Annotated in this window: 106 protein-coding genes, 1 tRNA gene and 2 pseudogenes (2 of these 109 cut by a window edge); 25 read left to right on the top strand and 84 right to left on the bottom strand. The window is 60.7% G+C overall.

What is annotated here, in order from left to right:
• A protein-coding gene (locus KF794_06160) for a GDP-mannose 4,6-dehydratase (GenBank protein QYK46260.1) crosses the window boundary here: on the bottom strand, positions 1–215 show its 5' end (the start). Its footprint begins 808 nt before the window's first position; 215 of the gene's 1,023 nt are visible here — the first part of the coding sequence; its start codon is at positions 213–215; its stop codon lies off the left edge, out of view.
• 74 nt (positions 216–289) lie between these two features.
• Here KF794_06160 and KF794_06155 point away from each other — a divergent pair, with 74 nt between their 5' ends.
• A complete protein-coding gene (locus tag KF794_06155; GenBank protein ID QYK46259.1) occupies positions 290–1,042 on the top strand; it encodes a class I SAM-dependent methyltransferase in 753 nt (250 codons plus the stop codon).
• A 3-nt stretch (positions 1,043–1,045) separates the two neighbouring features.
• Here KF794_06155 and KF794_06150 read toward each other — a convergent pair whose 3' ends face one another.
• The 9 genes from KF794_06150 to KF794_06110 all read right to left on the bottom strand — a co-directional run bounded on the left by KF794_06150 (position 1,046) and on the right by KF794_06110 (position 13,515).
• Positions 1,046–2,278, bottom strand: coding sequence for a PLP-dependent aminotransferase family protein (locus tag KF794_06150; GenBank protein QYK46258.1), 1,233 nt, complete (start codon positions 2,276–2,278; stop codon positions 1,046–1,048).
• Between the two features lie 35 nt (positions 2,279–2,313).
• Positions 2,314–3,216: an ABC transporter permease gene (locus tag KF794_06145; GenBank protein ID QYK46257.1), complete on the bottom strand. Its 903-nt coding sequence runs from the start codon at positions 3,214–3,216 to the stop codon at positions 2,314–2,316.
• Positions 3,216–4,169, bottom strand: coding sequence for an ABC transporter permease (locus tag KF794_06140; protein QYK46256.1), 954 nt, complete (start codon positions 4,167–4,169; stop codon positions 3,216–3,218). The genes KF794_06145 and KF794_06140 overlap by 1 nt, the downstream gene beginning before the upstream one ends.
• A 49-nt stretch (positions 4,170–4,218) precedes the next feature.
• Positions 4,219–5,805: an ABC transporter substrate-binding protein gene (locus tag KF794_06135; GenBank protein ID QYK46255.1), complete on the bottom strand. Its 1,587-nt coding sequence runs from the start codon at positions 5,803–5,805 to the stop codon at positions 4,219–4,221.
• 57 nt (positions 5,806–5,862) lie between these two features.
• A complete protein-coding gene (locus KF794_06130) occupies positions 5,863–7,935 on the bottom strand; it encodes an ABC transporter ATP-binding protein (protein ID QYK46254.1) in 2,073 nt (690 codons plus the stop codon).
• A 183-nt stretch (positions 7,936–8,118) separates the two neighbouring features.
• Positions 8,119–9,330: a CoA transferase gene (locus KF794_06125; GenBank protein QYK46253.1), complete on the bottom strand. Its 1,212-nt coding sequence runs from the start codon at positions 9,328–9,330 to the stop codon at positions 8,119–8,121.
• 1 nt (position 9,331) lies between these two features.
• Positions 9,332–10,108, bottom strand: a complete 777-nt coding sequence (locus KF794_06120) for an enoyl-CoA hydratase/isomerase family protein (protein ID QYK46252.1) — start codon at positions 10,106–10,108, stop codon at positions 9,332–9,334.
• 12 nt (positions 10,109–10,120) lie between these two features.
• Positions 10,121–10,555, bottom strand: a complete 435-nt coding sequence (locus tag KF794_06115) for a heme-binding protein (GenBank protein QYK46251.1) — start codon at positions 10,553–10,555, stop codon at positions 10,121–10,123.
• A gap of 29 nt (positions 10,556–10,584) precedes the next feature.
• A complete protein-coding gene (locus KF794_06110; protein QYK46614.1) occupies positions 10,585–13,515 on the bottom strand; it encodes an FAD-binding protein in 2,931 nt (976 codons plus the stop codon).
• A 35-nt stretch (positions 13,516–13,550) separates the two neighbouring features.
• Here KF794_06110 and KF794_06105 point away from each other — a divergent pair, with 35 nt between their 5' ends.
• From KF794_06105 to KF794_06095, 3 genes are all read left to right on the top strand, one after another.
• Positions 13,551–14,864 carry an aminotransferase class V-fold PLP-dependent enzyme gene (locus KF794_06105; protein QYK46250.1) on the top strand — a complete coding sequence of 438 codons (1,314 nt, stop codon included), beginning with the start codon at positions 13,551–13,553 and terminating at the stop codon, positions 14,862–14,864.
• A 93-nt stretch (positions 14,865–14,957) separates the two neighbouring features.
• Complete coding sequence (gene mobA / locus KF794_06100; protein QYK46249.1) at positions 14,958–15,587, top strand: molybdenum cofactor guanylyltransferase MobA; 630 nt, start codon at positions 14,958–14,960, stop codon at positions 15,585–15,587.
• A gap of 36 nt (positions 15,588–15,623) precedes the next feature.
• Positions 15,624–15,845: a sulfurtransferase TusA family protein gene (locus KF794_06095; protein ID QYK46248.1), complete on the top strand. Its 222-nt coding sequence runs from the start codon at positions 15,624–15,626 to the stop codon at positions 15,843–15,845.
• Here KF794_06095 and KF794_06090 read toward each other — a convergent pair whose 3' ends face one another.
• From KF794_06090 to KF794_06050, 9 genes are all read right to left on the bottom strand, one after another.
• A complete protein-coding gene (locus tag KF794_06090) occupies positions 15,846–17,639 on the bottom strand; it encodes an AMP-binding protein (GenBank protein QYK46247.1) in 1,794 nt (597 codons plus the stop codon).
• A gap of 8 nt (positions 17,640–17,647) precedes the next feature.
• Complete coding sequence (locus KF794_06085; GenBank protein ID QYK46246.1) at positions 17,648–18,469, bottom strand: ABC transporter ATP-binding protein; 822 nt, start codon at positions 18,467–18,469, stop codon at positions 17,648–17,650.
• Between the two features lie 5 nt (positions 18,470–18,474).
• Positions 18,475–19,659: an ABC transporter substrate-binding protein gene (locus KF794_06080; protein ID QYK46245.1), complete on the bottom strand. Its 1,185-nt coding sequence runs from the start codon at positions 19,657–19,659 to the stop codon at positions 18,475–18,477.
• A gap of 22 nt (positions 19,660–19,681) precedes the next feature.
• Complete coding sequence (locus KF794_06075) at positions 19,682–20,722, bottom strand: branched-chain amino acid ABC transporter permease (GenBank protein QYK46244.1); 1,041 nt, start codon at positions 20,720–20,722, stop codon at positions 19,682–19,684.
• Position 20,723: 1 nt separating this feature from the next.
• Positions 20,724–21,602 (bottom strand): branched-chain amino acid ABC transporter permease, encoded by an 879-nt coding sequence (locus KF794_06070; GenBank protein ID QYK46613.1) that lies wholly within the window; start codon positions 21,600–21,602, stop codon positions 20,724–20,726.
• Between the two features lie 2 nt (positions 21,603–21,604).
• Positions 21,605–22,435 carry an ABC transporter ATP-binding protein gene (locus KF794_06065; GenBank protein ID QYK46243.1) on the bottom strand — a complete coding sequence of 277 codons (831 nt, stop codon included), beginning with the start codon at positions 22,433–22,435 and terminating at the stop codon, positions 21,605–21,607.
• A gap of 2 nt (positions 22,436–22,437) precedes the next feature.
• Entirely contained in the window at positions 22,438–23,232 is a 795-nt protein-coding gene (locus KF794_06060; protein ID QYK46242.1) for an enoyl-CoA hydratase/isomerase family protein, read from the bottom strand.
• Between the two features lie 49 nt (positions 23,233–23,281).
• Complete coding sequence (locus KF794_06055) at positions 23,282–23,989, bottom strand: FadR family transcriptional regulator (GenBank protein QYK46612.1); 708 nt, start codon at positions 23,987–23,989, stop codon at positions 23,282–23,284.
• Between the two features lie 191 nt (positions 23,990–24,180).
• Entirely contained in the window at positions 24,181–24,837 is a 657-nt protein-coding gene (locus tag KF794_06050; GenBank protein ID QYK46241.1) for a transglutaminase family protein, read from the bottom strand.
• A gap of 212 nt (positions 24,838–25,049) precedes the next feature.
• On the opposite strand from KF794_06050, the gene selD reads away from it, so the two are divergent.
• A complete protein-coding gene (gene selD / locus KF794_06045) occupies positions 25,050–26,099 on the top strand; it encodes a selenide, water dikinase SelD (GenBank protein ID QYK46240.1) in 1,050 nt (349 codons plus the stop codon).
• Between the two features lie 2 nt (positions 26,100–26,101).
• Here selD and KF794_06040 read toward each other — a convergent pair whose 3' ends face one another.
• The 13 genes and pseudogenes from KF794_06040 to fdnG form a co-directional block, all read right to left on the bottom strand.
• Entirely contained in the window at positions 26,102–26,542 is a 441-nt protein-coding gene (locus KF794_06040; GenBank protein ID QYK46239.1) for a glycine cleavage system protein H, read from the bottom strand.
• A 6-nt stretch (positions 26,543–26,548) separates the two neighbouring features.
• Positions 26,549–26,926 carry a DsrE/DsrF/DrsH-like family protein gene (locus tag KF794_06035; protein QYK46238.1) on the bottom strand — a complete coding sequence of 126 codons (378 nt, stop codon included), beginning with the start codon at positions 26,924–26,926 and terminating at the stop codon, positions 26,549–26,551.
• Entirely contained in the window at positions 26,923–27,639 is a 717-nt protein-coding gene (locus KF794_06030; protein QYK46237.1) for a hypothetical protein, read from the bottom strand. The genes KF794_06035 and KF794_06030 overlap by 4 nt, the downstream gene beginning before the upstream one ends.
• Before the next feature lie 65 nt (positions 27,640–27,704).
• Complete coding sequence (locus tag KF794_06025) at positions 27,705–28,103, bottom strand: hypothetical protein (GenBank protein QYK46236.1); 399 nt, start codon at positions 28,101–28,103, stop codon at positions 27,705–27,707.
• Complete coding sequence (locus KF794_06020; GenBank protein ID QYK46235.1) at positions 28,087–28,554, bottom strand: hypothetical protein; 468 nt, start codon at positions 28,552–28,554, stop codon at positions 28,087–28,089. Before KF794_06020 ends, KF794_06025 begins: the two co-directional genes overlap by 17 nt.
• A 20-nt stretch (positions 28,555–28,574) precedes the next feature.
• A tRNA-Sec gene (locus tag KF794_06015) sits at positions 28,575–28,670 on the bottom strand.
• Between the two features lie 42 nt (positions 28,671–28,712).
• Positions 28,713–30,631 (bottom strand): annotated as a pseudogene (selB, locus tag KF794_06010) (selenocysteine-specific translation elongation factor).
• Positions 30,628–31,419: a sel1 repeat family protein gene (locus KF794_06005; GenBank protein QYK46234.1), complete on the bottom strand. Its 792-nt coding sequence runs from the start codon at positions 31,417–31,419 to the stop codon at positions 30,628–30,630. Before KF794_06005 ends, selB begins: the two are co-directional and overlap by 4 nt.
• Complete coding sequence (gene selA, locus KF794_06000; protein ID QYK46233.1) at positions 31,419–32,828, bottom strand: L-seryl-tRNA(Sec) selenium transferase; 1,410 nt, start codon at positions 32,826–32,828, stop codon at positions 31,419–31,421. The genes KF794_06005 and selA overlap by 1 nt, the downstream gene beginning before the upstream one ends.
• 10 nt (positions 32,829–32,838) lie before the next feature.
• A complete protein-coding gene (fdhE, locus tag KF794_05995; protein ID QYK46232.1) occupies positions 32,839–33,750 on the bottom strand; it encodes a formate dehydrogenase accessory protein FdhE in 912 nt (303 codons plus the stop codon).
• Between the two features lie 97 nt (positions 33,751–33,847).
• A complete protein-coding gene (locus KF794_05990; GenBank protein ID QYK46231.1) occupies positions 33,848–34,516 on the bottom strand; it encodes a formate dehydrogenase subunit gamma in 669 nt (222 codons plus the stop codon).
• Between the two features lie 3 nt (positions 34,517–34,519).
• The gene (gene fdxH, locus KF794_05985; protein QYK46230.1) at positions 34,520–35,452 is read right to left on the bottom strand and encodes a formate dehydrogenase subunit beta; all 933 of its coding nucleotides are present in this window, start codon (positions 35,450–35,452) and stop codon (positions 34,520–34,522) included.
• Between the two features lie 14 nt (positions 35,453–35,466).
• On the bottom strand, positions 35,467–38,535 hold the full coding sequence (gene fdnG, locus KF794_05980; protein QYK46229.1) for a formate dehydrogenase-N subunit alpha: 3,069 nt from the start codon (positions 38,533–38,535) through the stop codon (positions 35,467–35,469).
• A 392-nt stretch (positions 38,536–38,927) separates the two neighbouring features.
• Between fdnG and KF794_05975 the strand changes: the two are divergent.
• From KF794_05975 to KF794_05960, 4 genes and pseudogenes are all read left to right on the top strand, one after another.
• A pseudogene (locus KF794_05975) lies at positions 38,928–39,410 on the top strand (TlpA family protein disulfide reductase).
• A gap of 60 nt (positions 39,411–39,470) precedes the next feature.
• Positions 39,471–40,562: a twin-arginine translocation signal domain-containing protein gene (locus tag KF794_05970; protein ID QYK46611.1), complete on the top strand. Its 1,092-nt coding sequence runs from the start codon at positions 39,471–39,473 to the stop codon at positions 40,560–40,562.
• Positions 40,563–40,684: 122 nt separating this feature from the next.
• Positions 40,685–42,226 (top strand): VOC family protein, encoded by a 1,542-nt coding sequence (locus tag KF794_05965; protein ID QYK46228.1) that lies wholly within the window; start codon positions 40,685–40,687, stop codon positions 42,224–42,226.
• Positions 42,223–42,450 (top strand): sulfurtransferase TusA family protein, encoded by a 228-nt coding sequence (locus KF794_05960; protein QYK46227.1) that lies wholly within the window; start codon positions 42,223–42,225, stop codon positions 42,448–42,450. The genes KF794_05965 and KF794_05960 overlap by 4 nt, the downstream gene beginning before the upstream one ends.
• Positions 42,451–42,462: 12 nt before the next feature.
• On the opposite strand, the gene KF794_05955 is transcribed toward KF794_05960, so the two are convergent.
• The 11 genes from KF794_05955 to KF794_05905 all read right to left on the bottom strand — a co-directional run bounded on the left by KF794_05955 (position 42,463) and on the right by KF794_05905 (position 54,121).
• Positions 42,463–42,696, bottom strand: a complete 234-nt coding sequence (locus tag KF794_05955) for a formate dehydrogenase subunit delta (protein QYK46226.1) — start codon at positions 42,694–42,696, stop codon at positions 42,463–42,465.
• Complete coding sequence (gene fdhD, locus KF794_05950) at positions 42,677–43,504, bottom strand: formate dehydrogenase accessory sulfurtransferase FdhD (GenBank protein QYK46610.1); 828 nt, start codon at positions 43,502–43,504, stop codon at positions 42,677–42,679. Before fdhD ends, KF794_05955 begins: the two co-directional genes overlap by 20 nt.
• Positions 43,505–43,524: 20 nt before the next feature.
• Complete coding sequence (fdhF, locus tag KF794_05945; GenBank protein QYK46225.1) at positions 43,525–46,398, bottom strand: formate dehydrogenase subunit alpha; 2,874 nt, start codon at positions 46,396–46,398, stop codon at positions 43,525–43,527.
• Between the two features lie 11 nt (positions 46,399–46,409).
• Positions 46,410–47,966, bottom strand: a complete 1,557-nt coding sequence (locus KF794_05940; GenBank protein QYK46224.1) for an NADH-quinone oxidoreductase subunit NuoF — start codon at positions 47,964–47,966, stop codon at positions 46,410–46,412.
• Positions 47,963–48,436 (bottom strand): formate dehydrogenase subunit gamma, encoded by a 474-nt coding sequence (locus tag KF794_05935; GenBank protein QYK46223.1) that lies wholly within the window; start codon positions 48,434–48,436, stop codon positions 47,963–47,965. The genes KF794_05940 and KF794_05935 overlap by 4 nt, the downstream gene beginning before the upstream one ends.
• A 287-nt stretch (positions 48,437–48,723) precedes the next feature.
• A complete protein-coding gene (locus KF794_05930; protein ID QYK46222.1) occupies positions 48,724–49,476 on the bottom strand; it encodes an SDR family oxidoreductase in 753 nt (250 codons plus the stop codon).
• Positions 49,477–49,496: 20 nt separating this feature from the next.
• Positions 49,497–50,249 (bottom strand): ABC transporter ATP-binding protein, encoded by a 753-nt coding sequence (locus tag KF794_05925; GenBank protein ID QYK46221.1) that lies wholly within the window; start codon positions 50,247–50,249, stop codon positions 49,497–49,499.
• The gene (locus tag KF794_05920) at positions 50,236–50,982 is read right to left on the bottom strand and encodes an ABC transporter ATP-binding protein (GenBank protein QYK46609.1); all 747 of its coding nucleotides are present in this window, start codon (positions 50,980–50,982) and stop codon (positions 50,236–50,238) included. The genes KF794_05925 and KF794_05920 overlap by 14 nt, the downstream gene beginning before the upstream one ends.
• Entirely contained in the window at positions 50,979–51,941 is a 963-nt protein-coding gene (locus KF794_05915) for a branched-chain amino acid ABC transporter permease (protein ID QYK46220.1), read from the bottom strand. The genes KF794_05920 and KF794_05915 overlap by 4 nt, the downstream gene beginning before the upstream one ends.
• Positions 51,942–51,943: 2 nt before the next feature.
• Positions 51,944–52,804 (bottom strand): branched-chain amino acid ABC transporter permease, encoded by an 861-nt coding sequence (locus KF794_05910; GenBank protein QYK46219.1) that lies wholly within the window; start codon positions 52,802–52,804, stop codon positions 51,944–51,946.
• Between the two features lie 81 nt (positions 52,805–52,885).
• On the bottom strand, positions 52,886–54,121 hold the full coding sequence (locus KF794_05905) for an ABC transporter substrate-binding protein (protein ID QYK46218.1): 1,236 nt from the start codon (positions 54,119–54,121) through the stop codon (positions 52,886–52,888).
• Positions 54,122–54,227: 106 nt separating this feature from the next.
• On the opposite strand from KF794_05905, the gene KF794_05900 reads away from it, so the two are divergent.
• Genes KF794_05900 through KF794_05890 form a run of 3 tightly spaced genes read left to right on the top strand, consistent with a single transcriptional unit; the run spans position 54,228 to position 58,235 of the window.
• Positions 54,228–54,926 carry a GntR family transcriptional regulator gene (locus KF794_05900; GenBank protein ID QYK46217.1) on the top strand — a complete coding sequence of 233 codons (699 nt, stop codon included), beginning with the start codon at positions 54,228–54,230 and terminating at the stop codon, positions 54,924–54,926.
• Positions 54,927–54,940: 14 nt separating this feature from the next.
• Positions 54,941–57,268, top strand: coding sequence for a xanthine dehydrogenase family protein molybdopterin-binding subunit (locus tag KF794_05895; protein ID QYK46216.1), 2,328 nt, complete (start codon positions 54,941–54,943; stop codon positions 57,266–57,268).
• 34 nt (positions 57,269–57,302) lie between these two features.
• A complete protein-coding gene (locus KF794_05890) occupies positions 57,303–58,235 on the top strand; it encodes a 3-keto-5-aminohexanoate cleavage protein (GenBank protein QYK46215.1) in 933 nt (310 codons plus the stop codon).
• 75 nt (positions 58,236–58,310) lie between these two features.
• Here KF794_05890 and KF794_05885 read toward each other — a convergent pair whose 3' ends face one another.
• Positions 58,311–59,639, bottom strand: coding sequence for a TolC family protein (locus tag KF794_05885; GenBank protein QYK46214.1), 1,329 nt, complete (start codon positions 59,637–59,639; stop codon positions 58,311–58,313).
• On the opposite strand from KF794_05885, the gene KF794_05880 reads away from it, so the two are divergent.
• Positions 59,620–61,152 carry a tetratricopeptide repeat protein gene (locus tag KF794_05880; GenBank protein ID QYK46213.1) on the top strand — a complete coding sequence of 511 codons (1,533 nt, stop codon included), beginning with the start codon at positions 59,620–59,622 and terminating at the stop codon, positions 61,150–61,152. The two genes, KF794_05885 and KF794_05880, sit on opposite strands and share 20 nt — an antisense overlap.
• On the opposite strand, the gene KF794_05875 is transcribed toward KF794_05880, so the two are convergent.
• The 14 genes from KF794_05875 to KF794_05810 are packed head-to-tail and all read right to left on the bottom strand — an operon-like array spanning position 61,149 to position 76,881.
• A complete protein-coding gene (locus KF794_05875) occupies positions 61,149–61,940 on the bottom strand; it encodes an enoyl-CoA hydratase/isomerase family protein (protein ID QYK46212.1) in 792 nt (263 codons plus the stop codon). The two genes, KF794_05880 and KF794_05875, sit on opposite strands and share 4 nt — an antisense overlap.
• A 5-nt stretch (positions 61,941–61,945) precedes the next feature.
• Positions 61,946–63,097 carry an acyl-CoA dehydrogenase family protein gene (locus KF794_05870; protein QYK46211.1) on the bottom strand — a complete coding sequence of 384 codons (1,152 nt, stop codon included), beginning with the start codon at positions 63,095–63,097 and terminating at the stop codon, positions 61,946–61,948.
• Complete coding sequence (locus tag KF794_05865; protein QYK46210.1) at positions 63,094–63,957, bottom strand: 3-keto-5-aminohexanoate cleavage protein; 864 nt, start codon at positions 63,955–63,957, stop codon at positions 63,094–63,096. The genes KF794_05870 and KF794_05865 overlap by 4 nt, the downstream gene beginning before the upstream one ends.
• A 2-nt stretch (positions 63,958–63,959) precedes the next feature.
• The gene (locus KF794_05860) at positions 63,960–65,909 is read right to left on the bottom strand and encodes an ATP-grasp domain-containing protein (GenBank protein ID QYK46209.1); all 1,950 of its coding nucleotides are present in this window, start codon (positions 65,907–65,909) and stop codon (positions 63,960–63,962) included.
• On the bottom strand, positions 65,909–67,063 hold the full coding sequence (locus KF794_05855; protein QYK46208.1) for an acyl-CoA dehydrogenase family protein: 1,155 nt from the start codon (positions 67,061–67,063) through the stop codon (positions 65,909–65,911). The genes KF794_05860 and KF794_05855 overlap by 1 nt, the downstream gene beginning before the upstream one ends.
• Positions 67,064–67,074: 11 nt before the next feature.
• Positions 67,075–68,688 (bottom strand): acyl-CoA carboxylase subunit beta, encoded by a 1,614-nt coding sequence (locus KF794_05850; GenBank protein ID QYK46207.1) that lies wholly within the window; start codon positions 68,686–68,688, stop codon positions 67,075–67,077.
• A gap of 4 nt (positions 68,689–68,692) precedes the next feature.
• Complete coding sequence (locus KF794_05845) at positions 68,693–69,553, bottom strand: SDR family oxidoreductase (GenBank protein QYK46206.1); 861 nt, start codon at positions 69,551–69,553, stop codon at positions 68,693–68,695.
• Positions 69,554–69,561: 8 nt separating this feature from the next.
• Positions 69,562–70,227 (bottom strand): TetR family transcriptional regulator, encoded by a 666-nt coding sequence (locus tag KF794_05840; GenBank protein ID QYK46205.1) that lies wholly within the window; start codon positions 70,225–70,227, stop codon positions 69,562–69,564.
• Between the two features lie 59 nt (positions 70,228–70,286).
• Complete coding sequence (locus KF794_05835; GenBank protein QYK46204.1) at positions 70,287–71,465, bottom strand: ABC transporter substrate-binding protein; 1,179 nt, start codon at positions 71,463–71,465, stop codon at positions 70,287–70,289.
• A 41-nt stretch (positions 71,466–71,506) separates the two neighbouring features.
• On the bottom strand, positions 71,507–73,372 hold the full coding sequence (locus KF794_05830; GenBank protein QYK46608.1) for an AMP-binding protein: 1,866 nt from the start codon (positions 73,370–73,372) through the stop codon (positions 71,507–71,509).
• Positions 73,373–73,397: 25 nt separating this feature from the next.
• Positions 73,398–74,168, bottom strand: a complete 771-nt coding sequence (locus KF794_05825; GenBank protein ID QYK46203.1) for an ABC transporter ATP-binding protein — start codon at positions 74,166–74,168, stop codon at positions 73,398–73,400.
• Positions 74,169–74,170: 2 nt separating this feature from the next.
• Positions 74,171–74,926, bottom strand: a complete 756-nt coding sequence (locus KF794_05820; protein ID QYK46607.1) for an ABC transporter ATP-binding protein — start codon at positions 74,924–74,926, stop codon at positions 74,171–74,173.
• A gap of 2 nt (positions 74,927–74,928) precedes the next feature.
• Positions 74,929–76,005, bottom strand: coding sequence for a branched-chain amino acid ABC transporter permease (locus tag KF794_05815; protein QYK46202.1), 1,077 nt, complete (start codon positions 76,003–76,005; stop codon positions 74,929–74,931).
• Between the two features lie 3 nt (positions 76,006–76,008).
• On the bottom strand, positions 76,009–76,881 hold the full coding sequence (locus KF794_05810) for a branched-chain amino acid ABC transporter permease (GenBank protein QYK46201.1): 873 nt from the start codon (positions 76,879–76,881) through the stop codon (positions 76,009–76,011).
• A gap of 283 nt (positions 76,882–77,164) precedes the next feature.
• Between KF794_05810 and KF794_05805 the strand changes: the two genes are divergently transcribed.
• Positions 77,165–77,911 carry a glucose 1-dehydrogenase gene (locus KF794_05805; GenBank protein ID QYK46200.1) on the top strand — a complete coding sequence of 249 codons (747 nt, stop codon included), beginning with the start codon at positions 77,165–77,167 and terminating at the stop codon, positions 77,909–77,911.
• A 32-nt stretch (positions 77,912–77,943) separates the two neighbouring features.
• Positions 77,944–78,246: a hypothetical protein gene (locus KF794_05800; GenBank protein ID QYK46199.1), complete on the top strand. Its 303-nt coding sequence runs from the start codon at positions 77,944–77,946 to the stop codon at positions 78,244–78,246.
• Between the two features lie 7 nt (positions 78,247–78,253).
• Here the strand turns inward: KF794_05800 and KF794_05795 are convergent, their stop codons facing one another.
• The 11 genes from KF794_05795 to KF794_05745 all read right to left on the bottom strand — a co-directional run bounded on the left by KF794_05795 (position 78,254) and on the right by KF794_05745 (position 90,433).
• Positions 78,254–78,964: an ABC transporter ATP-binding protein gene (locus KF794_05795; GenBank protein QYK46606.1), complete on the bottom strand. Its 711-nt coding sequence runs from the start codon at positions 78,962–78,964 to the stop codon at positions 78,254–78,256.
• The gene (locus KF794_05790; GenBank protein ID QYK46198.1) at positions 78,961–79,704 is read right to left on the bottom strand and encodes an ABC transporter ATP-binding protein; all 744 of its coding nucleotides are present in this window, start codon (positions 79,702–79,704) and stop codon (positions 78,961–78,963) included. Before KF794_05790 ends, KF794_05795 begins: the two co-directional genes overlap by 4 nt.
• Positions 79,701–80,690 (bottom strand): branched-chain amino acid ABC transporter permease, encoded by a 990-nt coding sequence (locus tag KF794_05785; GenBank protein ID QYK46197.1) that lies wholly within the window; start codon positions 80,688–80,690, stop codon positions 79,701–79,703. The genes KF794_05790 and KF794_05785 overlap by 4 nt, the downstream gene beginning before the upstream one ends.
• Positions 80,683–81,576, bottom strand: a complete 894-nt coding sequence (locus KF794_05780) for a branched-chain amino acid ABC transporter permease (protein QYK46196.1) — start codon at positions 81,574–81,576, stop codon at positions 80,683–80,685. Before KF794_05780 ends, KF794_05785 begins: the two co-directional genes overlap by 8 nt.
• Positions 81,577–81,608: 32 nt before the next feature.
• A complete protein-coding gene (locus KF794_05775; GenBank protein ID QYK46195.1) occupies positions 81,609–82,775 on the bottom strand; it encodes an ABC transporter substrate-binding protein in 1,167 nt (388 codons plus the stop codon).
• A gap of 57 nt (positions 82,776–82,832) precedes the next feature.
• Positions 82,833–83,636, bottom strand: a complete 804-nt coding sequence (locus KF794_05770; protein ID QYK46194.1) for an enoyl-CoA hydratase/isomerase family protein — start codon at positions 83,634–83,636, stop codon at positions 82,833–82,835.
• Complete coding sequence (locus tag KF794_05765) at positions 83,636–85,183, bottom strand: AMP-binding protein (protein QYK46193.1); 1,548 nt, start codon at positions 85,181–85,183, stop codon at positions 83,636–83,638. Before KF794_05765 ends, KF794_05770 begins: the two co-directional genes overlap by 1 nt.
• A gap of 5 nt (positions 85,184–85,188) precedes the next feature.
• Entirely contained in the window at positions 85,189–85,683 is a 495-nt protein-coding gene (locus KF794_05760) for a (2Fe-2S)-binding protein (protein ID QYK46192.1), read from the bottom strand.
• Complete coding sequence (locus KF794_05755) at positions 85,671–86,495, bottom strand: FAD binding domain-containing protein (protein QYK46191.1); 825 nt, start codon at positions 86,493–86,495, stop codon at positions 85,671–85,673. The genes KF794_05760 and KF794_05755 overlap by 13 nt, the downstream gene beginning before the upstream one ends.
• The gene (locus KF794_05750; protein QYK46190.1) at positions 86,492–89,434 is read right to left on the bottom strand and encodes a molybdopterin-dependent oxidoreductase; all 2,943 of its coding nucleotides are present in this window, start codon (positions 89,432–89,434) and stop codon (positions 86,492–86,494) included. The genes KF794_05755 and KF794_05750 overlap by 4 nt, the downstream gene beginning before the upstream one ends.
• 141 nt (positions 89,435–89,575) lie before the next feature.
• On the bottom strand, positions 89,576–90,433 hold the full coding sequence (locus KF794_05745) for a helix-turn-helix transcriptional regulator (GenBank protein ID QYK46189.1): 858 nt from the start codon (positions 90,431–90,433) through the stop codon (positions 89,576–89,578).
• Positions 90,434–90,644: 211 nt separating this feature from the next.
• Between KF794_05745 and KF794_05740 the strand changes: the two genes are divergently transcribed.
• Positions 90,645–91,544 (top strand): LysR family transcriptional regulator, encoded by a 900-nt coding sequence (locus tag KF794_05740; GenBank protein ID QYK46188.1) that lies wholly within the window; start codon positions 90,645–90,647, stop codon positions 91,542–91,544.
• Positions 91,545–91,556: 12 nt separating this feature from the next.
• On the opposite strand, the gene KF794_05735 is transcribed toward KF794_05740, so the two are convergent.
• From KF794_05735 to KF794_05685, 11 genes are all read right to left on the bottom strand, one after another.
• On the bottom strand, positions 91,557–92,930 hold the full coding sequence (locus tag KF794_05735) for a UbiD family decarboxylase (protein ID QYK46187.1): 1,374 nt from the start codon (positions 92,928–92,930) through the stop codon (positions 91,557–91,559).
• A 14-nt stretch (positions 92,931–92,944) separates the two neighbouring features.
• The gene (locus KF794_05730; protein ID QYK46186.1) at positions 92,945–94,405 is read right to left on the bottom strand and encodes an aldehyde dehydrogenase family protein; all 1,461 of its coding nucleotides are present in this window, start codon (positions 94,403–94,405) and stop codon (positions 92,945–92,947) included.
• Between the two features lie 7 nt (positions 94,406–94,412).
• Entirely contained in the window at positions 94,413–95,474 is a 1,062-nt protein-coding gene (locus KF794_05725) for an acyl-CoA/acyl-ACP dehydrogenase (GenBank protein ID QYK46185.1), read from the bottom strand.
• Positions 95,471–96,628 carry an acyl-CoA dehydrogenase family protein gene (locus KF794_05720; GenBank protein ID QYK46184.1) on the bottom strand — a complete coding sequence of 386 codons (1,158 nt, stop codon included), beginning with the start codon at positions 96,626–96,628 and terminating at the stop codon, positions 95,471–95,473. Before KF794_05720 ends, KF794_05725 begins: the two co-directional genes overlap by 4 nt.
• The gene (locus KF794_05715; protein ID QYK46183.1) at positions 96,625–98,169 is read right to left on the bottom strand and encodes an acyl--CoA ligase; all 1,545 of its coding nucleotides are present in this window, start codon (positions 98,167–98,169) and stop codon (positions 96,625–96,627) included. Before KF794_05715 ends, KF794_05720 begins: the two co-directional genes overlap by 4 nt.
• 1 nt (position 98,170) lies before the next feature.
• Positions 98,171–98,593: a Zn-ribbon domain-containing OB-fold protein gene (locus KF794_05710; protein QYK46182.1), complete on the bottom strand. Its 423-nt coding sequence runs from the start codon at positions 98,591–98,593 to the stop codon at positions 98,171–98,173.
• Between the two features lie 2 nt (positions 98,594–98,595).
• Positions 98,596–99,759, bottom strand: coding sequence for a thiolase family protein (locus tag KF794_05705; protein ID QYK46181.1), 1,164 nt, complete (start codon positions 99,757–99,759; stop codon positions 98,596–98,598).
• A 1-nt stretch (position 99,760) separates the two neighbouring features.
• Positions 99,761–100,555: an enoyl-CoA hydratase/isomerase family protein gene (locus KF794_05700; GenBank protein ID QYK46180.1), complete on the bottom strand. Its 795-nt coding sequence runs from the start codon at positions 100,553–100,555 to the stop codon at positions 99,761–99,763.
• A gap of 33 nt (positions 100,556–100,588) precedes the next feature.
• Positions 100,589–101,347 carry an ABC transporter ATP-binding protein gene (locus KF794_05695; protein QYK46179.1) on the bottom strand — a complete coding sequence of 253 codons (759 nt, stop codon included), beginning with the start codon at positions 101,345–101,347 and terminating at the stop codon, positions 100,589–100,591.
• Complete coding sequence (locus KF794_05690) at positions 101,344–102,039, bottom strand: ABC transporter permease subunit (GenBank protein QYK46605.1); 696 nt, start codon at positions 102,037–102,039, stop codon at positions 101,344–101,346. Before KF794_05690 ends, KF794_05695 begins: the two co-directional genes overlap by 4 nt.
• A gap of 202 nt (positions 102,040–102,241) precedes the next feature.
• Positions 102,242–103,228 carry an ABC transporter substrate-binding protein gene (locus KF794_05685; GenBank protein ID QYK46178.1) on the bottom strand — a complete coding sequence of 329 codons (987 nt, stop codon included), beginning with the start codon at positions 103,226–103,228 and terminating at the stop codon, positions 102,242–102,244.
• 248 nt (positions 103,229–103,476) lie between these two features.
• On the opposite strand from KF794_05685, the gene KF794_05680 reads away from it, so the two are divergent.
• Positions 103,477–103,974, top strand: a complete 498-nt coding sequence (locus tag KF794_05680; protein ID QYK46177.1) for a TIGR02444 family protein — start codon at positions 103,477–103,479, stop codon at positions 103,972–103,974.
• On the opposite strand, the gene KF794_05675 is transcribed toward KF794_05680, so the two are convergent.
• The 4 genes from KF794_05675 to KF794_05660 form a co-directional block, all read right to left on the bottom strand.
• Complete coding sequence (locus tag KF794_05675; GenBank protein QYK46604.1) at positions 103,971–104,561, bottom strand: UbiX family flavin prenyltransferase; 591 nt, start codon at positions 104,559–104,561, stop codon at positions 103,971–103,973. The genes KF794_05680 and KF794_05675 overlap by 4 nt on opposite strands.
• Before the next feature lie 102 nt (positions 104,562–104,663).
• The gene (locus KF794_05670) at positions 104,664–105,872 is read right to left on the bottom strand and encodes an FAD-dependent oxidoreductase (protein ID QYK46176.1); all 1,209 of its coding nucleotides are present in this window, start codon (positions 105,870–105,872) and stop codon (positions 104,664–104,666) included.
• 16 nt (positions 105,873–105,888) lie between these two features.
• Positions 105,889–106,326, bottom strand: a complete 438-nt coding sequence (locus KF794_05665) for a VOC family protein (GenBank protein ID QYK46175.1) — start codon at positions 106,324–106,326, stop codon at positions 105,889–105,891.
• Positions 106,327–106,359: 33 nt separating this feature from the next.
• On the bottom strand, positions 106,360–107,088 hold the full coding sequence (locus KF794_05660; GenBank protein QYK46174.1) for a TetR/AcrR family transcriptional regulator: 729 nt from the start codon (positions 107,086–107,088) through the stop codon (positions 106,360–106,362).
• 99 nt (positions 107,089–107,187) lie between these two features.
• Here KF794_05660 and KF794_05655 point away from each other — a divergent pair, with 99 nt between their 5' ends.
• The 8 genes from KF794_05655 to KF794_05620 all read left to right on the top strand — a co-directional run.
• The gene (locus KF794_05655) at positions 107,188–108,030 is read left to right on the top strand and encodes a xanthine dehydrogenase family protein subunit M (GenBank protein QYK46173.1); all 843 of its coding nucleotides are present in this window, start codon (positions 107,188–107,190) and stop codon (positions 108,028–108,030) included.
• Between the two features lie 5 nt (positions 108,031–108,035).
• The gene (locus KF794_05650; GenBank protein ID QYK46172.1) at positions 108,036–108,539 is read left to right on the top strand and encodes a (2Fe-2S)-binding protein; all 504 of its coding nucleotides are present in this window, start codon (positions 108,036–108,038) and stop codon (positions 108,537–108,539) included.
• On the top strand, positions 108,536–110,920 hold the full coding sequence (locus KF794_05645; protein QYK46171.1) for a xanthine dehydrogenase family protein: 2,385 nt from the start codon (positions 108,536–108,538) through the stop codon (positions 110,918–110,920). The genes KF794_05650 and KF794_05645 overlap by 4 nt, the downstream gene beginning before the upstream one ends.
• Before the next feature lie 47 nt (positions 110,921–110,967).
• Positions 110,968–112,206, top strand: a complete 1,239-nt coding sequence (locus KF794_05640; GenBank protein ID QYK46170.1) for an ABC transporter substrate-binding protein — start codon at positions 110,968–110,970, stop codon at positions 112,204–112,206.
• 80 nt (positions 112,207–112,286) lie between these two features.
• Entirely contained in the window at positions 112,287–113,174 is an 888-nt protein-coding gene (locus tag KF794_05635) for a branched-chain amino acid ABC transporter permease (protein ID QYK46169.1), read from the top strand.
• Between the two features lie 5 nt (positions 113,175–113,179).
• Complete coding sequence (locus tag KF794_05630; protein QYK46168.1) at positions 113,180–114,160, top strand: branched-chain amino acid ABC transporter permease; 981 nt, start codon at positions 113,180–113,182, stop codon at positions 114,158–114,160.
• Positions 114,157–114,924 (top strand): ABC transporter ATP-binding protein, encoded by a 768-nt coding sequence (locus tag KF794_05625; protein ID QYK46167.1) that lies wholly within the window; start codon positions 114,157–114,159, stop codon positions 114,922–114,924. The genes KF794_05630 and KF794_05625 overlap by 4 nt, the downstream gene beginning before the upstream one ends.
• Positions 114,924–115,343, top strand: the 5' portion of a protein-coding gene (locus tag KF794_05620) for an ABC transporter ATP-binding protein (GenBank protein QYK46166.1). 285 nt of this gene lie beyond the right edge of the window; the window shows 420 of its 705 coding nt (coding positions 1–420); its start codon is at positions 114,924–114,926; its stop codon lies beyond the right edge, outside the window. The genes KF794_05625 and KF794_05620 overlap by 1 nt, the downstream gene beginning before the upstream one ends.

Below are 115,343 nucleotides of genomic sequence, written 5' to 3'. Positions count from 1 at the left end.
GAAACCACTTTATCGACGGCAGCGGTGTCCCGCACATCGACATTGGCAAAGGCGAAGGCGGTCTCATCCTTGAGCCATTCCAGATTCTGGTCGGCGCCCTTGCGGGAAAGGTTGTCGAGGACCGTTACGTCCCAGTTCCGCTGTCCGAAGTAGCGGGCGGCATTGCAACCGACGAACCCGGCCCCGCCGGTGATGAGTACGCGCTTACTGGTCATGCAGGGCCGTGAACGAATCCTCTTTATCGGCCCATCATCGCGCAGCGCAGGGGGAATTGCTATCGTGCGGCGGCATGACCAAGGCCGCCAATCCGCTGCTCTCCACCTATCTTGACCTTATGCGGGACAGCCTTACCGGAAGGCTGAGTCAGGACCCGCCGCTGCCGGCGTCCAACAATGGCATCTATAAAGACGACTACCGGACCAACGGCTGGGACTGGCCTTCTTCCGCGCCGTCCATGATCGGCGTGAAGCGGATGCAGAACCTGCGCGAGCAATGCGAGCGCGTGCTGGCGGCAAGCATCCCAGGAGACTTTCTGGAAGCGGGGGTCTGGCGCGGCGGCGCATGTATCATGATGCGGGCCGTGCTGAAGGCATACGGCGTGTCGGACCGCCGGGTATTTGCCGCCGACTCCTTTCAAGGTCCGCCGCCTTCATCGCGCGATAGCGAGGCCGACCGGAAAGCCGACTTTCACGGGCACCCGGACTTTTCGGTTTCGCTGGATACCGTGAAGGAATACTTCGCACGCTACGGTCTGCTCGACCAACAGGTCGTCTTCCTCAAGGGCTGGTTCAGGGACACCCTGCCCGCCGCGCCGGTCGTGCGGCTCGCGCTGCTGCGCTTGGACTGCGATCTCTACGAAGGCTCGATGGATTGCATGAACGCGCTTTACGGCAAGCTCTCGCCCGGCGGAACGCTGATCGCGGATGACTACTATCTGTTCGAGTCGCAGCGCGAAGCCGTGGACGAGTACCGCGCGCGCCAAGGCATAGCGGACGAAATCGTGAAGATCGACGACTTCGGAGCGTACTGGATCAAGCGGTAATCCTTATCGCTTTGCCGTGACGTTGGCGCTACGCACCGGCACGCCGAATTCCTTGCGACACACTTCCGCAAGGATCGCGATGCCTTCGCGAATTTCTTCATGCGTGGGACTGGCAAAGCATATCCGGATACGGCTGCGGCTGTGATCCGCGTTCACCGACCATTCGGGTCCGGGGTTGATCGCGACACCCGAAGCCAACGCGGCTTGGTACAGTTTCATCGCATCGACATTGTCGGGCAGCTTGACCCAGAGAAAGATGCCGCCTTCGGGATCGTCGAATTCGGCACTGGTGCCGAACTGTGCGTTCAGCGACTCCATCAGGGTTTCGAGTTTTGCACGCAGTCCTTTCCGCAGCCTCGGTACATGATCGTGAAAATGCGCTTCGCTGAATTCCGCGAGCAGCATCTGCTCGAGCGACGCCGAACCGGCGTCGGTTTTCAGCGACAGCGCGCGAGAAAGTACTTCCCACGGCGCAACGATGTACCCGACCCGCAGCGCGGGCGCGACTGACTTCGAGAACGAACCGATGTGTACGACGTTATTGCTTTCGCTCATGGCATAGAGCGCGGGCGGTCGTTCGCCTTTCCAGATCAGATCGGCATAACAATCGTCCTCGAAAACCGGCACACCATATTCATCCGCCAGCCGCAACAACTCCTGCCGACGCTCCAGCGGCATGATGGTCGCGGTCGGGTTCTGCACCGTGGGAATGATGTAGATGAACTTCGGCCGCACCCCGCGAGACTTCTGCGCGGCGAGCACATTGGCCAGCACGTCCATTCGCATCCCGTGCCTGTCGAGCGGAATGCCTTCGACCTTCACGCCCATCCGCGTCATGCGGTTTATCGAGCCCTGATAGCTCTCTTGCTCATAGATGACCGTGTCACCAGGCGAGCAGAACACGCCATTGACAAGGTCGAGCGCCTGTAACGAGCCGGAGACGAGAAGAATATCGTCCGCGGTGCAGGCAATCTGCGCATCGCGTTTCAATTTCTTCGCGACGAATTCGCGGAGCGGCTTGTAGCCCTGCGGCCCGTGTCCGACATTGTAGTGGGAGAGCATATGCCCTTCCCGCTTCAACACGGCGTCCGCAGCCGCCGTCAGTTCGGCAACAGGTGTTTCACCGGGATCATTGTGACCGCCAACGAAGTTATAGCGAGCGGCGCCATTCCATTTGACGGCAGGAACGGGAAGCCCGGCGGCATAAAGCGAACCGAAATCGAACTTTGCTGGCACTTTCTTGCTTACCTTCGCCTGCGCGACGAGGCGCGTCAGACCTTGAAGCGCGGGTCGAGGAAATCGCGGAGCGAGTCGCCGAACAGGTTGAACGCGAACACCGCGAGGCTGATCGCGAGACCGGGGAAAATCACCATCCACGGCGCTTCGCGATAGAAGTCCTGCGCATTGCCGGAGAGCATCAATCCCCATGCCGCGGTCGGCTCGGTAACGCCGAGGCCGAGGAACGACAGCGAGGCTTCGAGCAGGATTGCCTGCGCGATGAACGCCGTAAACATGATCAGGAACGGTGCGACGACGTTCGGCGCCATGTGCCGGAAAATGATGCGCGTATCGGTGTATCCGGCGGCGCGCGCCGCGTCGATGTACGGCATCACGTTGACCGAAAGCGCAGCCGAGCGCACGACGCGCGCGACGCGCGGTATGATCGGAATTGCGATGGCGATGATGAGGTTGACGTCGACGCCGTAGATGATGGTCTTGCGCAATGCCGCCACGACGACCAGCGCCAGCACGATGATCGGAAATGCCAGCAGGATGTCCATGAAGCGCTGGATCCAGTTGTCGATCCGCCCGCCGAAATAAGCAGATGCAATGCCGAGGATCGCGCCGAGTACCGAACCGAGCAGCGAGGATGCGAAGCCGATCACCAGTGCGGTTCGCGAGCCGTAAATGATGCGAGAGAAAATATCGCGGCCGTAGGCGTCGGTGCCGAACCAGTGATCGGCCGAGGGGGCGCCCAGAATTTGGCTGAAGTCGATGCCGAGCGGATCGTGCGTTGCAACCAGCCACGGGAAGAAACCCGCAAACATCATTACGCAGATCACGACGAAGCTGATCGCGCCGAGCGGCTGCTGGCGGCAGAACAGCGCGATCGTGCTCTGGCGTTTCGGCAGAACCGGCGCGGCGGCAGGAATTGCGGGAGATACGTTTGCCATCAGCCGTACCGGATGCGCGGATCGAACACTGCGTAAAGCAAATCGACCACAAGGTTAATCAGCACATAGAACGCGGCGATCATCATCACCATGCCCTGAATGAGCATGAAGTCGTTGCGCGAGACACTCTGCACGAACAACTGGCCGATTCCGTTCAGGTTGAAGATCTGCTCGGTGACGACAAGACCGCCGATCAGGAATGCGAATTCGAGGCCCATCACGGTAATCGCGGGAAGAAGCGCGTTACGCAGCGCGTGGCGCGCAACGACCAGCTTTTCATATACGCCCTTGGCGCGGGCGGTGCGGATGTAATCCTCGCTCATCACTTCGAGCAATGAAGAGCGGATCATGCGCGCCGTCACCGCGCAGTAACGGTAACCGACCGCGAGCGCGGGCCATATCAACTGCGACAGGTTTGCGACCGGGTCGATATAGATCGGCGTGAATGTAATCGGTGGCAACCCGCCTGTCAGCGAGAGCAGCATCAGCACGATCAACATGCCAAACCAGAACGACGGGATGGACAGCCCGCCGATTGTGATGATGCGAACGACGTAATCGATCCACGTATTCCGGAACAGCGCGGCGGCCGTTCCGAGCGGTATTGATATGAGCGTCGCTATGATTGTCGCGAGTATCGCGACCTCCAGCGACAGCTCCAGCCGGATCATGATTTCTTCGAGCACTGGGCGCTCTGTCCACATGGACATGCCGAGGTCGAGCTTCGCCAGCCCTACCATCCAGTCCCCGAACTGCTGCAATAACGGCCGGTCGAGACCGAGGCGCTTTCGCTCCTGGTCGATCACTTCCTGCGTAACGTTGCCGCCGTCACCGCGCAGCTTCACCTCCACCACGTCGCCTGGGACGATGCGGAGCATGAAGAACACCAGCACCGCCACGCCGAGCAGCGTGGGGACCATGAAGAGGATGCGGCTTAGTGCGTAACGCAACATTGCAAAAATCCTTGCCGCGGCCCGGCGAACCGGGCCGCGGCATACGGAATTACTCAGCCAGCCAGACGGTCAGGAGATCGGCGCCGAGGTTGTGGCTCGGCGACATTTCCCAACCCATGACCTTCTTGTGGCTCAGCACGATGCGATGCCACCACAGCAACGGCTGCTGGTAGGCCTGCTCGGAGAGCCGCTTGTCGATCTGGGCGATATAGCCGCGACGCTTGGCCGGATCGGCCTCGCGAAGCTGCAATTCGTACAGCTTGTCGATTTCCGCGTCGTTCGCACGCGACATATTCAGCGGGTTCTTGTCGCGCGAGAGGAACTTGGTGAGTGCCAGTGTGGGATCGTCGTTGAACAAGTTAGAGAAGTCGATCGCCACTTCGAAGTTGCCGCTCGCCAGCGCCGAGACATACGGCGCGGTGTCGGACTGCTTGTGTTCGACCTCGACCCCGATCTGTCGCCACTGGTCGACCAGGAAAATACCGGCCGGCGTGTAGGGCATCGCGAGGTTGCGGTTCCAGAGCGTCAGCTTCAGGTTCGGCACGCCCGCTTCGGCGAGCAGCTTCTTAGCTTCGGCACGCGAGGCCTTGATGTCCTTGCGGTAGCCCGCAAGCTTGACGAGTTCGGCTTCCGGCGTCGCAAGCGGCGAACCGGGGCGAACGACGCCGCCAACCGAGCGCAGCGTCGAGATGCGCGCCAGACCGGCAGAGCCGCCCCAGCGATCAATCGCCATCAGCAACGCGCGGCGAACGCGCACGTCGTTGAACGGCGGCTTCTCGACGTTGAAGACGACGAGCAGGTTGAGCGTCCAGCTCGATTCCTGCACGCGCAGCTTGTCGCCGAGTGCTGCGACCATGCGGTCGCGTTCGGCCGGCGAGACGCCACGGAACTCCGCCAGCACCTGCCCGCCTTGCAGCGCGTTCAGCATCGCTGCCGCCTGCAAGGTGAAGATGCCGCGGTAGCTGTCGAGATACGGCAGGCCTTTACGGAAATAGTTTTCGTTGCGCTTGCCTGAGACGTGGCTGCCCTTCACGTGTTCGACGAACGTGAATGGGCCGGTGCCGTTGATCTTGGTGCGCGGAGCGGCCGGATCGGCCTGCAGGTCCTTCGCCGAATACACGCAGTTCCACGGGCTCGCGAAGTGATCGAGCATCGAGGAGTTAACGGCTTTCAGCTTGAACACCACCGTCAGCGGATCGGGCGTTTCGATCGTGTCGATGTCGGAGAAAGTCGCGCGGCGGGTCGAGACCACGCCCTGCGGCGGATTGCGCAGACGCTCGTAGGTCGCCTTGATGTCCGCGGAAGTGAACGGCGTGCCGTCATGGAACTTCACGCCGTCACGCAGCTTGAACGTATAGGTCAGCTTGTCGGGCGAAATCGTCCAAGAAGCCGCGAGATCGCCTTCGACCTCGGGGAATTTCTTCAGGTTATATCGCAGCAGCGTGGAATAGAACGGCGAAGAGAAATGCAGCGTCGCGTAGGTGTCGCTGGCATGACAGTCATAGTGCGGAGTTTCCGCACTGATTGCGAAGTTCAGATTCCCGCCGCGCTTCGGCGTCTGGGCATTTGCGTGGTAGCCGGCCCCGGCGAGAGCGAAAGCCGCTACGCCGAGCAGGCCCAAGACCAGCCTTTTCATTTGTATCCTCCCGTTAATTCGCGTCATCGTTTCGTTTCTTGTCGCTGCACCTTTTTTCTAGGTGCTTAGATTTTCTTCGGCCCGGTGACAGGCAACGATGTGGCCCTTCTTCAATTCGCGAGGCGGCGGAATATCGCGCTTGCAAACATCAATCGCGATCGGGCAGCGGGTATGGAACACGCAACCCGAAGGCGGGGTCAAGGGTGAAGGGATTTCTCCGCGCAGCGCACGCGGCGCGCGAGCGCGTTCGATCTTCGGATCGGGAACCGGTGCGGCGTCGAGCAGCGCTCTCGTATAAGGATGCAGCGGACGGAGATAGATTTCATCGCGGTCGGCAAGCTCCATGATCCTGCCGAGGTACATAACCGCGACGCGGTCGGAGATGTGGCGGACCACCGCGAGATCGTGCGCGATGAAAAGATAGGTAAGGCCGAGCCGCGCCTGCAAATCTTCGAGCAGGTTGATGATCTGCCCCTGAATCGAAACGTCGAGCGCGGAAACCGGCTCGTCGCAGACGATGAAGGTCGGCTCCAGCGCGAGCGCGCGCGCAATGCCGACGCGCTGGCGTTGTCCGCCAGAAAGTTCGTGCGGATAGCGTTCCGCCATGTAGGGAAACAGGCCGACCTGGGTCAGCAACTCGCCTACCCGTGCCTCGCGCGCTTTCGCTTCCGGTACCAGCTTATAGACCTTCAACGGCTCCGCGATGATCTCGCCGACCGTCATGCGCGGATTGAGCGACGAATACGGGTCTTGAAAGATCACCTGAATCTTGCGGCGCAGCTCGCGCATTTCGCGATTGCTGTGATGGGTGATGTCGATGCCGTTGAAGCGGATGGTGCCGCCGGTCGCTTCGTCCAGACGTAGCACCACGCGGCCCACTGTGGTCTTGCCGCAGCCGGACTCGCCGACAAGACCAAGCGTCTCGCCGGCCGCGATGCTGAAAGAAATATCGTTGACCGCCTTCACCGTCGCCGTGTTCGACGAGAAGAAACCCGATTTCGCGGCCTTCACCGGGAAGTGCTTTTGCAGCCCGGCCACTTCCAGAATCGGCTTTGAATCCATTTCCGACTGGTCGCTCGGCGCCGGACCTTCCGGAAATTTCACCACCAGCTTGCCGGAAACGATTTCATCGGCGCGATGACAGGCCGCCGAATGGCCATTGCCTAGCGGGATCAGCGCAATCGGTTCGGCGCATTTTTCCAGCCGATGCGGGCAGCGCGGCGCGAAACGGCAACCCTTCGGCGGCGCGCGCAAATCCGGCGGCAAGCCTTCGATGGTTTGCAGCCGCGTGCCGCGCGGCTCGTCGAGACGCGGCACCGAATGCATCAGGCCGGTCGCGTAGGGATGCGCGGGTTGCAGGAAAATATCGTCGGACGTGCCCTGCTCGATGATCTTCGCCGCGTACATCACGTTCACGCGGTCGGCGTAGCGCGCGACAATGCCGAGGTTGTGCGTGATGATAACCATCGCAATGCCAAGACGCTGCGACAGGTTCTTCATCAGTTCGAGAATCTGCGCCTGAATGGTCACGTCGAGCGCAGTGGTCGGCTCGTCGGCGATGATGAGTTTCGGATTACATGCGAGGCCGATTGCGATCATCACGCGCTGGCGCATACCGCCGGAAAGCTGGTGCGGATACTGCGCAAGACGGCGCTCGCCGTCCGTGATGCCGACCTGTTGCATCAATTCGAGCGCACGCGCCTTGGCCTGCTCTTCGGTCATCTTCAGATGGATGAGCAGCGGCTCCATGATCTGCAATCCGATGGTCAGCACCGGATTGAGCGAGGTCATCGGCTCCTGGAAGATCATCGAGATCTGGTGGCCGCGAACGGCGCGCATCTCGTCATCGCTCAATTCAAGGAGATTGCGGCCTTCGAGCTTGACCGCGCCATCGACCACGCGGCCGGACTTCGCGAGCAGGCGCATGATGGTCAGCGCCGTGACGGACTTGCCGCAACCGGACTCGCCGACGACGGCGACAAACTCGCCGCGATTGACCGTATAGGAAACGCCTTCGACCGCGCGCACGGTACCGCGCGACGTTTCGAAATGAACGTGCAGGTTCTCGATGCTAAGCAACGGCGTCGCCGTCGCATCTGCCCTTACTTTTTCAGCTACTAGCGCTTCCACCCCGAGACTCGATTTTTACTTTTCGTTTTATCGTCCCCATTTCTCTATAGCGGATGGATTTGGCAGTGACCAGATTTTGCAGCGCTCCAATCAACGATTTTACATTTCAAAATCAATGCGATGCTGCATTGCAAGATGCACAAGCGAGCGGCAAAATGTCTGAAAGTGAAATGCTGCAGTGCTTCAAGCGCAGTGAACCGCTCCGGCATTCGCCATCTCGGCGATCTCTGCTTCCGCAAACCCGTATTCGCGCATCACCTCGCGGGTATGTTCCCCGAAGACTGGCGCGCTGCGGCGCACACTCGATGGTGTTTCCGAAAATTTAACAGGCGCACCCAACGTCTTCACCGGCCCGAGACGCGAGTGTTCCGCTTCCACCACCATGTCACGAGCCAGTGTCTGCGGGTCCGCCTGCATTTCAAGCACATCGAAAACGGGGCCGGCCGGAACCCTGGCCGCCTCCAGTGCCGCGAGCCATTCTGCGCGCGTGCGCTTTCTGAATTCGGGCGCAAGGGTTGTTGCGAGCAATTCGCGATTGATGATCCGCGCCGAGTTGTCCTTGAAGCGAGGGTCCTGCGCGAGATCAGAGCGCTCAAGCAGCTTCACCAGATAGAGCCATGTCGTCTGGTTCGCCGCGCCGAGATTGATCCAGCCGTCTTTCGTCTCGAAAGCCTGATACGGCGTGTTCAACGGATGCGCTGAACCAAGCGGACCGGGCGCGACACCCGACGCCAGCGCGATCGCGGACTGCCAATATGTTTGCACGATCCCCGCCTCGAACAGCGACGTATCGACGAACTGCCCCTTCCCCGTCTGCGTGCGTGCGTGAAGCGCGGCAAGTACCCCCATCGCGGCGAGAATGCCTGCCGTGATGTCGGTCACCGGAGCGCCGACCTTCACCGGCGGGCGGCCCGGCCCTTCGCCGGTAATCGACATCAGTCCGCTCATGCCCTGCGCGATGAGATCGAAACCACCGCGGTCGGCATAGGGGCCAGTGCGGCCGAACCCGGAGATCGCGCAGTAGATTAACTTCGGATTCTTCGCGCGGAGTGCTTCGAAGCCGAAACCCATGCGCTCCATCGCGCCCGCGCGATAGTTTTCGGTGACAACATCGGCATTATCGAGCAAACGATGCAGGACTTTCTTGCCGCCTTCGGTCTTGAGATCGAGCGCGATGCCACGTTTGTTGCGGTTCATCATCAGGAACGAAGCCGCTTCGTCGCCGACCTTCGGCGGCACGGTGCGTCGCGTGTCGTCGCCGCCGGGGATCTTCTCCACCTTGATGACTTCTGCGCCCATGTCGGCGAGCATCAGCCCGCATACGGGGCCAGCCATGACGTGACAGAGTTCGATCACTTTCAGGCCATGCAGCGGACCTTTCGGGGCGGCGCTCATCCTATTCACCCTTGAACGCCGGCTTGGCCTTGGCAAGGAAAGCGCGATTACCGATCCGGAAATCTTCCGTTCCGAAACAGGCGAAGTTTTCCTCGCGCTCGGCCGCCGACAGCGGCTGCGGATCGAGCAGCCGGTTCACGAACTTCTTGTGCCAGCGTGCAACCAGCGGCGCACCTTCCGCGATGCGCGCGGCGGTCGCCCTGCACTCCTTCTCTATATCCGCATCCGCGACCACGCGGCTGACAAGTCCGAGTTGCAGGGCGCGCGCTGCATCGATGATCTTGCCCTCCAGCAGGATTTCGAGCGTAGCCGCCGCCCCGGCAATGCGGACAATCGGCGCGAGTTCTTCGTAGGCGGCAACAAGACCTAACCTGTTCACGGGCACGCCGAAACGCGAGCGCTCGCTACAAATGCGGATGTCGGTGCGCGCCGCGATTTCCAGCCCGCCGCCGATGCAGGGACCGTCGATCATGGCAACAACCGGATGCCGGCAGGAAGAAACCGCGTCCAGTGCGGGATGCATCTCCGCGCCATACGCACGCGCGGATTCCACATCATGCCGCTCGTTCTCGAATTCGGCGATATCCGCGCCCGCAGCAAACGCCTCGCCTGCTCCACGCAGGATGACGCAACGAACGGAATCGTCTTCGCTCAGCGCATCGAAACACGCACGCAACTGCCGCCACATCGGCAGCGACAGCGCGTTCAGGCGACCGGCGTTTTCCATCGTCACCGTGGCGACGAAGGCATCTTTGCTTGCGGTAACAGACCCGCTCATGGCGGCCGGCGATTACGCGCCGGTATCCGGCGTCAGGCCCGCCGCCTTGATCCCGGCGACGGCTGCAATTTCATCGTTGTCCGAAGTATCGCCGGAAACGCCGACCGCTCCGATCACCTTGCCGCCGGCGTTGCGGACCAGCACGCCGCCGGGCACCGGGATGAAGTCGCCGCCGAATACATGGGCGAGTGCCGCGCCGAAGTGCGGACGCTCGCGCACGCGCGCGTCCACCGCGCGGCCGCCGATGCCCATGCCGAGGCAGCCATGCGCCTTGCCATGTGCGATCTCGAAACGGCGCAGGCTGGAATTATCCTCGATTGCACAAGCAACCATCGCCCCCCTTGCGTCGAGTACGACAATACCCATCGGCTTGAAGTTCGCGCCGCGCGCATGTTTCAGGCCGGCGGTGACGATGGTTTGTGCGGCTTCCAGTGTTAGATCGGTCATCTTGTTCCTCCCTGCGGCTGTTTCGCCGCTTATTGCTTGGCTTCGTTCGCTCTATTGAGACTTCTTTCCAGAACCCGCGCAACATGCAGCGCTTCGCGGCCCGCACCATGCGCGATCTGCTCGCGGCAAGACGTTCCGTCGGCGACGATCAGCGCATCGGCCGGCGCTTTGCGCACCGCCGGAAGCAGTGTGAGTTCGCCCATCGCCAGCGACGTGTCGATGGTTTCCGCGCCGTAGCCGAAGCTGCCGGCCATGCCGCAACAACTGGATTCGATGGTTTCGACTTCAAGTTCAGGAATAAGTTTAAGCGTCTGCTGTACCGGTGTAAGCGCGCCGAAGGCCTTCTGGTGGCAATGGCCATGAAGATAAGCCTTCGTGCCGAGCGGTTTCAGGTCCAGTTTCATGCGGCCAGCGGCAGCTTCGCGCGCGACAAACTCCTCGAACAGCAGCACGTTTCCGGACAACGCGGTGGCGTCGGAATTGCCCTTCAGCAATCCGGGGATTTCGTCGCGAAAACCGAACACGCAGCTCGGCTCCAACCCGACCACCGGAACGCCCCTGCCTACATAAGATGTGAGAACTTTCAGCGTGCGTTCCGCTTCCGCCTTCGCTTCCTTTACTGCGCCGACGGAGAGGAAAGTTCTGCCGCAGCAAAGCGGGCGGCCCATGCCGTCATCCGCAAAATGAACCCGGTACCCTGCGGCTTTCAGCACATCGCGCGCGGCTTCGAGATTCTCGCGGTCGAAGTAACGATTAAAGGTGTCGGCGAACAGCACGACTTCCCGCTCGCCCTCTCCGGGGGTGGCCGCATGGTCGTCAAAGACATCGCTTCGCCATTTCGGCAATTTGCGGCGGGCGCTGAAGCCCGTAAGCCATTCGGAGAGTTTCGCGGCACCCGGAATGATGTCGCGCAAATTCAGGAGCCAGCCGATCTTCTTTGCATACGGCGCGTAGCGCGGCAGCCAACCGACCAGCCGATCGCGTAGCGAATATCCGTACTTCGCGGCGCGCGCGGCCAGCACCTCGATCTTCATGCGCGCCATATCCACGCCAGTCGGGCATTCGCGACGGCAGCCCTTGCAGGAAACGCACAGCTTCAACGTCTCCGCCATTTCGCCGGACGTCATGCCCTCACGGCCAAGCTGGCCGGAGAGCGCGAGGCGCAGGGTATTGGCGCGGCCGCGCGTGACGTCACGCTCGTTTCGCGTGACGCGATAGCTCGGACACATGACATTGCCGGCGCTGTTCCGGCAGGCGCCATTGTTGTTGCACATCTCCACCGCGCCCTGAAAACCGTTCGCACCGCCGGTGTAGTCCGACCAATCGAAGGCAGGCGTGAACGGCTCGGCGTGATAGCCGGGCGCGTAACGGAACAGATTACGGTCGTCGAACTTCGGCGCGCGGACGATCTTGCCGGGATTGAACAGCGGCTTCGGATCGAAGCGATCCTTCACCTCCTCGAAGGCGCGGATCAGTTTCGGGCCGAACATCTTTTCGTGAAACTCGGAGCGCACGATGCCGTCGCCATGCTCGCCGGAGTGGGAGCCTTTGTATTCGCGCACCATTGCGAAGGCCTCCTCCGCAATCGCGCGCATGGCCTTTACATCTTTATCCTGCCGAAGATTGAGCACCGGGCGCACATGCAGGCAGCCGACCGAAGCATGGGCGTACCAGGTGCCGCGCGTGCCGTTCCGCTCGAAGACTTCCGTCAGCCGTGCGGTGTAGTCCGCCAGATGTTCCAGCGGCACGGCGCAATCTTCGACGAAGGAGATCGGCTTACCCTGCTCCTTCATCGACATCATGACGTTAAGGCCGGAAGCGCGCAGTTCGGCAATCGCCGTTTGCAGCGCCGGTTCCGTCACATCGACCACGCCGCCCCACTTCGCGCCTTGCTTATCCCAACCGAAGCCGAGGTCGTTCATCACGTCGTGCAGGTGCGCGAGCTTGCGCCTGTTTTCCTCGTCGCCGGAGTCGAATTCGACCAGCAGCACCGCGTCGGGTTTGCCGCGCACGAAGCGTTCCAGCGTCGGCCGGAACATTGCGATCTGTCCCGCGAGTTCAATCATTGTGCGATCGACCAGTTCGACCGCGATGGGGCCGGTCTTCACCAGATGCTGGGCCGCGTTCATCGCTTCGTAGAAGCTGCCGAAGTGACATGCAGCGACGATGCGCTTGCCGAGTACCGGCCACAGTTTCAGCTCTACCTGCGTCGTGAACGCGAGCGTGCCTTCCGAGCCGATCAGAATGTGCGCGAGGTTGAGATCGTTACGGCCCGGCGTAAGCGCGTCGAGATTGTAGCCGCCGACGCGGCGCTGCACTTTCGGGAAACGCGCCTCCACTTCAGCCGCCTCGCGCGCGCCGAGCGCGAGCATGTCCTTCGCCAGCGGCTTCAGCGGCGAAGAATCGGGGATGTCGGAAAGGTCCGCGTTCGCGCGGCCGAAATGCGCCTGCGTTCCATCGGCCAGCACCGCGTCCATCGAGAGCACATTGTCGCGCATGGTGCCGTAACGGAGCGAACGGCCGCCGCAGGAATTATTGCCGGCCATGCCGCCGATGGTTGCGCGCGATGCGGTCGACACATCGACCGGATACCACAGACCGTGCTGACGAAGCTGACGGTTCAGGTCGTCCAGCACGATACCCGGCTCGACCACGCACCGCCGGTTTGCCACATCCAGTTCGAGCACCCGGTTAAGGTGCTTGGAACAGTCGATCACCAGTGAATGATTGATGGCCTGTCCGCATTGCGACGTTCCGCCGCCGCGGGCCAGAACGGTCGCCCCCTCCTGATTGGCCAAACCAATCGCGCGCTTCGCCTCCTCTATTGTGCGAGGCACAACGACGCCGACCGGCATCATCTGGTAATGAGAAGCATCCGTCGCGTAACGGCCGCGGCTAAAGGCATCGAACAGCACATCGCCCGTGATTTCGCGGCGCAGCTTTCGCTCCAGAACCGGCATCAGCGAGGTCACCGGGCGATCCCCCATGCCGTTGCATGGCCGATGAGCCGCACGCGCTGCTTGACCGGGATGCGTGTATAATTCACAGGACTGACGACTCGTTCTTTCATTCACGCGCAAATCAAGCGCGGCAAGACTACCGGGGGATCACAGTGGCGTCTAATCGTTCGCGCACCGCAGGCAGACATTTTCTTCAGATCCCCGGCCCTTCGCCCCTTCCCGACCGCATCCTGCGGGCGATGGACATGCCGATCATCGATCACCGCGGCCCGGAATTCGGCAGGCTCGCACGCCGCGTGCTGGACGGCGTCAAGACGATCTTCAAGACCACGAACCCGGTCATCATCTATCCGTCTTCGGGCACCGGCGCTTGGGAAGCTGCGCTTGTGAACACGCTTTCGCCCGGCGATCACGTCCTGATGTTCGAGACCGGCCAGTTCGGCACGCTATGGAAAAAGATGGCCGGGAAGCTGGGCCTCGTTCCAGTTTTCATCAACAGCGACTGGCGCACGGGCGCGCAGCCGCAAGCGATCGAAGCAAAGCTGCGCGAAGACAAGGAAAAGAAGATCAAGGCCGTCGCAGTGCTGCACAACGAGACTTCGACCGGATGCGTTTCGCCTGTCGCGGAAATACGAAAGGCAATCGACGCCGCGGGCCATCCCGCGCTGCTGCTGGTCGATACGATTTCCTCGCTCGCCTCGATTGATTATCGCCACGACGAATGGGGCGTCGATGTCACCGTAGGCGGCGCGCAGAAGGGACTGATGCTGCCGCCGGGCATCTCGTTCAACGCGGTGAGCGACAAGGCGCTCGCGGCTTCAAAGACGTCGAAGCTTCCGAAGTCCTTCTGGGGCTGGGAAGAAATGATCGCGATGAACAAGACCAATTACTTCCCTTACACGCCGGCAACCAACATTCTCTATGGCCTCGCCGAGTCGATCGACATGCTTCACGAGGAAGGCCTCGATAACGTGTTCGCGCGCCACGACCGCCTCGCCGAAGCGACCCGCCGCGCGGTGCGCACGTGGGGCCTCGAACTTCTGTGCAAGGAACCGAAGCATTACTCCTCGACCATCACCGCCATCCTTCTGCCGGAAGGTCACAATGCCGATCAGTTCCGCGCGACTGCGCTCGAACATTTCGACATTGCGTATGGCGCGAGCTTCGGTCCCTATGTTGCCAAGTATTTCCGCATCGGCCACCTCGGCGATACCAACGACGGCACTATTCTCGGCGCGCTGGCATTGACCGAAATGGCGCTCGGCCTCGCCGGCATCCCGCACAAGAAAGGCGGCGTGCAGGCGGCGATGGACTATATGGCCGAAGAAAGCAAAAAGCGCCCGAACTAGGCTAGAGTGCAACGGCATAAACGGCGCGCACTTGCCTGCGCGCCGTTTCCCGTTTGAAGATCGGGGATTCGTAAACGTTTCCGGCCCCGCCTCATGAACGACAACGAAAAACCGCTCGGCGTCATCCTCGCGGGAGGACTGGCGAGCCGCATGGGTGGCGGCGACAAGACGCTGAAAGAGATCGGCGGACGGACCATTCTCTCGCGCGTCATCGAGCGGGTGCAACCGCAATGCTCGCGCCTCATCCTCAACGCGAACGGAGACGCCATGCGGTTCTCGTCCGCATCGTTGCCGGTAATTTCGGATGATGTGCCAGGTTTCGTGGGGCCGCTGGCAGGGATTCTCGCGGGGATGGAATGGGCGGCCGCGAATGTGCCGGGCACATTATATATTGCGACAGTGGCGGGCGACTGCCCTTTCCTGCCGCGCGACCTGATCGCACGATTGAGCATGGCACGGCGCGAACAGGGTAAGCCGCTCGCGTGCGCGCAATCCGGCGATTGGCGTCATCCGGTGATCGGGTTATGGCCTGTCGGTTTGCGCGAAGAACTGCGCCGCGCGCTCACCATAGAAGGGTTGCACAAGGTCGAGGTTTGGGGCGCACGTTATGGTGTAGCCATCGCCGAATGGGACGACAGTCCTTTCGACCCGTTTATGAACGTGAACACGCCGGTAGACGCAGTGCGCGCAAACATGATCGCTGCCACGAACCCGTCAGCCTGACTCGGCTGCGGGTGGCGATGGCGTATACTTTACAAGATGCCAAAGAAACTCGACCTTCGCGGCCTGAAATGCCCGCTCCCTGCCATGCGCACACGCAAGGCGCTGTCGTCGATGACGGCTGGCGAGGAACTGCTCGTCGAGTGTACCGATCCAATGACGGCGATCGACATTCCAAACATGGTGCGGGAAACCGGAAACACGCTGCTGGAACAGCGTGACGCCGCCGAGATCAAGCGCTTTCACATCCGCAAGGAATGATCAGCGATACAGGCCCTCGATCTCCGCCGCGTATTTCTTGGTAATGTTCGAGCGGCGCACCTTCATCGTGGCCGTCACTTCGTCGTCGTCGTGATCCAGCTCTTTCGTGAGCAGATGGAATTTGCGGATGTTCGACACCTGCGCAAGCTGCGCGTTGGCCACGTCGATCTCCTTCTGGATCAGCTCATTTACCGCCGGATGCTCGGCAAGATTCCTGAAGTTGGTATAGGCGATGCCTTTTTCCTCCGCCCACTTCCCAGTCAGCTCGTAGTCGATCTGGATCAAGGCCGAGACATACTTCCGCGACTCGCCAATCACGATACATTCCTTGATGAACGGACTGGCCTTCACGGTGTTCTCGATCTCGGACGGGCTGAGGTTCTTGCCGCCCGCCGTGATCATGATGTCCTTGATGCGGTCCACGATCTTGAACTGGCCTTTGTGCATTTCCGCCACGTCGCCGGTATGCAGCCAGCCACCGCGAATCGAATTCTTCGTTGCATCCTCGTTACGGTAATAGCCCTCGAATACGGTATCGCCGCGCACCAGCAGCTCGCCGTCGGCACCGAGTTTCACTTCGATACCCGGTGCAGCCGTGCCGACACATAGAGGTATGCGCTCCTCCTGCGTTTGCGCGGTCGCGACGGCAGAGCTTTCGGTGAGGCCGTATACTTCGATCAGCGGCACGCCGATAGTGCGGAAGAACCGCACGATCTTCGCCGAGATCGGCGCGGCGCCGGTCATTGCTACCTTCGCCTTGCGCAAACCAATGAAATTCTGCAACGCGCGGAAAACGAGCCAATAATAGACGAAGAACTTGATCCGCTCGCCGAAACTGCGTTGCGAGGGCGCCTTCTCCGCGAACGGTTCGCAGGCCGTGTAAGCCTTTTCGAACAGTCTGCGGCGAACGGGGTCGGATTCCAGCAGCTTGATGTGGATCGAGGAATGGAGCTTTTCCCAGATGCGCGGCACGCCAAGGAACATGCTTGGCGCAACCTCGCGTAGGTCCTCCTGCACGGTGCGGATCGATTCGCCGAAGTTGACGAGCGAACCGAGATAACCGGGCACCATCACCGTCGTCATCTGTTCGGCGACGTGGCATAGCGGCAGATAGGACAGCAGCGTCGTACTTTCGTCGAGTTGCAGCCGCTCGACCACGGCAATCGCCTGCGCGCGGATGTTCCTGTAGCTGAGCATCGCGCCCTTGGGCTTTCCGGTCGAACCGGACGTATAGATCATGAGCGCAGTGTCTGAGAGCTTTTGCTTAGAGAGCACATCCTCGATCAGCTTTGGATGATCGAAGGCATAGGTTTTCCCCGCGCGCTCCAGATCGAGGAACGAGATCACGCTATTTTCGGGATACTGGCGCATCCCTTTCGTTTCGATGACAACGATGCGTTTCAGCCTGGGCAGTTCGCCGCGCCGTTCCAGTACCTTGTCGACCTGCTCCTGATCCTCGCAGACCACGACTTCCGTGTTCGAGTGCTCCAGCACATAGGCGACTTCGTTCGACGGGCTGGTGGGATAGACGCCGATGGTAATAGCGCCAACCAGACCCGCACCCAATTGCGAAAGCACCCATTCGATACGGTTTTCCGAAATGACGGCAACATGCCCGCCCTCACCCAGACCCATCGCACGTAAGCCAAGGCCTACTGCGCAGGCGCGCTCATAATATTCCGCCCACGAATAAGGCTTCCAGATTCCGAATTCCTTCTGGCGGATGGCTACGCGCGAAGCATTCTCCTGCGCGTGTTTGCGGATCATCTGCGGTAGCGTGAGTTCGGGAAACATCGGCGGCCTCACGACAGCCAGCGCTTGCGGCGCTTGTAGTGTTTCACATTGCGGAAGCTCTTGGCCTCCCCGTCAGCGCCCGCACCGCCCACGCCGAGATAGAACTCGCGTACGTCCTGATCGCGCAGCAGGCGCTCGGTCGGCCCGTCGATCACGATTTTACCTGTCTCCATGATGTAGCCATAGTGGGAGACGGCGAAGGCGACCGCTGCATTCTGTTCGACCAGAAGCATGGAAACGCCCTGCTCGCGGTTGATGCGCGCGATGATGGTGAAAATCTCCTCGACCAGTTTCGGCGACAAACCTAGCGATGGCTCGTCGAGCAGCATCAATTTCGGCTGCGCGATCAACGCACGGCCGATGGCGAGCATCTGCTGTTCGCCGCCGGAGAGATACCCGGCACGGCCACTGCGCCGCTCGAACAGCCGGGGGAAATAATTATAAACGAGATCGAACTTGGTGGACGCCTTCTCGCTGCGGCCGGACAAGGCGTAAGTCGCGGCAGTGAGGTTTTCCTCGACCGTCAGGTCTTCGAAAATCCTGCGCCCTTCCATGACGTGAAAAAGACCGCCCCGCACAAGCTCATGTGGGGCGCGGCGCGCGACAGGTTGCTGCTTGAAAACGATATTACCGGCCGTCACCTCGCCGTCCTCAAGCGAGAGCACGTTCGAGATCGCTTTCAGCGTGGTGGATTTGCCGGCACCGTTGGAGCCGAGCAACGCAACGACGTTGCCCTCCACCACGCGAAGCGAAAGGCCGCGGAGCACCTGGACCGTCTTGTTATAGACGACCTCGATGTTGTTCACTTCGAGAACAGTGTCCGCGGCCATTGTCGTCACTTCTGCAGGTTGATCCAGTCAGAGACGGCAACCATCTTCTTTTCCTTGCCGTCATACTTATAGACGCGGCCGACCGGGATCGTGTTACCAGGAATCGAGATCGGCACGCCGATCAGACCGCCGGTGTCGAAATCCTTGATGGAGTTAAGCGCGGCCTTCATGTTCTTCGCGCTCAGTTCCTTCTTGTCGGCGAGGGTGCGCTTCGCCGCCTCGATCAGCAGCATCGCGGTCAGGAAGCCCTGCGTGTAGCCGGTGGACTGATATTCCGGCCGTAGCTTGCGGATCTGCTCCAACATCGGCGATTTGCCGTCGGTGTCGTAATAGTAGCGATACGGCATGACGCCCATGAAGCCGTCGGCCACATCCGCCGATTTCGCCCAGAGACCACTGTCCATCGACCAGAACGTGCCCATGAACTTCGACTTCAGGCCGAGTTGCTTGGCCTGGGTCATGAACTCCGGCAGCGGCGCCAGCACATAGCCGTGGAAGATCGTGTAGTCGGGATCGGCCCGGCGGAGTTTCAGCACCTCGGTCGAAACGTCGACGCTGCCCGGCGCGGTGATGATCTTTTCGACAACAGTCAGGCCCAACGCTTTCGCCTTCGCTTCGGTTGCTGCGATCGGGTCGCGGCCGAATTCGGTATCGGAGTTGACGAGCGCGATCTTCGCCTTCGGCGTGGTTTTGGCGATGTATTCGAGCAGAATACCGGTCATTTCCGAATAGTCGGGACCCGCGATGAACTGATACGGAAACTTTGCCGGATCGTTCAGCTCGGTCGCAAACGATGCGCCGGCCATGATCATGTCGCCACGGCGAAGCAATTCAGCGTTGATCGTCTTCGAGAACGCGGTGGAGTCGCCGTAATAGAGGTTGATCTTGTCCTGGCTGGTGAGGCGATTGAACACCGCGACCGAGGTATCGACCTTGTAGCCGGTATCCTCGAACACGTACTTGATCTTGCGGCCGCCGATGCCGCCGGCATCGTTCACGATCTTCACGTAGTCGTTGATGCCGTTGTTGATCGCGATGCCTGCGAACGAAAACACGCCGGTCAGCGGAATCGATCCGCCGAGTACGATTTCTCCGGCCTGCGCGGCGGCTGTTCCGCGAAAACCGAACGTGGCAGTCGCCGCACCCGCGAGGGTAAGCGCTACCGCTTCTCTTCGATTAATCTTCTTCATTCTCATTTCCTCCGGGTGATGATTATTTTCTGAACGGCCACAGGTGAAAGAACCGGCGCACGCGGCGCCAGATTTCGGCAAGCCCCTTCGGCTCGAACAGCAGAAAGCCGATGATGAGACCGCCAAAAACGATGGTGCGCACCGGCGCGAGCAGCGCGGGCGCATTCGGGAAAACCGGCGTCAGCCAAGACACCGCGATTTTCAGCATGTCGGGCACAAGCGTCATGAAGATCGCGCCGAGAATCCCGCCGAGGATGCTGCCCATGCCGCCGATGATGACGGCAGCTAAAAGGAAGATCGAAGTCTCGAGCGGAAAACTCTCCGGCGTTACCGTGCGCTGCATGTATGCCCAGAGGCCGCCGGCAACGCCCGCATAGAACGAAGAGATCGCGAAACTCAGCAGCTTGTAACGCAATAGCGGAATGCCGAGCACTTCCGCCGAAATATCGCGGTCGCGGATTGCAATGAAGGCGCGGCCGATGCGCGTGCGAAACAGGTTCGCCGCAGCCAGGATCGCGAGCGCGGCGACCGGTATGATCAGCCAGTACACCTGCCAGTAGCGCGTCAATTCCAGCCCGAACAGTTTGGCGGGCGTGACATTCATGCCGCCGGTCCTGCCGACGAACGCCCACTGCGCGAACACGAAATGCAGGATGATCGCGGCGGCGATGGTCGCAACCGCGAGATACAAACCCTTCACGCGCAGGCTGGGAATGCCAACGAACATACCGATCAGCGCAGCGACCCCGCCCGCGACGATCAGGTTGAACACGAACGGCGAGCCGATGTGTTTTTCCATCAGCGCGACCGTATAGGCGCCGACCGCCATAAACGCCGCATGGCCCAGGCTCACCAGCCCGGTAAAGCCGGTCAGGATGTTCAGGCCCGTCACGCTGATGATGTTGATGCCAACGAGACAGGCGAGATAAATCCAGTAATCGCTCGCCAGATACGGGAACGCGGCGAGCAGAATGAAGAATGCTGCCAGCATGAAACGCTGCACGTTCGAGTCGAGCAGCGACTCTGCCTGCGCGTAGGTTTGGTGAGCGGTGCCTATACGCATGTCAGAGCCGCTCGATCTCGGTCGTGCCGAACAGGCCGTAAGGCCGGATCATCAGCATCACGACAAGAATGCTGAAGGTAACCATGAGTTTGTATTCGCCGCCGAACTGCGCGCCGACGACGGCCTCCACGACGCCAATAACGAGGCCCGCGATCAGCGCGCCAAGCACGGAGTCGAGTCCGCCGACAATCACCGCGACCAGCACCGAGAGGCCGAATACGCCCATCACCGGCGACAGGCCGCCGATGGAGCCGATCAGGATGCCGGCTGCGGCCGCGGCCATTCCCGCCGCAATCCATGCGAAGGAAAATACGCGCGGCACGTTGATGCCACAGGAATAAGCCGCGCCCTGATCGGTCGCGGTAGCGCGCAGCGCCACGCCGCCGCGCCAGTAGCGGAAGATGACGAGGAAGAACGCGATCAGGATCGACGCGATCACGAACGACACCGCAATCTTCGGGGCGACCACCGCCGGGCCGAGAAAGACGGGGCGGCTCGGCAGAAACGCGGGAAGCGTGTGCTGGTCAGAGCCCCAGAACAGTTGCACGACGCCGACGAGTACGGAGCCGAGGCCCACCGTCACCATGAAAACCGAGATGGGACTTTCGCCGAGCATCGGCCGGATCAGCAGGCGCTCGACCACACCGCCGAGCAATCCACCCGCGAGGATCGCCAGCACGATGGCTGCCCAGAGCGGCAGGAACGAAATCGAGACAAACCCCAGAAAGAAGTAAGCGCCCATCATCAGCATTTCGCCGACGGCGAGGTTCACGACCTTGGTCGCCTTGTAGATCAGCACGAAGGCGACCCCGGTCAACGACAGCAGCGAACCGGAGCCGAGGCCGGCCAGCACGATCTCGACGATATAGAGCCAGTCGATGTTCACGCCGCCTTCTCCCCCATGCGGCGTACGGCGTCGGCAACGTCGCCGGCGCCGAGATAAGCCGTGATCACCGCCGGGTCGTTCTGCACTTCGGCCGGCTTGCCCTTTGCAATCACCTGCCCGAAGTTCAGCACGACGACCTGGTCGGAAATATCCATGACCAGTCCCATATCGTGCTCGACCATCAGGATCGTGACGCCCCACTCCTCCTTCACGTCGAGGATGAAGCGCGCCATGTCCTCGGTTTCCTCGCGGTTCATGCCGGCAACCGGCTCATCAAGCATGAGGATGCGCGGCTTCATGGCGAGCGCGCGCGCCAGCTCTACGCGCTTGCGCAGGCCATAGGCCAGCGAGGCGACCGGCTGGTCGCGGATGTGCTCGATTTCGAGGAAGTCGATGATTTTCTCTTCAACTTCCTGACGAAGTTCAAGTTCTTCACGTTGCGCGCGGCCGAAATACCAGACCGCATCCAGAATGTTGGTCTTCATGTGCGCGTGACGGCCGAGCTTGATGTTGTCGAGCACGGTCATGCCCTGAAACAGCGCGATGTTCTGGAACGTGCGGGCGAGGCCAATCTTCGCGCGTTCCGGCGCGTGCATGTGATTGATGTTCTCGCCGCAGAACGCGATTTCGCCTGCCTGCGGCTTGTAGAAACCGGAAATGCAGTTGAACAACGAAGTCTTGCCTGCGCCGTTCGGACCGATCACGGCCGTGATCGCACCCGGCGCAACGTCGAACGTCACGTCGGTCAGCGCCTTCAGGCCGCCGAAGGAAAGCGACACGCCGCGAACGGCAAGATCGGCTGCGGGAATGTCGTCGCCGATGCCCACTCTTAGACTCCGTTGAACGAGGGAGCGCGCTTGCCGACGAAAGCGGCAACGCCTTCGGCAAAATCTTTGGTGCGCGAACAGGCAACGAAGGCTTCGCCCTCGCTGGCAAGCTGGTCATGAAGCGAATTGAGGTGCGACTGACGCAGCAACCTCTTGATCTGCCCGTAAGCGAACGTAGGACCGGACGCGAGGCGCTTTGCAAACTTATCCGTTTCTTCCGCGAGCATGGCCGCGGGCACGACCTTGTTCACGAGGCCGAGGCGTTGCGCTTCCTGTGCATCGAATACATCGGAGAGCAGCGCAATTTCCATCGCCTTGCGCAAACCTACGATGCGCGGCAACGACCAGGAGGATGAGCCGTCCGGGCTGGTGCCGAGCCGCGAATAAGCCAGCGTGAATTTCGCGTCATCCGCCGCGATTGCGAGATCGGCGATCATCGCGACGCTGAGGCCAGCGCCTGCTACTGCGCCGTTCAGCGAAGCCAGCACCGGCCGCGGCAGGCCCGCGAGAATTTCCATGGACTCGTGGAAGACGCCGATCAGCCTCTGGAAGAAATCGTTCGTTTCGCCCATGGCCTTGCCGAACGAACCAATGTCTCCGCCGGACATGAAGGCGCGGCCTTCGCCGGAAATCACTACAACACGATTATTCGTATCTGCTGCGACCGACTTGCAAGCCGCGAGCAGCGCATAGGCACAATCGGCATTCAGCGCGTTCAGCACATGCGGACGATTGAAGCGAATATGCGCGACCGCGCCATCGTTGCGCAGCAGCACCGGCTGTTCTTCATTCGCCATTCCCGTCCTCCCTGCCCCGGCGCTTTTCGCGCTCTTGTCAGATTTTCATCTAGCGCGTCGCCGCGCGGAGATAGCTCTTGTCCACCGCTTCATCGAGCGTCTTGCCGGTTCGCTCGAAACCCTTGCGCCAGTCGTCGACCTGACGGCGCATCCAGAGTATCGCCGATTTCTTGTCGCGCGCCTTGATTGCTTTCAGCATCATGCGGTTCGCCTCGATCATGCGCAAAGCACCTTCCGCAACCTTGCGGCAGATCACTTCGGTAGTCGGGAAGAACAGCAAACCGGTCGGCTCGCGCGCAAGCTGCAGCACGCGGTTCTGCGATGCTTTCGCGATCAGCGCATGAAATTCGGAATTCAGTTCCGCGATGCGTGCCGGATCGTCGATTGCCGCTTCGGTCTTCGCAACATTTTCCGAAAGCTCGGCAATATTCTTTTCGGTTGCGCGCTCTACAGCCTGCTCGATCGAAGCGAGTTCGAGCACCATCGATGTCTCGTAGAGTTCGCGGAACGTTACTTCCTGCAACACCAGTGCGCGGCTCAGGCGGCTCGCGAGGCGATTGTGATGCGGGCCACATGCGAACAGACGACGGCTGGAGTCGCGGCTGATGAGGCCGCCTTGTTCGAGCACGCGGATGCCTTCACGCACGGTGGAGCGGTTCACGCCGAACTGGCGCACCAGTTCGGACTCGGTGCCGATCGGCTCTCCCGGACGGATGCGGCCCTGGATGATCTCACGCTCGATCGCGTCGGCGACCATCTGATAGGCCGGCGCGACGTTCAGGCGTTCAAATCTGTCGTGAGTGTCCGACACGCGCCCTCTCGCTCTTTGTCCGACAAAGCGTAAAGGCTTCACAAATCGCGCGTCAATCCCAATAAAATGGTGCTTTGCACAAGCGCGGCTGGTACCCCGCTCTCCCTACGTCGCACCAATGGCGATTGTCCGGCAAACTAGCCGGAAGTCTCTACTTCCGCTTTGAAATCACCCTGTACGGAGCCGTTCGTCATCAGGCGGGGGTAATACCGCTGAAAGTCCGCCATGATGGTGTCGAACGGAACGTCGGCGTATGTCCCGCGCTCCAGCAGGTATTCCATGTGTTTGCGGCCCTGCGGATCGTAGGGATGAAACAGCGAGTCGCTCACGCCATCGAACTCGAGCGGCGCGAGGCCTGCCCGCTCGCATAGTGCGCTGTCGAAAGCGGGCGTGCACTTCACCCATTTTCCGCCGACAAGCAGCTCAGCGTAGGAGTGCCAGCGGAAAATATCGCTATCCACGAGATCGCGCAGCTTCTTAGAAGTCATGTGATTGCGCACGTCGGCATAACCCGGCCGTGCGGCGATGCCGACCGCACGCGCGCAAGCTGAAAGCAGCGAAGCTTTACCGATGCAATAACCCCGGCCCGCCGCAAGCACGCTGCTCGCGCGGACGGTTTCCCGATCGCTGAAATCGACATATGGATCGTAGCTGACGGAGTCGCGCACGGCGAGATAAAGCGCAATTGCCCTCGCCTTTTCTCCCTTCACGCCCTCCACCGCCTGCTCCGCGAAGCGCACGATGGAACTGTTCTCGCTGTCGATGTATTCGCCGGGATTCAGATATTCATTCATCCCCGCTTTGAGCCATTAAATCCGTCTGTTGGCAATCTGCGCCTGAGACAAAGCTCCCATAGCGAAAAAGACGGGCTACCGAGTACGCGGGCCATAGCCCTGCATTGGCCTAGAGTGGTGCGACATGCTAATCTCAATGATGGTTTTCGCGGATGCGGAAGCCCCTTATTGCCGCGGTGCGGCTCCCCTTCTTTGCTTTTCCGGAGAGCGCGATGAACGCACCTGTCGTACGTCTTACCAGCCTGGCGCATGGCGGCGGTTGCGGCTGCAAACTGGCCCCATCCGTGTTGCAGGAATTGCTGGCCGGTCATCCGCAGGCGAAACCATTCGCACAGTTGCTTGTCGGAGCGGAGACCAGCGACGACGCGGCAGTATGGAAGCTGGACGACAACACCTGCATCGTCGCAACCACCGATTTTTTCATGCCGGTCGTCGACGATCCCCGCGACTTCGGGCGCATTGCCGCGACCAATGCGATTTCCGACGTATACGCGATGGGTGCGAAGCCGATCTTCGCGCTCGCTATCCTCGGCATGCCGCTCGGAAAATTGCCGGTCGAAATCGTGCGCGGCATTCTCGAAGGTGGCGCGAGCGTTTGCGCTGACGCTGGCATTCCCGTCGCAGGCGGACACTCCATCGACGCACCGGAGCCGATCTACGGACTTGCCGTCATCGGCATTTGCAAGCCGGAACAGGTCCGGCGCAATACCGGCGCGAAACCCGGCGATGCGCTCATCCTCACCAAGGGCATCGGCGTCGGTGTCTACTCCGCCGCGCTGAAGAAGGGCATTCTCACCGGCGAGCAGTACGCCGAAATGATAGCGACCACGACACTGTTGAACCGTGTCGGCGGCGAGATTTCCAGCGATGCGGATGTCCATGCGGTGACCGACATCACCGGCTTCGGCCTGCTCGGTCACGCCTCCGAGATGGCGCATGGTTCGAATGCGAAAGTCGTGATCTTCAGCGGCGAAGTGCCTTACCTCGCCGCTGCGCGCGATCTTGCGCAGGCCGGTCATGTGACGGGCGCGTCTCACCGCAACTGGTCGAGTTATGGTGCTTCTGTGAAGCTTCCCGACGGCTATTCCGAGTGGAAACAGCACCTGCTGACCGATCCACAGACTTCCGGCGGCTTGCTCGTGTCCTGCTCCGCTTCCGCGGCCGACCGCCTGCTCAAGCAAATTCGCGCAGCGGGATATCCCTTGGCGGCCATTGTCGGAAAGGTCGAAGCGGGAGAGCCGGTCGTGCAGGTAGTGGCCTGAACTCAGCTACCGCAACCAGCAAACGCAGTATCTTCCATCCACGCTTCGTAGGCGCTCGCCACGTCTGTCCCCGCGATCAGTTTCTCGCGCCAGTTTCCTGCCGACGGACGTAGCTGAACCATCCAGCCTTTGCCGTAACAATCGTTGTTGACGATGTGCGGGCGTGCCTTGAGACTTTCGTTCACTGCGACAACCGTGCCGTCGAATGCGGAGCGAACCGAGCCGGTCCATTTCGCGCTCTCGACGATCGCCAATGCGCGGTCCTTTTCAAATTCCGTTCCGGGCCGTTTCGGCGTGAACACAAGCACCTCGCGCGCGAGCGCTACGCCGATAACGGTAATGCCCGCACGCAGCAGGCCATCGTCGCCTACCGCGTACCAGACGTGATGCTCCACGTCGTAAAGAAGGTGATCCGGAAAATTACAACCGCGAACGAGAGGCATGGTGATTCAATACGTCATTACGCGGTATTCGTCGCCCATGATGCGTTCGATCATGTCGGCGGCACCCATCATCCCGCTGCATTCGGGGATGAGATCGGACTCCTTCACGTCGAACAGATCGAGGTTAGCGGGACACGCCCAGAAGCGCGCGCCGTGATCGTGCGCCTCCCTGATCCACTCGTATACTGTTTTGGGATGGCCGGGCTTGACGTGGATTTTCTCGGCGACACCCTTGAACATCAGCTTGCCCGCGGTCGCGGTGCAAACGACATCCACCTCGTAGTCCATCGCAGCTGCGATTGCCGCGTGGTAGAACGGCGCGCCGAGTTCCTCGCCGTTACGAGGATCGGTGTTGGCCAGCACGACGAGGAGTTTGCGTTTCATTGCGCGGCTGCTTCTACGGATGACAGGCGAGGCAAAGGCGGCGCAAATCTTCCGTCAGCTTCACCCTGAAATACGAAATCGTCGCGGCCGATTTCATCGTGAAGCATTTGCGAAGCAAGCACCCGCTCCTGCTTTGTCCATGAACTCCGCTCCGGCGTGGCGTTCAATGCATTCGCGGCCGCGTCCGCAAGAAGCGAGAAAATCGCTTCGTTTTCAGGAGCATATCCAAGTTCCTGACCGAGTGAGGTTATATGCGCGTTGACCGGCGCAAGCCGCAATGCGGCTGCCATCGTCGAGAAATCAGGCGCGATCATCAATGATCCCTGATAGATAAGCGCAGCGCCGTCACGATACCCGCTCGCGCCGGCGACCTTGCGTGCACCGATAACAATATCGTTCTCCGCGCGAAAACGGGCAGCAGCACCAAGACCAGAAATCCCAATCGCTATAGCGTTGCATACGGTGGCCGCGAGTGCGGAAATATCGGAGTGCGCTCGGCTCGCCAGCGCAAGATCCCAGGTCACGACACCTTGATCCATATAGATTGCGCCGCCGCCGGTAATGCGCCGGGCGACTTCAATCCCTTCCCTTTCGCAGAACGAAAGGTCGGCGGTTCGCGTGGCATCCTGATTGCGGCCAAACAGCACGGAACGCGGATACGAATAGATACGCAACGTATCCGGGATTTCGTCCTTAGCTCGAAGCTCGACCATCGCTGCACCGAGCGCGATATTATTCCGCGCGCTGCGGCCGCGGTCCGCAATAAGGCGCAACGCTGTCATTGCGCCGTTGCTTCCTCGATCTTCATGCGGCGGCCCCATTTATCGAAGAAGTGGCCTTCGTTGAGGATCATGCGATCTTCGACAACCCGCTTTTCCAGCGCCCGGAGTTCGGTGCGTGCGCTTTCGTCTTCAAGCGGTCCGCCGTCGTTGTCTCGCACAGGCATCAGCATCGCGCCGTCCCATTCCACGTTCGCACCGCGCATCATCGTGCTGAACGCGATCCAGTCCACCTCGTCGCCGATGACATGCAGGAACGTGGAGCGCAGCGGAGTCACTTCCAGATTGCCGATGGATACCAGCAGCACAAGCGCGGTAAACGCACCGGACTCGCGAAACTCTTCCGCGATCCAGGTATTGAACTGAAACGGACGATCGCCGTCACGCGACTTCGACAAGCGGAAGCTCCAGCGGTTCCTGCTGCATCAATTTGAGGAACGGTTCCTCGCGGCCCTGCGCGTACCACGATTCAAATCCGGCCAGTTCTTTTGCGATCTTCGCGGCGTCGTCTGGAGTGGCTTCAGTCTTCGATGCATTCCAGATCGCAAGAGCCACTGGCGCGAAATACGCCACTACTTCAGCCTGCGACTGGCTGCCGCCGCTCCATCCGACTTCCTGCAAGAAGGCGGCGGATCCTCTCGTCTTCGCTTCCTCTTCATCTTTCGCGCCGACGACGGAAGCGCTTACCGATTTCATCAAGTTCAGGCGGCGGAATGCGAATGCGCGTGCTTCCTCAAGCTCGCGGATGCGCGACGTGATGTTCCTGCGGAACTCGTCCTCGGCGACATTTGCTTCGATTGCCACACGATTCAGTTCGTCGAGATAGCTCACGACTTGCGGTGCACTCATCGGACGTTGCTCCGTTTTTCTGGCGGAAGAGAATGGGAGTCGAACCCACCAAGGACCGGCTCGCGGCCCTTCCCGGATTTGAAGTCCGGACGCCCCACCGGGGACGATGCTCTTCCATTTGTTGTTGCCGGGCCGGCCGATTGTCCGGCGCTACGGCGAAACAGGTCCAGGCGATGCGGGTTGATCCGGCGGAGCGGAGATCGCCGCGCCGGATCGTGACGCCGTGCCTGTCAAAAAATTCGAGAATCTGGATAGCAACCTTACGGCCATTATCCAATCGGTCGCGTAACAAAGCCGCAGTGAACCAGCCGCCTTCCGCTTTCGCCGCGATGTCAGTGGAGATTTCCACCATCTCAGCGACCGTGCCGCGGAGGAAGAAGTGATCGTGCGCCACTTCATCGGCCTTACCCATTCTCGATAATACCTTGAAAAGCCTTCGTATTTCCTGCTCCTTGACCTGCAGGAAATTGGCAACATCGCGAACGCGCGGCGGGCGGAAACGTTCAGTTCCTCCGATCATCGGTTCGATCTTTTGCCAGAGGCTTTCGTCCTGCGGCGCAAGCCGGACCTCGTGCGAAGCGAGGCGCACCCACGCGCCGTCAAGCGCGATATGCTTTTCGCGCGCCATCCCCTCCAGCAGCGTAGCAAATGCCGGTGCCGGCAAACGCGGTTCCATTTGCAAGCGGAGCCGCTCGAGGCCGATACCTGCGAGATCAGGGTTTTCCTTGTGAAAGACTTCGAGCGTGCCCAGAATTGCACGCTGCAAGCGCTGCCAATTCTGCTGCGAAAGCGCGAGTTCGCCCTTCGGCGTCGCCAGCTTCACCAGTTGCGTGTTCTCGACAAGGCTGGCGGCTTCTTCCACGCCGAGCGCACGGTCACGTACGAAAGCGGAAAACTCGACATAGCCCGGCGCCTGGTTGAGCAGCGCCGTCAGCGCCTTGCCGGGATGAGCAATGGAAAGGGATTGCAGTTGCGCAATGCGCTCCGGCGTGCGCCGCTTGCGGGCGGGTGCACGCAAATCGACAAGACGGCCACCAGCAATCGTCCGTTGCGCGGTGGTATCGCGCAACACATAGCGGTCGCCTGCGGCGGCGGCGATCGGCTGATCGAGCACGAGTTGCACGAGGGATTCCGTACCGGGTGCAGTTGGTTCTTCGCCAAGCAAAACAATACGTGCGCCGACTTCCGACGATGCATGATGTAGCCGGACCGGCATCCATTGAGTCAGCGGCTTTGTCTCGGACTGCAGGACGCGCACAGTCACGTCGGCGCGCATGGTGGGCGCGTGCAGTTCCGGATCCATGACAACATCGCCACGGGAAATTGCTTCCTTGGTGATCTTGTCGCCGGTCAGGTTAAGCGCACAGCGGTCGCCGGCAACACCCGTTTCCGCCGGACGATTCTGCGCATGAATGGCGCGCACGCGAGCGCTCAATCCCGACGGGCTGATGACAACCGCATCCCCAACCGTCACGCGGCCGGACAGAACTGTTCCGGTAACGACCGTACCGGCACCCGGCATCGTGAAGGAGCGGTCCACTGCGAGCCGGAAGCGGCCGTCGGCAGGACGGCGCGCTGTCTGTGCCGCTGCGGCGAACAGGCGCGCGCGCAAATCGTCGATGCCCTGTCCCGTGATGCTCGACACCGCAAAGATTTCGGCGTCGCGCAGCGTCGTCGTGGCGAGCGTATTCGCGATCTGCGTTCTGACTTCGGCGAGACGTTCCTCGCTCACCATATCGGCCTTGGTGATAGCGACGACGCCATGATCGACGCCGAGCAGATCGACGATCGCGAGATGCTCCGCGGTCTGCGGCATCACGCCGTCATCCGCCGCGACCACGAGCAGCACGAAGTCGATGCCGGTCGCACCAGCCAGCATGTTGTGGACGAACTTTTCGTGACCCGGAACGTCGACGAAACCAAGCGTCGCATCGTCCTTGCGGAGATAGGCGAAGCCGAGATCGATGGAAATGCCGCGCTTCTTTTCTTCCTTCAGGCGGTCGGTATCGACGCCAGTGAGAACGCGCACCAGCGAGGTCTTGCCGTGGTCGATATGTCCTGCCGTTCCGATAATCATGCGACCGGCTCCGGCAGCGGCATTTCTGCGAGCTTCTTCGCACGCTCCCTGTCCGCATCGTCCATCGCAGCACGGACCGGATCGATGAACGGAGTCGCAAGCTGGCTCCCGCCATATTGACCCCGCAGCAGCCACATCAACGCGGAAACAGGATCGCGCGGGACGCCTGCGCCGAGATGATAAGCTGCGCCGAGCATCGCCTGCGCATCGGCGTCACCACGCGCGGCAGCCTTGTCCCACCAGCGCACAGCCTCCTGCGCACTGCGTTCCACGCCAAGCGCGTTGTGATAGATCATGCCGAGGCGGGTCATCGAAGGTACGTTGCCCTGAGAGGCCGCCGCCTCCGCGAGACGTTTTGACTCCGCGTAGTCGGGCGGGATGATCTCGCCTTCCAGCAACATCCACGACAGCATGTCCTGTGCGGCTGCGTCGCCCTGTGTCGCGGAGAGCTGATACAGTTCGGCGGCGCGAACGGCGTTTTCTTCGACGCCTTCGCCCTTGAAATAAGCCGCCGCCAGATTGCGTTGCCCCACCGCGTCGCCACCTTCGGCGGAAAGCGTCAGCCACTTGATCGCAAGGGCCAGATCGCGTTCCACGCCGAGGCCCTCGGAGAAACACGCGCCCACATTGTTCTGCGCGCGGCCAACGCCCTGATGCGCCAGCGGTCCCCAGATCGCTAGCGCGGTTTCGTAATCACCGCGTTGCGACGCCTCGAAGGCGGCAGCCATCTGCTCCGCGGCGTTCGAGACCGCGTCTTCCGCCCTTTGTTTCCGGGAGAACAACGCCATCAGTTGCTTCCCTTCACGCGAAGCGAAGCGAGGTTGGCTGCGAATGAATCCTCACGCATTAGGCAGCGCAGGTCGAAGATCAGCGCCCGGTCTTCGATATGCCCGACCACGGGAATAGGCAACGCGCGGAATGCATTCGACAGGTCCGCGATCGCGCCGCCACTTTTCACCTTCGCACGGATGGCAATTCCGGCGCTTTCGATCGTCTCCTGCGGCAACGCCCCGGAACCGATCTGGCTGGCGCAAGCGGTGACCGCGACTTCGAAGGCATCTCCAACCGCTTGGGCGAAGACAGGAAGCAAGCGCTTCGCGGCGGCTTCGATATCGCGCTTCTTGCGGGAAATCATGCGCACGGTTGGGAGCAAGGCCGCAAGTTTATCCGGGTCGCGATAAAGCCGAAGCGTTGCTTCGAGTGCAGCGAGACGGATTTTATCCATGCGCAGTGCGCGTTTCATCGGGTTCTTGTTGATCTTTGCGATCAGTTCTTTCGTTCCGACGATGAAACCGGCCTGCGGGCCGCCGAGCAATTTGTCGCCGGAGAAAGTGACAAGATCGGCGCCTTCCTTCACGGCCTCGGCAACAGTCGGTTCATGCGACATGCCGAATTGCGAAAGATCGATCAGCGTGCCGGAGCCGAGATCGTTGACCAGCGGAACCTTGTGCTTGCGGGTAATGATCGCGAGCTTGTCCGCCTCCACCTCTTTGGTGAAACCCTCGATCCGATAGTTCGAGGTATGCACCTTCAGAACGAGGCCTGTCTTTGCCCCGATGGCGCCGGCGTAGTCCTTTTCATGGGTGCGGTTTGTAGTACCCACCTCAACCAGCTTCGCGCCTGCGCGCGACATGATTTCCGGCATACGAAACGCGCCGCCAATTTCGATCAATTCACCGCGCGAAACGATGGCTTCCTTGCCTTTTGCGAGAGAATTCAAAACCAGCAGTACGGCAGCCGCGTTATTATTTACGACTGTCGCATCTTCTGCGCCGGTCAACTCGCAGAGGAGATCGCGAACCAGCGTATCCCGCTCGCCGCGTTTGCCTTCTCCGATATCGAATTCGAGCGCGATGGTTTCGCGCATGGCAACAGTTGCGGCTTCGATTGCCGCTTCCGCCAATTGCGCGCGTCCAAGATTGGTATGCAATACCGTCCCCGAGAGATTGAATACGGGGCGAACTTTCGGCTGCGCTTCCTGTTCCAGAAGGTTCGATGCGGCGGAAGCGATGTTGCTCGCTTCGACCGGGTGAACACCATTGCCGCGCATTTTCTTCCGCGCTTCGCCGATCGTGACGCGCACGGCCTTTACCACCGACTGTCGACCGAAGCGCTCCACGGCGGAAACGGCGATGGCAGTCTTCAGGACTTCATCGACCGAGGGGATATTTCGAAGCGGCCCTGCATCCCTGGACACGATGCGCGCCTCAATAGCCGATCAGGAAGGGATTTACGCCACCCCTCCGGAAGCCCAGCTCCCTGACCAGCAAATCGAGACCTAGGCTCGCCACATCATCCGCGATCGGTTCTAGGTCGCGGTTCTTCTGCTGGTAGAGCATCTTGACGTAGCCACGGCACTCTTCGCAGATTTCCGCCTTGATCTGCCCTTCGTAGCCTTCGATCTCCTGATACTGCATCCGCTTGTTGGAGCCGCACAACGTGCATTGCACGCGGATGTAGTTCCAGAGCGTTCCGCACAGAGAGCACGAACAGAAGCGCGTGCCATCGGCTCCCGCCCAGCCAACGATCATGGTGCTGGCCGGCGCGCCGCCGCAGGACGGACAAACGCCGTTTCCGATTTCAACGAGCGTTTTGTCGTCCAGCCGCGCCGCCAGACGAACGAAATGCACCTGAAGCGCCGCGGAGACGAAGACATGATCTGCCAACGCCTCGAAGGGAATCGAGTCGGCGAGCACGTTATGAATCATCATGTCACGCGCTGCGCGTTCGGCCGTTTTGACGCGATCCAGCGCAGCTTTCGCTTCGGCTGGCATCTCAAGCAGCTCGGCCTGCGCCAAAAGACGATCAAAGGTCTCGTCAAAGACGCCGTCCGGATTGAACGCATTGCGGTCGAGCGGCGGCATCTTGTGTTCTTGCGCGCGCGTCAGAACCGACGCTTCCGGCAAGATCGCCTCAGGCAAACCCTGCTGAATGTCGGATTGCGCCTGCGCGATACCGGCAAGCAACTTCAAATAGGATTCAAGCTGATGTCCCGATGCGAGCGCACGGAAGCGCGCAGCGCGATCCGCGAAAATTCTCGCAGGATCAGGCAGCTTCACAAAAGGAGGCTTTGCGATATTCCCGATGATTGAAGGATCGGGTTCGATATTCGCTGACATTACTCACCTCTCGAACCGCACGGGCCACGCGGCGGGTAGTCAAGAGAAAGGCGCCGGCAGCAATTATAGCCGCCGGCGCCCCCTGCCGTAAAATATTTTACTTGCCGGATACGAGTTCTCGTAACCACTTCCGATGATGCCGCCACGCCCAGCCACCCGTGACCCGCCCGCGGGTCATGGCGCTGATCGTGCCCCGTACCCAGATCGCCGCATAGACATGGACAATCCAGACGCAAATCGCAGCGACAGCCGCGACCGCATGCACGAGCACCGCCAAACGGCGCTGCTCGATCGAGAAGTAATGGCCGAAGTATTGTTCCCAGATAACGATGCCGCTCGTGATCAGAAGAATGATCAAGATCGACATCGACCAGAACACCATCTTCTGACCGGCATTGTACTTTCCGACCTCGGGCAGATTCTCCTCGTTGCTCATCACAACGTCTTTGATCTTCTTCAGCCAGACGTTGTCGGTGTGCTCCCAGAGATTGAGTTTCCAGAAGCGGATGAACAGGCCAAGAAACCCGAAGAACAGCACGACGCCGATCCACGGATGAATTGCCCGCGTGTTCGGACCACCGCCGAAAAAGGCGGTCATCCAGAACAGCGACGGATGGAACAGCGCGAGCCCGGAAATGGCGAGGAGCACGAGGCTCGCCGCCGTAATCCAGTGGTTGATGCGCGCGCCCGTGGAGTAGCGGTCTACGACGACCTGCTCACCGCGGTGGACGGCATCTCCCGGTGCGACCTCTGTTGAAGCTGTCATCGGTCACTTCCCTGCCAGACGCTTGGCTTCCTGCTCGTCGTGTTCGGTGACACGGTTCGCTCCCGCCACCAGATGGTGGATGAAACCGAACGCGGCTGTCAGGCCGATCAGCGCAAGACCGGCATATTTGGTGCCGCCCTTCCACAGTTCGACGATCGGAGAGATACGCGGATTGTCGGCAAGACCGGCGTAGATGCTGGGCTTGTCGGCGTGCTGGAGCACGTACATGACGTGCGTACCCTGCACTCCCGGCGGATCGTAGAGGCCGGCATTCTTGAAGCCGCGCGACTTGAGATCCGTGATGCGCTTCTCGGCCCACTTCTTCATCTCGTCCTTGGTGCCGAAGACGATGGCCTGGGTCGGGCAAGCCTTTTGGCAAGCCGGTCCCTGGCCGACCGCGACACGGTCGGAGCAGAGCGTGCACTTGTAGGCCTTGTTATCGACCTTGGAAATGCGCGGGATGTTGAACGGGCATCCCTTGATGCAATAACCGCAGCCGATGCAGTTCGCTTTCACGAAATCGACGATTCCGTTGGAGTACTGCACGATCGCGCCCGGAGCCGGACACGCCTTGAGACAGCCCGGATCCTCGCAATGCATGCAGCCGTCCTTGCGGATCAGCCACTCAAGATTGCCGGATTCCGGATTCTCATATTCGGTGTAACGCATCAACGTCCAAGTGTTCGGCGTCAGATCGTGCGGGTTGTCGTAAACACCCACGTTGACACCGACCTCTTCGGTCAAGTTGTTCCACTCAAGGCACGCCACCTGACATGCCTTGCAACCGATGCACTTCGAGACGTCGATCAGCTTGGCGACTTCCGTCTGCCGGGTCGCGGCAGGCGTGATGTTCGTCGCCGAACGCTTGATCAGGTCTTTCTCGCCAAACTTCGCGTCAACCGGCTTGGCAATCGGGTTCGGAATTACGGGATACATTGTGCTTCCTCCCCTTATGCCGACGGCCCGGAAATGGGCTCGATGTTGACAAGGAACGCCTTGAATTCAGGCGTCTGCGAGTTTGCGTCGCCGACATAAGGAGTCAGCGAGTTGATCGGCGAGGCTTTCTTGGTTTCGCCGACGAAGCCGAAGTTCAACGGCAGGCCGACCTGGTGGACGGTTTTGCCATCGATCTTGAACGGCTTCAGCCGCTTGGTGACGACTGCCTTGCCCTTCACTTCGCCGCGGTTGGACCAGATACGGACCATCTGGCCCTTCTTGATCCCCTTCTCCGCAGCAAGCTCTTCGGACATTTCCACGAAGAACTCCGGCTGAGCGACCGCGTTCATGTGGACGTTTTTGGTCCAGAAGTGGAAGTGCTCGACGAGACGATACGTGGTCGCGACGATCGGGAAGTCTTTCGGATTACCGAACACTTCCAGGTCGTTCTTGAACACACGCGCCACCGGATTGCCCTTGATCTTCGGCCACAACACGTTCTCGACCGGAGATTCAAACGGCTCGTAGTGAACCGGCAGCGGGCCTTCGTTCATGGGAGCCGCGAACAGGCGAGACACGCCCTCCGCGTTCATGATGAAGGGACCAGTTCCATTCGACGGGGCATTGGTCGGCACGAAGTCAGGCACGTCCGCACCAGTCCAGCGCTTGCCGTCCCAGAAGACGTACTTCTTCGCATCGCTCCAGGGATTGCCCTGAACGTCAGCCGACGCACGATTGTAGAGAATGCGGCGGTTGGCCGGCCAGGAGAAGCCCCAGTTGCCGTATACGTTCATGCCCGAAGGATCGGCGTTGTCGCGGCGCATAGCCCAGTTGCCATTCGGACCGTAGAAGCCAGTGTAAATCCACTGGACGCCATCGGTCGTACCGTCGTCCCGCATTTCGCCGAAAGTGGCGAGCTGCTGGCCGGCGGCGCGGACAACCTTGCCTTCCGCGTCCTTGAGATCGACGAGCGCCTTGCCGTTAAGCTCCTTGGCAAGTTCGTCAGCCGACGGATCATGCGGATCCTTGTAGTTCCAGCTCGCGGCCATGAGCGGCTCGATACCTTTGCCACCGTCCTTCTCGTACATCTTGCGAATACGGAGATAGAGGTCGGCGAGGATTTCGATGTCCTTGCGGGACTGACCGACAGGATCGGCCGCGGCCCACTTCCACATCACCGCACGGCTGGAGTTGGTGAAGCTGCCTTCTTCCTCGACGAAGGAAGTCACCGGAAGCATGAACACTTCGGTCTTGATGCTGGCGGTATCGACGTTGTTGTACTCGCCATGATTTTCCCAGAACCGGGCAGTGTCCGTTTCGATGGGATCCATGCTGACCAGGAACTTCAGTCTCGAAAGCGCCGCAACGACCTTGCGGGAATTCGAAACCGACATCATCGGATTGAAGCCTTGGCAGAGCAGACCGGTGGTCCTGCCCTGATGCATCACGTCGAACATGCGCAGCACATCGTAAGCGACGTCGAGCTTCGGCAGATATTGATAGCCGAACTCGTTTTCCTTGGTCGCCTTGTCGCCGTACATGCTCTTCAGGAAGCTGACGTAGAACTTGCGATAGTTCTGCCAGTAGCTCGTCTGGTTCGCCTGAATCGGCTTGAACTGACGTTTGGTCAGATGCGATTCGAGCGTCGGCTCGCTATCGACCGGCATTGCCAGATAACCCGGCAACGACGCCGTCAGCGTTCCGATGTCCGTAATGCCCTGCACGTTCGAGTGACCGCGCAGCGCGTTGATGCCGCCGCCGGGCACGCCGATGTTGCCGAGCAGAAGCTGGATCATCGCCGCGCAACGGATGTTCTGTGCACCGTGCGAGTGCTGGGTCCAGCCAAGCGCGTACATGATCGTCATCGAACGATCACGCGTCGAGGTCGAAGCCGCCCATTCGGCCACCTTCAGGAATTTCTCCTTCGGCGAACCGGAAATGCGCTCGACCAGCTCCGGCGTATAGATCGAGAAGTGCTTCTTCATGATCTGATACACGCAGCGCGGATGCGACAGCGTCTCGTCCTTCACGACGAAGCCATCAGGCCCCATCTCGTACTGCCACGTGTCGCGGGCATAGCTGCGCGTCGACTCGTTGTAGCCCGTGAAGAGACCTTCATTGAAGCCGAACCCCTCCTTCACGATGAAGGAAATGTTCGTGTAGTTCTTGACGTACTCGTGCTGAATCTTGTCGTTCGTCAGCAGGTAGTTGATGACGCCAGACAGGAAGGCAATGTCAGTACCGGAACGGATCGGCGAATAATGATCCGCCATGGCGGCCGAGCGGTTGAACCGCGGATCGACGACCATGAGTTTTGCGCCACGTTCGGCTTTCGCCTCGGTGACCCACTTGAATCCACAAGGGTGCGCTTCCGCAGCGTTACCACCCATGATCCAGACGACATCAGCGTTCTTGATGTCCGTCCAGGAGTTCGTCATTGCACCGCGACCGAATGTTGGGCCCAAACTGGACACCGTCGGTCCGTGTCATATCCTTGCTTGGTTCTCGACCTGTAGCAGCCCGAGCGAGCGAGTGACTTTCCATGTCACCCATCCCGTCTCGTTGGTGCACGAGCTTCCCGAGAGGAAAGCCATCGTCGGCCAGCGATTGACGGTCACACCGTCCTTGTTCTTTTCGATGAAGTTCGCGTCGCGGTCTTCCTTCATGAGCTTCGCGATACGCTCCATCGCGAATTCCCAGGTGACCGGCTCGAACTTGTCGCCGCCCGGCTTGCGATACATCGGCTCTTTTACGCGCGTCTTCGAGCGGATGTAGTCGATGGCGCCGGCGCCTTTCGGGCACAGCGTGCCGCGATTGACCGGATGGTCGGCATCACCCTCAATGTGGGTGACTTCCATCTTGTTGGTCTTCTCGTTCTTCGCCGAGAAAACGACCATGCCGCAGCACACTGCGCAGTACGGGCAGCTGCTCCGCACTTCCTTGGTCATCGCGAGTTTGTAAGGACGGATCGAAGCCGCGTGCGCGACTTCCGCCTCGCCAAACCCGAGCGCGCCAAGCGTAGTTCCAGCGATGCCGGCGCCGCCGACACGCAAGAACTGTCGCCTAGACAGCTCCATGTTCATTTTTGGTTTCCCTTTGGGCTAGGCCCGCACCGCGGGACATGACGCTTTACTTACACGCGTTCTAGACAAGGGTACTTTTGAGTAACTTCAGAGTCAAATAAGTGCCTGAATAATAAGCATATTTTGTGCGTCGCACAAAACCTGTCTCTATATGGAGATAATACCAAAGGGTTATATCTGGCAAAATATAGCCCCTGCGACACTTTGGAAAAACTTCAATTTATTGACCTTGGCCATTGCCCTCCGCAATATCGGGCCGAGTGAAACCCGCGGCTGCTCCCGTGTATCGGGGCACAGATTCGCAACGGCAGTCCGGTGGCGTAGCGCGCTCCCAGGCCTCTTTCTTCTTTTTCATTCCCGGTTCGGCCGTACGCACATTCGCTGCGCTCATCATGGTTCTTTGCGGTTTCGTTACGGCCGCACATGCTGCGCAGCCTGCGGATCTGCGTCCCGTGACCGCGCCTGCCGGGCCTTTGTTTCGGCTGGATGAATATCGCGGCGGCAAGCCCCTCGCCTTGCAGGATCAACGCGGCAAGATCGTCCTGCTGCACTTCTTCGCGACCTATTGCGAACCGTGCCGCCCGGAAATGGCGTCGCTCAATCTCTTCCTGAAAGCGAACGCAGATAAACCGTTCGCTGTTTTCGCGGTCGATGTCGGAGAAATCGACCTGCGCGTGCGTGCGTTCTTCGAAAAAGACCCAGTGGATTTTCCGATCGTGCTCGATCGCGACCGGAAAATCTCAAGAGCGTGGGGCGTGTATGCGCTGCCCACGACAATCGTGCTCGACGAAAAACTTCAGCCGAAACTGATCGTCGAAGGCGACCTCGACTGGAGCCACCCAGACGTACTGAAGAAGCTCGAAACCTTGCTGCCTGCGCGGAGCAACCCCGTCCCGCGTACCGGCGGTTTAAAAAATAAACGGGAGGAGAGAACCATGGACAGACGAGAATTTCTAAAAGGAACCGCCGCGGTATCGCTTGCTGCAACGCTGCCATCGGCGGCGTGGGCTGCCTACAATCTCACACCGGGCAAGTGGAATACATTCGATGTGACCACGCGCATCGAAATCGCGAAACCCGGCAAGGGTATGCAGGCCTGGGTGCCGCTGCCGTCGATCAACAACGCGGAGTGGTTCCGCGTGATCGGCAACACCTGGAAATCCAACGGCAGAACCCTGAAGCGCACCGAACCCAAATACCGCGCAGACATGGTGCACATTGCTTGGGCTGACAACCAGACCGCACCGTTCGTCGAAGTCGTGAGCCGCGTCGCCATGCGCGACCGCCAGATCGACCCGACCAAAAAGCGCGCCGCGGCCGCATTGAACGCCAACGAACGCAAACTTTATCTCACCGGCACCGACCTCATTCCCGTGACCGGGATCGTGAAGGAAACGTCCGACAAGATCACCAAGGGCGCGAAGACCGACATCGAAAAGGTTCAGCTGATCTACAACTGGGTCGTCGAGAATAGCGCTCGCAACCCGAAGACGCGCGGCTGCGGCATCGGCGATATCGCCGCGATGCTGAAAACGGGCGATCTCACCGGCAAGTGCGCCGATCTCAATGCGCTATTCGTAGGCCTTACCCGTGCTGCCGGCGTCCCTGCCCGTGACGTCTACGGTCTCCGTGTTGCGCCGTCGAAGTTCGGCTACAAGAGCCTAGGCGCCGGCTCGGCGAACGTGACCCGTGCGCAGCATTGCCGCGCGGAAGCCTACATCGCCAATGTCGGATGGATTCCTGTCGACCCTGCGGACGTCCGCAAGGTTGTTCTCGAAGAACCGCCGGGAAATCTTGCCATCAATGATCCCAAGGTCGTCGCCGCGCGCGCTGCCCTGCTCGGCTCATGGGAAGGCAACTGGCTGGCGTATAACTTCGCCCATGACGTTCAGCTCCCCGGCACCAACCAGCCGAAGCTGGGGTTCCTCATGTATCCGCAAGCGCAGGTGGCCTCGCTGCTGCTCGACTGCCTTGAGCCGGATCAGATGAAGTACACGATCACGTCGAAAGAACTTCCGTCGGCGTAAGCGCAGCCGAAGTTAGGGAATACAAAAAAGTCGGGCGCCGGAAACGGCGCCCGATCCTCTTTGACCCGCGCGAATGGATACGTCGTTGCGCAGCCCGCGTGGTGATCTGCTATCTTCCCTGCATGCAGAATACGAAAAGTAACGGCATTCACCATGTCACGCTGATTGCACGCGACGCACAGGCGAACGTCGATTTCTATGTGGGGTTTCTCGGACTTCGCCTCGTGAAGCAAAGCGGCGGGTTCGAAGACGCCGAACAACTGCACCTCTTCTATGGCGACCGTACCGGCTCGCCCGGCTCGCTGGTCAGCTTCCTCATCTGGCAGGACGGTTCGAGTGGACGTATCGGCAATGGACAGGTGATCGAGATTGCTTTCGCCGTGCCGCCGGAGTCTCTCGGCGAATGGATGACACGCGCAATCCGCAGCGGCATGAAATTTGAGGGACCCTCACGGGAATTCGGCGAGTCCGTCCTGCGTTTGAAAGATCCAGATGGAATCATCGTGAAGCTGGTCGCTTCCGGCATACAGACAGCCTCTCCGTGGAAGGACGATCCTGCGGCGGTGCAAAGACTGCGGGCGGTGACGATCCTCACCGAAACGCCGGAAGAAACCGCATCTTTCGTCAAACGCTTCGGCTACCGCGAGGCCGCGCGCGAAGAGGCGGCCTTTCGTCTGGTATCGGAAACGGATGCCATCGACATCCGCGATGGCTCAGGCTTCGTGCCGGGAGCGCCTGGAACGGGGATAGCGGATCATGTCGCGTTCCGCGCCACGGATGTCGCCGCCGTGAAACAGGCAGAGGCTGATCTCTCGAAGCTCAACTCGTCCCCGACCAACTTTCACGACCGCAAATACTTCACATCGCTCTATGTACGGGAGCCGGGCGGCACCCTGCTCGAACTTGCGACCGACGGGCCGGGCTTCGCAATCGACGAGCCTGTCGAAACGCTCGGCGAGCGCCTATTTGTGCCGGATAGCGACCGCGCCAGAGAACAGGACCTGAAAGTCATGCTGCCGCAATTCTCCCGCCCCGGCGAACCGCGTATCACCAAGCGCGAATTGCCGTTCGTGCACCGGATTCACACACCCGATAATCCCGACGGACGGACCTTCGTCCTCCTGCACGGCACCGGCGGCAACGAAGCCGACCTCATGCCGCTAGCAAATCGGATTGAGCCCCGCGCCATGCTGCTCGGCGTACGAGGACGCGCGAGCGAGGAAGGAATTTCACGCTGGTTCCGCCGCTTCACCACGACCAGCTTCGATCAGGCCGATATTCGCGCGGAGGCCGTGGCATTCGCGGCTTTCGTTGAAGGCGCGATACCGGCCTACGGCATCGAACCGGCGCGCACGACGTTCCTTGGCTTTTCCAACGGGGCCAATTTCATCGGTGCGATGCTGGCGCTCCATCCGCAGGTCGTTTCGCGTGCAATTTTGCTGCGGCCCATGCAGGTGCTGGACGAATTGCCGAAAGCCGATTTATCGGGGAAACATATCCTGTCGCTGACCGGAGCCAACGATCCATACGCTTTCGGTGCACCGCCGCTTGAGAAATGGCTACAGGAGTCGGGAGCGACTCTTGACGCCCGCACAATCCGCGCAGGCCATGAACTGACGCAGGAAGACTTGACGCTCACGCAAGCATGGGTTGCCGCGCAATGACCGAAACCATTCTCGATTTGCGCGGTATCCGCTGCCCGCAGGTCGTACTCGAAGCAAAGAAAAAACTAAGGGACGTCGCAAGCGGCGGCATACTGGTGCTTGAATGTACCGATCCGCTTGCAACGATCGACGTGCCGCATTTCGTGCGCCAGACCGGCAATGCGCTGCTCGCGGAAGAAAAGCGCGGTGATCTTCTGATTTTCAGAATCGAAAAGAAAAGCTGAAGCCGCCGCGCTTCAGTTTGCGGCGACGCTCTCTTTCAGCTTCTTGATCGCATTATGTACGACAGGGTCAAGGCCTTCACCGCCCGTGTCGAGGTGCGCGAAAATCGCGGAACGCATCCGCGGATCCCAGAACTTTCTAATGTGTTCCGCAATACCGGTGACCGCTACATCATCACCCTGCGCCTTGAAGAACTTGCCGATCTGGTTGGCCATATAGACCAGCTTGTCAGGCCCCGAGTGCGACATTTCCCGTCCCCTGCACCGCGTCCAGAACGATCCGGTCGGCATGCGTAAAAACTTCAAACCCGTCTCCGCGTGCAATCGCGGCGACCGTGATCCCGGATTCTTTCGCCGCACGTAACGCGAGCGCGGTCGGTGCCGACGCCGCAACAATCAGTGGCGCACCCATCATCGCGGCCTTCTGCACCATTTCGACCGAAAGACGGCTCGTAACGACGACGAAGCCTTCGGCAGCCGAAACACCGCTGCGTGTCAGCGCGCCGGCCAGTTTGTCGAGCGCGTTGTGGCGGCCGACATCCTCGCGCAGCGCGACCAACCCTTGTCCGCGCTTCCAGAATGCAGCGGCATGTACTGCGCGCGTTTCGTTGTTCAACGTTTGCGCCGCAGGAAGCGAGGTAACAGCGCGCATGATTTCTTCGGGTGCGAAGATTTCCTTGCTCGTTACTTTCGGAAGATCGCGCATCGCTTCGGTCAGCGACTCGATCCCGCACAATCCGCAACCGGTCGGCCCCGCGAGGTGACGGCGGCGTTCGGCGTGGGCGTGTTCCTGCGCTTCCGCAAGGCGCATGCGAAGCTCAATCCCGGCTTCCGAGGGAATGATTTCGAGATTCTCGATCTTGTCAGGGGATGCCACGCCTTCGGTCAGCGTAAACCCGACTGCAAAGTCCTCAAGATCGCGCGGCGTCGCCATCATGACGGCATACGAAGAACCGCCATAGGTGAAGGCGACAGCGGTTTCTTCGGGAATCGCTCGCTCCTGCGCATCGCGCACGCGCGCGCCGTTGCGCCACACGGCGCGAACGACACGCTGCAATGCTGCCGGAAGCGTGATCCTCACTCGGCGGCCTCCGGAATGATACGGCGGCTTTCGCGGGAGAACTCCTCGTATTCCTGCTGCCAGCGCGACGGACCATTTGACGGGGAAACCTGAACTGCCGTGACTTTGTATTCTGGACAGTTCGTTGCCCAGTCCGAGAAGTCGGTCGTGATCACGTTCGCCTGCGTGTCGGGATGATGGAAGGTCGTATAGACCACGCCCGGCGCGACACGATCGGTGATCTGCGCACGCAGCGAGGTTTCGCCTGCGCGGCTTTGGAGCCTGACCCAATCTCCTTCGCGGATGCCGCGCTGCTCGGCGTCGTGCGGATGGATTTCAAGCACGTCTTCCGCATGCCACATCGAGTTTTCGGTACGGCGCGTCTGTGCGCCGACATTGTATTGCGAGAGAATACGGCCCGTGGTGAGGAGCAGCGGGAAACGCGGGCCGGTCTTTTCGTCGGTCGCAATATATTCGGTAACGATGAACTTGCCCTTGCCGCGCACGAAGCCGTTGATGTGCATGATCGGCGAGCCTTCGGGCGCCTTGTCGTTGCAGGGCCACTGCACCGAACCGCGTTCGTCGAGCATCTTGAACGAGACATTGGCGAAGCCCGGCGTGAGCCGCGCGATCTCGTCCATGATCTCGGACGGATGCGAATATTCCATCTTGTAGCCGAGGGCGTTGGAGAGCATCACGGTGATCTCCCAGTCCTCGTACCCGTTCTTCGGCGCCATCACCTTGCGCACCATCTGGATGCGGCGCTCGGCGTTGGTGAACGTCCCGTTCTTCTCAAGGAAGGTCGAACCCGGCAGGAATACATGGGCAAAGCGCGCCGTTTCGTTCAGGAACAGGTCCTGCACGACGACGCATTCCATCGCCTCAAGCCCGGCCGACACATGCTTAGTGTCGGGATCCGACTGCAGGATGTCCTCGCCCTGAATATAGATGCCCTTGAACGACCCCTCGACTGCGGCGTCGAGCATGTTCGGGATGCGCAGGCCCGGCTCCTTGTCGAGCGTGACGCCCCAGGCACCGTTGAACAGATCGCGGACGTCATCGCCGGAAATGTGGCGGTAGCCCGGCAGTTCGTGCGGGAACGAACCCATGTCGCACGAACCCTGCACGTTATTCTGGCCGCGCAGCGGATTCACGCCGACACCCTCGCGGCCGATATTGCCGGTCGCCATCGCGAGGTTCGCGATCGCCATGACGGTGGTCGAACCCTGCGAGTGCTCGGTGACGCCCAGTCCGTAATAGATCGCGGCATTGCCGCCGGTGGCATAGAGGCGAGCCGCGCCGCGGATGGTCTCGGCCGGAACGCCGGAGAGCTTCGCGACGGTTTCCGGCGAGTTCTGCGGCAACGAAACGAATTCGGCCCAATGCTCGAATTCATCCCAGTCGCAGCGCTCGCGGATGAACTTTTCGTTGTAGAGCTTCTCGGTGACGACGACATGGGCAAGCGCGGTCACGACCGCGACGTTCGTGCCCGGCAGCAGCGCAAGGTGGTGCTCCGCTTCGACATGCGCCGACTTCACCATTTCGGTGCGGCGCGGGTCGATCACGATGAGCTTTGCGCCTTCGCGCAAACGCTTCTTCATGCGCGAGGCGAACACCGGATGCGCCGCCGCGGGGTTCGCACCGATAATCAGCACCACGTCGCAATGTTCAACGGAGTCGAAATTCTGCGTTCCCGCAGAGGTGCCGTAAGTCTGACCGAGGCCATAGCCGGTCGGCGAATGGCACACGCGCGCGCAGGTATCGACGTTGTTGTTGCCGAAACCGGCGCGGATCAGCTTCTGCACGAGATAGGTTTCTTCGTTCGTGCAGCGCGACGAGGTGATGCCGCCAACGGAGTTCTTACCGTACTGCTGCTGGATGCGCTTGAACTCGGACGCCGCGTAATTGATCGCTTCTTCCCAGCTCACTTCCCGCCACGGGTCCGTGACCTTCGCGCGGATCATGGGCTTCAGGATGCGCTCCTTGTGGGTCGCATAGCCCCACGCGAAGCGGCCTTTCACGCAGGAATGGCCGCGGTTCGCCTCGCCGTCCTTGTAGGGAACCATGCGCACGAGTTCTTCACCGCGCATTTCCGCCTTGAATGAGCAGCCGACACCGCAATAGGCGCAGGTCGTCACTGCCGAATGCTCGGGCTTGCCGATCTCGATGACTTTCTTTTCGTTGAGCGTCGCGGTCGGGCAAGCCTGCACGCAAGCGCCGCAGGACACGCATTCCGAAGTGAGGAAACTCTCCTGCATGCCCGGCGATACGCGGCTGTCGAAGCCGCGGCCGGCAATCGTCAGAGCGAACGTGCCCTGCACTTCCTCGCAGGCCCGCACGCAGCGCGAGCAGACGATGCACTTGGAAGGGTCGTAGGTGAAATATGGGTTCGACTCGTCCTTCGCGAGCCAGTTTTCGTTCGCGAGGCCGTTCTGCTTCGCGAAGACGTGGTTCTCGCCTTCATAGCCGTAGCGCACGTCGCGCAGGCCGACCTGCCCCGCCATGTCCTGCAATTCGCAGTCGCCATTCGCCGAACAGGTCAGACAGTCGAGCGGGTGATCGGAGATATAAAGCTCCATCACGCCGTTGCGGATTTTCTTCAGGCGATCCGTCTGCGTCTTCACCACCATGCCGGGCATGACCGGCGTGGTGCAGGACGCGGGCGTACCGGGGCGGCCTTCGATTTCGACGAGGCACAGGCGGCAGGAGCCGAAGGCATCGACCATATCGGTCGCGCAGAGCTTCGGAATCTGCGTGCCCATCTCCATCGCCGCGCGCATGATCGAGGTGCCTTCGGGCACCGTGATCTGCTGCCCGTCGATGGTCAGCGTGACTTCTTTCTCCGACTTCGAACGCGGCGTGCCGTAATCGATCTCGTGCACGAGGGACATGGCGTTCTCTCCTATTCGGCGGCTTGCGGAAGTTTCGGCGTGGCGCCGAAGTCTTCCGGAAAATGGGTTAACGCGCTCATCACCGGGTACGGGGTAAACCCCCCAAGCGCGCAGAGGGATCCAAACTTCATCGTGTTGCAGAGGTCTTCGAGCACTTCGAGGTTCTTCGCGCGGTCCTTGTTCGCGATGATCTTGTCGAGCGTTTCGACACCGCGGATAGAACCGATGCGGCAGGGCGTGCACTTGCCGCAGCTCTCGACCGAGCAGAACTCCATCGCAAAACGCGCCATCTTCGACATGTCGACGGTATCGTCGAACACGACGATGCCGGCGTGGCCGATCAGGCCGTCGCGGGCAGCGAAAGCCTCGTAATCGAACGGCGTATCGAAATAGGCTCGCGGGAAATACGCGCCGAGCGGACCGCCCACCTGCACCGCACGGACCGGGCGTCCGCTCGCCGTACCACCGCCGATTTCATCGACAAGTTCGCCGAGCGTGATGCCGAACGCGACTTCGTACAAACCGCCGTGCTTGATGTTGCCCGCAAGTTGGATCGGCATCGTGCCGCGCGAGCGGCCCATGCCGAAGCCTTTGTAGAACTCCGCCCCCTTGTCCATAACAATCGGCACGGTAGCGAGCGACAGCACGTTGTTGATCACGGTCGGCTTGCCGAACAGGCCGATGATCGCGGGCAGCGGCGGCTTCGCGCGCACCTGCCCGCGCTTGCCTTCGATGCTTTCGAGGAGCGAGGTTTCCTCGCCGCAAACATAAGCGCCTGCGCCGGTGCGGATTTCGATATCGAACTCGTAGTGCGAGCCGAGAATCTTTTTACCGAGCACGCCGCCCTTGCGGCCCGCTTCGCAGGCCACTTCCATAGTTGCAATCGCGTGCGGATATTCGGAGCGGATATAGACGTAACCCTTGGTGGCGCCCGTCGCGACACCCGCAATCGTCATGCCTTCGATCAATACGAAGGGATCGCCTTCCATGATCATACGATCCGCGAAGGTGCCGCTGTCGCCTTCGTCGGCATTGCAGACGATGTATTTTTGATCCGCCTTTGTCGTCGCGACGGTCTTCCACTTGATTCCGGTCGGAAAGCCTGCACCGCCGCGGCCGCGCAAGCCGGAGTTGGTTACTTCCTCGACGGTCTTTTCCGGCCCGATCGCAATTGCTTTCGCAAGGCCCTTGTAGCCGTCATGCGCCTTGTAATCTTCGAGCGAGCGCGGATCGGTAATGCCAACGCGCGCGAAGGTGAGCCGCGTCTGGTTCTTGAGCCACGGAATTTCGTCCGTGATGCCGTGCGAGAGCTTGTGCTTGCCATCGCCGAGCATGGCATCGAGCACGCTCTCAACATCGCCAAGTGCTACAGGTCCATAAGCTACCCGTCCTTGCGAAGTTTCCACTTCAAGCATCGGCTCCAGCCAGTGCATGCCGCGCGAACCGTTGCGGACGATCTGGATTTCCTTGCCGCGCTTCTTGGCGCTCGTAGCAATCGCAGCCGCAATTTCATCCGCACCGCAAGCAACAGCGGCGGCATCGGCGGGAACGAAAATCTTGACGCTCATCGCTTGGCCTCCGCGACGAGCTGATCGACGCGAGCCTCATCGAGACGGCCATAGATTTTTCCGTCCAGCATCGCAGACGGCGCGACCGAGCACAGACCAAGGCAATAGATCGGCTCGAAGGTCACGCGATCATCGGCGGTGGTCTCGCCGATCTTCACGCCGAGCTTCTGCTCTGCGCGCGCGCAAAGATGATCGCCGCCCGCAGCCTGACATGCTTCCGCGCGGCAGAATTTCAGAACGTGCTGTCCCGCGGGTTCGTGACGGAAGTCGTGGTAGAAGGTGAAGGTGCCATGCACCTCGGCGCGCGAAATATTCAGCGCTTCCGCAATTATCGGAATGATGACTTCGGGCACATAACCGAAAGTGTGCTGAACGTCATGCAGGATCGGAAGCAGCGCACCCTTGCGCGCCGCATGACGCGCGATGATTTCGCGCGCGAGCGTCTCGTTCCAGGATTCGTATTTTCCCATTGGACTCAAGACCTTCTGCCGCCTGCCATGGTCTCAAGATGCCGATTTGGAGGTACTCCAATCAATATTGGTGTTTCGTGCTGCGATAGGGAAAAACTATCAATTTTCAGCCGTTTGATACAGAAAGTAGGCCATCCCCAGCGAGATAAGGGCCATTTCCCTACCTAATTATTTGATATTACTAAATAATACATGACTTTAGCCCGATTGCGATTTTCTATCATCGGGTTTTATGGATGGATTAAAGGCAAGAATACCGTTCACCAACGTCTGTGAACGACCAGACGTCAGCGCCCGCCGGAGACATTCAGGACCGCGCCGACCACATAAGAAGCCTGCTCGGACATCAGGTACATCACCGTATCGGCTACCTCCTCGGAGGTGCCCGGACGCCCTATCGGGATGACCGTCTTCATTTTCTCCAGCCGGTCAGCCAGCCCCGCGGTGGCGTGAATGTCGGTGGCGATCAGGCCGGGCGAGACCGCGTTCACGCGAATGCCCTCGCCGATCACCTCGCGCGCAAGACCAATGGTGAAACTGTTCATCGCGCCCTTGGTCGCGGCGTACCAGACATAGTCCCCCGGCATGCCGAGAATGGACGCCATCGAACCGATATTCACGATCGCGCCGCCCTTGCCGCCATGCTTCGTCGACATGCGGCGCACCGCTTCACCCGCGACAAGGATCGCGCCGGTCACGTTCACATCGACAACTTCTTTGAGCTTCGCTGCGTCGATATCGGCTACGCGGTTCGGCGTACCCATGATGCCGGCGTTGTTCACGAGATGGGTGACACGGCCGAGCTTCTTATCAACTTCGGTAAACAGATTGGCGATGTCGCGCGGCTCACCCATATTGCCTTTCACGGCAATAGCGCGGCGGCCCGCCTTCTCGATGTCAGCAACAACTTCCCTCGCAGCCGCTTCGTTGCCGACGTAGTTGATAGCAACGTCGTAGCCCTGCTTTGCTGCGAGCCGCGCGATGGCAGCACCAATACCCCGGCTGCCGCCGGTGACGACCATAATCTTTTCGCCAGACATGTTATGCTTCACTTACTTCTCTAGTGGCCCTTCGCGACACCGAGGTGATTGTCAAGCACATCGGAATTACGCGAAAGTTCGTCAGCGGTACCGTGGAATACGAACCTGCCGGATGAAATTACATAAATCTCGTCGGCGACGGCAAGCGCAAGACCGAGATTCTGTTCGACCAGCAATATGGCGTGACCTTCGGCCCGTAAGCGAACAAGGATTTCCTCGACCTTCTGCACAAGCTTCGGGGCGAGACCCTCGGACGGTTCGTCCATCAGGATCGTGGAAGGATTTGCCATCAGCGCGCGGCCGATTGCGAGCATCTGCTGCTCGCCGCCGCTCAGCGCACTTCCTAAATTGTTGATGCGGTCGGAAAGCTGCGGAAACTCTGCGAGCACCGCTTTTATATCCCACTGCTTGTGCGCGCGGTTGATTCCGCGCTTCCCTTTTGCGAGCGCGCTGGTCGGCAGCATGAGGTTCTCGCGCACGGTTAGCGACTTAAAGATACGGCGGCCCTGCGGAACGAGGGCGATGCCCTCCTGCGCGATCTTGTACGCAGGACGATTGGCAAGCGACTTCCCTTCGAAAGTCACCTCGCCCGTGCGCGGCGGCGTCAAACCGGCAATCGAGCGGACCAGCGTGGTTTTGCCCATGCCGTTGCGGCCGAGAATGACGGTGATCTTGCCCGGCGTCAGCGCGAGGCTCAGGCCGTGCAAAACATAGCTGTCGCCATAATAGGTGTGAATGTCGTTGACGCGGAGCAGCGGTTCAGAGGCGGCCAAAATACACCTCCTTCACGGCACTGTCCTTCTGCACTTCGTCCGGAAGGCCGTCGAAGATCAGCTTACCGCGATGAAGAACGGTCACGCGGTCGGCAAGCGCCAGCGCGACGTCAATGTCATGCTCGATCATCAACAACGTAATATCGCGGCTAAGACCTGAGATCATCTTCGAAAAGTGCGTGCGCTCACTCGGCGAGAGTCCCGCACACGGCTCGTCAAGCAACAACACGCGCGGATTAGAGCTAAGCGCCAAAGCCAGTTCGAGCTGACGGCGTTCGCCGTAAGACATCGAATTGACTTCCTCGTTCTCGCGCCCTTCGAGGCCGACACGGATCAGCGCCGCCTTCGCGCCCTTCATTAAATCGTCATAGGAAGTGACCGGCTTCATCATCGACCATTTGCGCGGGGATGTCCCCAACATGCCGAGCAGAATGTTTTCGAGTGCGGTCAGTTCGGTGCAAACGTTCGAAATCTGGAAAGTGCGGCCCATGCCCAGCGCCGTGCGCTCGTTCTCCGAAGCATGGGAAATGTCTCGCCCCAATAACATGATCCGTCCCGCGGACGGCTTGTGGGTTCCGGAGATACAGTGAAACAGCGTAGTTTTGCCGGCACCATTGGGACCCAGCAGAACCCTTCGCTCGCCCTGCGGAATCGCAAGCGAAACGGAATCGACAGCCCGCAAACCGGCAAAAAACTTCGAGACGTTATCGACTTCGATGGCGATGCCGCTCATGCGCCCTCTCCGCGATTGTTGGCATTATCGTTCGCGAAGATACGCTTCAGGTGCGCCAGCCCGCCCTTGATGAGACCGATGATGCCATTCGGCGCCCACAACACGGTGGCGATAAAGACGACGCCAAGCACAGCAGTCGAGTAGTGGATACCGCTGTTACGAATGCCGAGCACAATTCCGGAGCCGATGAAAGGCCCGAGGATTGTCCCCGTCCCGCCGACGATCGCCATCAGGATCGCCTCAACAGAAATCGGAAAGTTCGCCGCGTTCGGGTTCACGAAGCGATTGTAATAGATGTAAAGCACGCCCGCGAGACTGGCGTAGAACCCTGAGATTACGAACGCCACGTAGAGATGCGCGCCGACGCGATAGCCGAGACTGCGCATGCGGCTTTCGCTCGACTTGATGCCTCGCAAGGCCAGGCCAAATGGCGAGCGTGTAAGTACCCAGTAGACCGCGAGGCACACCACCAGCACTGCGAGTACGAAGTAGTAATATTCGATCTTGGTATCGACGACATATCCTGCAAACTGCGGCGGAGGTACGTTCGTTACGCCATTGTCACCGCCGGTGAACGACGCCCACCGGTACGCAACGCCCCAGATGATGTAGCCGAACGCGAGCGTAATCAGGATGAAGTACACGCCGCGCGTACGCACCGACGCTGCAAATACGACGGCAAGCAATGTCCCAACGCATAGTCCGGCCAGCGATGCGGGAATCGTGGTCACGCCATGGCGAGTCTGCAGGATCGCGACCGTGTAAGCCGACACCGCAAAGAATGCCGCATGGCAAAGCGAGAACAAACCTGCATGGCCGAGCAGCAGATCGGCGGACAGCGCGAGCAAACCGAACACCAGAATCTGCGTAAGCAGCGCTACCCAGTATTCGCTCGCGACCAGAGGTACCGCGGCCAGCAGCGCGGCAAGGACGACAATGCCGACGATACGGAGATTCATCGTCAGTGCTCCTTGCCGAAGATTCCGGTTGGCCGGAACAGGAGCAGCACGGCCATCGGGCCGAACAGTACGAAGTAAGAGAAATCCGGCAACAGCCAGCGGCCAAATGCATCGAGCAGCCCGACCACGATACTGCCGATCACCGCGCCTTCAAGGCTGCCGAGACCGCCGACAATGACGACAACGAGTGCTAGAACAAGAATATTCCACTCTTCGGCTGGTGCGAGCGTCAGGATCGTGCCGCCGACGACGCCCGCAACACCCGCCAGGAACGAGGCAAGCGTCGACACCAGCACGAACAGAACGTTGACGTTGATACCGACGGCATTGACCATCTCGCGATCATCGACACCTGCGCGCACGACCGCGCCGATCTGTGTCTTGTGATAGAGCAGCCAAAGCGAGAATGCCGCGACCACACCAAGCAGGATGATCGCGATACGCAGTTTCGGATAATAAATGTCGGCGGGCAGAACCAGCGAACCGCGCAGATAGGACGGCAACGGAATCTTCAGGTTGTCGCCGCCCCAGATTACCAGACATGCCTCGCCCACGATGAAGGCGACGCCGACCGTCAGCAGGACTTGTGCAAGGTGATTTGATTCAATGGGGCGAATGAGAAAACGGTCGACGAAAAAGCCGAAGACGATGATTGCGGCACCGCCGGCCAGCAACGCAAGCTCGAAACTTCCGGTGGCGCGCATCACGGTCAGGCCGACATAACCGCCGAGCAGATAATATGCGCCGTAGGCCATATTCACGACGCGCATCAAGCCAAAGGTTACGGTGAAACCGCTGGCGAGCAAGAACAGCAGCGCCGCAAGCGACAAACCGTTGAGTACCTGGACGACGATAGCAGTCATTGATTCAAACGAGCGTTGGCGAAGGGGATAGAAAAATACCCGGGCGGCGCTTGCGCGCTGCCCGGGCTCCGAGTTTCGAGATCAGCGCTTGTAAGGACCGCGTGCCAGAAATTCTTCCGGCTTCCACGTCCAGAATTGCGACACTGCCTCGTAGGTCTTCACCGGCTTGTTCATCAGAATGTTGCCGAGCACCGGATGATTCACCTTCTCAACCCGCGAGATGTAAACGTTCTGGATCGGGTTGTCGTAGGCGTCGAGCTTTACCGGTCCGCGAGGAGCCTTCACTTCGGTCTTGCGGATGGTGTCGAGGAACAGCTTCTTGTTCTCGATGTCGCCGTTGATCTTGTCGAGCGCGGTCTTGATCCAGAGACCCGCGGTATATGCGGATTCGGCGAACCATGACGGCACGCGCTTGTAGAGCTTGATGTGCTCTTCGCGGAACGCAATGTTTTCGGGCGTATCGATGCCGGCGACATAGTGCAGCGAGTTGCTGACCAGGCCCACTGCACGCTCGTCGATCTGCGGCAGCACGTCTTCATGCAGCCAGTAGCCGCCGTAGATCTTGAACTTCTTGTCCATGCCGTAGTTGAACCAGTCTTCAAACAGGCGGATGCGATCCACGCCTGCAACGACTGCGATCACCGCGCCGGTACCGGCGGGAATGCTGTTCACGGTGGTGCCGTAGTCCTTGGTACCGACCGGATTCCAGATGATGCGATCGACCTTGCCACCGAGATCGGTAAAGGTCTTGATCGCGCCAAGCGTCACTTCGTGGCCGAAGGTATAGTCGGCCGCGATGAACGTGACGTTGCGAAGGCCGAGTTCCTTGTAGATGTATTCGCCCATCGGATGACCGATCTGGCTCGACGACACCGCGGTGCGAACGACAGTCGGTGTGCGCTTCCACTTCGTCACGTCGTCCGCGCCTGCGGGATCCATCACGAGCGGAATACCGGTTTCCGCGCTCACCTGCGCGACGGCCGGACCTTCGTGACCGCAAAGCGGACCGACGAGAAGATCGACCTTTTCCTGCAACGCGAGACGGCGCGCCTGTGTAAGCGCCTGGTCGGGATTACAGGTCGTGTCGGCGACCACGATTTCGATCTTTCGACCGCCCGCCACGTTGTTCACGCTGTTCCAGTACTGGCGGAAACCGTTGACCATTTCCGCGCCCGGCGATGCGAGCGGACCGGTGATCGGTGCAAGCAGGCCGATCTTGATCGGTTTCTTTTCCTGTACCTGTGCCGGCGTCGAGCCAAGCACGACCGACAGCGCAAGTACGGCGCTGCCGACAAGTAGACCGCGGATTTTTAGCATTCTCTCCTCCCTGGACGCTTGTGCCCGGGTTTTCCCCAGTGCTATGTGATCACAGATCACTGCTTTTGACCCCTGCTGTCAAGACGGTCAACGCAAAAGTTGTCGTATGAATCTCGAAGATCCCGCCCTCGCCGGCCTGCAACCCATCGACAACGAGACGCTGGGAAAGCGCGTCTATAATGAATTGCGCAATTTCCTGATGGTCGGCGGCGTGCAGCCCGGCGAAAAGTTGACGCTGCGCCAACTCACCACCGCGTTCGGCACCAGCCTGATGCCTGTCCGCGAGGCGGTTCATCGCCTCGCCGCGGAAGGCGCGCTCGAAGTCCTGCCCAACCGCGCGATCCGCGTACCGAAGATGTCGCGCGCGCGTTTCGACGAACTCGTAAAACTACGTGTGATGCTCGAAGGACTGGCTGTTGCGACCGCCTCGACGCGTATGAAGCCGCACGACATCGAGCACCTCGAAGAAACCAACGAGGGCTTCATCGCGGAAATGCGCAAGCCGCCGGAATCGCAACAGCCTTTTCTCCTGAACAAGGAATTTCATTTCACGATCTACCGCGCGGCCGAAATGCCTGTGCTGCTCGGCATGATCGAGAACATGTGGTTGCAATTCGGTCCCTTCCTTCACTTCTCAATGGGCGTGAAGGGGCGCATGGCGACCAACAAATTCGCGCCGGAATCGCACCGGCGCATGATTCAATCCATGAAAAGGCGGGACGGCGAAATCGGACGCAAGGCGCTGGAGGACGACATTCTGGGCGCAGTCGAACTCATTCTGCAGTTCGGCGACATTCCCGCATAGTTCGAGGGCAGACAATGAATTTCTCTATCCGCTTCGGCGCAAACTCCGGCGCGCAACGCAGCGAAGACGAACCGCTGATAACGGGACGCGGCCAATTCACCGACGATCTCGCAATGCCCGGACAAGCCTATGCTGCATTCACGCGTGCGCCGGTCGGGCACGCGAATGTTACGCGCGTCGATGCGAAAGAAGCGCTCGCGATGCCCGGCGTACTCGGCGTTTTCACCGGAGCGGATCTGGTCGCGGATGGCCTGGGCGGAATTCCACCCGTCGCTAGTGCGCCAGGCCGCGACGGCAAGCCAATGGTCGCGGCGCACATGCAGGTATTGGTACATGACCGCATCCGGTATGTCGGCGAGCCGGTCGCCATTGTCGTCGCTGAAAGCCTGCGGCAGGCACTCGATGCCGCCGAGCGCGTCGAAATCGAATACGAGATTTTGGAAAGCGCGTCGCATGTCGATCATGCGGTGGCAGCCGGCGCGGAGCCTTTGCATGAAGGCGCCCCCGGCAACATCGCGCTCGATTGGACCGATGGCGACGCGAAAGCAGCCGAAGAAGCATTCGCAAGGGCCGCTCACATCGAGAAAGTGAAGTTGGAAGATACTCGCGTCTCCCCTGTCGCAATGGAGCCGCGCGCGGCCATTGGCCAATGGGATGCGGAAAAGCAGCGCTACATTCTTACCGCCAGCACGCAAGGCGTGGCCGTTGTCCGCAAACTTCTCGCAGAAGGCGTATTCAAGGTGCCGCTCGACAAAATCCGCGTACTAACGCCGGATGTCGGCGGCGGTTTCGGCATGAAGGCCCAAGCCTACCCGGAATATGCCGCAGTGATGTACGCGGCGCGCAAAACCGGGCGCGCGGTGAAATGGCGCGCGTCGCGCATGGACAGCTTTCTCGCGGACTCCCACGGGCGCGACGGCGTGCTCGAAGGAGAGATGGCCTTCGACAAGGAAGGGAAAATCCTTGGATTCCGGATGCGGACCGCAGTCGGCATCGGCGCATATACGTCGCAATATGCCGCGATCTTTTCGACCGCCAACACGAAGAACTGCTTATCCAGCGTATATCGAATCCCGTGCATTACCATCGACGTGAAGATGGTGTTCACGAACGCTGCACCGCTCGGCCCCTACCGTGGTGCGGGCCGGCCCGAAGCGATCTATATGATCGAGCGGCTGCTGGATAACGCCGCGCGCAAGATGAAAATCGACCGCGTAGCGATCCGCCGCAAGAACCTGCTTCCGCCCGAAGCCATGCCTTACCAGACACCGAACGGACCGATTTACGACAGCGGTGAGTTCGAGAAATGCATGGACAAGGCCTTGCTGCTCGGAGACTGGAACGGATTTGAGAAACGCCGCGCGGAGTCGAAGGCCAATGGCAAATTACGCGGAATCGGCATGTGCTGCTTCCTCGAAGTAGCGGGCGGCATCTTGAACGAGAAAGCCGATCTGCGTTTCGACCCGGACGGCACCGCCGCAATCCGTCTCGGCGTGCAGGCCATGGGGCAAGGGCACCTGTCCACGCTACCGAAAGTCGTGGCCGACCGCCTTGGCATCGACATCACGAAAGTAAAGCTGATCGAAGGTGACAGCGACGAGGTGCCCGATGGCGTCCCCTCCGTCGCATCGCGCTCTCTGATGATGGCAGGAAGCGCCGCGGCGCTGGCTTGTGATGCCGCGATTGCCAAAGGTAAGCCCCTCGCCGCGCAAATCTTCGGCGTTGACGAAGCGATGGTTGAATACAAGGACGGCGATTACCGCGTTCCGGCGACTAACCACGTTATCTCCATTCTCGATCTCGCGCGGCGCGCGCCCGACCGGCAACCTATTCCGGCTTCGGCGCAGAGTTCGCTCAACTCCCTGTCCGAGTTTGTTTCGCCGCAGATGTCATTCCCGAATGGCTGTCATGTCTGCGAAGTCGAGATCGATCCGGATACCGGCGAAGTCGAAGTCGTGCGCTATGCTGCGGTCGATGACGTGGGTAACATTGTTCACGAAACCATCGTGGACGGTCAGGTTCACGGCGGCATCGCGCAGGGTCTCGGCCAGGTGCTTGGCGAACATGTCCAGTACAACGATGGCCAGCTCATCAACGCTTCGCTGATGGACTACTTCGTTCCGCGCGCGGACTCGATGCCGATGTTTAGGACCGGGCATCACGTCGTGCCTTGCACTACCAATCCAATCGGCGTGAAGGGTGCCGGAGAGTCCGGGGTCGCCGGCTCACTGCCTTCAGGCATTGAGGCGGTCATCGACGCGCTGTCCGAGTACGGCATCGAGCACTTCGACCTGCCTGCCTCGCCTGCCCGTGTGTGGGCTGCGATCAATGGCAAACTCTGAGCAAAGAACGTCTTACAAAAACGGAAAACGAACGATGGCGAGCGCAAAGAAAGTAATCGTAACCTGCGCTGTGACAGGCGCGATCCATACGCCAAGCATGTCTCCGCACCTGCCGATTACCCCGGATCAGATCGTGGCGGAGGCCGTTGCGGCCGCCGAGGCCGGGGCTGCAATCCTGCATTTGCACGCGCGCGACCCGGAAACCGGACGCCCGGATCAAACCCCGGAGGCTTTCGCGCGCTTTCTGCCGCGCATCAAGCAGCAGACCAACGCCGCCATCAACATCACGACCGGCGGAAGTCCTTACATGAAGGTTGAGGAACGCGTTCTGCCGGCGGCGAAGTTCAAGCCAGAAGTTGCATCCCTCAATATGGGGTCGATCAACTTTGCGCTGTTTCACCTTCTCGACAAATACAAAGACTTCAAGTTCCCATGGGAACGGGAGCATCTCGAAAACTCGCGCGACCTTGTATTCAGAAACTCGTTCAAGGACATCGAGTACATCCTGAAAACCTGTTACGATAACGGCACGCGCTTCGAGTTCGAGTGCTACGACATTGCCCATCTCTATAACTTGAAGCATTTCCTCGACCGCGGCCTCGTGAAGCCGCCGCTGTTTATACAGTCCGTGTTCGGATTGCTTGGCGGTATCGGCCCTCACCCAGAAGACGTGATGCACATGAAGCGCACTGCCGACCGGCTGTTTGGCGACTCCTATCGCTGGTCGGTGCTCGGCGCTGGCCGCAACCAGTTTCCGATCGCTGCCATGTCGGTCGCGATGGGCGGCAACGTCCGTGTGGGCCTCGAAGATTCGTTATGGGCAGGAGCCGGAAAGCTAGCGAAGTCGAATGCCGAACAGGTACGCCTGGTCCGTCAAATGATCGAAGGCCTCGGCCTTGAACTGGCTACGCCGGACGAAGCACGCGAGATCCTCTCGCTTAAGGGCGCTGACAAGACCGCTATCTGAACACTTCGCCCGCACGCGACGTCTAAAACAAAAACGCCCCGCAATAAGCGGGGCGTTTTCTTTGCCGACAGCTTGTCAGCGAATTTCAAACCACGGATCGCCGTGGGAACGGAACATCGTTTCCGACGGCGGGGTCTGCGGCACAAAGTTCTCGACGCGGTTGTCCGCTTCGGTCGCCTTGGAGGGTTTGACCTTGAAGGTCTTGATCAACTGCCCCATCGAAGCCAGCAGGCGGTATTCCGAGAAAATTTCGGCGTGCTGTGCAGTCAGTAGCGCCGCTTCCGTCGCGTAGGACGAGTTCTGCGTGTCGAGCAGGTCGAGCAGCGAACGCGAACCGATGCGGAATTGCTCCTGATACGAGCGCAGCAATTCGCGGCTCACCTGCAACTGACGGCGAAGACCGTCCGACTGCTGACGCAGCCAGATGCGGCGTTCCCAAGAGATGCGCGCTTCGTTTTCGACTTCACGATGCGCAGTGCTGATGGCCATGCGCAATTCGCTGGCGCGGCGGACCTGCTCTTCGCGGGTCGCAATGTCGATGCCGCCGTTAAAGATATTCCAGCGCGCCACCAGCTCGGCTCTGTAATCCTCGGTGCGGCCCTGAATATTCGCGCGGTCATTACCGCGGTTCGCGGAGACTTCCGCGTTGATGCGCGGATAGAAGACCGATTCCGCGTTTCGAATCTGCGCAAGCTGTGCGTCGAGTTCGGCGTTGCGGATTTTCAGCAGCGGGTTTTCACGGCGTGCGATGCCCAGCACGATATCGAGCGTTGCCGGGAGTTTGTTGCGCACGATCGGGATCGGCCCGGTCGCGCCGATCGGCAGACCGACCAGTTGAATGAAGCGCGACTCCGCCTGCACGAGATCGTCCCGCAGTTGCTGGATGCGGATCTGGGCAGCGAGGAAACGTTCCTGTGCTTGCTGCTGGTCGGCGACCGAAAGCGCCCCGCCCTGCGCACCCTTGGTCACGTCACCGAGAATGCCCTGGTGGAAAACGAGGTTCCGTTGCGCGCTTTGCAGCAGCGTGCGGAGGCGAACGATATCGATGTATTCGCGCGCGACAGCGAGCGCGATGAATTCCGACCGCTCGAATACGCGGTGCGCGGCACTGTCGAGACGCGCCGCCTGGCGCTGCATTTCCGAAAGCGCAGCGAAGCCATCGAACACGCGCTGGCTGCCTACGATCCGCACTTCATTCGGGCGGAAGTCGTCTTCGAGACCGTTCGGGATGGTTGCAGGAGTGGTGTAGCGCTGACGGCCGGTCCGCAGTTCGCCGTCGATACGGGGCAAGAACAACCCACGCGCCTGCCGGAGTTGAAAACCAACAGCCTCGCGGTTGTAAATCGCTTCGCCGATCTGCGGGTTGCTTGCGACGGCAACGGAAATGGCCTCTTCAAGGCTCATTCCGCGCGCAGGCATCGCGCCAAATGCGACGATCAGCGAACTGATCGCCGCAGCCGTGGCGCTCGTTTGGCTGGTTGCCTTCCCTTGTCAGGCCAACGCCCAGCGGCGACTCGAGGTGCCCCAGTTCGACCTACTACCTGAGGTGGAAGTCCCTGAGCCTCCCGCACCCGGGCCGCGCCGTCACGATCCCTGGACCATTGTGCGTCCGCCTGAGCCGGCGCTTCCGGCGCCGCCACCCGGCCCTAAACAGGATTTCTCGCCCTGGACGCAGTGCAACCTTCCGCAGTTGCCTGAGGACAACGTAAGATTCTGTACCGACGTCGTTCTCGACGACAAGGAAAGCATCGAACGGCGTGCCGCGGCCTATCTTGCGAGAGCCTATGCGCGCGAGCGGCAATTTCTCAGCGTTCTCGCCATCGCCGATCTCACCGATGCGATCGAACTGGATCCGAAGCTGGCGCTGGCCTACTACCGGCGCGGCGCGCTCTGGCAACGCGAGCGAAATCACGATGCCGCTTTGCGCGACTTCAACGAAGCTTTGAAGCTGCAGCCGCGCGACGCCGCACTCTTTGTCGCGCGCGGTACTTCATTGCGAGCAAAAAAGAACCTGCCTGCTGCGATCCGTGATTTCGACCGCGCGATCGCGCTTAACAAATCTTCGGAGGCCGCATACTACGAACGTGCGCTGGTACATCTCGATCAGGGCAAACCCGAAGCTGCGTTACAGGACCTGCAAGCGTCCCTGAAGCTGAATGCAAAAATCGGGACGACGTATTACGCGCTCGGCAATGTTTATCGCGCCCTTGGGCAAAAACCACAGGCGCAACTCGCGTTCGATAAAGCCGTGCAGACCGACCCGACCCTCGAATTGTTCGTACTCGCAGCCAAGGGCGAAGCCTATTTGCAGGACGGAGACTGCAAGGCAGCGCTCGACCAGCTCGACCGGGCACTCAAGATCAATCCCCGCTCGCCTCCTTTGCTGAACAACCGCGCCGCGTGCCTTCGCAAAACCGGACGCTTCGAAGAGGCGATCCGCGACCTGAATATCGCGATTGCGATCGTGCCGAATAACCCGGAACTGTTCACCGGCCGCGGACTCGCGTTCCTTTCGCTCCGCGAACGCAACAAGGCGCAGGCCGACTTCGACCTTGCGCTAAAGGTCAAGCCAGACTTCATTCAGGCCCTTCGCTATCGCGGCCAACTCTTTCTGGCGGCTAAGGATTTTCCTCGCGCGACGAGCGACCTAGAAAGGGCTTCTCGCGACGCTTCGAACCCCGACGTAATCGCGGAATATGGCTTTGCCCTGCTGATCGCAGGCGACAACGCTGGCGCGAACAAGCAATTCGAACGGGCATTGCAGATCGATGCCGACCATCCGTTGTCGGTGTACGGTCGGGGTTATCTCAAACGGAAAGACGGCGACGTCAGCGCCGGAGAAACCGACATGGTGCTGGCACTGCGCAAGCAGCCCGAAATCCTCGACTGGCTCGACAGCATCGGCTTCAAACTCTAGCCGCGGGTCCAGCCGGGCTTCCGCTTCTCAAAGAACGAAGCCAATCCTTCCTGCCCTTCCACGCTGGCCATGCGGTCCGCGATATTCCCGGCGGTGAGACCGATGAGGCCGTCGTCGAGCGGGCGGCTTGCGACCTCGCGGATGAGTTTCTTGATGTCGGCAATCGCGCCGGGAGCGCCTTGCAGCAACATCGCGACAACCTCGCCGCCCCGCGCAGCAAGCGCTGCTTCGTCCGGTACGATTTCGTGCACGAGCGCGATACGGCGCGCCTCCACGGCATCGAAGCGTTCGCCGGTCAGAAAATAACGGCTAGCTTGCCGCGCACCAATGGCGGCGACTACATGCGGCGAGATCGTCGCCGGAGTCAGGCCAAGGCGAACCTCCGAGAAGGCAAAGCGCGCATTTTCGGTTGCAACTGCAATATCGGCGGCGGAAACGACGCCGGTTGCGCCTGCCATGCAGTTGCCGTGCATCAGTGCGAGCACCGGCTGCGGAAGATCACGCAATGCTTTCAACATGTTAGCCATTGCCAACGTGCCGGAAAGGTTTTCCTCGCGCGAAGCGGCTCCAGCCTTGCGCATATAATCGAGGTCGCCGCCGCCGGAGAAACTCGCTCCCGCGCCTTTGATTACGACGACACGCACATCTTTGCTGTTACCCACGCGCTCCCATGCGGCGGCAAGCGAGCGTACTACTTCGTCGTTGAACGCATTGTGCAAGGCTGGCCGGTTCAGCGTGACTTCCGCCACCGCTCCCTTCGCCTCGAACAGAACCACGGGGCTCGTCATGACGTTCACATCCCCATCTGACGCGCGGCGAGGTCTTTCATGATTTCCTCGGTGCCGCCGCCGATCGCATTGACCTTCACTTCGCGATAGATGCGTTCGACCTTCGCACCGCGCATGAAACCCGCACCGCCGAAAATCTGAACGGCTTCGGACGCGCAGAAGGCAAGCGTTTGTGTCGCCTGGTTTTTCAGCATGCAAAGATCGGCCACGGGACTTTCGCCCTGATCCAGCGCCCATGCCGTGCGCTCCAGCAGCGCCTGCGTAGCAACGATGCGCTGTGCCATGTCGACCAGCTTATGCCGGATCACCTGATGCTTGATGATCGGCTTGCCGAAGGTTTCGCGCAGCTTCGCATAGGCCAGCGCCTCCTCGTAGGCGACGCGGGCAAAGCCATTCGACGAAGCCGCAAGCGACAGCCGCTCGTCGTTGAAATTGAGCATCACCGCCATGAACCCTGCGTTTTCCTTGCCGATCAGGTTCTCAGCAGGCACGCGACACTCATCGAAATGCAGGGTCGCGGTGTCGGACGCCCACCAGCCCATTTTCTTGAGCGGCGTCCGCGAAAAGCCCGGCGTATCGCGCTCGATCACGATCAGCGAAATTCCGCCCAAACCCGGCTCGCCGGTGCGCACGGCGACCGTATAAAAATCCGCGCGCATGCCGGACGTGATGAAAGTCTTTTCGCCACGAATGACGTAATGGTCGCCGTCGCGCCGCGCGGTTGTTTTGATATTCGCAACATCCGAACCCGCGTTCGGCTCGGTGATCGCAAGCGCGGATATTTTCTCGCCCGCGAGCACAGCGGGAAGTACCTTTTGCTTCAGTGCTGCCGAGCCGAGCTTCGCAACCGGCGGAGAGCCGATGGTGTGGCTCATCAGACCCGCCGCGACGCCGCCGCTACCGGCCTTTGCCAGTTCCTGTGCGGCGGCAATCAGGTGAAAGCGGTCGGCCGGTATGCCGCCGAACTCCTCCGGAAATCCAAGTTGCAACAGGCCGATCTCCGACGCCTTTTTATATAATGCGCGTGGAAATTCTCCGACCTCATCCCACTCGTTTGCAAACGGCTCAATTTCCTTCGCGACGAAACGCGCAACCGTTTCGCGGAAAGCTTCATGCTCCGCCGTGTAATAAGGCGACTTCCGCACCGTTCCGGTCATGACAGACCGAGCAGCGACCGCGCTTCCGCCGGGGTCGCTACCTTGCGCCCTGCTTCGCGGGCGTAGTACGCGAGCGTTTCGATCAGGGGTCCGTTGGACGACGCCCTCGCCCCATCCGGCAGATAGAACGTATCCTCGACACCTGTGCGTAACTGCCCGCCGAGTTCTGCTGCGCGCCGGTGCAGCGGCCAGATGTTCTCGCGGCCGATGGCCGTGACACTCCATAGCGCGTCGTTTTCGGTCAGCCGCGTCAGCAGCGGCAGCAACTCCGGTTCTGCCGGCATCCCGGATTCCACGCCCATCACGAAGTTGTATTGCAGCTTGCCCGCATACATTCCGGTGCGGCGAAACATGCCGACCGAGCGCACGATGCCGGTATCGAAACATTCGAATTCGGGGCGCGTATTACATTCGCTCATGACGGCGAGAAACTTGCCGACCTTCTCGACCGGATTGTCGAACAACAGTGGCGGCCATGCCCACTTTCCGTCCGCTCTCACCTTCAGGTAGTTGAGCGATCCGGCGTTGCAGGCCGCGATCTCCGGTTTCGTGGCGCGGATACATTCCAGCGGGCCGCTCACGTCTGCACCGACCACGCCGGTGGTCTGGTTGACGATCACGCCCGGACAAGCCGCACGGATCGCATCCACGCAATCTCGCGCGACGTTCGTCTCCCACGAAGGAAGATGTCCCTTGCCATCCGCCTGTTGCCGGAAATGAACATGGATCACGGCGGCCCCCGCATCGCATGCAATCTTTGCTTCGTGCCCAAGTTGTTCGGGCGTCACAGGCACGGGATGCTGTTTCGGATCGGTCAGCACGCCCGTGATCGCGCAGGTAATGACGGCGAAGTCGCTCATGCTCAATGCCTCGCAACGGATGGCGCAGCCATCGCAATTTCGATTTCGGCAAGCATCTGGCCCGGCACGACCTGATCGCCCGCGTTGACGGCGATGGATTTCACCTTGCCGCCGGTGCGCGCGAGGATGTGGTGTTCCATCTTCATGGCTTCGAGCACCATCAGCGACTGTCCGGCAGCGACGGTGTCACCTGCCGCGACCGATACTTGCGAAACCTTCGCGTTCAGCGGAGCGCGGGAAATGCCGTCGCTGTCCTCTTCACGTTTGCGCGCAGGCTGGCGGTAGGTCTCGCGCTCGAAACGGTAATCGACGCCGCCGGCTTGCAACCAAAGCTCGTTATCGTTCCATGCGTGGGCAACCTCGTCTTGCACGGCATCGAATGTCATACTCGCATTGTTGGTAGCGATGGTCGTGCTGCCGGATGACGATGAGATTATGCCGCGCCGCAACTCACCATCATGCGAAAGCCACCAGACGCGCGGCAATGGCGCCGCGTTGCTCCAGCCATTCCACGCAGGATCGGCAGGTGCTTGCGCATCCCTGCGATCGGCCAGCAATGCTGCAAGCATCCAGACATCTTCGGCCGCTTTATCTTTGCGGCTTTCGTCATCCGGAAAATGTTCGGGAATGAACGCCGTCGAGACATCAATACCTGTACGGAATGCGGGATGCCGCAACAGCTTTACGAGAAAGCCGCGGTTCGTGGTAACGCCGAGCAGGCTTGACCGCTCCAGCGCATCGGCCAGTTTTTCGAGGGCCTCGTTTCGCGTTTCGCCCCATGCAATCACCTTGCCGAGCATGGAGTCGTAGAAGGGAGATATTTCCATGTCCTCGCGGAGCATCACCTCGAAGCGGGCATCGCCCGCTGCGCGCCAGTGGAGCACCTTTCCGGTACGCGGCAGAAAACCTTTCGCGGGATCTTCGGCGCAGAGCCGCGCTTCGATGGCGTGGCCCTTGATTCCGATTTCGCTCTGCTTCTTCGGGAGCAATTCGGCGCGCGCAACACGCAACTGCCATTCGACCAGATCGAGGCCGGTGATCATCTCGGTCACGGGATGTTCGACCTGCAAGCGCGTATTCATTTCCATGAAGTAGAAATTGCCCTCGCGGTCGAGCAGGAATTCCACCGTGCCCGCGCCTGCGTAACCGATCTCCCTTGCGACCGCCGTTGCGGCCGCACCCATCTTTTCGCGTAGCTTTGCGTCCACCACCGGCGATGGCGCTTCCTCCAGCACCTTCTGATGACGCCGCTGCACCGAACAGTCGCGCTCGCCGAGATGCACGACATTGCCGTGATTATCCGCGAACACCTGTATCTCGACATGGCGCGGGCGTTCGACCGCACGTTCCAGAATGAGCCGGCCATCACCGAACGCCTTCTTCGCTTCACTGGAAGCCGCACGCAGTTCCGGAACGAAATCCTTCTCTGAAGCGACCTTGCGCATGCCGCGCCCACCGCCACCGGCGGAAGCCTTGATCATCACCGGAAAGCCGATGCGCTTTGCTTCTTCCAGAAAGCGCGCTTCGCTTTGTTCATCGCCGTCATAGCCCGGCACCACCGGGATGCCGGTCTTTGCCATGCGCTGCCTTGCGGCGGCCTTGTCGCCCATCGTGGAAATCGCAGCGGGCGGCGGCCCGACGAAGACCAGCCCTGCGTCCGCCACTGCCTGCGCGAAAGCAGCATTCTCGGAGAGAAAGCCATAGCCGGGATGAACCGCGTCCGCCCCGCTTTCACGTGCGGCGGCGATAATCTTCTCGATGACGAGATAAGACTCAGGAGCCGTCTTTCCGCCGATGCCAATCGCTTTATCGCAAGCCGCAGCATGCGTATCCGCGCCGTCGGCGTCCGAATAAACCGCGACCGTCTCGATGCCCATGGCTCTCGCCGTGCGCGCGATGCGCAGGACGATCTCGCCGCGATTGGCAATAAGAAGACGCGAGAGTTTCCGCATCACTGCGTCCGCGGCGGCAGGATGCCCATGTATTTCGCGATGATGGAGAGCATGACTTCGTCCGCTCCAGCACCGATGGAAACAAGCCGCCCGTCACGAAACAGCCGCGACACCTGATTCTCCCAGGTGAAGCCCATGCCGCCCCAGTATTGCAGGCATTCGTCAGCGACCTGTCGAACCAGACGCCCGGCCTTCAGCTTCGCCATCGAGGCGAGCTTGGTCATGTCGCCGCCAGCGACCAGCATCTCGGTGGTGCGATAAACCAGCGCGCGCAGCGCCTCGACCTCGCTCTGCAATTCCGCCAGCTTGAAGTGTACGCTTTGGTTGTTCAGCACCGGCTCGCCGAAAATCTTGCGTTGGCGCGTGTAGTCGATGGTGTCGTTGATCGCGGTTTCCATCATCTTGAGGCAATTGGCGGCACCCCATAGCCGCTCCTCCTGAAACTGGAGCATCTGGTAGGTGAAGCCCTTGCCTTCGTCGCCGATGCGGTTCCGCTGCGGCACGCGCACACCGTCGAAATGGATGAGCGCCGTGTCGGAGGCATTCATGCCGATCTTCTTGATCTTCTTCTCGATGGAGACGCCCTTCGACTTCATCGGGATGACGATGAGCGATTTGTTGCGATGCGGGTCGCCGTCCGATGTGTTGGCGAGGCAGCACATGAAATCCGCCTGCGTGCCGTTCGTGATCCACATTTTGCCGCCGTCGATCACATAGTCGTCGCCGTCCTTGCGGGCCTTGGTCTTGATCGAGGAAACATCCGAACCCGCGCCCGGTTCGGAAACACCGATGCAAGACAACAAATCACCTGCGATAGCAGGCGCGAGAAACTCCTTCCGCAACTCGTCGGAGCCGAAGCGCGCGAGCGCAGGCGTCGCCATGTCGGTATGAACGCCGATAGACATTGGCACACCGCCGCAACGGCACGCGCCGAGTTCCTCGGCCATGATCACGGAATAGGAATGGTCCAACCCGGCGCCGCCATAGGCTTCCGGCTTGGTCAGGCCGAGAAGTCCGAGCTTGCCTAGTTTCTTGATGACTTCATGCGCAGGATAGGTTTCCGCATCTTCCCATTCATTGACATGCGGGTTCAGTTCTTCCTGCACGAAGCGCGCAATCGTGCGGCGGACGGCCTCGTGTTCCTGCGTGAACATGGTCTTCTCCCTTACGGACGTGCGACGCCGAAGCTGGTCGGCCGCAAATGTTTTCGTTGTCCCGCCCGGCAAACCGAAAGCGCAAACGCGATTACGTTGCGCGTGTCGCGCGGATCGATCACGCCGTCGTCCAGCATCCGGCCGGATGTGTAGAACGCAGGCATCTGCCGCTCGAAATTCTCGATCACCTTCTGCTTCAACGCTTCCAGCATCGCCATATCGGCGCCGTTGCCCTTGGCCTTCGCGGCGTCGGTCATGACGTTGACCATCGTGTTTGCCGCCTGCTCCGCGCCCATCACGGACGTCTTCGCGTTCGGCCACGAGAACAAGAAATCCGGATCGAAGCCGCGGCCGCACATGCCGTAATTGCCCGCGCCATAGGACGCGCCGCACATGATGGTGACTTGCGGAACGGACGCATTGGCAACGGCCTGAATCATCTTCGAGCCGTGCTTGATCATGCCGGCGCGTTCCGGCTCCTTGCCGACGAGATAGCCGGTGGTGTTTTGCAGATAGACCAGCGCGACATCGCTCTGGCAGCACGCCTGAATGAAATGCGTGGCCTTGTTCGCTCCGGCAGGATCGATGGGGCCATTGTTGGTGAGGATGCCCACCTGCTCGCCGCAAATGCTCGCGTGCAGACAGACCGTGCCGGGGCCGTAATCGGCCTTGAATTCGAGAAGTTCGGAATCGTCAACGATGCGCGCCGCAACCTCGCGCATATCGACAGGCTTGCGGCCATCCTTCGGCATCAGGCCGAGCAGATCATCCGCAGGCAGGCGCGGCGGTTTCACGCCTTCCCCCGAAGGCCACTCGTCTCTTGCGCCAATACTCTTCATAAGGTCGCGCACGATACGGATGCCTTCGGCATCGTTGTCGGCGAGATACTCGGCAAGACCCGAAACCGAGCCGTGCATCTGCGCACCGCCGAGTTCTTCGTCGGTGGCGATTTCCCCGGTCGCGGCTTTCAGCAATGGCGGACCGGCAAGAAATGCCTTCGCGCGGTCGCGTACCATCACGACATAATCGGAAAGCCCGGTCATGTAGGCCCCGCCCGCAGTAGACGAGCCATGGACCAGCGCGACCACAGGGTTGCCTGCCGCCGAGAGCCGCGCGAGACCGCAGAAGTTGCCCCCGCCCCGCACGAAGTCTTCCACGCGGTAGCCGAGCAAGTTAGCGCCCGCCGACTCGACGAGGTGGATGAACGGCAGTTTGTGATCCAACGCGATGCTCTGCGCACGCTGAAATTTCTCCAGCCCCATGGGCTGCAGCGCGCCTGCGTCGATGCCGGAGTCATCGGCGATGATCAGGCAACGCACGCTGGAAACGTAACCGATACAGACCGCGATGCCGCTTCCCGGAATCGAAGCCGCCGGGTCAGGCTTGTCCAGCATATAGCCGGATAGCGCAGAGAGTTCGAAAAACGGCGCATTGGCGTCAAGCAGAAGCGCGAGACGTTCACGCGGGAGCAACTGCCCGCGCTTGGCGAAGCGCGGACCCGCTTTCGCGGACGTATCGCGCGTGCGTTGTTCCAACGCCCGCATCGCGGCAATTTGCGCCAGCATGTATGCGCGATTGTCCTCAAAGGCGGCGTCGCGCGAGATGCGGGATACAAACACCGGCATCGTTTCAGTCCTGCAACACTTTCGGGGCTACTGCGCGATGGAAGCCGTCGTAAACCGCATTGGCTTTGCGTTGCGGCGACAGCGGCATGTGACGCCGCGCGTTCGGCGCGCCGCCATCGACGCGCAGACACGAACCGGAAATGAAAGCCGCGCCTTCGGAAAGCAGGAACATGACGGCGGAAGAGACTTCCGCCTCGCGGCCGATACGCGCGAGCGGTACATGCTCTGAAAGCCCACGGATCATCTGCTGCATGGCGGGCGGATAGGTATCGAGGCCGCTCGAAGCGATCCAGCCCGGCGCAACCGCATTGACACGCACCGGCGCCCATTCCACCGCGGCGGTTTCGGTGAAATTGAGCATGCCCGCGCGGGCCGCGCCGCTATGGCCCATGCCGGGCATACCGCCCCACATGTCCGCGATGATGTTCACGATGGCGCCGCCGCGCCCCTTCATCGACTGCGTGTAGCATTCGCGCGCGAACAGGAAGCCGCCCATCAGGTTCGTGTTCAGGACGGCCTGCCAGCCATTTGCGGAGATTTTTTCCAAAGGTGCGGGAAACTGGCCACCAGCATTGTTCACCAGTGCGTCGACGCGGCCGTGCTTTGCAACGACCTGCGAGACGGTTTCCTTCACGCGCGCTTCGTCACGAATGTCGCTCGCGAAAAAATCCGCCTTACCGCCGTCCTCGGCGATCTCGTTCGCGACTTTTTCCAGATTCTCCGCGCGGCGGCCGATCAGCACGACATGGGCACCAAGTGCGGCCGCTTCGTGCGCGATGCACCGGCCGATGCCGCTGCCTCCACCGGAAACGACAACGATCTGCCCCTCCAGCAAGCCCTGACGGAATACGGAGCGATACTGCATGAGCGCTCCTACCGTCTCGCCTTGCGCGGCATCGAAACCACATTTCCGGGTTCCGGCGTGCGCAGGCAGAAGGTGACGGCGCGTTCCGCGAGTTGCTCTATCGTGAGGCGTTCGCCCGCGCGGTACCATTGCGCGGTCCAGTTCAACGCGCCAAAGAGAAACAGACGGTCCATGCGCGTCGGCATCGCCCAGTCGCCGCTCTTGTCGAGTTCGGCGATAACGCCGTCCCAGATCGCTTCATAGCGATCCTTGATCGCGACCACGCGTTTGCGCTCCGGGCGGCCCATGGATTTCCACTCGTATAAAAGAAGTGGAATGAAGTGCTGTTCGGGCAGCAGCACTGTGCGAAGGTGTGTCAGCACCAGCTTGCGAAATTTCTCGCGCGGCGGAGACTTGTCGCCGGCAATCTCCTCAATCTGCGCAAGCGCCTGACGCATACCCTCCTCGACCGCGGCCGCGAGGATGTCGTGCTTGGTCTTGAAGTAGTAAAACCAGCTACCGGACTGGATGCCGGCGGCGGACGAAATATCGCGCACCGTGGTTTTGTCGTAGCCCTTCTCACGAAACAGCTTCGCGGAAATAGCAATCAGTTCCGAGCGGCGATCTTCTTCGGCACGCGGAGACCGCGTGCGTTTCGCGGTGTTTGCCGCGCGGTGTTTTCCGGAAGCCGCCATGACGCAAACTCCAAAGAGGAAACCGGCACGCCCATTTCGGGCGCGCCGGTTTTTCGCGATCAGTACTTGACGTTTTCGTCGATCACCTTGAAGCGGCCGCCCGTCACCTGATGCATGATGACTACCTTCGAACCCTGACGGACGTTCGGGCCGAATGCGACCTGCGGTCCGCCGAAGATCGAGCGGAACGCTTTCGTGTTCTCAAGCGCCTTGATGAAGCCGTCCGTGGTCAGCTTCGGTCCGGCATCTTGCAGCGACTTCACTAGCAGGTCAGCCATCACCTGCCCGTAGAACGCACCAATGTTCGGATCGGCGTTGAACTTCGCCTTGTAGGCATCCCACCACTTCTGGACTTCCGGCGAAGCCGTGTCGCGGTACGGCATCACGAAACCGGAGGCGACGTAGAGGCCTTCGGTCGCGTTACCCGGCGCGCTGGCAACGATCTGGTCGAAGCTGGCGGAGGTAGACACGAAATCGACATCGGTCCAGCCGAGCTTGCGTGCAGTCGCATACGGGATGATCGCGTCGCGGACGATCACGCCCATCGCCACGATCTCGCAACCGGCGGCACGGAGCTTGGTGATCTGCGCGCTGAAGTCGGTGTCGGTCGGACGGTTGGTCGCCGTCTCGACGATCTTGAACTTCATCGTCTTCGCGAGATCCTGCACACCTTCCAGGATTTCCTTACCGAAGTCGGTTTCCTGATAGAGCACGCAGACCTTGTCTTTCTTCTTGGTCTCGACAAGGTACTTCACGCCGGCGCGGATCTGCTCGTGATAAAGCGAGAAGAAGATGCCGAACTTCAGTTTGTGGAATGGCTCACTCATGGAGCGCGCGGCCGTAACCGGGAACAGGTTCGGTACGCCCGCCTTGAGCTGGTCGGGCAGCACCGCATTGTTCATCGGCGTGCCCATCGCCGCGACGATGGCGAACACGTTGTCCTTCTGGATCAGCTTGTTCGCGGCCTGTACGGCGCGCGGGATCTGGTATTGCGCATCCTCGACGATGTAGCGGATCTTGCGGCCATGGATGCCGCCAGCCGCGTTCACCTCGTCGATCTTCATGCGGATCGCATTGGTCGAAGTCGTGCCATAGGACGCCGCCGGGCCGGAAAGGTCCGTGTGGGTACCGATGATGACTTCGTCTTTGGTGACGCCGCGCTGCTGCGCGGTCGCAACCATCGTGCTTCCGGCGAACGACAAAAGCGTCGCACCGAGAAGAAGTCTGGACAGTTTCATGGTTTCACTCCCTGCTCTTCGTTTGGCGTTTCTTACGTCTGTCACGCACCGGCGTACATTTCGTCGATGAGTGTCTTGTACTTCTCGCTGACGAATTTTCTTTTTAATTTCATGGTCGGCGTCAGCTCGTCGTCTTCGGCGGTGAGTTGCTGATCGATCAGGCGAAACCGCTTGATCGTCTCGACTCGCGCGAAATTCCTGTTGACCTTCTCGATCTCGCTTTCGATCAGATCCTGCACTTCCTTGGTCCGGCAAAGAGAAGCGAAATTCGTGAACGGTACGTCGCGGTCCTGCGCGTATTTTACGACATTGTCGTAGTCGATCATCACCAGTGCGCTCAGGAACTTGCGCTGGTCGCCGATCACGACCGCATCGGAGATGAACGGCGAGAACTTCAACTGGTTCTCGATCTCGGAAGGCGTGATGTTCTTGCCGCCCGCGGTGATGATGATGTCCTTCATGCGGTCCGTGATGCGGAACCAGCCCTGATTGTCCTGCGCGCCAACGTCGCCGGTATGCAGCCAGCCATCGACAATGGTTTCTGCGGTCTTGGACGGATTGTTCAGGTAGCCCATGAACACATGAGGCCCGCGCAGCAGGATTTCGTTTTCGCGGCTGAGCTTGACCTGCATGTTCGGCATGGCGACGCCGATGGTGCCAAGGCGCAACTCTCCCGCGCGCGGACAGGTGACGATGCCGACGCTTTCGGTCTGGCCGTAGACCTCGCGCAGGTCGAGGCCAATCGAGTGATACCACTTGATGAGATCAGGCGAGATCGGCGCGGCGCTGGTCACGATCCAGCGCGTACGATGCAAGCCGACCATGCGCTTCAGATTGCGCAGCACCATCACATCGGCGAGCCAAAACATCGACTTCTGGAAAGCGGTCGGCTCCTTCCCCTCCATCTTGCGCTCGGCAATCTTGTTGCCGATGCCAAGCGCTGCCTTGTAAGCAAGCTGGCTGAGTGGGCCGGCATCCTTCAGACGCAGGATCAGGCTGGAATAGAATTTCTCCCAAAGCCGCGGCACGGCGAAGAACACCGTCGGCTGCACTTCCTGCATGTTCTCGACGATGGTTTCCGGGCTTTCCGCGAAGTTCACCACCGTTCCGGCGACGATCTGCCAGTACGCGGTGAACGAGCGCTCAGCGATGTGGCAAAGCGGAAGAAAAGAAAGCTGCTCGTCGCCTTCGCGCAGGTCGAACGCGTTCCCGACGTTCATCATCTGGAACAGGATGTTGCGGTGGCTGATCATCGCACCCTTCGGCGCGCCGGTGGTACCGGAGGTGTAAATCAGGATCGCGAGGTCGCCGGGCTTACCGGCGGCAAGTTGCTTGTCCCAGTAATCCGGATTCTTTTTCTCAAATTCGCGGCCAAGTTCCAGCAGATCTTCGAATTTGATGACCATCGGATCGGAGAAATCGGACAATCCCTCCTGATCGACGACAATAATCTTCTTCAGGCTTGGACAACGATCACGGACCTCGAGAATCTTGTCGAGCTGCTCGTCGTTCTCCGCGATGAACACTTTCGTGTTGCTGTCGCTGACGATGTATTGCACCTGCTTGGCGGAGTCGGTCGTATAGACGCCGTTGGTGACGCCGCCGATCGCCTGCGTGCCGAGATCGGCGTAGAGCCATTCCGGCATTCCTTCCGCCATGATCGCGACCACGTCGCCGCGCGCGACGCCGAGCGACGCGAGACCTAGGCCGGTGTGCTTTACGTTCTCACCGTATTGCGCCCATGTAGTCGAGCGCCAGATGCCGAGGTGCTTGTAGCGCATCGCGATCTTGTCCTTGCGCTCCAGCACCTTGCTCCAGAAATAGCGCGGCAGCGTTTCGCGGTCGATCAGGTTCAGGATCGAGGAATCGACTTCGACGCCGGTAACGGGATCGCGGGACAATGCCATGTTCATGCGATGTCTCCTGCCTCTCTCAACGCCACGTTTTCCGCTTTTTCCAGCGGCGCTTGCCGCGCACGCCTTCCTGCTTCATGCCGAGGTAGAATTCCTTGATGTCTTCTTTTTCGAGCAGGCGCGCACAGGTGTCTTCCATCACGATGCGGCCGACTTCGAGCACGTAACCATAGTCGGCGGCATGGAGCGCGACGTTCGCATTCTGCTCGACTAGCAGGATCGTGGTCTTCTTCTCTTTGTTGATGCGGCCGACGATCTCGAAGATTTCCTTCACCAGCTTCGGCGAGAGGCCGAGCGACGGCTCGTCGAGCAGAAGCAGACGCGGTTTCGCCATCAACGCGCGGCCGATTGCCAGCATCTGCTGCTCGCCGCCGGACATGGACCCGGCTGCCTGGTTCGCGCGTTCGCGCAGCCTCGGGAAGTAGCCGTAGATTTCCTCGATGTCCGCCTCGATGCCGCCGTCGCGGCGCGTGAACGCCCCCATGAGCAGGTTTTCGCGTACGGTGAGGAACGGGAAGATTTCGCGCCCTTCCGGAACATGGCCGATGCCGAGCCGCATCACGCGGTCGGGGTCCATGTTCTTGATCTCCTTGCCTTCGAAAACGATGCTGCCCTTCTGCAAATCCATCACGCCGGAAATAGCCTTCAAGATCGTGGTCTTGCCCGCTCCGTTCGCGCCCAGCACGGTGACGATCGCGCCTTCCGGCACTTCGAGGCTGACGCCGCGAATGGCCATGATCGGCCCGTAATAGGTCTCGATGTTGCGTAGCGTGAGGATCGGTTCGCCCATCGTCACGTCCCCAGATACGCTTTTACGACTTCGGGATGCTCCTGCACCTCGCGCGGCGTCCCGGTCGCGATCACGCGCCCGTAGTTGAGCGCCAGCACCTCGTCGGATACCTCGCTCACCAGCGCCATGTCGTGTTCGACCATCAGCACGGTGATGCCAAGTTCGTTCTTGATGTCGTGGATCCAGAACGCCATGTCCTCGGTCTCTTCGGTGTTGAGGCCGGAGGAAGGTTCATCTAGGAGGATCAGTTTCGGCTCGCTGCACAGCGCGCGGCCGACTTCGACCACTTTGCGCACGCCATACGGCAGACCAGCGATCAGGCTGTCGCGGTAATGTTCGAGGTCGAGGAAATCGATGATCTTCTCCGCCCTCTCGCGGTGCTCGACTTCCGCGCGACGCACGGACGGCGTGAACAGGATTTCCGAAAGCAGTCCGGTGTTGCGATGCGCGTGGCGGCCGAGCAGCAGGTTCTGCAAAACGGTTGCGTGCTCGAACAGCTCAATGTTCTGGAAGGTGCGCGCGATGCCAAGACCGGCCACGCGATGCGGCGCAACATTCGTGATTTCGTTGCCGGCAAAATACAAGCTGCCCTGCGATGGATCGTAGATGCGGCTGATCAGATTGAACAAGGTGGTCTTGCCCGCGCCGTTCGGCCCGATGATGGTGAAGACCTTGCCCTGCTCCACGGCAAAGCTCACGCCATCGACGGCGCGGATACCGCCGAACTGTACGGCTACGTCTTTCGCCTCGAACAACACGGTCACCGGAAGCGCTCCGACTTGGTGTAGGACTTCTGGCGCTTGAAGGTCGCGCGCTTGTAGAGCGGGAACAGCGAGAAATAGAGCTTGATCTTGCGCCAGCGGCCGTAAATGCCGAGCGGCTCGAACAGGATAAAGAGCACGAGAATCATGCCGAAGATGCCGGGTTCGAGGCCCGGCTGGCGCGCAATCGCGGCCGGCAGGAAGTCGCGAATAATTGCGATCAGTTGCGGCAGCGAACCAACGAAGATCGCGCCGAAGACAGCACCGTGCAGCGAGCCGAGGCCGCCGACCACCACCATCAAGAGCAACTGGATGGAAAGAATGATGTTGAACGCGTCCGGCGCAAGATAGCTGATCTTGTGCGCGAACAGCGTTCCGGCAAGCCCGGTAAAGCCCGCCGAGATTGCGAAGGCCAGCGTCTTGTAGGCCGCCAGGTTGACGCCCATCGACTGCGCCGCGATTTCGCTGTCGCGGATCGCGACGAAAGCGCGGCCCGCGGGCGAACGCAGCAGGTTCAGCGCAGCAAGAATGGCGATGACGAGAAAAAGCAACGCCATGAAATAGAACGGCACGGTATCGGTGACCGTGATGCCGAAAATCTCCGGCTTCGGCACGGCGAAACCCGCGAACCCGCCGGTCACGCTATCCCAGCGCGAAAGCGCCTGTTCGACGATAAAGGCGAAAGCGAGCGTGGCGATGGCGAGATAAACGCCGGTGAGCCGCAGCGCCGGAAAGCCGATCATCGCGCCAAACGCGGCGGAGAGCAGCGTCGCGGCGGGCACGGTGACGATCATCGGCAGGCCCATCTTCAGCAACACCGCGTGGGTATAAGCGCCGATGCCGAGGAACGCGGCATGGCCGAGCGAGACCTGCCCGGTGTAGCCGGTCAGGATCATCAAGCCGACGCCAGCAATCGCCAGAATAAAGACATAGGTCAGTTCGCCGACCCAGAACTCGTGCAACACGAACGGCGCGATCACCAACGCCAGCGCCAGCGCGCCGTACCAGAAGCGATCCACGTTATCGCGAAAGAGGTCGATGTCCTGCTCGTAGCGGGTCTTGAACTGGAAGCGCATGGCCTACACCCGCTTCCTTCCGACCGCACCGAACATGCCCTGCGGATAGAAAATCAATACTGCGAGGATCACGGCATAGGCAGCGATATCCTTGAAACCTTCCTTGAGATAAATGCCGGAGAACTGCTCGATGATGCCGATGATGATGCCGCCGACCACCGCGCCGGGGATCGAACCGAAACCGCCGAGCACCGCGGCCGCAAAGGCCTTCAAGCCGATCAGACCGATGTTCACGTCGATCAACACCACAGGCGCCAGCAAAATTCCGGCAACCGCCGCGACGCCCGCGGAAATCGCCCAGATCAGCGAGAAGATCGTCTTGACCGGGATGCCCATGTAATAAGCGGCAAGCTGGTTCTGCGACACCGCCTGCATCGCGATGCCGACGCGCGTGAAACGGAAGAAGGCGTAGAGCGCAAGGCACAGCAACGCAGTGCCAACGATGATCGAGATATTCACGTCCGCGATGACGAAGCCGGCAAAATTCTGGACCCCGCCGGTAAACGGCGTCTCGAAGCCGCGCGTATCGGTGCCCCAGATCATCGACGCGGCAGAACGGAACACGAAGCCGAGACCGATGGTGAGCATCACGATCGCAAATTGCGGCTGCCCGATTACGCGGCGCAGAACGATGGCATCGAGCAAATAGCCGAACACGGCCATGATCGCGATGGCGCAGAAGAAAGCGAGCCAGTAGTTCATGCCCGCGCCGGTGATGAGGCTGAGCGCGACGAACGCGCCGAGCATCATCAGATCGCCCTGCGCGAAGTTGACCATTTCGGTCGCTTTGTAGATCAGCACGAAGCCGAGCGCGATCAGGCCGTAGATACAGCCCGCAGCCGCGCCGTTGATCAGCTGTTGCGCAAAATCCGCCACGTTCCTCCCCTTCATCGGCGGTCTTCGGCTTTTTCAGCTCTTGCCGCCTTGGACCGCCGGCCGATTTCCGGCTTCTTTTACGGTCTGCCGCGCGAGATTCTCGTCCCGTGAGGCGGCATCACGCTACCGTGGGCAAAAACTTTCAGTCAAGCGCTTGCTTGAATTTCTCCGCCCCTCGATTTTGCTGCGAGTGCGAAAGGAAGAATCGTAAAACTACGTGCGGCCTTGCGCACCCGGGCGCACGCGAAAAGAATTGCGCCGGAAGCGCAAACCCGGAGGGAGCATGCGTTTGCAAAACAAGAAGGCCATCGTAGTTGGCGGCTCCAGCGGCATCGGCGCAAGCATCGCGGAAGGGTTTGCCCGCGAAGGCGCGCATGTCGGCATCATCGGCAGGCGGCAGGAAAAAATCGACGCCGTCCTCGCAACGCTGAAGAGACTGGATCCGCACGCACTCAGCCATGCCGCGGACATGCGCGGGGCAAAAGCCTGCGCGGCTGCAATCAACCTGATGACGCAGCGGCTTGGCGGCATCGACATTCTCGTCAATAGCCAGGGCATCACCTACATCAAGCCTTCGGCGGAACTGAGCGAAGAAGAATACGATGCGGTAATCGACACCAACCTGAACAGCGTATTCTTCTGCTGTCAGGCGGCCTATCCGCACATGAAAGGCAGAGGCGGCGCGATCATCAGCATCGCTTCGCTGGCCGGGTATCGCGGCTGGCCCCTCGCCGCGCCCTACGCCGCGAGCAAGCATGGCGTGATCGCATACACACGCACGCTTGCGGCAGAATGGGCTGCGGACAAAGTGCGCGTGAATTCCATTTCGCCGGGTTATTTTGCCACCGAACTCACCAGCGCAATGAAGCCGGACCGCGTGGCAAACGCCACCGCGCGGACACCGATGAGGCGTTTCGGCGAGCTGCCGGAATTGCAGGGTGCCGCAATCTTTCTCGCCTCCGACGAGGCGAGCTATGTCACGGGTGCCGATATTCCGGTCGATGGCGGCTTTCTGGCGAAGGGGATATAAAGAGACGTCATTCCCTCACGCGGCGCAATCCGATGAGCACGGACAACAAAGACGACAAGATCGAGATCATTCCGCCCGATCCGTCGCGCCGCCGCGAGCGCGGAGAGGAATGGGTCTATATTTCCTTCGAAGACAGCGCGAATGCGTTCAAGGCCTTGCCCCTGCACAAGCGCATTTTCTACGCAATGGCTTCGCTGCTCGGCCTGTTGCTGATCGGCGCAATCGTATTCCTGATCTTCGCCAGCGTGGTGCTGATCTGGATTCCGCTGCTTATCGCCACCATCGTCGTGGTGGGCGGCATCGCATATTTCCGCGCGCGGCTTTCCGGCCGCTGATGCCGCGCTAGACCGCGATCACCTCGAACAGCTTCTTGCAGTCGCTTTCGTTCCGCGCGCTACCGGCCAGCACGATTTTGCCGCGCTCGATGGCGACGAAGCGGTCGCAAACCTTCAACGCGAGGCTGACGTTCTGTTCGACCAGCAGGATGGTGCGATTCTCCGCTTTCATCTCGGAAATGACGGCGTAGACGTCATCGACGATCATCGGAGCCAGCCCTTCGCTCGGCTCGTCGATCAGTAGCAATTTTGCGTCGCCTATCATGACGCGGGCCATCGCCAGCATCTGCTGTTCGCCGCCCGACAAGGTGGTGCCGAGTTGCGCGCGGCGTTCCTTCAGCCGCGGCAGGCGGCGATAGACGGCATCCAGCGCGGCCTGGTTTTCCGCACGCGAGCGTTGCGGCACCTGTAGAAAGCCCAGGGTAAGGTTTTCCTCGACTGTCAGGCCGGGAAAAATCCTGCGGTCTTCCGGAACGAAGCCGACGCCCTTGCGGCAAATCCTGTCCGGCGCCATGCCTTCGATGTTTTCGCCCGCAAGGCGCACATTGCCGTCGCTGGGCTTGATCCAGCCTGCGATGGTGCGCAGCAAGGTGGTCTTGCCGACGCCGTTGCGGCCGAAGATGCCGACCACCTCACCGTTTGTCACATCGAGGTCGATGCCGTGGATGATGTGGCTGAGGCCGTAGTGGACGTGGATGTTCTGCAGCGACAGCATCAGGCGTGTCCGAAATAGGCGGCCTGCACCGCCGGGTTTGCGCGTACTTCGCCGGGCGATCCTTCCGCGAGTTTCTGGCCCTGGTGCATGACGAGCACCCGGTCTGAAATCTTCATCACGAGACCGATGTCGTGCTCGATCAGAAGCACGGTGACATCGCTGGTCAGCGAGCGGATCAGGTTGGCGGTATTCTCGGTATCGCCGTGGCTCATGCCCTGCGTGGGTTCGTCCAGCAGCAGGATCTTCGGCTTGCAGGCGAGCGAGACTGCAATCTCAAGGCGGCGCTGCTCGCCGTGCGAGAGTGCACCCGCCAGATAATCAGCCTTGTCTGCAAGACCGAAGCGGTCGAGCAATTCATTTACGCGCTGCGCAGCTACCTTGCTTGAGCGAACCGGAAATGCCCAGTGGGTTTTCGGCTCCAGAATTTGCGACGCAAGACGAATGTTCTCGGCGACGGGAAGCTCGAAAAAAAGATTCGTGATCTGGAACGAACGCGCCAGCCCGGCATGCTGCATGACATTAGGACTGGTGTTGCGGTATTCCTTGCCGTCCACCAGCACCACACCGCTTTGCGGCCGCAGCAGCCCGCTAATGAGATTGAACAGCGTGGACTTTCCTGCGCCGTTCGGCCCGATGATCGTGGTGATCTTGTTTCTTTCCGCGGCAAAAGAGACGCCATCGACCGCGCACAGACCACCGAAGCGGATGGAGAGATCGCGCGCTTCGAGAACCGGAGTGCTCATGACTGCGCCCTCCTGCCGATGATTTTCTCGATGCGTGGGCGGATCACTCCCATCAGTCCATTTGGGAGGAAGATCACGACCAGCATAAACATAATGCCGATGAAGATCAGGTGATGCTCGGTCCAGCTCCCGACATAGGATTTGACGATTGTCAGGATCACGCTGCCGTAAATAGCACCAATCAGCGTACCGACGCCGCCGGTAATCACGGTAATCACCGCGTTGCCCGATGTAGCGAAGAACAGAAGTTCCGGCGAAGCGAAACCGCGCAGCATCGGATACAGCGCGCCCGATAGCGATGCGATCGTGGCGGCAAAGACATAAGCGGCCAGACGCGCGGAAGTAACGTGATAACCGAGAAAGGGCACACGGCGCTCGTTAGCCTTCAACGCGATCAGGAGGCGCCCAAACGGCGTGTCGAGCAGATACGCGGCCAGCATATAGAGGATACCGATATAGGCGACGACGAACAGGAAGAAGCCTACCGGATTATCGCTCGACAACACGAACAGGCCGAGATTGATCTTCACAATCGGCACGCCGATCAGCCCGTCGGATGCACCCAGCGAGCGTGTGTTGTAGATAATCTTGGCCACGACCTGCGCCATGCCGAAAGTAATCAGCGCAAAATAAACGCCGCGCACGCGGTTCGCGATAATCCCGCCGACGATGCCAGTCAGAATTCCGGTGACGAACGCCGCGCCGAACGCCAGCCAGAACGAGTTCACCGCGATCAGCGACACCGCCGACACATAAGCGCCGAGGCCAAAGAACATCGCCTGCCCCAGCGACAGTAGACCCGTATAGCCGAGCAGAATATCCACTGCGAGCGCCAGCCCGGCGAAGATCAGCGCTTCGGTCGCGAGCCGTAGATAAAAGGTGTCATTGGTCGCGGCACCAAATGCCGCGAATGCGAGGCCGACAGCCAGCAGAAGCAGCGCGAGCAGATGGCTCGCGCGCATCGAGTTCGATAGTGCGTCACGCATGGCCGAGCCTCCCGTAAAGGCCCTGCGGCCGGACCATCAGCATCACGACCATGATCCCGAACACGATGGGATCGCTCCACACCGGCGATATATAAAGCGAGGCAATGGCTTGCACCTGCGTGAGAAACAAACCCGCAACCACGGCACCGGCAATCGACCCCATGCCGCCAACGATCACCACGGTGAACGCAAGCAGAATGAAATCGCGGCCCATGGTCGGGAAAACGGAATAGATCGGCGCGAGCAACACGCCGGCGAGACCCGCCAACGCTACCCCAAAGGCAAATGCAATCGCGTACACGCGATGCACCGGAACGCCCAGCGACGCCGCCATGTTGCGGTCGAACGCGGCGGCGCGAACAATCGCACCCCACTTGGTCCGATACACAATGAGCGCGACGGCGATGATGACCGCACCCCCCGCGACCATCAAGAACAGGCGGTAATTCGGAATGAAGATGCCGAACACCTCGACCGCGCCACGGATCGGCGTTTCAGGCTTGTAGGGGTTCGGACCGAAGATCAGCTTGATGACTTCTTCAAGCACAAGGCCGAAGCCGAAGGTCAGCAGCAGCGTGGTCACGTGCCGGTCCTTCGAATTGAATACGCGCTGTATCAGCGAGCGTTCGACCACATAACCGATCGGGAGCATCGCTAGGGGCACGAGAACCAGCAGCAGCCAGAACGGCACGCCGATCCAGGAAAGCGCCAGCGCCATGAATGCGCCGAGCGCGTAGAATTCGCCGTGAGACATGTTGATGACGTCGAGCAGACCGAAAATGATGGTCAGCCCGAGCGCCACCAGAATAACGGCGACGCCGAGAGTGAGTCCGGTCACGACTTGCGGTGCAAGCACGAATTGCACGTAATCCAGCACTTCAATCATGTCCTTCCCCTCTCCCGGCGCCGTCTATTTTCTTAGAAGCGTTTGCAGGTATCTTCGCCGATCGCTTCGTCGCCGCTGATCTGGTTCGCGATCACGAACTTGCCGTTCTGAACGCGGACCACATACATCGGCTGGATCGCCTGGTGATCGCCGGGACGGATCGTCTTTTCGCCCTGCGGCGTGTTCCACTTCAGACCGCGGAATGCTTCACGCATCTTGTCGGTGTCCGTGGTGCCGGCCTTCTCGAACGCCGCCTTGTAGGCGAACAGGAGACCATAGGAGTCGGCGCCGTAGAGATCCGGGTCCGCCTTGAAGGCGGCGCGGAACGCGGCGAGGAACTTCTGGTTCTCCGGCGTTTTGATTTCGGCCGAGTAACCGACGCCGGTCACGAAGCCTTCCGCGGCCGGTCCGATGGCGCCGATGTTCTGCGCCGTCACGGTGCCGGAAGCGCCGAGCACGGTAAGGCTCTTCAGCAGGCCGAACTCGGCGAGCTGGGTGAAGAGACGAACCGTGTCGTTGCCCGCGACGGAGGTATAGAGCACCTGCGCGCGCGCGGCACGAAGCTGACCGAAGTACTGCGTGTAGTCCTTGGTATCGAGCGGAGCGAACACTTCGCCGACCGGGTTCGCGCCGACGCGGAGCACGTTCGCCTTGAACGCGGCAACCGTCGAGCGGCCCATTTCATAGTCGGGTCCGAGGAAGTAGACCGTCGACTTCGGCTTCTCCTTCGCGAGCCACGCGGCAAGCGCCGCCGATTGCTGGCCCGCCTTTGCGTTCACGCGGAACACGTTGGGAGAGCAGCGGTCGCCGGTGATCGAGTCGGCGAACGACACGGTAGTCGCGATCAGCACGCCAGAACGTTCGGCAAGCTGCCCAACCGCAAGCGTGGATGCCGAGTTCACGGTGCCGGTGACGAAGTGCACCTTGTTCACCTGAATCAGCTTTTCAGCCTTCTGCACGGCAACCGACGGGTTGGCTTCCTCGTCTTCGAAGATCAGCTCAAGCTTGCGGCCCTTGATGCCGCCAGCGTCGTTGATCTCTTTCGCTGCGAGTTCGAGACCCCAACGAACCTGCTGACCGATGCCGGCATAGGTGCCGCTGAGCGGCGTGACTACGCCGATACGGATCGGCTCTTGTGCAACCGCCGACAGCGACCACATCGCCATCGCCGCGGCTGCCGCGTATTTCATTAAGCGCATTGTTTCCTCCCTTTCGTCTTCTCTGTTTCACCGCCCGGCGAAGGCCGGAAGGTGCACTCAGCTTCCCTTGAACTTCGGCGGACGCTTGGCGTGGAACGCCTCGACGCCTTCGCGGAAGTCATCGGACTGGCGGAGCCTGCTGTAGCAGTGCCCTTCCAGTTCAATTCCGATCGTGAGGTTTGCGTCCTCTGAATCGTTCAAGAGTTTCTTCGCCGTGCGCTGCGCGAGCGGCGAGAATTCGCAAAGTTCTTTTACCAGCGCGTCGGTAGCCGACTCCAGCTTGTCGTCGGGCACGCACTCGGTGACCACGCCCCAGTCGTAAGCCTGCTTCGCCTTGATACGGCGCGAGCGCATCACGACATCCTTTGTGCGCGTAATACCGATCATCTTCTGCAAACGCGCAGATCCGCCGGATCCGGGAATTTGGCCAAGCTTCTGCTCGGGCAACGCGTATTGCGCGGTTTCGGATGCGAGGCGGAAATCGCAGGCGAGCGTGATTTCGAAGCCGACACCGAAACAGTAACCGCGTGCGGCGGCGACTACCGGCTTGGAGCAGCGCGCCGGCGCGGCGATGTTCCACGCCAGTTTCGAGACATGTTCCGGCGAGGCCTCCATGAAGCCCTTGATGTTGCCGCCGCTCGAGAAGTTCTCGCCAATGCCGCGCAGCACGATCACGCGCACCGCATCGTCCTCGTCGAGATATTCGAATACGAGGCGCAACTGGTCGCGCTGTGCCATCGACACGATGTTGAACGGCGGACGGTCGAGAATTACGTCGGCGCGTTGCTGCGCCGGATCGACCTCGACGCGAAACCCGTCGAGCTGCGCGAGCCGCGGATCGTTGAATTGTTTGAGAGCCATTATGCCGTTTCCTTGTTCTGCAAACCTGTCTGTTGTTCTTCGGTGTATTCCCCGGCAACGAGTTTCCGCCGCAACAGCTTGCCGACCGGCGACTTGGGAACTTCGTTGACGAAAACGTAGCGGCGCGGGCGCTTGAAATTGGCCAGCCCGGATTTGCGGCAGTGGTCGTCCAGCTCCGCCTCGCTGACTTTCGACCGGCGGCTGATGAAGGCGGCGATGATCTTGCCCCAGCGCTCATCCGGCAGGCCGACGACCGCTACTTCCGATACCGCAGGATGAAGCGACAGGCAGCTCTCGATCTCGACCGGAGAAACATTCTCGCCGCCGGTGATGATCATGTCGTCGACACGACCGCTGACATACAGGTCACCGTCCTGGTCGAAGTAGCCGGTGTCGCCGGTGAAATACCAGCCGTCTCGCAATGCCTTCGCGTCCGCTTCGGGACGGCGCCAGTAGCCGTCGAAGCTTTCGTCGCCAGCGAGCAGCGCGATGATTTCGCCCTCCTCCCCAGCCGCTGCGACATCGTTCGGGGACTTCGCGCCCAGCTTCACGACGCGCACCATCTGGTTGATGCCGGCACGTCCGGCGGACCCAGGTTTCGCGACCGCGTTCTGGTCGATGGTAAAGGTGTAAATTTCGGACGAACCATAATGATTAACGAACAGGTCCGGTTTGAACGCCTTGTCGAGTTCTTTCAACAATCCGTCTGTCATCGGCGCGCCGGCAAAACCGAGTTTGCGAACGGAACTGACATTCGACTTCGAGAAGTGCGGGCTATGGACGACGTCATGGTAAAGTGTCGGCACAAGATAAAGATTGGTGATCTTCTCCTGTTCGATAAGACGCAGCGCGCCCTGCACGTCGAAACGCGGCAGGCAAACGAACGCACCGTTGATCACCGACATCGCAAGGAGCGAACGCACGCCCATCGTGTGGTAGAGCGGCATCACGCCAAGAGTCCGCTCGCCACGGCCATACAAATTCTGCGCGACATGGGCGACCGCTGCGGCGCGCTCGGCGCGCTGGCGGCGCGGCACGCCTTTAGGCTTCGCAGTCGTGCCGGAAGTATAGAGCATAACAGACCACGCATCCGCCCGCACCCGCGGCGAGGCTTCAGCCGCCTGCGCATTCACGATCTCGTCGAACGGGATATCTTCATTGCCATCGACGGAAATACGCACGCATTTCTTTGCGCGCTGCGACTGCTGCACTGCTTCCGCTGAAACCGGCTCATAAACGATGCCTTTAGCTTCGGAATTCTCAATGAAAAAATCGATCTCGTCGAACTTGGAACGCCAGTTGATCGGCGTGATTACAATGCCGGCAAGCTGGCAGGCCCAATGCAGGGTCGCGGCTTCCCAGCGATTTTGCAGCGCCGTCACCAGATGATCGCCCGGCGCGAAGCCCAGCCGATCGAAGCTCGCAACCAGCGACGAGATGCGCGCGTACCATTCCGTATAGGTAAAGCGTGTATCCCCGTCGACAATCGCGAGGGCATTGGATTCTCTGGCGACAGAAGCGATAAAGCTGGTTCCCAGATCAAGCATTCTCTTTATTCCCGCATTTGTCTTGCCGCTTCGAGCGCAGCGGCGACGATTGGCCCGTAGCCGGTACAGCGGCAGATGTGGCCGCCCAGAAACTCGCGCAGCTCTTCTTCATCCGCGTCGCGCTTTCGCTGCAAAAAAGCGTCGAGCGACATCAGAATTCCTGCCGTGCAGAACCCGCATTGCAGTGCATGATGCTTGCGGAATGCCGCTTGCAGGATCGACAGGCGGCCCGGCTCTGGCGCCAGCCCTTCCACCGTGCGAACCGAAGCGCCGTCGAGCTGCACGGCAAGCGTAAGGCAGGCGCGTGCGGGCACGCCGTCGATCTGCACCGTACAGGCGCCGCAAACACCGTGCTCGCAGCCGACATGCGTACCGGTCGCGCCAATCACATGACGCAGGAAATCGGTCAGCAGCATACGCGGCTCGGCATGGCCGGTGACGATGCGCCCGTTCAGTTCAAGGCGCACAGCGTGACGTTCGCCGGATTTCAGGTAAGGCATGAGCGCGCCTCCCCGATTACACGCGCACCGATCTGGCGTACTAATTCACGGCGATACGATGCGGTTGCATGAAGATCATCGCGGGCTTCCAGCGACCAGGCAAATTCGTTGAGCGAGCTTTCCAGCGCAGTCGTATCTGCCGTTTTGAATTCCCGCGCCACGGGGCGGTCTGCAACGCCGCCGATGGTTAGCCGCACGCTGTCTCGTGTGGCGACCGCTGCCGCCGCGACAATCGCGAAGTCGCCATGACGGCGGCCATACTCGAAAAAAGCGTAGCCGGTATCGGGCTTGCGCAACGGAAACCATACGGCCTCGATCATCTCGCCGTCGGCACGCGCTGTCGTCATCAGGCCCGTGAAAAACTCAGGGGCAGCGACCTTGCGCGAACCACGCTTGCCCGACAGTTCGATGGTTCCGTTCAGCGCGACGAGGGTGAGCGGAATCTCCGCGCTCGGATCGGCATGCGCGACGGAGCCGCAAACCGTGCCGCGATTGCGCGTCTGCGCGTGGCCTACCCACGGCAACGCCGCGGCGAGCAGTGGCTGCTTTTCCGCCAATCCTTCCCACGCGAGCAGTTGCGCCTGCCGCACGCCTGCGCCGACACGGATCGCACCGGATTTCTCCTCGATCTTCTTCAGCGCGTCAAGGCGCATGATGTCCACGATCAGGGGCGGCCGCGCGAGACGCATGGAAAGCATCGGGATCAGCGTTTGCCCGCCTGCAATCACCCGCGCTTCCGTATTTTCCGCGAGCGCGCGATGCGCCTCGGCGAGCGTTTCCGCGCGGAGATAATCGAAACGGGCGGGCTTCATTTTCCCCTCCCGAACAGGCGCGCAAAGAATCCCGCGCGCGGTCCGCCTGCGCGGCGCGCGAGCGCTTCAAAGAACTGGCGGATCACGACGCGCGCCGCTGCATCCAGCAGACGCCCGCCGACCGCAGCGACCTTGCCGCCAACCTGCGCTTCATAACGATAGGTAAGCTTGGTGCCGCCTTCCGCCGGTTCGAGCAGAACCTTGCCCTCGCCACGCGCAAAGCCGAGCGCGCCACTTGCACCGCCGCGCAACGTGACGCTTTCCGGCTGCTTCAGATCGGAAAGATCGACGTTCGCGCGATAGCGGCCTTTCACCGGGCCGACGCCGAGACTCACATCCGCAGTGAAGCCGTGCTCGCCAACCTTGCGGACATCGTGCGCGCCCGGAATGATCGACGCCAGCACATCCACGTCGAGCAGTAGATTCCACACTTCCTGCGGCGGCAGCGCGATCAGCGCCGTACCTTCGCCATGCAAGGCGCGGCCACCGGACGGGGCCGCAACCGGCGGCATCTGTGCGGGGCGTCCGGCTTCTTTCGCGTGGATAAAGGCCGCGAGCTTTGCAGGCGTCAGCGGCAGATCTATCGCGTCGAGCGAAAGCGCGTCGGCTACCGCATTCGCGATACAGACCGGCGTGCTCATGCAATTGCCCTCGCCGACACCTTTCGCGCCGAGCGGCGTAAATGGCGACGGCGTTTCGTAATGCAGGATCAGCGGCTCCGGCACTTCCATCGCGGTCGGCACCAGATAGTCGGCAAAGGTACCCGCGAGAAAACTTCCATCCGGCGCGTAGGCGTATTCTTCCAGTAACGCCGCGCCGAGCGCCTGCGCGAAACCGCCGGTGATCTGTCCGTCGACCATGCCGGGGTGAAGGACGCGCCCGCAATCGTGCACGGTGACGTATTTGTCGATGGTCACCGCGCCGGTGACGCGGTCGATGAGCACGCCGCAAAAATCGAAGATGAAGCCGTAGCACAGCGAGGAATTCACTTCGTCGGCTTCAGTCGGCGGGGTCAGTTGCGGCGGCGTCCAGAACACGGTTTCGCGGATCGCCTGCGCATCCTCCGGCACAATCGCCGGCGACCAGTGGCTCGTAGCGGCAAGCCGTCCAAAGGCCAGCGCATTATCCGGATTTCGCTTCGAGAATATTCTTCCGTTTTCGAATGCGATGTCGTCTGCCGTTGCATTGAGTTGTGCCGCCGCACTTCGCGTGAGCCGGTCTTTCAGCTTCCCCGCCGCGAGATGCGCCGCGCCACCCACGGCAGCGGCAAAACGGCTGGCGTAATTCCCGGACGCAATCGACCAGGCATCCTTTGCGGTATCGAGGTCGGTTACGACGCGTACGTCGGACGGCTTGATCGCCAGCACGTCGGCGACGATCTGCGCGACCACGGTGCGATGGCCCTGCCCCTGCGGCACGGATGCAATGTGCGCGCTGACTCCGCCGACCGGATCGAGCGAAACCGTTGCGGTCGCCTGCGCGCCACCTTTCGGTCCCGCCTTGCGCCGCTCGTCGGCGGTCAGCACGGTCGTGATGTAACCCATGTTGGAAACGCTCGGCTCGACCACCGCGGCGTAGCCGATACCGTAAATCTTGCCTTCGCTGCGCGCTTGTTTCTGACGCGCGCGCAATTCCTCAAGACCGCCTTGCTCGAAAGCAAGCGCGAGGCCTTTCTGATAGTCGCCGGAGTCGAGCAGCCCGCCGCTTGCCGTGCGATACGGGAATGCATTCGCCGGAACGAGATTGCGGCGGATGACTTCGAGCGGATCAATGTTCAATTCAACCGCAATCCGCTGCATCAGGCGTTCGAGCGCGTAATAGACCTGCGGGCCGCCGAAGCCGCGGTTCAATCCGGTCGGCGTCTTGTTGGTCAGCACCACGCGATTGCGGACGCTCAAGCTACGGATGTCATAGGCACCGCTGAGATTAGCGTGCATCCGGTACAGCGTCGCAGGCTCCGGCGCGCGAATATGTGCGCCGACGTCTTCGACCTGATCCCAGTCGAGTGCGAGCACGCGGCCTTCCGCACTCACCGCCGCCGAAAGCGTGGTCATTCGGTTGGTCGCGGAAACCGATGCAGTCAGGTGTTCAAGCCGATCCTCGATCCACTTCACCGGCGCACCGGCTACGCGCGCGGCAATCCCCATCAGCACGATGTACGGAAAGATCGCCTGCTTAGTGCCAAAGCTGCCGCCGGAATCCGGCGGTGTACGCATACGCAGCCGGTTGCCCGGTACTTTCAGCGCGCGCGCGATCACCGCGAGAATACTGAACGGTCCCTGGAAGTTCGCCAGCACATCGAAAGATTCTTCCGCCGGATCGAACTCGATAACGAGGCCGAAGGTCTCCATCGGCGTGCAGGAATTACGCGGATAGTTGATCTGCACGCTCACGCGGTGCGCGGCTTCGGCGAAGGCGCGCTCGGGATCGCCGTACCGGAATTTCCGATCGCTCGCGATGTTACCTTTCAGGCCGTCATGCAGGACGAAAGATTCCGGGCTGACCGCTTCGGCCGGCTGCATCACAACGGGAAGCTGTTCGTAATCGACCTCGATCAGATCGAGCGCGTCCTCGGCGACATAGCGGTCGGACGCGACCACGACCGCGACCGGCTCGCCCACATAGCGCACGCGCTCCACCGCAATCGGCCAACAGGCAATCGGCGCCTTGACGCCGACCACTAGGCTCGACGAAAGCGCCATGACCTCTTCTGCCGTGATAACAGCGGCGACACCCGCCAGTGCGCGCGCAGCATCGGTGCGGATCGCGGTAATGCGCGCATGCGCGTGCGGCGAACGCAGGATTGCTGCGTGCAGCGTACCGGGGCGTGTTGCAATGTCGTCGACATAGCGTCCGCGACCGCTGAGCAAAGCGGCGTCCTCGACGCGCTCCAGCGACCTGCCAACCCAGGCTTTCGACTCTGCGGACTTTCCGGACAACGTGGCGTTCCCGTGGACTCGCCTGCTCTTGCGGCAGGTCAACGAAAACGCTTACGCGAAGCGGCAAATAGCGCCGATATCTGTGAGTCTCACGCCTTACCAAATCGTCTCATTTTTGGAACGGGTCCGGCGTTCAGCCGGTCAGGACAAGCCGCCGCCCATGCGTGCGACGTTGCGGAATTCGTTCGGCGAAGCACCCGCATGGTCCTTGAAGAACCGCGAGAAATGCGGCGGCGCGCTGAACCCGAGCAGGCAACTCACTTTGGCGAGACTGTCTGGAGAATCCACGACGGAGCGCACGGCAAGCTCCATCCGCAGCATGTTGAGATAAACGTTCGGCGTGAGATTCGTCGAGCGCTGGAACAGCCGGTAGAACTGCGCGCGCGACAGCCCGGACTCTTTCGCGATTTCCTCGATGACAACCGGCTTGTTGGGCGTTTCCCGCAGCAAATCCACCGCGCGCCGTATGCGCCAGTCCATACGGGCACGCTCGGCGGCCAACGTGGTGGCGGAATGGGCGATGGTGCGCCAGGGCGTGAACCGTTCGATCACCGCAATCATCAATTCAGCAAGCAAGCTTTCCTGCGTTTCCACGGCGCCCGGTTCCAGCACCATGATATTCGCGAGATTCATGGAGAGTTCGCGAATGCGTGGCGAAAGCTCGCCGCCGGGGCGCTGGAACAGCGAGGGTGCAGTCGCACGGCTCCAGTTGGAGCGGAACATACTGAGCCACTCCGGCTCTATATAAAGAGCCAGAATGGTAGTGCGGGGTTGCAGCGGATTGTGAACGTAGGCGTGCGGCTCCCACGCATTTACGAGAACGGCCTGCCGGTCAGTCAGTGCGACGATCTCGTCGCCTACTGAGAATTGCGTATCCGCGCCTTCCAGCTTGATCAGCACATGGCAATGCGGGTGAGCGTGGCGCACGAGCGAGCGGTCCATGTCGAGCAAGGCGACACGGCCGAACTTCCCGTAGGCAATACGCACGGCTGAGGACATCGCGATCCCGGCGCTGACAAGGCACAAATCTACCCCGTTTTGTACCTTTCATCCAAAGCCGCCGCAAACGCCCCGTTTAAGGCCCGAAATTGCGCTCCGGTGCGTTGCATGATCGAGACATATTGTCCGTGGCCGCGCGGCGCTTTTGCCATAGGCCTCTCCGCGCCTGTAAAATGTGCGCTGGTTACGGAGCGTTCGTTCGCAATTCGGCATGGCAAAGAAGCTCGATCTCAACGCGCTGATCCTGTTCTACGAGGTCGTCAACTCGCAGAGCCTGACCCGCGCCGCCGACAAGCTGCGCGTGCCGAAATCCACCATCAGCCGCAAGGTGACGCTGCTGGAGCAGCAACTCGGCTCGCAACTGCTGAAACGCGGCCCGCGCAAGATCTCGCTGACCGACATCGGTCGCGTGCTTTATAACCACAGCCAGAAGATCGTTTCCGAGATCGAGGACGCGGGCTTTCAGGCGTCGCAGATGCAATCGGAGTTGAGCGGCGTTCTGCGCGTCAGCCTGCCGGTCGATTTCGGCGTATCCTGGCTTGGGCGGCTGATCGCGGAATTCGCCATCGCGCATCCGAATATCCAGCTCGACGTCGAAATCAACAACCGATGGGTGGACGTTTCACAGGAGCCTTACGACGTCGCGATCCATCTCGGCCCGCCGCGCAATGCGCATCTGCCCGTGAAGGTATTCACCTCGCTGACCCGCGGCATCTATGCCAGCCCGTCCTACCTGAAACGCAGCGGCGCGGTGAAAAGCATCGAAGACCTGCAACACAACGATTGCATCGTGACCGAACATCAGCGTGAGGAAGGCATCTGGAAGTTCATCGCGCGCGGATCGACCCGGATCATCGACATCCAGCCGCGCATCGTCGTGAACAATATCGGCATCGCTCGCGAAATCGCGATCGGCGGCCTCGGCCTCGGCATTCTGCCGAACGTGATGTGCAAGAACGACGTCGCGGCGAACCGGCTCGTTCGCTTGCTGCCGGAGTGGAAAAGCCCGCCGTTGCAGGCCGCCGCCTTCTATTCCGGCCGCCGCAGGATGCCGCGCAAGACCAAGGCGCTGATCGACTTCCTGTCCCAGCGCCTGCTGACCGACGAATAAGCGCTTACGCGCTTAGCCGATCAGACCGTCGAGCGACGAGCAGGTCTTCAATTCGTCGAGGTTCACCTTGTCCTGCCCCGGAACGCGGATGCGCAGGAAGTGCGACGGGTCGGCGTCGAGCGGCACGGTGGCGTCATAGCCGACCTTGGTGCTGACGCCGCTGCGCGCCGACGGATCGAGCTTCGAACCCTGCGCGCCCGGCACGACAACGAGATCGCGGTCGCCCTGAAAGCGCGTGGCAATCGCCCACTGCACTTCGATGGGGTCGTGAATGTTCACGTCGCAATCAACGACGACGACCTGCTTGATGTCGTAATGCGTGGCGAAAGCGCCGAGGATCACATTCTTCGCCTGCCCTTCGTTGCGTTTTTCCATCTGCACGACAAGGTGATAGCGGCACACGCCGCCGCGCGCGAGATGCACATCCTTCACATCGGGGAACATGCGCTGCAACTGATCGAGGATCGTCGCTTCGCGCGCGATGCCGCCAAGCAACAAATGCTCGGTGCTGCCGCCGACGATGGTGTGGAATACCGGATTCTTGCGGTGCGTAATCGCATCGACGTGCAGCACATGACTGTCGATACGTGGACCGTAATACTGCGGAAACTCGCCGAACGGGCCTTCCGGTTCGCGTTCGTCCGGAATGATACGGCCTTCGATCACGATTTCGGCGTTGGCGGGAACGCGCACATTATTCGTCCTGCACTTCACCACATCCACCGGCTTGCCGTGCAGCGCGCCGGCAATCTCAAGCTCGTCGAAGTCGAGCGGGACGATCGCCTGCGAAGCCAGCAGCGTAGCCGGATCGACGCCGATCACGATCGCGACTTCCAGCGCGGTTTTCTTCGCCGCGGCACGATGTGCATAAGCAAGCGTATGGCGCGGCAGCAGCAGAACGCCGATCTTGTTCGCCGCGCTGATCTGGCAACGATGAATCGAAAGGTTCTGCACGCCGGTTTCCGGGTTGCGCGAAATCAGCACACCCGCCGAAATATAAGGACCGCTGTCCAGTTCGTTATGCGTCGGGATCGGAAGTTGCTTCAGCAGGTCAACCTTGTCGTGCACGACCTCCTGTGCGGTGGCATTCTGCACCTCCACGGACTTCAGCGGATTGCGCACCGCCTGCATGAACCGCTTCAGCAATTCAGAAGACGAGATACCGAGCGAGTCCGCCATCCATTGCCGGTCGGCGAGGATGTTGCTCACTACCGGAACCGAATGGCCACCCGGTTGCGGGAAAATCACCGCCTTGTCGTTCTCGGTGACTTTCGAAATGGCGGCGAGTTCAAAACGCAGCGCGAGTCCGGGCTTCGCCTGAAGAAGACGATTATCCTTCGCCAGCGCATGCAGCCAGGAGCGCAGATCGCGCACCGCTTCCGCCATTTCAGCCTCCTTCGTTACGCCGCGCCGCGGACCTGACCGAAGCGCTGGTAGATGTGCTTGGTATAGAGGAATTCGTTCAGGCCTTCGATGCCGTGCAGACGGCCGTAGCCGCTCTCGCGGATACCGCCGGTCTCGGCTTCGGGGAACAGCTTGTTGTGGTCGTTGAGCCATACCGTTCCCGAACGGATCGCGCGCGCAACGCGGTGCGCGCGGTTGAGGTCGCGGGTCCACACGCTCGCGGAGAGGCCATAGCGGGTGGCGTTGGCCTTCTTCACCGCTTCTTCTTCGGTTCTGAACCGTTCGAGGTTCATCACCGGCCCGAAGAATTCCTCCTGCACGACCGGCGACTCCAGATCCTCGACCGAAAGCAGGCTCGGCGTCAGGAACGCGCCCTTGGAAAGATTTCCGTTCGGCACGCTGCCGATCAGGATGCCGGATTCCGCATATTCCTTGACAAGGCCGTTCACGCGATCACGCGACCTCATGTCGATCAGCGGACCAATCTGGCTCGCTTCGTCGTCGCTGCGGCCGATACGCATGTTCTTCAATGCGCCTTCGAGCGCACGCTTCATGTCATTGAAGCGGCTTTCGTGGACGAGTACGCGGTTCATCGCAGTGCATTGCTGACCCGCGAGGATCATGCCAGCGGCAGCGAGCTGCGGCGCAATCGTAGCAATATCCGCATCCTCGAATACTACGGCGGGCGCCTTGCCGCCGAGTTCGAGATTGAGACGCTTCAGCGTCCCCGACGCAGCGGCCATGATGCGTTTGCCGACCGCGCTGCTGCCGGTGAAGCTCAGCACATCGACGTCGGGCGAAACGGTCAGCGCTTCGCCGCCCGCGCTGCCCTGCTCGCAAAAGCTGTTGAGCACGCCGCTCGGCATCTCCGCTACATCGGCAAGGCACCGCGTGAACGCAGTGTGGAACAGGCTCGACTGCGGTGCAGGCTTCATCACCACCGTGCAACCGGCTGCCAGCGCAGGCGCGAGAGAGCGTACCAGCAAAATCGCGGGCGCGTTCCACGGCGTGATGATCGCGGCAACGCCGGCAGGTTCCTTGAACAACTGCGAGTGGACGCCCGGCTCGACTTCGATGAGACGGCCCGCGATGGCGCGCGCCATACCGCCGTAATAACGGATTTCCGAAACCGCCGCCGCGATCTCCATGCGCGCAACAGTAATCAACTTGCCGGTTTCGATGGAAAGCAGACGCGCCAATTCCTCGGCGCGCGCCTCGATGTTGTTTGCCTGCGCATGCAGAACCTGTGCGCGCAGCCGTGGAGCATGCGCCCAATCGGATTCGAAGAAAGCGCGCTTTGCCGCTGCAATCGCCGCCTCCGCGGCGTCCGTGCCGCCATTCGGCGCGGAACCGATCACTGCGTTATCGAGTGGGCTAATGATGTCGAAGTTGTTCGATCCGGCGGTGGGGATCCATTCGCCGCCGATCCAGTGGGCGCCGACAACGGAAATCGTCATTGTGACCTCAAGCTGCTGAACTGATTTTTTCGGATACGGACGCCGCACCCCGCGAATAGTCGTCGAGACACTCTGCGGCAGTACCTATGGATGCGATCACCGACATGGCGCGGCGAAAATAAAGGCCGATGTCGTGTTCGTCCGCGAAACCGATGGCGCCATGAAACTGGATCGACTCTTTCGTCACCTGCAACGCCATCTCGGAAGCGGTAGATGCGGCGGCGGAAGCGGCGGAAACAAAACGTTCCGTTCCGTAAGCCCGCGCACATTCCGAAACCAGCGCACGCACAGACGCGATGCGCACATAAACCGTTGCCGCGCGATGCTGCAGCGCCTGAAAACTGCCGATGGGAACACCGAACTGTTTGCGCGTCTTCATATATTCGAGCGCCATCGCGAAGGCGGCATCCGCGAGGCCTACAAGATAGGCAGCGGAAGAAAGCCGTGTGATTGCCTGCGCGTGCGCAAGCGCGCCGCGCGCATTGCGAACCGGGATACGGCTCGCCGCTTCGGACGGCATGTCGAGACGCAACACGCTGACCGTACGGCCATCGACGGTTGCGCGTGTTTCCAGCAAAGCACCCGCGCTTAGCAGGGAGACCGCATAAAGGTTCGAGTCGTCGCCGGCGGCTGCAACGAGCGCGTGGCTACCGGCGGCGAGATCAACGACCGGCTTCGAAGTGCCGGTGATGCGGCCGCCAGCGAGCTTGAACCCCTCGCCCGCAACCGGCACGACCACGGCAGTGCCTGCGATCACATCGCCGCACAACGCAACGGAATTTCTCGGAGCTAGCGCAACCGCAGCGGCAATCGCTTCCGCCACTGGTTCTCCCGCAAGCTGCGCGCCGAGCGCTTCCATCAACTCGATCAACTCAAAGCCGCCAAGGCCGAGACCGCCGGACTCTTCCGGCACCAGCAGGCCGAACCAGCCAAGCTCGGCCATTCCTTTCCACGCCGCGGCATCGAACGGCGTGCCGCTGTCGCGCAGCTTTCGTGCGCGTGCTGTGCCGCCGATGCGGGCGAGAAATGTCTTCGCACTGTCGGCAATCATGGAATCGCGCCCGGTCATTTGCGCGCTCCATGCAAGCCGAGCACCTGCGCCGCGAGAATGGAGCGCTGGATTTCGTTGCTGCCGCCATAGATCGAGAGGCGGCGCGATTGCAGATACATTTCGCTGAAATCGACACGCGCGTCCGAGCCTGCATCCGCCACCTTCACGGCGCGAAGCGCACCTGCCGCTTCCTGCACCAGATCGACGATCTCCTGCGTCACCTCGGTTGCGAGGATTTTCAGGTACGAGCTTTCGCCGCCCGCGGCATTGCAGGACTCGAAACGTTCAAGACACTGGAAATACGCAGCCGTGACGGTCTCGACTGCGATCTCGGCGCGCGCGATGCGGCGGCGCCATTCCGCTTCGTCAGCAAGGCCGTTGAATTTCGTAACGGCGCGCAAACGCGCGAGCGCACGTAGCGGCAGCAGCGGCGTGCCGATGCGGATTCTCTCCTCGTCCAGCAGCGAAGTGGCGACGCGCCAGCCCTGATCAATCTCGCCGACTACGTTCGAGAGCGGCACCGCGACATCCTCGAAGAAGACTTCGCAGAATTCGTCATCGCCCGCGATGGTGCGGATGGGACGGCGCGTAATGCCCTTCGTATTCATATCGAGAAGCACGAAGGTGATGCCGTTCTTTTTCTTCTCGCCGGGAATGGTGCGCACCAGCGCATACATCCAGTTGGCGTGGTGGCCCCAGGTCGTCCAGATTTTCTGGCCGTTGATAATAATTTGATTGCCGCGCACTTCGCCGCGGGTCTGCACCGAAGCGAGGTCGGAGCCGGAGCCGGGTTCGGAATAGCCCTGACACCATACGCCCTCGCCGCTCAGGATTCGCGGCAAGTGATAAGCCTGCTGTTCAGGCGTACCGAGCTTCATCAGGAGCGGGCCGATGTGGTTCAACCCCTGCGTCGGAATATCCGGCACGCCGATGCGCGCGGACTCTTCGAACAGGATCACCTGTTCCGCACCGGATGCACCCATGCCGCCAAAAGCCTTCGGCCAGTGCGGCGCAATCCATCCCTTCTTGTAGAGCGCGACATACCAAGGCATCGCCTCTTTCGGTTCGGGACGGAAAGTCAGGTTGCGAAGATGCTGCGGCAGGTTCTGCTCGAACCATGCGCGCACTTCCGCACGAAACGCGGACTCCTCCGCTGTCTCCGGACGGATCACGCTACATCCTTTGCCGTGCTTTCACGCGCGCGGCTGGATAATTCGTGCTTCAGAATCTTGCCGACCGCGTTGCGCGGCATCGCTTCGACGAACACCACATACTTCGGCTTCTTGTAGCTGGCGATTGCTTCGCGGCAATGCGCAACGATGTCATCGGCGGTCGGCGCTTTTTTCTTCGGATCGAGCTCGACGAAGGCAGCGACCGCCTCGCCGAATATCTCGTCGGGTACGCCCACCACGGCCACGTCGGCAACACCTTCGACTTCGAGGATCGTCTGCTCGACTTCCTTCGAGTAGATGTTGAACCCGCCGCTCAGGATCATGTCCTTCTTGCGGTCGACGATATAGATGTAGCCATCGTCATCGCGCTGCGCCATGTCGCCCGTGTAGAACCAACCATCGCGGATCGACTTCGCGGTTTCTTCGGGCCGGTTATAGTAGCCCTTCATGATCGTGAACGCGCCCGGCTTGCCGGAACGAACGATCACTTCTCCGATCCCGCCAGTTTCGACGTCCTTGCCGTTCTCGTCCACGATCCGCACCTCGACGCCGGGTGCAGGACGGCCGACCGATTTCGGATGCGAAAACTGTTCTTCATGCGAGAGGTTGGTGATCGAACCCGCTTCGGTCATGGCGAAGAACGAGACAAGTTGCGTATCGGGGAGAAGCGCGATCAGCTTCTTCTTCAGTTCCACCGGAAACGCTTCGCCGGTTACAACGATCCGGCGAAGCGTCTCGCAGCGCGCCGGATTTTTTTCCAGCGCAGGGAGGAACATGCGGCACATGGTCGGTACCATGCCGACCACCGTGACTTTCTCTCGTTCGATGGTCTTTGCGATTTCTTCGGCATCGAAGGCCGGCAGCACGAAGATCGTGCCGCCGAGCGTCATCGAATTCATAAGCCGGCCGAGACCCGCGCGATGCGCCAGCGGCGACGCGACCAGATAACGGTCCCGATGGCCGATGCCCCAGTCGGTTGCATTCATGAAGCCGTGGTTGACGAGAATGTTCGCATGCGTGAGCAGCACGCCCTTCGGCTTTCCCGTGGTGCCGGAGGTATACATGATCATCGCGACTTCGTTATCGGAATCGATCGCTTTCGGCTTAAAGCTCTTGTCCGAAACTTCCGCGAAGGAAACGAAACCTTCGTTCGGATTCCCAATTACGACACCCTTCGCATCAGGCAATGACTTCAGGATGTTCCGCACGCCATCGGCATGGGCATCGCTACAGACAATCACTTTCGCCGCGCTGTCCTCGCTGAAATAAGCGAGTTCGCGGATGGTCAGCCGCGTCGTTACGGGCACCGCAATCGCGCCGAGCGTGAAAGCGGCATAAAGCAGTTCGACGAACTCGACACCGTTCGGAAGATACAGCACGACCCGGTCGCCTTCGCCGACGCCGAGCTTCGCGAGGCCGCCGGCGACCTCGCGAACCCTCGCCTGCAAATCACGGTAACGGACGCGGCGATCTTCGCAGACCACCGCTTCCTTATCCGGCATCCGCGCGGCATGCGCGGAGAAGACGACTTCGAGACGCATCTTAGCCCTTCACCACCTTGAACGCCGGATAGACGAAATCCTCGGTGATCTTGTCCCAAGCAACCTCGACCTTTGCGCCGACCTTGATGTCGGCAGCATCGGTCTCGATGATGTTCGCGATCATGCGCACGCCCTCATCGAGTTCGACCGTCGCCACAGGCAACGGCAGGCGGCCATCGAGACCCGGACCCGGAATGCGGATCGTGGTGTGCGCGTAGATCGTTCCCTTCCCGCTCACCTTGCGCCATTCGAGATTGCGCTTGCCGGTGTAGATGCTGACGGGACGCGGATAATGCTGATACTTGCCGCTGTCCTTGCAGTACTGGATGACGAGCTCGCGTTTCTGCGCGGCCTGCCAGAACGGATCGGTGTTGACGTAAACGTTCGCCCGCGGCGCCATGCGCGGTTTCACTTCGGCGTTCATCGTTAAGCCTCCACAATCATGGCTGCGCTCGTTCCCCAGTTCCTGCCGTAGGGGATGACACCGATGCCGGTGACGAGTGCGTTCTTCGGATTTTTCACCTGGCGTTTGCCGCCTTCGCCGAACAACTGGCGCACCGCTTCCGCGAGGTTGAGGCCGCCGCTGGCGAGGCCCGGCTGGCCGGCGGAAATCTGGCCGCCGCCGGTGTTGAGCGGAATGTTGCCCTTGTACGAAATGTCGTTCGAGAGCACGTAGTCGCTGCCCTCGCCGCGCTTGCAGAAACCGAAATCCTCGAACTGCATCAGCACCGCGATGGTGAAATCGTCGTAGGGCTGGAACATCGAGATGTCCTGCGGCTTCAGGCCCGCCTTGCCGAACACCTTCGGCGCGATGTGCGAGAATCCGGTTTCGGTGATGTCAGGGGTCGCCTTGTTGCCGTTGACGTTGGTGAGTTCGGCATAAGCCGCCGGACGCACCGTCTTCTTGATGCCGAGTTGCTGTGCGCGCTCCTGTTTCATGACGAGGAAGGCGTTCGCACCGTCGCAGAACATCACCGAGTCGAGGACGCGAAGCGGATCGGCGATGACGCGCGAATTATAATAATCGTCCTTGCTCATCGGCGTCTTGAATTTGGGAAGCGCGTTGTCGTTGAGGAGCGCATGCTCGCGCTGGACCATCGCGATCTTCGCGAGCGCGTCGTAGTTCAGCTTGTACTGATGTTCGTAGCGATTCATCAGCAAGCCGAACATGGCGGGAGGCCCCTGCACGCCGACCGGGTCCTGAAACTCGCCACGGAACGCGCCGTAGTTCGCGCCCCAGCGCGTGCTCGGCGCATCCGACGAGATCACCGCTGCGACTTCGCAATAGCCATCGCGGATCGCGGAAATCGCACGCGCGACGCCGCCGGTCGCAGAGCAACCGCCAATACCGCCGTAGTTCAGCCAGGTCGGCGACATGCCGAGCGCTTCGGTGACGTAGACGGCGAAGAACGGGTTCGGCGCTTCGCTTAAGGGAACGGTGACCGAAAGGCCGTCGATGGCATCCTTCTCGATGCCGGTCGACTCGATCAGGCCCGCGAGCGCTTCGCCCGCAAAATCATAGGCGCTGCGGCCCGACTTGAAAGCAACCGGCGTTTCCGAATAGCCGGCGATGACGATGTCCTTGCTCATTTTATTCTCCGCGGAATGCCGGCGACCGCTTCTCGCGGAAGGCAGCGAGGCCTTCCTTGCGGTCGTTGGTGAAATACAGAAGGAAAGAGACGTCCGCCTCGGCGGTCATGCCGTCCTGCAACGCCATGTCCTCGCCGCGATCGATCACGCCCTTGGTGAACATGACGGAGAGCGGCGCGTTACCGGCGATGGAGCGCGCAAGCTCGCGCGCTTTCTCGAGCGCGGCGCCCGGTGCGGTGACGTGATTGACGAGGCGCATCTGCAACGCTTCGGCTGCGGAAATACGGCGGCCGGTCCACATCAGTTCCTTCGCAAGCGGCTTGCCAATCAGGCGCGGCAGCGTCTGCGTGCCGCCGCCGCCCGGCATCAGGCCGAGCTTGATTTCCGGCAGGCCGAATTTCGCGTTCTCGCTCGCGACGATCATGTCGCCGACGAGCGCCAGTTCGAGACCGCCACCGAGCGCGAAGCCTTCCACCGCGCTAATCAGCGGCTTGGTGAAGTTCGGCAGTTCGCGGAACAACTGGTTCACTTTCCGCGCACGGCGGCGGAAGCGGTAGAAATCGAAATACTCGTTGTCCTTGATCTGGAACTCGCTGGTGTCGATGCCAGTGCAGAACGCCTTGTCGGTGCCGTAGAGCACGGCCGCCGCACATTCGCGGTCGAACTCCGCCTCGGCCAGCGCGTGCAGGATTTCTTCCGCGGTTTTCTCGCGGATGGAGTTCAGCTTTTCGGGCCGGTTGATCTTGATCTCAACCCACTTCTCGACGCGTTCAACTACAATATCTTCGTACGCCACGGACCGCTCCTACGGTTTAATTCCTGAAATCGTTTATTCGCCGTGATCGCCCATCGCGTCGGCGATCCTGTCGTGCAACGCGGTACGCGCGGCATCGTCGGCGCGCGTTTCCGCGGTGAGACGTTCTTCCAGACAAAGCCCTGCCCCCGGCCGCAGCACCAGCACGCGGTCTGCCATTTCGATCGCATCCTCGATGCGATGCGTCACGAACAGACAGGTCTTCTTGTATTCGCGCGCGACCTTCGCGAAGTCGGCACGCAACGCTTTCGAAGTGACGTGGTCGAGCTGACTGAACGACTCGTCGAGCAGCACCAGCTCAGGGTCGACCGCGAGCGCACGCGCAAGCGAAACGCGTTGGCGCATCCCGCCGGACAGTTCGTGCACATACTTGTTTTCGGCATCTGCGAGATTGACGCGCGCAAGCCAAAGCTTCGCAGTCTTTTTCGCTTCCGTATGCGGGATACCGAGGATCAGCAGACCGAGTTCGACGTTCTCGACCGCAGTGCGCCACGGCAGCAGACGGTCCTGCTGGAAGCTGACCGCCATCCTGCCGCGCAGCTTCTTGAACTCGCCGTAGGGATCGAAACCTGCGACGCGGATCGTTCCGCTGTCGGGCTTGAGGTTGCCCATGATCATGTTGAGCACGGTGCTCTTGCCCGCGCCGGTACGGCCGAGGAGCGCGACGATCTCCCCTTTCCCCACCGCTATGCTCAAATCCTTTGCGACGACATGGGGACCGAACGCCTTGCTGACGTTGGCGATGGTGATGACTGCGCTGGAAGGAGCTTTCATCGAACAGTAGCCTCCGCACGGTAACGCAGGACGATTTTTTCGAGCGCGGTGACCAGCGCCTGCAAGGTCAGGTTTATGATCACGAGCAGCAACGTCCACGCAAAGATCTGATCGATGCGGAAATTCGATTGCGCGAGGTTCATCTGCGCGCCGATGCCGATGGCCGAAGCGACCAGTTCCGCAAAGATCGCCATTCGGATCGCGTAGCCGACGATCGATTTCGTGGTGAGGAAGATGTACGGCACGATGTGCGGGAATACGAGATAGCGCAGCACCTGCCATCGGTTCGGGCGGAAGCTTTCGATCATGTCCACCCATTCCTTCGGCAACGCACGGATGCCGTCATAGATATTGAGCGCGTAGAACGGGATCAGGATGACGGAAAGAATGAAGAAGATGCGGACTTCCGGCTCCTTGAACCAGAAGATCGCGATCAGCATCCACGACAATGCCGGAATGCCGGTATCGATGATGACGAGCGCACGCAGATAAGGGCGAATGCCGGGGCGCGTGCCCATGATGATGCCGAGCAACACGCCGACCGTCATCGCGAACAGCAAGGCGATGAACAGACGAACCGCGGTAATCGCGATGTGGTTCGCGTCCCGCGAAAGTATCTGCCAGGCCGATTCCAGAATTGCCGACGGCGCCGGGATGATGAACGGCGGCACATACCAGCTTGCAACCTGAATCACGAGAATCAGCAACGCCGACACGACAAGGGTCGGCACCAGGTCGCTTTTCACGCGGGCTTCGGGGCGCACCACATTGGCCGGCGCAGCCGCTACCCTGACTTCGCTTTTGGTTTGCGTGTTCTCCACGGGATCCTCTGTCTAAAGCGGAAGCTCCAGGTGCCGGCCGCGGCACCTGGAGTCGATGCTGCCTCGCGGCAGATCAGGCGAAGAAGCCGTCGTTCACCACGGAAGGCAGCAGCTTGTTGCGTGCAAAGAATTGCGACGCGGCAACCATTGCCTTGCGCTCCGCCGCGTCCTGCATCGAAGCGAAGTGGAAGTGCAGACGGCGGGAGGAAATCGCATCCTGCAAAACCTTCGGATCGAAGCCGGTACGCTCACCGACGATAGCAACCGCAGCCGGAACATCCTTCAGGATGCCGTTGATGCAATCGCGGAATACGCCGTTGATGCTGGCCGCTGCCTTCGGGTTCTTCTCGAGCAGCGAATTGCGAACGCCGACCGAGAAATACGCGAGGTCGTGGCCGTTCTTTTCCTTGTAAAGCTGACCGGCGTTGAAGATCACGCCAAGCCGCGGGTCTTCGACGATGCCCTTGGTGATGTTCGGCTCCCACGAGAGCGCCGCATCAGCGCTGCCTGCGCGAAGAAGTGCGACCGAGGCTGCCGGATTGGTCACGTTCTGGACCGTGAGTTCTTTCTCGATGTCGAAGTTCAGATATTCCTGCACGACGGCGCGCACGATGCGATAGGTGCCAGTCGATTGCGGCGCGGCGAGCGTCTTGCCCTTCAGCTCGGTCACGCTCTTGGCGCCGGTCTTCGGCGCCATGATGTTGATCATCTGCGCAGTCGAGATGTTGCAGAGCAGCTTGATCGGCACACCCGCGAGATAGCGGGTCGCGAACGTATCCCAGCTTCCGATGCACACATCGTAGCTGCCGGCGACGAAATCGCCGTAATAGGTCGGAACGGACGTGTAGACGGTCGGATCGGCAAGCTTGAAGCCGTTCTTTTCGTCGAGCTTGTGGTGACGGATGTATTCGGTCACGAGCACCGTGAAACCGGGCGTAAGCGAAGCCCATTTCACCGGATCATTTGCAAGCGCCAGCGGAATCTTCGCCATCGGAAGCGCCGCGGCGATACCGGCCGCCGCTGCCGAACGCATAACCTGCCGTCTCGTTACGTTGGTCATTCTCATCTCCCCAATTGGCCAATCTGTCCCGCGGTTGATCCACAGCGACTTGTCGTTGGCCGTCACGTGCGTTGCGTTGATGCAACTGTTCTTATTGTTATGAGATCATCACATTGCGGATGCCTCGAAAGTAGAGAAAAGTTGCCAACGGCGCGTTCCATATTTGGAACGAAGATAAGTATTTCGCCGATGCCGCAAGACATCTTCGGTTATATTGCAGCGCGCAAACGCAAAGGACGTAACGACGCATGAACGCCGAAATCACTTGCGACAATCCGTTCTGGAACTACTCGTTGCGGTTCTATGCAAGGCCGCGCGTGGGAGACGTTTGCGTCGGATTGCAGGACAGAGCGAGCGTAGATGTGAATGTCCTGCTCTACCTGCTGTGGCTATCCACGGCAGGAAAAACTGTCTCAAGCGAAGAAATGCGCATGGTTGATGCGCGCGTGAAAGCCTGGCGCGAGCAGGTCGTGATCCCGTTGCGCGCGATCCGGCGAAACCTTCCGAAAGAGGCCACCGCTTCAAAAAAGTCTTTCCGGGACGGAATCAAGAAACTCGAACTGCAATCCGAGCGCATAGAGCAGGACGATCTCTATGCGATATTTCCGGATCTCGTTTCCGGCGGCCCCGACAACGGGAGCGCCCGCGCAAACCTTGCGCGCTATGCGGAGTATCTGAACTTTCGATTTGAAGACGAAGAACTCGAAGCGCTGCTCGGCGCCTACGCTGACGTTTCGGCGCGCTAGCCCTTCTCGCCGTCTTTCCAGCGGCGCACGACGCCCAGTTCGATACCGAAGTTATCGAGCAGCCGGCCCACCGTGTGATTGATCATGTCGTCGAGCGATTTCGGTCTGGCGTAAAAAGCCGGAACCACCGGCGCGATTACCGCTCCTAGGTCGGAGAGCGTCGCCATCGTCCGCAAATGCCCTGCATGAAGCGGCGTCTCGCGAACGGCGAGCACCAGTTTCCGGCGCTCCTTCAGCACCACATCGGCTGCACGGCTGACCAGCGAACTGGTAACGCCGGTCGCAACCTCGCTCATGGTTCGCATCGAGCACGGCACGATGAGCATGCCCATCGTCTTGAACGACCCGGAGGAGATCGACGCGCCGATGTCGGCGACACCGTGATAGACGGAAGCCAGTTTGCGTAGTTCCTTGGGCGGAAAATCCGTCTCGTAGGCAACGGTAAGCTCAGCCGCCTTGCTGACGATGAGATGCGTCTCGATTTCCGTCTCGCGCAGTAATTCGAGCGCACGGATTCCGTAAATCACGCCGGATGCGCCGGTGATCGCGATGATGAGGCGGTGGGGGGTGTTCGGGTTTTTGTTCAGTTTCACGGGCGCCACATACGCAACGATTGGCTATATGCTTTTGGTCTAGGCGCTGGCTGACGGGCGATCAAGGCCGGACTTTTTGCCGGCGTCCTCCCCCGCCTACCAGTTCTCCATACCCGCCATCGAAGCGGTCTCTTTCATCACCGCCTGCGGACTGCGATGCTTCTCCGCAAGATGCCGCTCGGCATCGCTCAGAAGCTGGGATTGCATATAAGCGCCGAGATGGCGCGCGCGGCGGATAATGCGGCTACCGAGCGCGACCCGCTCCGCATTGAATTTCGCCAGCGCTGTGTCGATGGCGGGCTCCGTCTCCAGCGCCGAAGCAAGCGCCCAGGCGTCCGCCGCGGCCTTGGTTACGCCCATGCCGACATGCGGACGCGCGACAAACGCGGCATCGCCGATCAGCACTGCGCGTCCGCACACCATCTGCGGCACTTCGAGATCGGAGATCGCCTGCAACAGCGGCTGTGGAGTCTGGCGGACGATTTCCGCAAAAGCGGGAGCGAGCGTCCGCTCCGCTGCCGAGCGCATTTCATCGAGCACTTCCGGCAGCAGAAGATCGGGTGCGATGGCGTCGCCGTGAAACTTTCCATCTCGCCCCTGAAACAGCCGCGGCAAATCCCGTTCGCGGTCGGCGGGCCGGTACCAGACATAATTGTATCGTTTCACATCGTCGTCGGCGCCATCCACCGGATAGCCAAGCATCTGCTCGCCGGGCGGCAGGCAGAATCCGAAACGATCCATCAGTGCGGCGCGCGTTTCCTTCGAGAGCAACGTCTCCGGCACTAGCCCGCGCCAGGCGACATAGCCGGCGTATTGCGGAACCGCATCCGGCATCAGGATGCGACGTGCCGTCGAGCGGATACCATCTGCGCAGATCAGAAGATCGGCGCGCAGCACGCTGCCGCCAGAAAAATTCACGACGACGCTATCGTTGTCCTGCTTCAATGACTCGAACGCGCTACCCTGCCGGTACATCGAGCCGGCGGATTTCCGCAGCAGCCGCCACAGCCGGTCCCACGATGCGAGACGCTGCGGATGTTCGCTTTCGCAAACTACGCTGCCTGATTTATCGAGCACCACACGCCCGCGTACGGGAACGCCGGGCGCGCCGTCATCGCCGGTCGCGAGCGCAATTTTCTGGTGCAGATCGTCGTGCGTAACGATGCCTGCACCACGCGAGCCGAGTTCGCTCCCCACGCGTTCATGCACGGTTACATCCCAGCCGGTGCGCCGCAGGAATAGTCCCGCGAACAACCCGGCCAGCGAACCGCCGACGACTACTGCTCGCCGCCGCGCATACGTCATGGGAGCGAACGCCCTTTCAGGCTCCGGGAATATCGGCTGGCGGGTTTTCGCCGGGGAAGTTCAATTCGATGGTGATGCCGTTCGGGTCTTCCAGAAAGATCTGGTAGAGATCCATGTTCGGCACGCGGCGGTGACGGGCGGGAACCTTGTTCGCCACGAAATGCTTCGCCATCGTAACCGCGTCTTTCGCGGTGAAAGCGACATGGTCGATGGCACCACCACCGGTCAGTTCGGCTTCCGCGCCGCGATCGCCGAGATATTGTTGCAGGCCGGGATCGCCATCCACGATGCCTGCGATGTGCAGAACATCGGCATCGCCGCAATACATCCAGTGACCCGGGAACGGAAATTGCGGCCGCGGCCCTTCGCGAAGGCCCAGTACTTTCACGTAAAAGTCGCGGGTTTCGGTAGTTTTACGCGTGCGCACGTTATAGTGCGAAAGAAATTGCAGCATCGAACTCCCCTTTTATTCTTGTTTATCGCCGGATTACTTTCGCTTCCGTGTCCGGCTCTCGCGGTGCAGTGCTCTTGACCTTGCAGTTTTCCGGTTTGCGATCTGCGCGTCAACGATGCGGCGCATGATCGGCGGCAGACCTACCAGAAACGCATCCAGCACGATGTCGAAGATTGCATCCTGATCGTCCTCGACCTTCATGTTGTAGATGTAACGCCGCACGCCGACATAAACGAGCGCGCCGTGAATCCCGTAGAGCAATTCGTATTCGCTATCGGACAGCGGCAGTTCTTCCGGTGGCGGGAAACCGTATTCGCGGCGAAACTCGGCGAGTGCGGGCGTGAAGATGCGCTCGCGAACCCGGCCCAAATAGCGGCTCGGCAGCGCGAACCCGTTCAGGCCTGCGGAGAAGAAAATCCTTAGCCAGTCGTAGGTTAGGATGGTTTTCTGGTAATCCTTCTCGAAGCGCCGGAAGCGCTCGCCGATGGAGAGCGAACGGTCGGCGATCAAGTATTCCCAGTCCGCTTTCCAGCGCTTGAGGTAGAGGTCTTCATAGACCTGCTCGATCAGGTCTTCCTTGCTCGGAAAATAACGATAGAGAAGCGGCTGCGTGATGCCGAGGCGCTTTGCAAGCTCACGCGTCTGGCCGTCGATCCCCTTCTCCGCGAAAAACCTGATCGCACCCTCGGCGATGCTGTGCTTGCGCTCAGCCGGACTCATCCGTTTGCGTTGTGCGGTGCGGCGTTTCGATTTTGGAGGCATTTCAGGGTTGTCGTTGACAGGAGGCGATGGCGACGTTCTAATTATCAAAAGATAAATAAGCGGCAGCGGATGTACAACTGCTGCCTTGGGGAGGACGACGTGAAAGCGCCAGATGTGGCCTACGTCAAGCCCGGATCCCTGCCAGAAGCGATAGACTGGCTGGACCGATACGACGACGCGAAGCTGCTTGCGGGCGGCCAGAGCCTGATTACGGGCCTGAACATGCGTCTTTCCAGCCCTTCCCTACTCATCGACATCAACGGGATCGATGGCCTCTCTTCCATTTCGGAAGCGAACGGCGTCATCCGCATTGGCGCGCTGGTGCGCCACGCTGAACTCGGCGCGTCGCCATTGATCGCGCAAAAACTGCCGCTGATCGCGAAGGCGGTGCCGCATATCGCGCACATGGCGATTCGCAACCGCGGCACCATCGGCGGTTCGCTGGCGTTGTCCGATCCCGCCACAGAGCATCCGGCATGTTGCCTCGCACTTGGCGCGACCATCGTCGCTACCGGCAAGAACGGCGAACGGCGAATTCCCATCGAGAAATATTTCAAAGGGTTGTTCGAAACCGCGCTCGAACATAACGAAGTGCTAACCGCAATCGAGATTCCCGTTCCTGCCGCCGGTGCGAAGTCCGGTTTCTCCGAACTGGTGCGCCGTCACGGCGACTACGCGACAGTCGGCCTCGCCGTACAGGGAACGCAGAACAACGGCAAATGGACTGCGCTGCGCCTCGCCTATTTCAGCGTCGGCGATCACGCGATGCTCGCGGAAAAAGCCGCGAGCGTGCTGCTCAAGGGCGGCAGCATCGAGGACGCGCAAGCCGCGCTCGGCGATGACCTCTCGCCGCCGCCGGATTCGGAAAACTCGTCGCAGACAAAAATGCAATTCGCCCGCGTGCTGCTGAAGCGCGTGATGACTTCCATCGAAGCGGCGTGACGGCGATGAATGTTCCGGTTCTGAGCTTCTCGCAATCCATCACCATGACGGTGAACGGCGAGCGCGTCACGCGGCAGGTCGCTGCGCGCACGCACCTCATCGACTTCCTGCGCGAAGACCTCGGTCTCACCGGATCGCATATCGGTTGCGAGCATGGCGTATGCGGCGCCTGCACGATCCGCGTCAACGGCAAGGCAATCCGCGGCTGCCTGATCCTTGCAGTGCAGGCCGATGGCGCGAAAGTCGAGACCATCGAAGGCCTTACCGACAGCGGCGTCATCGCCGACCTTCAGGAAGAATTCGTCAATCGCAACGCACTGCAATGCGGCTTCTGCACGCCGGGCATGCTGACCACCGCCGCCGAACTGCTCGAACAGAATGCCTCGCCCACGCGCGACGAAATCCGGGACGCCATCTCCGGCAATTACTGCCGCTGCACCGGCTATCACTCCGTCGTCGATGCGATCGAGAAGGTCGCTAAGACGCGCCGGACCGGGAAAAGCCGATGAGCGCGCAGGACAGCAATCTCACTTTCCTCGACCGGCCGAACAGCTATATCGGACGCTCGGTGCCACGCCCGAACGCGAAGCGTCTGGTGCAGGGCCGCGGAACGTACGTCGACGACGTGCGCCTGCCCCGCCTCGCGCACATCGCATTCCTGCGTTCGCCCTACGCGCACGCGAAAATCAACGGTTTCGATCTGACCGCTGCGAAGGCCGCGCCCGGCGTGATCGCCGTGTTCATCGGTGAAGATCTCGCCAAGGTTTGCACGCCGTGGATCGCAGTGCTGAGCCACTTCAAGGGTTTGAAGTCGGCCGAGCAATATCCGCTTCCCCTGGATCGCGCCTGCTGGACTGGCGAAGCGATTGCCGCTGTCGTTGCGGAAACGCGCGCGCAGGCGGAAGACGCGGTCGCACTGATCGAAGCCGATCTGGAAGCGTTGCCGGTCGTGGTCGATATGGAAAAGGCGCTCGACGCTTCGACGCCCGTGATCCATCCCGAACTTGGCGACAACCTTGCCTTCGAGCGCATGCTGGAAGTCGGCGAAGTCGATGCCGCCTTTGCCGGCGCGGCCGCCGTGGTTGAGCAGACCTTCAGCATCGGCCGCCATACCGGCGTGACGCTGGAGCCGCGTTCCATCCTTGCCGACTGGAACGAAGGCGAAGAGAAGATGACGGTCTATCATTCGTTCCAGGCGCCGCACATGATGCAGGACATCGTGTGCAAGCATCTCGGCCTGCCGGAAGCGAGCGTGCGCGTGGTGTGCAAGGATGTCGGCGGCTCGTTCGGCATCAAGGTCCACATCTATCCGGATGAGATGGCGACGGTGGCGGCGGCCAAAATCCTGAAGCGCCCGGTGAAATTCATCGCCGACCGCATGGAGTCTTTTGTCTCCGACATTCATGCGCGCGACCATCGCGTGAAGGGCAAGATGGCGATTGCCGCCGATGGCGAAATCCTTGCCTTCGAGATCGACGATCTCACAGGCATCGGTCCCTATTCGGTTTATCCTCGCACCAGTGCGGTCGAAGCCAATCAGGTCGTGAACCTCACCGGCGGCCCGTACAAGCACAAGAATTATCGCGCCCGCGCGCGCGTCGTGTTCCAGAACAAGGTGCCGATGTGTCAGTACCGCGCGGTAGGTCATCCAATCGCCGTGATGGTGACGGAAGGCCTGATCGATATGGCGGCCGCGAAGATCGGCATGGACCCGGCTGAAGTGCGCCGGAAGAATGTAATTCCCGACGACGCACATCCTTCTGTCGCCGCTTCCGGCATCAAGTTCGAGAAACTTTCGCACCAGCAGTCGTTGAACAAACTGCTGAAGATGATGGACTACGACACGCTCCGCAGGGAACAGGTGGAGCTACGCAAGAAGGGAATCCATCGCGGCATCGGTATCGCGGCCTTTATCGAGATTACGAACCCCTCGGCAGCATTCTACGGCGTCGGCGGCGCGCGTATCTCCTCACAGGACGGCTGCACGCTCCGGCTCAATCCGCAAGGCGGCGTGGTCGCTTCCATTGGCGTTACCGAGCAAGGTCAGGGCACCGAAGCAGTGATCGCACAAGTGGTCGCGACTTCGGTCGGCGTGCCGCTCTCCGATGTGCGGGTCGTGACCGGCGACACCGACGCAACGCCTTACGGCGGCGGTACCTGGGCGTGCCGCGCGGCCGGCATCGGCGGCGAAGCGGCGTGGCAATCCGGCAAGGCGCTGCGCAGCAACATCCTCGACGTTGCCGCCGTCATTCTGCAAACGAAGCCTGAGACGCTCGATATTCGCAAAGGCAATATCGTGGACAAGGAAACCGGCACCGAGCGCATGCCGCTCGCGGAGCTGGGGCGCGTCGCCTACTTCCGCCCCGACACCCTGCCCGCAGATCTCAAGCCGGAATTCGTGGTCACGCGCCATTACGTGCCGAAGGATTATCCGTTCGCGTTCACGAACGGCATTCAGGGTTCGTATGTCGAAGTCGATACCGAAACCGGCTACGTGAAACTGCTCAGGCACTGGTGCGTGGAAGATTGCGGCACCGTGCTGAACCCGCAACTCGTGGACGAACAGGTGCGCGGCGGCATCGTGCAAGGTATCGGCGCGGCACTCTACGAAGTCTGCCGTTACGACGCGGAAGGCCAGATGCTGAATGCGACGATGGCGGACTATCTGGTGCCGATGGCATCAGAGATGCCGGACATCGAAGTCGCGCATGTGATCTCGCCGACGACTTCGTCCGAACTCGGCGCGAAAGGCGCCGGTGAAGCAGGCACGGCAGGTGCGCCCGCCGCTGTCATCAACGCCATCAATGACGCATTGCATCCGTTCGACGCGCACGTCGCGGCACAACCGGTTACGCCGCAGGAAATCCTGAAAGCCCTTCGTAAAGTGTAAGTACCAAGCAAAAGACCATCACAAAGAAGACTACCAGGGAGGAAGTCATGACAAAGAAAGAAACCACACGCCGCCGCATATTAAAGGGGGCGGCAGCCGCGGGCGCAGTCGCTGCATTCTCGCCCGGCCTGTTCTCGATCGTCCGCGCGCAAGGCGCACCGATCAAGATCGGCTTTCCTGTGCCGCTCACCGGCCCGTTCGGCGCGGAAGCGAACGATCAGGTTCGCGCTGCGCAGATCGCCATCAAGGACTTCAACGACGCCGGCGGCTTCAACGGCCAGAAAGCCGAGTTGCTGGTGCGCGACGACAAGCTGAATCCGGGCGAAGCCGCGACCCGCACCCTCGAGCTGATCGAGAAGGACAAGGTCAACTTCATCGTCGGCTCGCTGTCGGCGGCCGTGCAGCTTTCCATCAACAACGTCGCGAAAGAGCGCGGCGTGATCTTCAATTCGATCAGCCAGTCGGACGCCATCAACGAAGTCAAGGACTGGTCGAAGTTCACGTTCCACGAAGCGCTGAACCCGCACATGACCGCGGGCGCGGTCGCCCGCTATGCGTTTCCGAAGTTCGGCAAGCGCGTGGTGTTCCTCACCGCCGACTATGCCTATGGCCATGAAATGGTTCGCGGCTTCCAGACCGCGAGCAAGGCGTTCGGCATCGAGACTCTCGCCGATCTCCGCCACCCGATCGGCGCGAGCGACTACTCGGCGTTCCTGCCGCGCATCCAGGCGCTCGCCCCGGACGTGCTCTGCCTCTGCAACTTCGGCCGCGACCAGGTGATCTCGATCACGCAGGCGACCGAGTTCGGCCTGAAGAACAAGACCAAGCTGGTAGCGCCGGTGCTGCTCTATACCGCGCGTCAGGCTGGCGGCGACGTGTTCGAAGGCGTGGTCGGCGGCACTTCCTACTACTGGCGTCTCGAAGACACCGTGGCCTCCGCCAAGGCCTTCAACGACAAGTTCCGTGCAGCAAACGGCGGCGCGGTGCCGTCCGATTACGGCGCGCTCGGCTATGCCGGCGTCCGTTCGGTGCTTGAAGCGGTCAAGGCCGCGAAGTCGGTCGAAACCGAGAAGGTCATCGCCGCGATGCGCGCGCTGAAATACGACTGGTACAAGGGCGCGCAGTACTACCGCGGCTGCGATCACCAGTCGGTGCAATCGACCATCATCGTCGAGTCGAAGCACAAGGACCAGAAAGACAAGAACGACGTCTTCTCGATCGTGTCGATCGAACAGCCCGACGAGAAGAACCTCCGCACCTGCGCAGAGCTCGGACACAAGAGCTAAGCGCCAACTTGCGCCTGTTGCCGGCTTCCATCATTCCCCGGAAGCCGGCAACCGCGCCTTTATTACGGAAGTGAACGGCAATGCTCGGTGGCGTGACCCTCGACCTGTTCGCCCTGCAAATCGTGACGGGCATCGCGCTCGGCTCGGTCTATGCGCTGCTTGCGATCGGGCTGTCGCTGATTTTCGGCATGCTGAATGTCGTGAACTTCGCGCATGGCGCGTTCTTCATGGTCGGCGCCTATGTCGGCTTCTTCCTGTTCGGGCTGACCGGAAATTTCTGGATTTCGCTTGTCATCACGCCGCTGGCGGTCGGTTGCATCGGGTTGGTCGTCGAGCGCGTATTGGTGCGGCCGCTGTATGGCCGCGGCATCGACTACCCCCTGCTTCTTACATTCGGCCTGTCTTTCGTTTTCGTCGAAACGATCCGAATTCTGTTCGGCCTCACCGGCTTCCGTCTGCCGCCGCCGCCCGAACTGCGTGGCGCGGTGAACATCGGCATCGGCTATTTCCCGCTCTATCGCCTGTTCCTGATCGCGTTTACCGCAGCCATCGTGATCGGACTCTGGTACTTCATCGAGCGCACGAAGTACGGCATCATCATCCGTTCTGGTGCACGCGACCCTGAAATCGTGCGCGTGCTCGGCATCGACATTTCGCGCGTGTGGCTCCTCGTGTTCGGCCTCGGCACCGGCATCGCCGGATTGTCGGGCGTGCTCGCTGCGCCGCTGCAAGGGCTGACGCCGGAGATGGGCATTCCGGTGCTGGCGGAAGCCTTCGTCGTCACGGTCGTCGGCGGCATGGGATCGCTGATGGGCGCGGTGATCGCCGGATTGCTGGTCGGCATTGTCGTCGCAATGACGTCGCTGTTCGCGCCCGACATGGCGAAGGTTTCGATCTTCGTGCTGATGGCGCTGGTGCTGCTGGTTCGCCCGCGCGGCCTGCTCGGCCGCGAAGGCGCGCTCGGATAATCGCCATGGCCATCGACAGCATCCCCACCACCGAGAAACGTGGCGACTGGCTCGCCCTCGCGAGCAAGTACCGCGTGCTGCTGACGCTTCTCTTTCTCGCGATCTTTCCTTGGATCACGCCATACGAAGCGCTGGCGGTGAACATTCTCATCCTTGGGCTGTTCGCGCTCGGTTTCAACCTGATCTTCGGATACACTGGCCTGCTTTCCTTCGGCCATGCAGCCTTTCTCGGCAGCGGCGCGTATGGCTGCGGCATCGCCATCGTGCACTACGGGTTCGGCTGGTTTGCCGCGATCCTGACCGGCGTCGCGGTCGCGACTTTCTTCGCGGTCATCATCGGATTTCTCGCGATCCGCACGCGCGGCATCTACTTCGCAATGGTGACGCTCGCACTTTCCATGTGCGTCTATTATCTGTTCTACCAGTTGCAGGGACTGACCGGCGGCGAGAACGGCCTGCGCGGCGTGAACCTACAAACCATCTCCGTGTTCGGCTACCCGGTTTCCTTCATCAAGCCGATCACCAAATATTACGTGATCCTTTGCTTCGTCGGCGTAGCGATCTGGCTGTTTTCGCGCGTACTGAACTCGCCGTTCGGCGCGGTGCTGGAAGCCATCCGCGAGAACGAAGGCCGCGCGCGCGCCTGCGGCTACGACGTGAGCAGGACCAAGTTCGTCGCCTTCGTGCTTTCCGGTGCGATTTGCGGACTGGCAGGCGCGCTGAACGCGATCCACCTCTCCATCGTTCCGGTCGAGACGCTGCACTACACCACGTCGGGTCAGGTTGTGATGATGGCGCTACTCGGCGGCATGGGAACGTTCTTCGGCCCGTTCGTTGGTGCCGCTACCTTCCTGCTGGTGCAGGATGTGCTCTCGAACATGACGACGCACTGGCAACTTTTCGTCGGCATCATCTTCATCGTGTTCGTGTTGTTCTTCCCGCGCGGCATCTGGGGTTCGATCCTCGACTGGATGGAGCGGAAATGAGCGGCCCCATTCTCGAAACCCGCGGCGTAAGCAAGATTTTCGGCGGCTTCACTGCGCTGAACAATGTCTCGGTATCGTTTCCGCGCGGCAAGCTGACCGCCGTGATCGGCCCGAACGGCGCCGGGAAAAGCACCTTCTTCAACGTGATCTCCGGTGCGTTCTATCCGACCAACGGCACGGTGCATTTCGAAGGCAAGGATATTTCCGGGGCCTCGCCGCACGAATTCGCGCGCATGGGGATTGCGAAATCGTTCCAGATCACCAGCGTTTTCCCCGAACTCACGACGGAAGAGAACGTTCGCATCGCCGTGCAGGCCCGGACCACGCGCTTCCAGTTGTTCAAATCGCGCAACGATTACCCTGAGACGTTCGAAACCGCGAATGCGCTCCTGAAACTGGTCGGCCTCGGCCATCGCCGCCTGAACCGCGCCCGCGAACTGGCACACGGAGAACAGCGCAGCCTCGAAGTGGCGATGGCGCTTGCATCCAATCCGAAGCTGCTGCTGCTCGACGAGCCGACCGCCGGAATGAGTCCCGAAGAAACCAAGGAAATGATGACGCTGATCGAAAAGCTGGCGGCGGAGCGCACCGTAATCCTTGTCGAGCACAAGATGAAGCTCGTCATGGGCCTCGCGCAGCGCGTGATCGTGCTCCACCACGGCGAACTGCTCGCCGAAGGCGCGCCCGACGACATCCGCGCCAACGATCAGGTCAAGCGGGTCTATCTCGGTCAAGGCCTCACCAAGCCTGCGAGGGTGGCGTGATGCTTAAGGTCGATAACCTGCAAGCCTGGTATCGCCACAGCCACATCCTGCAAAGCGTTTCGCTGGAAGTGAAACAGGGCGAGATCGTCACGCTGATCGGCCGCAATGGCGCGGGCAAGACGACGACGCTGAAAACCATCATGGGACTGGTGCCGAAGTGCAGCGGCAGCGTCGAGTTCGAAGGCGTCTCGCTACTGGAGCGGCCCGCGCATGAGCGATTCCACCTCGGCCTTGCCTATGTGCCGGAGGAGCGGCGCATCGTTCCCGGCCTTACGGTCGAGGAAAATCTCCGGCTCGGCATCATGGCGGCAAAGACTGCCTCCAAGGAGCGCGAGATGGTCGACCGGATCGCGGCGACCTTCCCTCGCCTCAAGCAACGCCTGCATCAGCAAGGCACCACGCTTTCCGGCGGCGAGCAG

The sequence above is a fragment of the Xanthobacteraceae bacterium genome, assembly GCA_019454205.1.
Classification (GTDB): domain Bacteria; phylum Pseudomonadota; class Alphaproteobacteria; order Rhizobiales; family Xanthobacteraceae.
Note: the sequence above shows the minus strand (reverse complement) of the source record. Positions and strands in the feature narration are given on the sequence as shown.

Coding starts and splice junctions, on each gene's coding strand:
- KF794_05780 (QYK46196.1), bottom strand. CDS start 81,576: ATGATTGAAGTGCTGGATTACGTGCAATTCGTGCTTGCACCGCAAGTC.
- KF794_05760 (QYK46192.1), bottom strand. CDS start 85,683: ATGCCTTACCTGAAATCCGGCGAACGTCACGCTGTGCGCCTTGAACTG.
- KF794_05625 (QYK46167.1), top strand. CDS start 114,157: ATGAGCGGCCCCATTCTCGAAACCCGCGGCGTAAGCAAGATTTTCGGC.
- KF794_05670 (QYK46176.1), bottom strand. CDS start 105,872: ATGACGTATGCGCGGCGGCGAGCAGTAGTCGTCGGCGGTTCGCTGGCC.
- KF794_05755 (QYK46191.1), bottom strand. CDS start 86,495: ATGAAGCCCGCCCGTTTCGATTATCTCCGCGCGGAAACGCTCGCCGAG.
- KF794_05710 (QYK46182.1), bottom strand. CDS start 98,593: ATGAACGCCGAAGTGAAACCGCGCATGGCGCCGCGGGCGAACGTTTAC.
- KF794_05740 (QYK46188.1), top strand. CDS start 90,645: ATGGCAAAGAAGCTCGATCTCAACGCGCTGATCCTGTTCTACGAGGTC.
- KF794_05900 (QYK46217.1), top strand. CDS start 54,228: ATGAATCTCGAAGATCCCGCCCTCGCCGGCCTGCAACCCATCGACAAC.
- KF794_06005 (QYK46234.1), bottom strand. CDS start 31,419: ATGGCGTTGTTCTCCCGGAAACAAAGGGCGGAAGACGCGGTCTCGAAC.
- KF794_05665 (QYK46175.1), bottom strand. CDS start 106,326: ATGCTGCAATTTCTTTCGCACTATAACGTGCGCACGCGTAAAACTACC.
- KF794_06060 (QYK46242.1), bottom strand. CDS start 23,232: ATGGCGAATGAAGAACAGCCGGTGCTGCTGCGCAACGATGGCGCGGTC.
- KF794_05770 (QYK46194.1), bottom strand. CDS start 83,636: ATGGCTCTCAAACAATTCAACGATCCGCGGCTCGCGCAGCTCGACGGG.
- KF794_06075 (QYK46244.1), bottom strand. CDS start 20,722: ATGCGTATAGGCACCGCTCACCAAACCTACGCGCAGGCAGAGTCGCTG.
- KF794_06115 (QYK46251.1), bottom strand. CDS start 10,555: ATGACCGATCTAACACTGGAAGCCGCACAAACCATCGTCACCGCCGGC.
- KF794_05830 (QYK46608.1), bottom strand. CDS start 73,372: ATGGCATTGTCCCGCGATCCCGTTACCGGCGTCGAAGTCGATTCCTCG.
- KF794_05935 (QYK46223.1), bottom strand. CDS start 48,436: ATGGGAAAATACGAATCCTGGAACGAGACGCTCGCGCGCGAAATCATC.
- KF794_05865 (QYK46210.1), bottom strand. CDS start 63,957: ATGAGCGACTTCGCCGTCATTACCTGCGCGATCACGGGCGTGCTGACC.
- KF794_05695 (QYK46179.1), bottom strand. CDS start 101,347: ATGAAAGCTCCTTCCAGCGCAGTCATCACCATCGCCAACGTCAGCAAG.
- KF794_06050 (QYK46241.1), bottom strand. CDS start 24,837: ATGAATGAATATCTGAATCCCGGCGAATACATCGACAGCGAGAACAGT.
- fdhF (QYK46225.1), bottom strand. CDS start 46,398: ATGTCCCTCGTGCACGAGATCGATTACGGCACGCCGCGTTCGAAGTCG.
- mobA (QYK46249.1), top strand. CDS start 14,958: ATGAACGACAACGAAAAACCGCTCGGCGTCATCCTCGCGGGAGGACTG.
- KF794_05920 (QYK46609.1), bottom strand. CDS start 50,982: ATGAGCGGCATCGCCATCGAAGTCGATAACGTCTCGAAGTTTTTTGCC.
- KF794_06135 (QYK46255.1), bottom strand. CDS start 5,805: ATGAAAAGGCTGGTCTTGGGCCTGCTCGGCGTAGCGGCTTTCGCTCTC.
- KF794_05630 (QYK46168.1), top strand. CDS start 113,180: ATGGCCATCGACAGCATCCCCACCACCGAGAAACGTGGCGACTGGCTC.
- KF794_05885 (QYK46214.1), bottom strand. CDS start 59,639: ATGAGCCTTGAAGAGGCCATTTCCGTTGCCGTCGCAAGCAACCCGCAG.
- KF794_05635 (QYK46169.1), top strand. CDS start 112,287: ATGCTCGGTGGCGTGACCCTCGACCTGTTCGCCCTGCAAATCGTGACG.
- KF794_05790 (QYK46198.1), bottom strand. CDS start 79,704: ATGAGCACTCCGGTTCTCGAAGCGCGCGATCTCTCCATCCGCTTCGGT.
- fdhE (QYK46232.1), bottom strand. CDS start 33,750: ATGTCAGCGAATATCGAACCCGATCCTTCAATCATCGGGAATATCGCA.
- KF794_06095 (QYK46248.1), top strand. CDS start 15,624: ATGCCAAAGAAACTCGACCTTCGCGGCCTGAAATGCCCGCTCCCTGCC.
- KF794_05845 (QYK46206.1), bottom strand. CDS start 69,553: ATGCAGTATCGCTCCGTATTCCGTCAGGGCTTGCTGGAGGGGCAGATC.
- KF794_05910 (QYK46219.1), bottom strand. CDS start 52,804: ATGACTGCTATCGTCGTCCAGGTACTCAACGGTTTGTCGCTTGCGGCG.
- KF794_05915 (QYK46220.1), bottom strand. CDS start 51,941: ATGAATCTCCGTATCGTCGGCATTGTCGTCCTTGCCGCGCTGCTGGCC.
- KF794_05785 (QYK46197.1), bottom strand. CDS start 80,690: ATGCGTGACGCACTATCGAACTCGATGCGCGCGAGCCATCTGCTCGCG.
- KF794_05640 (QYK46170.1), top strand. CDS start 110,968: ATGACAAAGAAAGAAACCACACGCCGCCGCATATTAAAGGGGGCGGCA.
- KF794_06055 (QYK46612.1), bottom strand. CDS start 23,989: ATGGTCGCCGACGCGATCGAGCGTGAGATCATCCAGGGCCGCATCCGT.
- KF794_05860 (QYK46209.1), bottom strand. CDS start 65,909: ATGCGGAAACTCTCGCGTCTTCTTATTGCCAATCGCGGCGAGATCGTC.
- KF794_05850 (QYK46207.1), bottom strand. CDS start 68,688: ATGCCGGTGTTTGTATCCCGCATCTCGCGCGACGCCGCCTTTGAGGAC.
- KF794_06020 (QYK46235.1), bottom strand. CDS start 28,554: ATGAGTGCACCGCAAGTCGTGAGCTATCTCGACGAACTGAATCGTGTG.
- KF794_05800 (QYK46199.1), top strand. CDS start 77,944: ATGAGCACGGACAACAAAGACGACAAGATCGAGATCATTCCGCCCGAT.
- KF794_06145 (QYK46257.1), bottom strand. CDS start 3,216: ATGGCAAACGTATCTCCCGCAATTCCTGCCGCCGCGCCGGTTCTGCCG.
- KF794_05650 (QYK46172.1), top strand. CDS start 108,036: ATGAATGTTCCGGTTCTGAGCTTCTCGCAATCCATCACCATGACGGTG.
- KF794_06040 (QYK46239.1), bottom strand. CDS start 26,542: ATGCCTCTCGTTCGCGGTTGTAATTTTCCGGATCACCTTCTTTACGAC.
- KF794_05960 (QYK46227.1), top strand. CDS start 42,223: ATGACCGAAACCATTCTCGATTTGCGCGGTATCCGCTGCCCGCAGGTC.
- KF794_05955 (QYK46226.1), bottom strand. CDS start 42,696: ATGTCGCACTCGGGGCCTGACAAGCTGGTCTATATGGCCAACCAGATC.
- KF794_05990 (QYK46231.1), bottom strand. CDS start 34,516: ATGACAGCTTCAACAGAGGTCGCACCGGGAGATGCCGTCCACCGCGGT.
- KF794_05875 (QYK46212.1), bottom strand. CDS start 61,940: ATGACGAGCCCCGTGGTTCTGTTCGAGGCGAAGGGAGCGGTGGCGGAA.
- KF794_05930 (QYK46222.1), bottom strand. CDS start 49,476: ATGTCTGGCGAAAAGATTATGGTCGTCACCGGCGGCAGCCGGGGTATT.
- KF794_05715 (QYK46183.1), bottom strand. CDS start 98,169: ATGCGTCTCGAAGTCGTCTTCTCCGCGCATGCCGCGCGGATGCCGGAT.
- KF794_06030 (QYK46237.1), bottom strand. CDS start 27,639: ATGGTCGAGCTTCGAGCTAAGGACGAAATCCCGGATACGTTGCGTATC.
- KF794_05825 (QYK46203.1), bottom strand. CDS start 74,168: ATGGGCGAACCGATCCTCACGCTACGCAACATCGAGACCTATTACGGG.
- KF794_06155 (QYK46259.1), top strand. CDS start 290: ATGACCAAGGCCGCCAATCCGCTGCTCTCCACCTATCTTGACCTTATG.
- KF794_05705 (QYK46181.1), bottom strand. CDS start 99,759: ATGAGCAAGGACATCGTCATCGCCGGCTATTCGGAAACGCCGGTTGCT.
- KF794_05895 (QYK46216.1), top strand. CDS start 54,941: ATGAATTTCTCTATCCGCTTCGGCGCAAACTCCGGCGCGCAACGCAGC.
- KF794_06085 (QYK46246.1), bottom strand. CDS start 18,469: ATGGCCGCGGACACTGTTCTCGAAGTGAACAACATCGAGGTCGTCTAT.
- KF794_06035 (QYK46238.1), bottom strand. CDS start 26,926: ATGAAACGCAAACTCCTCGTCGTGCTGGCCAACACCGATCCTCGTAAC.
- KF794_05840 (QYK46205.1), bottom strand. CDS start 70,227: ATGGCGGCTTCCGGAAAACACCGCGCGGCAAACACCGCGAAACGCACG.
- KF794_05815 (QYK46202.1), bottom strand. CDS start 76,005: ATGCGCTTCCAGTTCAAGACCCGCTACGAGCAGGACATCGACCTCTTT.
- KF794_05880 (QYK46213.1), top strand. CDS start 59,620: ATGGCCTCTTCAAGGCTCATTCCGCGCGCAGGCATCGCGCCAAATGCG.
- KF794_06140 (QYK46256.1), bottom strand. CDS start 4,169: ATGTTGCGTTACGCACTAAGCCGCATCCTCTTCATGGTCCCCACGCTG.
- KF794_05940 (QYK46224.1), bottom strand. CDS start 47,966: ATGAGCGTCAAGATTTTCGTTCCCGCCGATGCCGCCGCTGTTGCTTGC.
- KF794_05765 (QYK46193.1), bottom strand. CDS start 85,183: ATGCTTGATCTGGGAACCAGCTTTATCGCTTCTGTCGCCAGAGAATCC.
- KF794_06125 (QYK46253.1), bottom strand. CDS start 9,330: ATGAGCGCCGCCCCGAAAGGTCCGCTGCATGGCCTGAAAGTGATCGAA.
- KF794_05680 (QYK46177.1), top strand. CDS start 103,477: ATGAACGCCGAAATCACTTGCGACAATCCGTTCTGGAACTACTCGTTG.
- KF794_05805 (QYK46200.1), top strand. CDS start 77,165: ATGCGTTTGCAAAACAAGAAGGCCATCGTAGTTGGCGGCTCCAGCGGC.
- KF794_05905 (QYK46218.1), bottom strand. CDS start 54,121: ATGCTAAAAATCCGCGGTCTACTTGTCGGCAGCGCCGTACTTGCGCTG.
- KF794_05745 (QYK46189.1), bottom strand. CDS start 90,433: ATGTCCTCAGCCGTGCGTATTGCCTACGGGAAGTTCGGCCGTGTCGCC.
- KF794_05730 (QYK46186.1), bottom strand. CDS start 94,405: ATGACGATTTCCGTTGTCGGCGCCCACTGGATCGGCGGCGAATGGATC.
- KF794_06120 (QYK46252.1), bottom strand. CDS start 10,108: ATGAGCGGGTCTGTTACCGCAAGCAAAGATGCCTTCGTCGCCACGGTG.
- KF794_05890 (QYK46215.1), top strand. CDS start 57,303: ATGGCGAGCGCAAAGAAAGTAATCGTAACCTGCGCTGTGACAGGCGCG.
- KF794_05835 (QYK46204.1), bottom strand. CDS start 71,465: ATGAAACTGTCCAGACTTCTTCTCGGTGCGACGCTTTTGTCGTTCGCC.
- KF794_05685 (QYK46178.1), bottom strand. CDS start 103,228: ATGACCAACGTAACGAGACGGCAGGTTATGCGTTCGGCAGCGGCGGCC.
- KF794_05970 (QYK46611.1), top strand. CDS start 39,471: ATGGACAGACGAGAATTTCTAAAAGGAACCGCCGCGGTATCGCTTGCT.
- KF794_05660 (QYK46174.1), bottom strand. CDS start 107,088: ATGCCTCCAAAATCGAAACGCCGCACCGCACAACGCAAACGGATGAGT.
- KF794_05775 (QYK46195.1), bottom strand. CDS start 82,775: ATGCGCTTAATGAAATACGCGGCAGCCGCGGCGATGGCGATGTGGTCG.
- selD (QYK46240.1), top strand. CDS start 25,050: ATGAACGCACCTGTCGTACGTCTTACCAGCCTGGCGCATGGCGGCGGT.
- KF794_05735 (QYK46187.1), bottom strand. CDS start 92,930: ATGGCGGAAGCGGTGCGCGATCTGCGCTCCTGGCTGCATGCGCTGGCG.
- KF794_06105 (QYK46250.1), top strand. CDS start 13,551: ATGGCCGATGAGCCGCACGCGCTGCTTGACCGGGATGCGTGTATAATT.
- KF794_05870 (QYK46211.1), bottom strand. CDS start 63,097: ATGACCGGAACGGTGCGGAAGTCGCCTTATTACACGGCGGAGCATGAA.
- KF794_06080 (QYK46245.1), bottom strand. CDS start 19,659: ATGAAGAAGATTAATCGAAGAGAAGCGGTAGCGCTTACCCTCGCGGGT.
- KF794_06110 (QYK46614.1), bottom strand. CDS start 13,515: ATGCCGGTTCTGGAGCGAAAGCTGCGCCGCGAAATCACGGGCGATGTG.
- KF794_05725 (QYK46185.1), bottom strand. CDS start 95,474: ATGACCGGGCGCGATTCCATGATTGCCGACAGTGCGAAGACATTTCTC.
- KF794_05855 (QYK46208.1), bottom strand. CDS start 67,063: ATGTTCACGCAGGAACACGAGGCCGTCCGCCGCACGATTGCGCGCTTC.
- fdxH (QYK46230.1), bottom strand. CDS start 35,452: ATGTATCCCGTAATTCCGAACCCGATTGCCAAGCCGGTTGACGCGAAG.
- KF794_05645 (QYK46171.1), top strand. CDS start 108,536: ATGAGCGCGCAGGACAGCAATCTCACTTTCCTCGACCGGCCGAACAGC.
- KF794_06090 (QYK46247.1), bottom strand. CDS start 17,639: ATGTTTCCCGAACTCACGCTACCGCAGATGATCCGCAAACACGCGCAG.
- KF794_05965 (QYK46228.1), top strand. CDS start 40,685: ATGCAGAATACGAAAAGTAACGGCATTCACCATGTCACGCTGATTGCA.